The 115,343-nt window shown below is 40.2% G+C and carries 96 protein-coding genes, 1 pseudogene and 1 riboswitch (2 of these 98 cut by a window edge); of the genes and pseudogenes, 42 read left to right on the top strand and 55 right to left on the bottom strand.

Translation table 11 applies throughout. From position 1 onward, the window contains the following. Positions 1 to 320, bottom strand: the 5' portion of a protein-coding gene (locus NH153_RS12555; protein WP_063704342.1) for an SHOCT domain-containing protein. The gene continues 265 nt to the left of window position 1, outside the view; only the first 320 of its 585 coding nucleotides appear in the window; its start codon is at positions 318 to 320; its stop codon lies beyond the left edge, outside the window. A 730-nt stretch (positions 321 to 1,050) separates the two neighbouring features. Here NH153_RS12555 and NH153_RS12550 point away from each other — a divergent pair. Continuing rightward, positions 1,051 to 2,214 (top strand): GGDEF domain-containing protein, encoded by a 1,164-nt coding sequence (locus NH153_RS12550; RefSeq protein ID WP_063704340.1) that lies wholly within the window; start codon positions 1,051 to 1,053, stop codon positions 2,212 to 2,214. 451 nt (positions 2,215 to 2,665) lie between these two features. Here NH153_RS12550 and NH153_RS12540 read toward each other — a convergent pair whose 3' ends face one another. Then, entirely contained in the window at positions 2,666 to 2,911 is a 246-nt protein-coding gene (locus tag NH153_RS12540) for a hypothetical protein (RefSeq protein WP_063704335.1), read from the bottom strand. After that, a complete protein-coding gene (locus NH153_RS12535; protein ID WP_055022470.1) occupies positions 2,901 to 3,101 on the bottom strand; it encodes a hypothetical protein in 201 nt (66 codons plus the stop codon). Before NH153_RS12535 ends, NH153_RS12540 begins: the two co-directional genes overlap by 11 nt. Positions 3,102 to 3,886: 785 nt before the next feature. On the opposite strand from NH153_RS12535, the gene NH153_RS12530 reads away from it, so the two are divergent. Both NH153_RS12530 and NH153_RS12525 read left to right on the top strand, forming a co-directional pair. Continuing rightward, positions 3,887 to 4,762, top strand: coding sequence for a hypothetical protein (locus NH153_RS12530; protein ID WP_063704333.1), 876 nt, complete (start codon positions 3,887 to 3,889; stop codon positions 4,760 to 4,762). A 137-nt stretch (positions 4,763 to 4,899) separates the two neighbouring features. After that, entirely contained in the window at positions 4,900 to 5,220 is a 321-nt protein-coding gene (locus NH153_RS12525; RefSeq protein ID WP_063704330.1) for a hypothetical protein, read from the top strand. A gap of 28 nt (positions 5,221 to 5,248) precedes the next feature. Here the strand turns inward: NH153_RS12525 and NH153_RS12520 are convergent, their stop codons facing one another. From NH153_RS12520 to NH153_RS12370, 29 genes are all read right to left on the bottom strand, one after another. Then, positions 5,249 to 5,932, bottom strand: a complete 684-nt coding sequence (locus tag NH153_RS12520) for a PP2C family serine/threonine-protein phosphatase (protein WP_167350245.1) — start codon at positions 5,930 to 5,932, stop codon at positions 5,249 to 5,251. A 25-nt stretch (positions 5,933 to 5,957) separates the two neighbouring features. Then, positions 5,958 to 9,737 (bottom strand): DUF2357 domain-containing protein, encoded by a 3,780-nt coding sequence (locus NH153_RS12515; protein ID WP_063704326.1) that lies wholly within the window; start codon positions 9,735 to 9,737, stop codon positions 5,958 to 5,960. Continuing rightward, complete coding sequence (locus tag NH153_RS12510; RefSeq protein ID WP_063704324.1) at positions 9,730 to 12,294, bottom strand: DUF8727 domain-containing protein; 2,565 nt, start codon at positions 12,292 to 12,294, stop codon at positions 9,730 to 9,732. Before NH153_RS12510 ends, NH153_RS12515 begins: the two co-directional genes overlap by 8 nt. After that, positions 12,284 to 14,317 (bottom strand): hypothetical protein, encoded by a 2,034-nt coding sequence (locus NH153_RS12505; protein ID WP_156503637.1) that lies wholly within the window; start codon positions 14,315 to 14,317, stop codon positions 12,284 to 12,286. Before NH153_RS12505 ends, NH153_RS12510 begins: the two co-directional genes overlap by 11 nt. Before the next feature lie 98 nt (positions 14,318 to 14,415). After that, positions 14,416 to 17,775, bottom strand: coding sequence for a DEAD/DEAH box helicase (locus tag NH153_RS12500; protein WP_063704319.1), 3,360 nt, complete (start codon positions 17,773 to 17,775; stop codon positions 14,416 to 14,418). Next, positions 17,772 to 19,331, bottom strand: coding sequence for a protein kinase domain-containing protein (locus tag NH153_RS12495; RefSeq protein WP_063704316.1), 1,560 nt, complete (start codon positions 19,329 to 19,331; stop codon positions 17,772 to 17,774). The genes NH153_RS12500 and NH153_RS12495 overlap by 4 nt, the downstream gene beginning before the upstream one ends. An 11-nt stretch (positions 19,332 to 19,342) precedes the next feature. Further along, a complete protein-coding gene (locus NH153_RS12490) occupies positions 19,343 to 19,936 on the bottom strand; it encodes a hypothetical protein (RefSeq protein WP_063704314.1) in 594 nt (197 codons plus the stop codon). An 18-nt stretch (positions 19,937 to 19,954) separates the two neighbouring features. Beyond that, positions 19,955 to 20,629 carry a hypothetical protein gene (locus tag NH153_RS12485; protein ID WP_063704312.1) on the bottom strand — a complete coding sequence of 225 codons (675 nt, stop codon included), beginning with the start codon at positions 20,627 to 20,629 and terminating at the stop codon, positions 19,955 to 19,957. Then, positions 20,629 to 23,631 (bottom strand): ATP-binding protein, encoded by a 3,003-nt coding sequence (locus NH153_RS12480; protein ID WP_063704309.1) that lies wholly within the window; start codon positions 23,629 to 23,631, stop codon positions 20,629 to 20,631. Before NH153_RS12480 ends, NH153_RS12485 begins: the two co-directional genes overlap by 1 nt. Positions 23,632 to 23,659: 28 nt before the next feature. Beyond that, positions 23,660 to 24,340, bottom strand: a complete 681-nt coding sequence (locus tag NH153_RS12475) for a vWA domain-containing protein (protein WP_063704307.1) — start codon at positions 24,338 to 24,340, stop codon at positions 23,660 to 23,662. A 327-nt stretch (positions 24,341 to 24,667) separates the two neighbouring features. After that, entirely contained in the window at positions 24,668 to 26,035 is a 1,368-nt protein-coding gene (locus NH153_RS12470; RefSeq protein WP_205630232.1) for an McrC family protein, read from the bottom strand. Between the two features lie 10 nt (positions 26,036 to 26,045). Continuing rightward, positions 26,046 to 28,151 (bottom strand): DUF8426 domain-containing protein, encoded by a 2,106-nt coding sequence (locus NH153_RS12465; RefSeq protein WP_063704305.1) that lies wholly within the window; start codon positions 28,149 to 28,151, stop codon positions 26,046 to 26,048. Between the two features lie 77 nt (positions 28,152 to 28,228). Beyond that, entirely contained in the window at positions 28,229 to 28,651 is a 423-nt protein-coding gene (locus NH153_RS12460; protein ID WP_063704303.1) for a hypothetical protein, read from the bottom strand. Positions 28,652 to 28,859: 208 nt separating this feature from the next. Further along, entirely contained in the window at positions 28,860 to 31,679 is a 2,820-nt protein-coding gene (locus NH153_RS12455; RefSeq protein WP_156503636.1) for a DEAD/DEAH box helicase, read from the bottom strand. Further along, positions 31,669 to 33,348, bottom strand: coding sequence for a tetratricopeptide repeat protein (locus tag NH153_RS12450; RefSeq protein ID WP_063704301.1), 1,680 nt, complete (start codon positions 33,346 to 33,348; stop codon positions 31,669 to 31,671). Before NH153_RS12450 ends, NH153_RS12455 begins: the two co-directional genes overlap by 11 nt. A gap of 356 nt (positions 33,349 to 33,704) precedes the next feature. Further along, positions 33,705 to 36,752, bottom strand: a complete 3,048-nt coding sequence (locus NH153_RS12445) for a DEAD/DEAH box helicase (protein ID WP_063704299.1) — start codon at positions 36,750 to 36,752, stop codon at positions 33,705 to 33,707. 22 nt (positions 36,753 to 36,774) lie between these two features. Then, entirely contained in the window at positions 36,775 to 37,977 is a 1,203-nt protein-coding gene (locus tag NH153_RS12440; protein WP_063704297.1) for a restriction endonuclease subunit S, read from the bottom strand. A gap of 2 nt (positions 37,978 to 37,979) precedes the next feature. Continuing rightward, complete coding sequence (locus NH153_RS12435; RefSeq protein ID WP_063704295.1) at positions 37,980 to 39,560, bottom strand: type I restriction-modification system subunit M; 1,581 nt, start codon at positions 39,558 to 39,560, stop codon at positions 37,980 to 37,982. Positions 39,561 to 39,760: 200 nt separating this feature from the next. Then, positions 39,761 to 41,329 carry a GTPase family protein gene (locus tag NH153_RS12430; protein ID WP_063704293.1) on the bottom strand — a complete coding sequence of 523 codons (1,569 nt, stop codon included), beginning with the start codon at positions 41,327 to 41,329 and terminating at the stop codon, positions 39,761 to 39,763. Beyond that, positions 41,316 to 42,413, bottom strand: a complete 1,098-nt coding sequence (locus NH153_RS12425; protein ID WP_063704290.1) for a YcjF family protein — start codon at positions 42,411 to 42,413, stop codon at positions 41,316 to 41,318. The genes NH153_RS12430 and NH153_RS12425 overlap by 14 nt, the downstream gene beginning before the upstream one ends. A gap of 205 nt (positions 42,414 to 42,618) precedes the next feature. Further along, positions 42,619 to 46,071: a DEAD/DEAH box helicase family protein gene (locus NH153_RS12420; RefSeq protein WP_240494370.1), complete on the bottom strand. Its 3,453-nt coding sequence runs from the start codon at positions 46,069 to 46,071 to the stop codon at positions 42,619 to 42,621. A gap of 46 nt (positions 46,072 to 46,117) precedes the next feature. Continuing rightward, on the bottom strand, positions 46,118 to 47,236 hold the full coding sequence (gene csm6 / locus NH153_RS12415) for a CRISPR-associated ring nuclease Csm6 (RefSeq protein WP_058584596.1): 1,119 nt from the start codon (positions 47,234 to 47,236) through the stop codon (positions 46,118 to 46,120). Between the two features lie 372 nt (positions 47,237 to 47,608). Beyond that, positions 47,609 to 48,058 carry a hypothetical protein gene (locus tag NH153_RS12410; protein ID WP_082874053.1) on the bottom strand — a complete coding sequence of 150 codons (450 nt, stop codon included), beginning with the start codon at positions 48,056 to 48,058 and terminating at the stop codon, positions 47,609 to 47,611. 95 nt (positions 48,059 to 48,153) lie between these two features. Beyond that, positions 48,154 to 48,555, bottom strand: a complete 402-nt coding sequence (locus tag NH153_RS12405; RefSeq protein ID WP_063704288.1) for a hypothetical protein — start codon at positions 48,553 to 48,555, stop codon at positions 48,154 to 48,156. A 1,215-nt stretch (positions 48,556 to 49,770) separates the two neighbouring features. After that, a complete protein-coding gene (locus NH153_RS12395) occupies positions 49,771 to 50,127 on the bottom strand; it encodes a hypothetical protein (RefSeq protein ID WP_063704283.1) in 357 nt (118 codons plus the stop codon). A 72-nt stretch (positions 50,128 to 50,199) separates the two neighbouring features. After that, positions 50,200 to 50,823 carry a hypothetical protein gene (locus NH153_RS12390; RefSeq protein WP_063704281.1) on the bottom strand — a complete coding sequence of 208 codons (624 nt, stop codon included), beginning with the start codon at positions 50,821 to 50,823 and terminating at the stop codon, positions 50,200 to 50,202. Between the two features lie 678 nt (positions 50,824 to 51,501). Continuing rightward, positions 51,502 to 51,816, bottom strand: a complete 315-nt coding sequence (locus NH153_RS12385) for a DUF6572 domain-containing protein (protein ID WP_063704278.1) — start codon at positions 51,814 to 51,816, stop codon at positions 51,502 to 51,504. 1,235 nt (positions 51,817 to 53,051) lie between these two features. Beyond that, positions 53,052 to 53,537 (bottom strand): DUF2938 family protein, encoded by a 486-nt coding sequence (locus tag NH153_RS12375; RefSeq protein ID WP_063704274.1) that lies wholly within the window; start codon positions 53,535 to 53,537, stop codon positions 53,052 to 53,054. Between the two features lie 142 nt (positions 53,538 to 53,679). After that, positions 53,680 to 54,270, bottom strand: coding sequence for a TetR/AcrR family transcriptional regulator (locus NH153_RS12370; protein ID WP_063704271.1), 591 nt, complete (start codon positions 54,268 to 54,270; stop codon positions 53,680 to 53,682). A gap of 112 nt (positions 54,271 to 54,382) precedes the next feature. Here NH153_RS12370 and NH153_RS12365 point away from each other — a divergent pair, with 112 nt between their 5' ends. Further along, positions 54,383 to 55,582 carry an MFS transporter gene (locus NH153_RS12365; RefSeq protein ID WP_063704269.1) on the top strand — a complete coding sequence of 400 codons (1,200 nt, stop codon included), beginning with the start codon at positions 54,383 to 54,385 and terminating at the stop codon, positions 55,580 to 55,582. Between the two features lie 13 nt (positions 55,583 to 55,595). Further along, entirely contained in the window at positions 55,596 to 55,916 is a 321-nt protein-coding gene (locus NH153_RS12360; protein ID WP_063704267.1) for a thioredoxin family protein, read from the top strand. Between the two features lie 542 nt (positions 55,917 to 56,458). Here the strand turns inward: NH153_RS12360 and NH153_RS12355 are convergent. Next, on the bottom strand, positions 56,459 to 57,757 hold the full coding sequence (locus NH153_RS12355) for a methyl-accepting chemotaxis protein (protein WP_063704265.1): 1,299 nt from the start codon (positions 57,755 to 57,757) through the stop codon (positions 56,459 to 56,461). 462 nt (positions 57,758 to 58,219) lie between these two features. Next, positions 58,220 to 58,771, bottom strand: coding sequence for a cytochrome b (locus NH153_RS12350; RefSeq protein ID WP_063704263.1), 552 nt, complete (start codon positions 58,769 to 58,771; stop codon positions 58,220 to 58,222). A gap of 467 nt (positions 58,772 to 59,238) precedes the next feature. Between NH153_RS12350 and NH153_RS12345 the strand changes: the two genes are divergently transcribed. From NH153_RS12345 to NH153_RS12325, 6 genes are all read left to right on the top strand, one after another. Next, positions 59,239 to 59,451 (top strand): DUF2061 domain-containing protein, encoded by a 213-nt coding sequence (locus NH153_RS12345; protein WP_063704260.1) that lies wholly within the window; start codon positions 59,239 to 59,241, stop codon positions 59,449 to 59,451. 313 nt (positions 59,452 to 59,764) lie between these two features. Then, positions 59,765 to 59,977, top strand: a complete 213-nt coding sequence (locus NH153_RS12340; RefSeq protein WP_063704258.1) for a cold-shock protein — start codon at positions 59,765 to 59,767, stop codon at positions 59,975 to 59,977. 152 nt (positions 59,978 to 60,129) lie between these two features. Further along, entirely contained in the window at positions 60,130 to 60,273 is a 144-nt protein-coding gene (locus tag NH153_RS21745; RefSeq protein ID WP_156503635.1) for a hypothetical protein, read from the top strand. 2 nt (positions 60,274 to 60,275) lie between these two features. Continuing rightward, positions 60,276 to 60,485, top strand: a complete 210-nt coding sequence (locus tag NH153_RS12335; protein ID WP_063704256.1) for a hypothetical protein — start codon at positions 60,276 to 60,278, stop codon at positions 60,483 to 60,485. A 468-nt stretch (positions 60,486 to 60,953) separates the two neighbouring features. Then, positions 60,954 to 61,997, top strand: coding sequence for a flavin reductase family protein (locus NH153_RS12330; protein WP_063704254.1), 1,044 nt, complete (start codon positions 60,954 to 60,956; stop codon positions 61,995 to 61,997). Beyond that, positions 61,994 to 63,055, top strand: a complete 1,062-nt coding sequence (locus NH153_RS12325) for a fatty acid desaturase family protein (protein WP_063704252.1) — start codon at positions 61,994 to 61,996, stop codon at positions 63,053 to 63,055. The genes NH153_RS12330 and NH153_RS12325 overlap by 4 nt, the downstream gene beginning before the upstream one ends. A 44-nt stretch (positions 63,056 to 63,099) precedes the next feature. Here the strand turns inward: NH153_RS12325 and NH153_RS12320 are convergent, their stop codons facing one another. Then, positions 63,100 to 63,552 (bottom strand): hypothetical protein, encoded by a 453-nt coding sequence (locus NH153_RS12320; protein ID WP_063704250.1) that lies wholly within the window; start codon positions 63,550 to 63,552, stop codon positions 63,100 to 63,102. A gap of 21 nt (positions 63,553 to 63,573) precedes the next feature. Beyond that, the gene (locus tag NH153_RS12315; RefSeq protein WP_054553546.1) at positions 63,574 to 63,930 is read right to left on the bottom strand and encodes a winged helix-turn-helix transcriptional regulator; all 357 of its coding nucleotides are present in this window, start codon (positions 63,928 to 63,930) and stop codon (positions 63,574 to 63,576) included. Between the two features lie 127 nt (positions 63,931 to 64,057). Between NH153_RS12315 and NH153_RS12310 the strand changes: the two genes are divergently transcribed. The 6 genes and pseudogenes from NH153_RS12310 (at position 64,058) to NH153_RS12285 (ending at position 68,812) form a co-directional block, all read left to right on the top strand. Next, the gene (locus NH153_RS12310) at positions 64,058 to 64,639 is read left to right on the top strand and encodes an NAD(P)H-dependent oxidoreductase (protein ID WP_063704248.1); all 582 of its coding nucleotides are present in this window, start codon (positions 64,058 to 64,060) and stop codon (positions 64,637 to 64,639) included. Positions 64,640 to 64,648: 9 nt separating this feature from the next. Further along, positions 64,649 to 65,197 (top strand): redoxin domain-containing protein, encoded by a 549-nt coding sequence (locus NH153_RS12305; RefSeq protein WP_058584544.1) that lies wholly within the window; start codon positions 64,649 to 64,651, stop codon positions 65,195 to 65,197. Between the two features lie 9 nt (positions 65,198 to 65,206). Then, entirely contained in the window at positions 65,207 to 65,572 is a 366-nt protein-coding gene (locus tag NH153_RS12300) for a cupin domain-containing protein (RefSeq protein ID WP_063704245.1), read from the top strand. 12 nt (positions 65,573 to 65,584) lie between these two features. Continuing rightward, entirely contained in the window at positions 65,585 to 66,787 is a 1,203-nt protein-coding gene (locus NH153_RS12295; RefSeq protein WP_063704243.1) for a low temperature requirement protein A, read from the top strand. A gap of 273 nt (positions 66,788 to 67,060) precedes the next feature. Next, positions 67,061 to 67,867 (top strand): annotated as a pseudogene (gene dkgB / locus NH153_RS21960) (2,5-didehydrogluconate reductase DkgB); the annotation flags it as partial. 51 nt (positions 67,868 to 67,918) lie between these two features. Further along, positions 67,919 to 68,812, top strand: coding sequence for an alcohol dehydrogenase catalytic domain-containing protein (locus NH153_RS12285; RefSeq protein WP_063704501.1), 894 nt, complete (start codon positions 67,919 to 67,921; stop codon positions 68,810 to 68,812). A 38-nt stretch (positions 68,813 to 68,850) separates the two neighbouring features. On the opposite strand, the gene NH153_RS12280 is transcribed toward NH153_RS12285, so the two are convergent. Further along, positions 68,851 to 69,705: a DUF417 family protein gene (locus NH153_RS12280; RefSeq protein ID WP_063704241.1), complete on the bottom strand. Its 855-nt coding sequence runs from the start codon at positions 69,703 to 69,705 to the stop codon at positions 68,851 to 68,853. 265 nt (positions 69,706 to 69,970) lie between these two features. Between NH153_RS12280 and NH153_RS12275 the strand changes: the two genes are divergently transcribed. The 9 genes from NH153_RS12275 to NH153_RS12235 all read left to right on the top strand — a co-directional run bounded on the left by NH153_RS12275 (position 69,971) and on the right by NH153_RS12235 (position 77,579). After that, entirely contained in the window at positions 69,971 to 70,801 is an 831-nt protein-coding gene (locus tag NH153_RS12275) for an AraC family transcriptional regulator (RefSeq protein ID WP_063704239.1), read from the top strand. Positions 70,802 to 70,827: 26 nt separating this feature from the next. Beyond that, entirely contained in the window at positions 70,828 to 71,430 is a 603-nt protein-coding gene (locus tag NH153_RS12270; protein WP_063704237.1) for a LysE family translocator, read from the top strand. A gap of 62 nt (positions 71,431 to 71,492) precedes the next feature. Continuing rightward, entirely contained in the window at positions 71,493 to 72,200 is a 708-nt protein-coding gene (locus NH153_RS12265) for a helix-turn-helix domain-containing protein (protein ID WP_063704235.1), read from the top strand. Between the two features lie 98 nt (positions 72,201 to 72,298). After that, entirely contained in the window at positions 72,299 to 73,219 is a 921-nt protein-coding gene (locus tag NH153_RS12260) for a DMT family transporter (RefSeq protein ID WP_063704233.1), read from the top strand. Between the two features lies 1 nt (position 73,220). After that, positions 73,221 to 73,634: an Rrf2 family transcriptional regulator gene (locus tag NH153_RS12255; protein ID WP_063704231.1), complete on the top strand. Its 414-nt coding sequence runs from the start codon at positions 73,221 to 73,223 to the stop codon at positions 73,632 to 73,634. A gap of 387 nt (positions 73,635 to 74,021) precedes the next feature. Beyond that, positions 74,022 to 74,936, top strand: a complete 915-nt coding sequence (locus tag NH153_RS12250; RefSeq protein WP_063704228.1) for an alpha/beta hydrolase — start codon at positions 74,022 to 74,024, stop codon at positions 74,934 to 74,936. A 57-nt stretch (positions 74,937 to 74,993) separates the two neighbouring features. Further along, entirely contained in the window at positions 74,994 to 75,929 is a 936-nt protein-coding gene (locus NH153_RS12245) for an alpha/beta hydrolase (RefSeq protein WP_063704226.1), read from the top strand. A 108-nt stretch (positions 75,930 to 76,037) separates the two neighbouring features. Further along, positions 76,038 to 76,658 carry a flavodoxin family protein gene (locus NH153_RS12240; RefSeq protein ID WP_063704224.1) on the top strand — a complete coding sequence of 207 codons (621 nt, stop codon included), beginning with the start codon at positions 76,038 to 76,040 and terminating at the stop codon, positions 76,656 to 76,658. Positions 76,659 to 76,673: 15 nt separating this feature from the next. Further along, entirely contained in the window at positions 76,674 to 77,579 is a 906-nt protein-coding gene (locus NH153_RS12235; RefSeq protein ID WP_063704222.1) for an AraC family transcriptional regulator, read from the top strand. Between the two features lie 9 nt (positions 77,580 to 77,588). Here the strand turns inward: NH153_RS12235 and NH153_RS12230 are convergent, their stop codons facing one another. The 8 genes from NH153_RS12230 to NH153_RS12195 form a co-directional block, all read right to left on the bottom strand. Beyond that, a complete protein-coding gene (locus NH153_RS12230) occupies positions 77,589 to 80,915 on the bottom strand; it encodes a bifunctional diguanylate cyclase/phosphodiesterase (RefSeq protein ID WP_063704220.1) in 3,327 nt (1,108 codons plus the stop codon). A 122-nt stretch (positions 80,916 to 81,037) separates the two neighbouring features. Further along, complete coding sequence (trhP, locus tag NH153_RS12225) at positions 81,038 to 82,426, bottom strand: prephenate-dependent tRNA uridine(34) hydroxylase TrhP (protein ID WP_063704218.1); 1,389 nt, start codon at positions 82,424 to 82,426, stop codon at positions 81,038 to 81,040. A gap of 196 nt (positions 82,427 to 82,622) precedes the next feature. Next, entirely contained in the window at positions 82,623 to 84,170 is a 1,548-nt protein-coding gene (locus NH153_RS12220) for a S8 family serine peptidase (protein ID WP_082874052.1), read from the bottom strand. 12 nt (positions 84,171 to 84,182) lie between these two features. Then, positions 84,183 to 84,764, bottom strand: a complete 582-nt coding sequence (locus NH153_RS12215) for a hypothetical protein (RefSeq protein WP_063704214.1) — start codon at positions 84,762 to 84,764, stop codon at positions 84,183 to 84,185. Positions 84,765 to 85,218: 454 nt separating this feature from the next. After that, positions 85,219 to 85,707, bottom strand: coding sequence for a hypothetical protein (locus tag NH153_RS12210; protein ID WP_063704212.1), 489 nt, complete (start codon positions 85,705 to 85,707; stop codon positions 85,219 to 85,221). Between the two features lie 81 nt (positions 85,708 to 85,788). Then, entirely contained in the window at positions 85,789 to 88,410 is a 2,622-nt protein-coding gene (locus NH153_RS12205; protein WP_063704210.1) for a zinc metalloprotease, read from the bottom strand. After that, on the bottom strand, positions 88,410 to 89,021 hold the full coding sequence (locus tag NH153_RS12200; protein ID WP_063704208.1) for a hypothetical protein: 612 nt from the start codon (positions 89,019 to 89,021) through the stop codon (positions 88,410 to 88,412). Before NH153_RS12200 ends, NH153_RS12205 begins: the two co-directional genes overlap by 1 nt. A gap of 444 nt (positions 89,022 to 89,465) precedes the next feature. Further along, positions 89,466 to 90,056 (bottom strand): hypothetical protein, encoded by a 591-nt coding sequence (locus tag NH153_RS12195; RefSeq protein ID WP_063704205.1) that lies wholly within the window; start codon positions 90,054 to 90,056, stop codon positions 89,466 to 89,468. A 241-nt stretch (positions 90,057 to 90,297) separates the two neighbouring features. Between NH153_RS12195 and ndk the strand changes: the two genes are divergently transcribed. The 10 genes from ndk (at position 90,298) to NH153_RS12145 (ending at position 101,223) form a co-directional block, all read left to right on the top strand. Then, positions 90,298 to 90,729 carry a nucleoside-diphosphate kinase gene (ndk, locus tag NH153_RS12190; RefSeq protein ID WP_036972405.1) on the top strand — a complete coding sequence of 144 codons (432 nt, stop codon included), beginning with the start codon at positions 90,298 to 90,300 and terminating at the stop codon, positions 90,727 to 90,729. Positions 90,730 to 90,899: 170 nt separating this feature from the next. After that, positions 90,900 to 92,030 (top strand): dual-specificity RNA methyltransferase RlmN, encoded by a 1,131-nt coding sequence (gene rlmN / locus NH153_RS12185; RefSeq protein ID WP_063704202.1) that lies wholly within the window; start codon positions 90,900 to 90,902, stop codon positions 92,028 to 92,030. A 114-nt stretch (positions 92,031 to 92,144) separates the two neighbouring features. Then, entirely contained in the window at positions 92,145 to 93,953 is a 1,809-nt protein-coding gene (pilW, locus tag NH153_RS12180; protein ID WP_063704200.1) for a type IV pilus biogenesis/stability protein PilW, read from the top strand. Continuing rightward, positions 93,950 to 94,819: a RodZ domain-containing protein gene (locus NH153_RS12175; protein WP_063704197.1), complete on the top strand. Its 870-nt coding sequence runs from the start codon at positions 93,950 to 93,952 to the stop codon at positions 94,817 to 94,819. Before pilW ends, NH153_RS12175 begins: the two co-directional genes overlap by 4 nt. A 5-nt stretch (positions 94,820 to 94,824) precedes the next feature. After that, the gene (gene ispG, locus NH153_RS12170; RefSeq protein WP_054553525.1) at positions 94,825 to 95,943 is read left to right on the top strand and encodes a flavodoxin-dependent (E)-4-hydroxy-3-methylbut-2-enyl-diphosphate synthase; all 1,119 of its coding nucleotides are present in this window, start codon (positions 94,825 to 94,827) and stop codon (positions 95,941 to 95,943) included. A 132-nt stretch (positions 95,944 to 96,075) separates the two neighbouring features. After that, on the top strand, positions 96,076 to 97,350 hold the full coding sequence (gene hisS / locus NH153_RS12165; RefSeq protein ID WP_063704195.1) for a histidine--tRNA ligase: 1,275 nt from the start codon (positions 96,076 to 96,078) through the stop codon (positions 97,348 to 97,350). Positions 97,351 to 97,374: 24 nt separating this feature from the next. Beyond that, complete coding sequence (locus tag NH153_RS12160) at positions 97,375 to 97,995, top strand: YfgM family protein (protein ID WP_063704192.1); 621 nt, start codon at positions 97,375 to 97,377, stop codon at positions 97,993 to 97,995. A 9-nt stretch (positions 97,996 to 98,004) separates the two neighbouring features. After that, positions 98,005 to 99,183, top strand: coding sequence for an outer membrane protein assembly factor BamB (bamB, locus tag NH153_RS12155; protein ID WP_063704190.1), 1,179 nt, complete (start codon positions 98,005 to 98,007; stop codon positions 99,181 to 99,183). A 75-nt stretch (positions 99,184 to 99,258) separates the two neighbouring features. Beyond that, positions 99,259 to 100,728 (top strand): ribosome biogenesis GTPase Der, encoded by a 1,470-nt coding sequence (gene der, locus NH153_RS12150; RefSeq protein ID WP_063704187.1) that lies wholly within the window; start codon positions 99,259 to 99,261, stop codon positions 100,726 to 100,728. Positions 100,729 to 100,842: 114 nt separating this feature from the next. After that, a complete protein-coding gene (locus NH153_RS12145; protein ID WP_063704185.1) occupies positions 100,843 to 101,223 on the top strand; it encodes a VOC family protein in 381 nt (126 codons plus the stop codon). Here NH153_RS12145 and NH153_RS12140 read toward each other — a convergent pair. Continuing rightward, complete coding sequence (locus NH153_RS12140; protein ID WP_063704183.1) at positions 101,220 to 101,660, bottom strand: MarR family winged helix-turn-helix transcriptional regulator; 441 nt, start codon at positions 101,658 to 101,660, stop codon at positions 101,220 to 101,222. The genes NH153_RS12145 and NH153_RS12140 overlap by 4 nt on opposite strands. Before the next feature lie 181 nt (positions 101,661 to 101,841). Here NH153_RS12140 and NH153_RS12135 point away from each other — a divergent pair, with 181 nt between their 5' ends. Next, a complete protein-coding gene (locus NH153_RS12135; RefSeq protein WP_063704181.1) occupies positions 101,842 to 102,840 on the top strand; it encodes an NADP-dependent oxidoreductase in 999 nt (332 codons plus the stop codon). A 95-nt stretch (positions 102,841 to 102,935) separates the two neighbouring features. Here NH153_RS12135 and NH153_RS12130 read toward each other — a convergent pair whose 3' ends face one another. The 3 genes from NH153_RS12130 to NH153_RS12120 are packed head-to-tail and all read right to left on the bottom strand — an operon-like array spanning position 102,936 to position 104,784. Continuing rightward, entirely contained in the window at positions 102,936 to 103,691 is a 756-nt protein-coding gene (locus NH153_RS12130) for a hypothetical protein (protein WP_063704179.1), read from the bottom strand. Continuing rightward, positions 103,678 to 104,421, bottom strand: coding sequence for a hypothetical protein (locus tag NH153_RS12125; RefSeq protein ID WP_063704177.1), 744 nt, complete (start codon positions 104,419 to 104,421; stop codon positions 103,678 to 103,680). Before NH153_RS12125 ends, NH153_RS12130 begins: the two co-directional genes overlap by 14 nt. A 24-nt stretch (positions 104,422 to 104,445) precedes the next feature. Then, positions 104,446 to 104,784: a hypothetical protein gene (locus tag NH153_RS12120; protein WP_063704175.1), complete on the bottom strand. Its 339-nt coding sequence runs from the start codon at positions 104,782 to 104,784 to the stop codon at positions 104,446 to 104,448. Positions 104,785 to 105,021: 237 nt separating this feature from the next. Between NH153_RS12120 and NH153_RS12115 the strand changes: the two genes are divergently transcribed. Beyond that, positions 105,022 to 105,210, top strand: a complete 189-nt coding sequence (locus tag NH153_RS12115; RefSeq protein ID WP_063704172.1) for a hypothetical protein — start codon at positions 105,022 to 105,024, stop codon at positions 105,208 to 105,210. 57 nt (positions 105,211 to 105,267) lie between these two features. On the opposite strand, the gene NH153_RS12110 is transcribed toward NH153_RS12115, so the two are convergent. Both NH153_RS12110 and NH153_RS12105 read right to left on the bottom strand, forming a co-directional pair. Continuing rightward, positions 105,268 to 105,783, bottom strand: coding sequence for a TFIIB-type zinc ribbon-containing protein (locus NH153_RS12110; RefSeq protein ID WP_063704170.1), 516 nt, complete (start codon positions 105,781 to 105,783; stop codon positions 105,268 to 105,270). A gap of 20 nt (positions 105,784 to 105,803) precedes the next feature. Continuing rightward, positions 105,804 to 106,391, bottom strand: coding sequence for a DUF4202 domain-containing protein (locus NH153_RS12105; RefSeq protein ID WP_063704168.1), 588 nt, complete (start codon positions 106,389 to 106,391; stop codon positions 105,804 to 105,806). A gap of 255 nt (positions 106,392 to 106,646) precedes the next feature. Here NH153_RS12105 and NH153_RS12100 point away from each other — a divergent pair, with 255 nt between their 5' ends. Continuing rightward, the gene (locus tag NH153_RS12100; protein ID WP_158679740.1) at positions 106,647 to 109,076 is read left to right on the top strand and encodes a bifunctional diguanylate cyclase/phosphodiesterase; all 2,430 of its coding nucleotides are present in this window, start codon (positions 106,647 to 106,649) and stop codon (positions 109,074 to 109,076) included. Here the strand turns inward: NH153_RS12100 and NH153_RS12095 are convergent. Further along, positions 109,051 to 109,515 carry a TlpA family protein disulfide reductase gene (locus NH153_RS12095; RefSeq protein WP_063704164.1) on the bottom strand — a complete coding sequence of 155 codons (465 nt, stop codon included), beginning with the start codon at positions 109,513 to 109,515 and terminating at the stop codon, positions 109,051 to 109,053. The genes NH153_RS12100 and NH153_RS12095 overlap by 26 nt on opposite strands. A gap of 42 nt (positions 109,516 to 109,557) precedes the next feature. Continuing rightward, positions 109,558 to 111,093 carry an EAL domain-containing protein gene (locus NH153_RS12090; RefSeq protein WP_082874051.1) on the bottom strand — a complete coding sequence of 512 codons (1,536 nt, stop codon included), beginning with the start codon at positions 111,091 to 111,093 and terminating at the stop codon, positions 109,558 to 109,560. Positions 111,094 to 111,338: 245 nt separating this feature from the next. Here NH153_RS12090 and NH153_RS12085 point away from each other — a divergent pair, with 245 nt between their 5' ends. The 3 genes from NH153_RS12085 to NH153_RS12075 all read left to right on the top strand — a co-directional run bounded on the left by NH153_RS12085 (position 111,339) and on the right by NH153_RS12075 (position 113,578). Next, positions 111,339 to 111,905, top strand: coding sequence for a Tll0287-like domain-containing protein (locus tag NH153_RS12085; RefSeq protein ID WP_063704160.1), 567 nt, complete (start codon positions 111,339 to 111,341; stop codon positions 111,903 to 111,905). 75 nt (positions 111,906 to 111,980) lie between these two features. Beyond that, positions 111,981 to 112,316: a zinc ribbon domain-containing protein YjdM gene (locus NH153_RS12080; RefSeq protein ID WP_063704157.1), complete on the top strand. Its 336-nt coding sequence runs from the start codon at positions 111,981 to 111,983 to the stop codon at positions 112,314 to 112,316. 400 nt (positions 112,317 to 112,716) lie between these two features. Next, a riboswitch (cyclic di-GMP riboswitch) is annotated at positions 112,717 to 112,812 on the top strand. 16 nt (positions 112,813 to 112,828) lie between these two features. After that, complete coding sequence (locus NH153_RS12075) at positions 112,829 to 113,578, top strand: hypothetical protein (RefSeq protein WP_063704154.1); 750 nt, start codon at positions 112,829 to 112,831, stop codon at positions 113,576 to 113,578. 71 nt (positions 113,579 to 113,649) lie between these two features. On the opposite strand, the gene NH153_RS12070 is transcribed toward NH153_RS12075, so the two are convergent. Further along, complete coding sequence (locus NH153_RS12070; protein ID WP_063704152.1) at positions 113,650 to 114,486, bottom strand: mechanosensitive ion channel family protein; 837 nt, start codon at positions 114,484 to 114,486, stop codon at positions 113,650 to 113,652. A 34-nt stretch (positions 114,487 to 114,520) separates the two neighbouring features. Then, on the bottom strand, positions 114,521 to 115,343 hold the 3' portion of the coding sequence (locus NH153_RS12065; RefSeq protein WP_063704150.1) for a calcium/sodium antiporter. It continues 149 nt past the right edge of the window; only the last 823 of its 972 coding nucleotides appear in the window; the start codon falls outside the window, past its right edge; the stop codon is at positions 114,521 to 114,523.

Here is a 115,343-nt window from a genome sequence, read left to right as displayed (position 1 = left end):
GCAAAAGAAATTCCAGCGAATGTTAACGAACCAAAGAACTCATCGTCGTAATACCAGCTTTGTTCAGGAGTGAAATACTTAATACCCCAATAAACAGAACTCAGAGCGCAGCCAATGAAAGCTATCCAAGTAAACCCCTTAAAGTTTTTGACCGCGGTATCAATGCTGGAGAAGTCTTGATTCTTCTTCATCATATATATGCCAAAGCCCAAAAATATGGCAGGAATAACGCCGACCAGAAGAACTATCGAAGGTGCGAATAAGAGTGAAAAAATAAGCAGCTTACTTTGGTCGCCACTACTCATAGGTTGATTTTGCAATGTACTCTCCTTTGAAATATAACATTTTAGTATTTATACGACACGCAGTTTGTGTTGCATAATCGCTTGTTGGACTGAGTCGCTACCTGCTCGGTGTGTCAGAGTTGGTGTTATTTATGCTATGGAAATTTGCTTTTTGGAGGCTCTCACTTTCCTAGTGTTAAGTAAGCTTTCCCTGCATTGCTCAGCGCTTATTATGTATTCATTACACCTAAGTTTATCTCGGTAAGCAACTATATTTTCATACGCACAGAAGCCACTAGGCAGAGGAATTCAGCAGGTGAACAGCAGTTATCTAGTTCTGTTTGTTCAACTTTCGTTGTTTTCTCCGGGCCGACCTATAGAGTAATGGCGTTAAATGGTAATGGGGCAGAAATGTTCCACCTCAAAGCCCGTACGGTTGCTCTCAACCAGACAATTTATTCGACTTCCTAAAGCACCATCAATGATGGTGACCTCACCCAGCAGTATGTCTTCTAATAGTAGACCAATAATTATAAATCTCGATCACAAACAATCTACCAACATTCAAAACTTACTGCTTTCAGAGTTTATAGTTTAAGCAAGAATTGAAGTTCTTGGTTTAAAACAACTGCGAAGGAAGAAACGCTATAAATCAATATATTATGTGCTAGAAGTAACTACCACCGTTTATAAAATCGCACCTCAAACATTACAGAAACTGTATTATTATGATATAAAATAATAAGAACAAAGGAGGATAGCTCAAATGGACCAAGTAAGCATGACGGCTGCAGCGGCAGCTTGCGCAATCATTATGATGATAACTAGCATGTTGCTTTATAACGTCAGCAGAAATGAACGTTATTTGTTTGATTGGATGATTGCGGCTATTTTATTTAGCATTTATGGCGTTATAGCCATTTGTTCTGCTTACCTTGAAACACACCAGCTCATATTTCCTGCAGCTCCTAATGCCTTATATATGGCTGGCTTTACTGCTATCTACAGCGGTGTTAGCCAACTTACACTCAAGCGTTCGCATTGGAAGTTGGTTGCCAGTGTCCTTGCAATTAGTTATTTGGTTCAGCTAATTCCAGCTGTTATACAGTCAGTTAACCTTCGGCTTTTAATTTTTTATCCATTCCTGATTTTTATAAACTCTTTAAGCTTTTACACATTATGGAAGCATAGAAAGCAAGAGGACAGAAATTCATTCATCTTATTGATGATCGTGTTATTCATTTTCACCCTCCAATTAATTATTAGGGGTGTTGTAATTGCTTTTGGTGAGAAACTTGAAATATTCGGTAGCGAATTTATTCAAACTTCAGGTACTTTGGCTTTGGTATGTTTGTTTTTTATGCTTACTATAAGTTTCGCATTTGTTTCATTTTGGAAAAAAGAAGCCCATTTACGTGCACTGGCAATAACAGACCATTTAACCGGCTGGCTTAATAGAACCGTTCTAAATAGTATCTCACAGAATATGAAAAGTGAGTGTCTTCGTAACGACAGTTGTCTCGGATTCATGTTGATTGACATAGATAACTTTAAAAGCATAAATGACAAGTATGGCCATTCAGTTGGAGACACAGTTATAAAGGAAGTATGCGATCGGGCTAAAAGTAATGTAAGAGCTTGTGATTATGCTTTCAGGCTAGGCGGTGAAGAGTTTTTAATTCTCATCAAGAACGCTGATAATAACCTTATGGAAAACTTGTCCAATCGAATTTTGAAGAAAATAAGTTGTACTGAAATAGATACAGGAAGCGACAGTCTAAAAGTAACTGTAAGCATTGGGTATTCTCTTTGTTCAAAAGCTGACAAGTCATGGGAGTGTGTTTTAGAGCGAGCTGACCAAGCTCTTTACCATTCGAAAGATTCTGGTAAAAACACATCAACAGATTTTAATATGATTCAGATTGCTTGATTACTATGTGATCGTGTCTTTTTCTAAGTATGCATTCACTTTTCGTTGTAAAAAATTAATCAATAACTATAAGTTATCACCTAACAAACATACGTATTTGCACAGTACAAATGAGGAGAATCTGTGTGAAGACATTTTGTTTAGAGCTCGTACTTGGGTTAGTTCAAGTCGGTGTGAATAGTATTTATTTGTTTATTTCACTTGCGATATTTTTGTGGGTTCTTGATTACCCCGAAACTTCTAGACTGGCGTCTGCTAACTTAATCGAAGGCTATGAGTACATTATTTTTGCATACATATGTGCTGACATTTTAAGTTTCATAGAATCAAAATTACGAGAGAAATACCTTTAATTCTAAGCGCCCTGTGGGCGCTTTTTTAAGTTCTGATATGACTTTTTATAAAACGATAAAAGCGCCTTAGAGGCGCTTTGCTGGACAAACATAGGAGGTTAGTAAAACCTTAGTAACACATACTCAAGCATCTTTTTCATGCTGGGTGTGTGCTTTTCTGCATAGATATAGTAGCCAGTGGCACCCATTACAAATTTGGTACAAAACAGGCTCATTACGATTAACCAAACGAGATTTTCTGTGGTCTTAAGCTGATAAAACGTAAATCCAACACCACTGAATAGAATCAGTGCGATAACAATCTCTATACGATTGCGATAGATAAATGAGTGTTTAAAACTCATCTATTCCACCGCAAGAAATATCTATCCCCCAATCAGTATCATCAAATACAGAGAAAGAATCACAGCTAGTTGTATCAGAAAAGTCACTGTTATCTGTGCCAAATACGTTGCCACCGATATCAACACAATTGCCATTATCAGCATCATTGATAGGTAAACCGGTTGCAGGATTAATCGATGTAGTCGTCATTTTTTAACCTCTTAGAGTGGGTGAGTTCTCTTTAAAAGTTAATGATTTTGTGATAAAAAACAAACTTGTTTGACTGCGAAGCTCAGCAACAAACAGTTTGGATTATCACTTTCTTCTTTTCTATTTATCTCACTATTCACAGAAAATATTACTTTGTTTTGTTACGAAGTAGACTTACTTTTTCGTCTGAAAGACATCAAATCCAGCCTAATTCGGAACGAAATTAGGCAATAAAAAGCGTCTCAGAATGAGACCAATAAGTCGCGTAATGTGCCGTAGGCGAAGCCGAAGAAACATGGAGCAGCGCGAATGTACAGCTGGTCTGTACTCACCGCGATGATGTTTCGCCATAGCGAAATTCGATTGAAATTTGGTACAAATTGAAAAGCGAACCACCTTTGCGATAGAAAAGTAAGCGATATGATGAAGGCGGAGAATGGGGCACCCATCGCCTGTTCATAAAGCGGCATTGTGGCGGTGAGTACAGAGCGTAGCTCGGTACATTCGCGCTATGGCTTAATACGCTAGAGCGGTAGCTCGTCGAGTCAGCTCGTTGCGGAGCAACATCAGAGATGACGGGCGTTTTAATCCATATGTTTGAACAACAACGTTGTGAAGACATCAGCTGAAAGCTGCCTGTTGTTGCGATAATCATCGCGACAACTCTGCCGGGCACGCGTACAAAGCATCCCGGTAGGAAAACCGGCAGATAATCGCTAAAAAGCGATAATTTGCAAGGTAGGTTGTTAATTAAAGATTCAAACTAACAACCAAGGTCTTTAAACATGACAAACATCCAAAACAACAATACCAGTAACCAACTTCAGCTCGCCTACCCTCGCTATTTTGATATTGATATGCGCTACTATGAAGGTGCAAACAATCATCAAAAGTTTAGCAATCGCCTGAGGCTCTCAACCCTCATTGCCATTCGATTTACTATCATCACACCAGGCCTTGTGAGTTGGCTTTATAGTATCTCACATCGATTAGCCTTGGAGCATTTAAATAGGCTCACCAGCGATGGCTTTTTAAAGCTCGTTAAAACACATCGTAGCCCCGATGGGCGCGTCTATGTTCCAACCTACAGTGCTGCAAAGTACGCTGAAGAAATAATGAATATTGATGTCTACTTCAGAGCCAATACCAACCCCGCCTTACAGTTTAACCATAACAACGTAATGCATAACCTAATTAACGCCTTCGTGATGCTAAGAGGCATTCACAATTATCATAGTGATGGCACCTACGCCCCAATGTGGCAAAGCTTTATAACTGAACCCGAATTCAAACGCGCCAATACAAGCACAGACACCCGAACAGTCGATGGTGCAGTTCGCTTATTAGATGGCTCAATTGCGGCCATAGAAGTCGAACACTCCTTTAAGAACAAAACAGCACGACAAGCCATTCTTTTAAAATACATAGCCTCACTAAAAAATGGCGACTATAACAAAGTGTTTTTATTCTCCCAGTCGCAGCAAATTTTTGACGACATAAAGCGCCTTCATGAACAATTATTCGAAGAAATGACAACGCGATTCGATAAGAAAACCCGCCACCCTCTCCTATCGCCTGAAGATGTCGAGCTACTGCAATCATCAATTATCTATCGAACCAAGTTATGTGATGAGATAAGCGAGAGGTTTTATAGAATTTAGATTTTGCTTACCCATACCAGTGGCGATAATAAGCACCCCATCAGAAGTATAAATTTTAGCAGAAAGAGGCAGTGAGGAAGGGTTCTAAATTGGACTTAACCGAATAATGTCGGGAAAAATAAGTTTAGGAGCCCTTTATGAATATCAAAGTTGGCATCTTTTGGTTTGCTGAAAACACATTAGTCTTTAAAGCTCAAAGTGCTATCGACTTAAAGCCAGATCAACTTGAATTTATTGATAGCACGCTGCAACACCAAGTTGAGTGGGAAGATAATAATATTTATCAATTGTTTGGTTTAATGCTAGACAACACTGACTACTACAACTTTCCCAGAGGTCGAGTTGTTTTTAATGTTGATCAAAATACCTCATACGTATATTTAGACAAAAGCTTGTTTAAAAAGCATATAGTTAAAAAGATAAAAACTAATTTTTCTTTACTAGATACAAACATATAATAGAAACTAACGATTCTAAGCATTTGAATTAACATTTTTTAATCATTAAAGCGAATGTTTTGTCATCTGAGTGTCCTTTTACAGGCCAATTAATTAGCCACTCTGGAGCGTTCAAAGCTTTTCCGTCGGATACTTTTGACTCGTAATTTTCAACAACACCACATGCAAAATCTTTGATATTTTCTTGTGGCAAATCGTCAGCAATGCCATCGGTACACATAAAGACAAAGTCATATAACGATGAATCATGAATTGAAACCTGCCAGTCTGAGGAATAGTGCCGCGAGTATAGTGATAAGGTAAGATTTGAAAATCCTTGGCTATTATCATGGTTTACTTCTAGATAAGCTTGATCTGAGCGACTTCCTAGGCAAATCAAACCATCACCTAACTTCCCTAGAAAGCAACTGCAACCCACCTGAATAGCAAACAAACAAGTAGCGCTGCAATCCTCTGCTCTTAGCGGTGATATGCGTCTCAACCACTCAGAATGAATGCGGCTAGTAAATCTGTCTTGATCAAAATCCTTATCGAAATCCCATTTTTCAGCTATTTCAATAACCGACTCGCAAGCGGCCTTAGAACCTACATCCGCATAAGGCTTGCTACCTAATCCGTCAGAAACAACTAAGACCGAGCCCCAGCTGTACTCTTTTCCCAACCAATAATCTTGATTAGGGATATTTTCTCTGATGTGTAATGGACCAATCACGCTTACTCCACCAGTGGCCCAGCAGCTAAGCATCATCAACAACTCCAGATATCGTGATGAGGTTTGCACCTGTATCCCCAGTTAAATAAAGCCGGAGAGCATACAAGATATCAGGTGTGTTTTTCATGGTGTCAGGTTTATTCAGCTCAAACTTTACACGTGATTTAACAGCACGAGCCTGTGCTAACTGCTTGTTTAATTTAGCTCCGTGATTAGTATTGATCTCTTCTACTATTTTAGTCACTGCATTGATGGTTTTACTTTCTAGTGAGAATATTTTACTGACCTCTGGCTCATCACTGTCTCTCAAACGTATTAACGCAAGTAAAAGTTCTAGTTTTCTGAGAAGTGAGTTCCAGCGAACTGGCTTAGCTTTGTCACCACTCTTCAAATCATCGTTATCAAACTGCAATGCATTTACTAGCGAATCCAATATGGGCTCTACCTGCTTCTGTTCAAAACCGAAGATAAACTTTGGTTCTCTCCATGCAGCGATAGATAGAATATCTAAGGCTTTTGAAGCTTTCAAACCTCTATTGCTTACCAATTTCAACAGAGTTTTCATTAGAGATTTCTGCCAATCAGCGTGAACACCACCCAACGCATAAGGTAATTGGTAAGGCAAACTCCCAAGCATATCCCCTTTGTCAATTTCAGCAATGAGCCTATTCGTCATTTCGATAGGCATATCTACATGCAGATAACACAAAAATTGCTGCAGCTCTCTTTCTATTTCGAAAGGTAAATCCTCTCTATGCAACCGACTAAATAACAACTGTGTCGCAGCCTCGACCGCCTGCTGTGCTAGAACCTTAAATTTCTGTGGTACTGATTCGTCCGATAAGTTGTTGCCATTGTTCCAAACAGTCAACATTGGGAAACGATAACTATTACTGAATACATATTTCGACTCTTTCGGCAACAAACCTGCCTCTGTAATCGAGCGTGCTTGCCAGTTACCTTTATTGCTTCGGACTATATCGAGTGATATCTCGTACCGGCATTCATCAAAGTCTTCGTAGTTGCTTTGATGAATGAAGATTTCTCCGTACCTTGGGTGCTGAAACTTGCAACAACGGCTTCCATTTCTATCTGTAAACCACTCTGAGCCTCGCGTATTAATAGTTATTCTTTTCCCATTATCACCAGAAAACACAAAATCCCTAATTGCTACAATTTTTTCAAATTCACGCTCCAACCAGTCTAGTAAATCCTGAGGATCCCTTTTCACACCATCAGAATAGTTTTTAAAGTCTTCCCATGCATATATTCGAGGATAGGTAGGGCTAGATACTTCGGCTTTCTTACCAGACGTGGTCCACCTAGCTTCAACTCTACGAAACTCAGCGTTCTTCCGCTCATTCGGTATAAATATGAGTTTATACGGTTGATCCGCTCCATAAGTATATGAGAGTTCCAATAAACATTCTGTATTCTTAGTTAGTGGAAAAGCCTGAGATTCCAAACGAATCGAATGTTTAGTTCTTTCCTTACTCGTACCTAAGAACAGAGGAAGTTCGTAATAGTTTTGCCCCGAAGAAAGAACAAACTTCTCATCCAACTCGATAGATACCTCTTTCCCTCTCACAGGTTGAATTGGTGGGACGTCTTTTACAAAAAAGAAATCGCGCTCAATACCATCGACAACTGTTCGAGTTGAAAGCTGTGGAAGGTGGTCTCGCCAAAGGATACCGCTATCAACAAAACGTATATTATTCTGGATAACATCTTCACAATCGACCAACAAACCTGAATTGTTCAACCAGGCCCCAGGTTCTAGCCACTTTGGCTTCTTCACTGTCCTAGTCAATGAGAGCATTCGTACACGATCAAAACTGACAGCGTGACGTCTAGACTCAGCAAGGAACTCACCCTTTATCAGTTGATTACTCTTCGCTATATCGGTCAATTTCTCCTTTAGAGACTTAGGCCAATCCAACCACTTTCCATCGTTAGAAACAATTGACAACCTACCGACTGCTTCAAAAACTTCATCGAAACTCAGCAATCCTTCAACGGCTGAAAACAGTTCTTTATTTAGACTTTTCTCAACTAGCTCCATACTTGAAGAGCCAGAAAGTCTGAGTGGTGGATGTCTCTCCCAAATCACACCTTTCATCTCTGGTAAGCGTTTCTTGTAACTGTCCTGTATTTTTGCGACCACCGGTATCATGTAGAGATTATCAGCACTACTATCAAGAATAAAAAACAGGTCACCGTCTCTAATGTCTGTTTTTTCGAACGATTTTCCTCTTTGCCATAAGAGTAATGATGCGATACTCATTGGTAGTGGTCTCGCATCTAAAAAAGCAAGATTCAAGCTTCTTCGAAGCTGTTCAGTTCCGAGCTCATTCAAATAATCCGGAACAAGATAAGTAAGTGGACGCGTACCTATCAAATCTTTTAAAGAGTGTACATAACTATCAATTGATACATTAAGCATTGAGTCATTGTTATCGTTCCATAGATGCTTACAGGTGATAGTCTCTGCATAATCGCCTAGCTGCAACGCTGAAGATAAACTGCAGTCTACGGGGTAGTTTTCATCCTGATGCTGCCAAAACTGTCTTAAGAAACGCAACGGAGCAACATGAGTCTTCTTGCCTGCAATTTTAACCCTAGTGTTAAGTGAGCCTATTTCGACAGTAACCGGATCATGCTCAACAAATTTATTGAAGGTAGTTTGTTGCAAGCTATTTGGTTCGTGCCCCACCAGCAACCGGTTTACTTCCACCACTAATCTATCTACCTTATGGAAACCTTTCATATAGCTTGCCAATGCCGTTCCTGAATGGTCTACAATATCAATAGTCCGAGCCGTCATTTTGAGCTGTAGGCGTTTTTTCCCCAGTTGAACTCTAACTAAATTGTTATCTAATCGAATAATAAGCTTTTGTGGTGGCTGACCAGTTAGATACACACGACCTTCTATCAGTACTACTGTCGTAATCTCAAGTTGATCATACTGAAATAGTGTAGGCTGCTCGACTAACTTAACTTCCTTGTGTTGTGACAAATAGGCAAGTATCTTCCAGAAGATATAAGTAGATAACTGTTGATCGCTGTTTTTATTATCCAATAACAAGGTCTCATCCAGTTTCCTCAGCTCTTGCCAAGAGCTCCAAACTTTTCGATAGTGCTTATCTTGCAATAAAACATTATTTGGTGAAAGCGAACGCCAATAACCAATACCTTTTACTTCTGGTTGAGCTAACCAGTACTGAATACGCGACAGCAGTTCTTCATAAAGAGGCCGCTCAGCTACCAAGCTCTGAGTCTCTATTCTTGCTAAGAAAACCCTCTCGACTCTTAAGAGGAAATGTTTAAACAGCCGGTTTTCTGACGTGTCTAAAGATGTGTTTTTCACGACAGCCAGGATTTTTGAAGAAGATGCCATTTTCTCCCTCATGTTTCGCCCCGGCTGACGACTCAACCACTGAATACTTTTACTGTCTACATGCTTCACTTTAGGAACTGGCACGAAGCTATGCTCTCGTACCATTTTTTCCCTAGGATTAAATAGAATCTCGTTAACTGCAAGGTCAACTTGTTGGATGATTTTTGAGAATCGATCGTTAAGTTGCGATAGCTCTTTCTCTTCCCCACTACCTGATGCGATGCTTTGCAACACCGAACTCAGGTTACTTGACTCAGGCAGACTCGTCAGAGGGTCAAACGTGCAAAGCCCATTAAACCAATCCCGAAGGCGCAAAATTTGTTCTGCATCTCCGCGGATATTCTGGTCATCTAAAGCGTAGTAAAGATCCTCAAACTCTCTCCAGTCTAAGCACGTTAACTCACTCATCAGCAGAGCCTTCTAACTCTTCGGTTGGCAGCTCTTCCAGCTCTGAAAATGCTTCATCATTGTTCAAATACTCCGCACTACTCCACATGAACTGGCCATGACCAAACTGACACGCGCGTTCAAAATCTTCAACAATTGAGAAATCATTATCTGTCAGCAATTGTTTAATAGGATCTAAACAGTTTATTTTTCCGTAACCTCTGGTTTCGACTCCCCTAAGTTTCGGCATTACCTTCTGTACAAGTTGATCCTCAAACGCAATCTTAAGCCACTTATTTAACTTGCTTGTATCCTCGGTATTTGTGTCAATTAAGTTTTTTACCATTGGGTAGTTTGCCATATAAAATTCAATTGATTGCCAGACACGATGGCCAAGAGCAAGACCGACAGAAGACAGGCAACTATTTATTTTTTCTACCATTAACTTGTATTTCTTGAGCTCTTTATCTGGAACCTCTTGGCTAGAAATACTTACCCAATTACGCCATTCCTTATAATGAAGCATTGGCTCAGGATCTGGCAAAACATCCAACGTCTGTCGACTATGAAGCTCCTTTGGTCTAGGGAAATGAATTGCGATTCCTCGGTCAATAACTTTGTCAGACAGAGATTTGGTTGTCTCGTCCTGATTCATAGTACCGGCCCAAAGAACATTCCTCTCAAGTGGTAGCTGGTATATTCCGTCTTTCGCACCCAGCTTAATATCAAGACAAGGGGTATCTCCCCGCTTTTTGCCCCGGCGCTGCTCCAACTTACTCAAGAACTCGGCAAAATATAACTCGACGTGTGCAAGGTTCATTTCATCAAGTAGGAGCAAGTTAACGCCATATTTCAAGCCTGGATACTCATTACTACATTCCTTTTGACTTTGTAGTAAAAACCTCAGTGCAGGTTCAGCGTCAAACCGATCGTCAATGGAGTTAAAGTAACCCAGCATTGATTCTTGGCTATCCCAGTTTGGCTGCACAGGTAGAGACAAGAAACTAATTCCACCAAAGTGAGAATAAAGCCTTGGTAGTTCTGACTTACCTGTACCACTAACCCCAGCAAGTACTGTTATTGGTGACCATTCAGCAACCTTTAAAGCGGTATGAAATGCAAACAGTATTCTACGATTGAACTTAAGGCCATACTCATCACAACGCTTATAAATAACATCAAGCCAGTCCATTTCATTTCGTAGCTTCGACTTATCAAAAACAATCAGCTGCTGTTTCTGCTCCTCATTTAGGCTAACAACAGGCGTGTTAATCTGTTCGAGACGTACTTCTCGGCTCACTTCATTCACTGCTGTAGGAGCTAATCGGTCCAGTTCCTGCTGGAGTTCTGAGTTTACCCTCTCTAGAGCATCTCTTCTTACTTCCAGAGATTCATACTTTCTTTGCCACATCTCTGCTTCGAAGCTACTATCTTCAAGCTCTTTGATTTGCCTCTTGAGAGCATCACGCTCGTATATCAAAGCTTCATTGCTGGACTCGAGCAGTCCCTTTTCTAACTTTGCTTGCTCAAACAACTGCTGAACCTGTTGCTCAGGTCTTCTTGTCAGTTCTTCTTTAAGGGTAACAATCTCTTCTTTATAAGCAGCTAACTCAAACAGCACTTTTTCCGGAGATTCACCATTTAGCTTCTGTTTAAGTTCCTGGTAGAGGCTAAGCTCTCTATTAGAGCTATCAAGACTTGCGCGCAGCCTGTCGCATTCCTCTTTCATACGCAGCTCTTCTGAAGAAAACCCTGCCTGCCTTTCCTGGACTGCTTTTGCTATTTTCAGCTCAAACTGCGCATAATCTTCATTCAACTTTTCTTTCTTCTCATTATATAGCTTTTGCTGAAAATCAAGTTGCTCTTCTCTGGACTGAAGATCTGCTTCTCTAGCATTATTGTCACTCACTTTCGCATTGATAGCGCTTGTTCTTTCGGCTAACTGCTTTTCTGCCTCCAGGCGAGTTCCTTCTAGCTCTTGTACCAACTTCTGCTTTGATAGCTGATGCTGTTTCTCTAGCTCTCTAAACAGCTCTTCTTTTCTAGCTTCAGCTTCTTCATCTACCTGGTTGTTAGCCTTTTGGCGAAGTTCCAATAAACTATTCTGAAACTCTTTTCTCTCTGCTGCGAAGTCAGATTGACACTTTACTTCCAGCCGTTTTAATTCCGACTCTTTAACTGCGAGTTCTGCTTTTTCTGTTTCAAACTGTTTTAACTGCTCTGAGAAACTTGCTCTTTGTTTCTCTAGCAATTTTTTTGCTGCGCTCAACTCTTTGGCTACAAGTCCGGGAAGTCCCGCCTCTATTTGCACTTGCTGAGAAGAAAGTTCTTGCTCTTTTGCTCTCAATCGAACAGTTTCATCTGTCAGTAATCGTTCTTTTTTATTTAGTTCAGCTTCTAAAGACTCCAGCTCTTTTGCATAACTGTTGAGATGGTTTTCCTTAGCTTCTAGCTCAGTGTGCAAAGCCTGTAGTTGCTCTTTATCCTGCAACGTATCACTGTTTGGGTTTTGTTTCTTAGTGTTTGAATTTGGTTTGCTCTTAACCATTTTAAACCTATCCATATTCTTAGCTGACATTATCTATCTCTATAAATTTTCTGATAATTTGATACATTTCTTGTCTTAGGGTAACAAGAGCACCACCTTCGACATAACTTGGCCTATTTCCATGACCTCTATGCCGAATCATCTCACCGATTTTCCCAAGACACTCTGGTACTGATTTAGCGATGAAACTAAGTTGACTATGGTTATCCAACACTAACCAGGCCAACATTTCTGCACCGATAGTAGTATTAATCCCCCTACATGCTGCTTCAGCTCTCCTAAGGTTCACAGTTTGAATACCTTCTGGAAGTTGTCCTTTAGGCAAACGAAAGCCTGCTTTTGATGCGCTCTCTTGAGCTTTTACCTTAACTTCTTTTCCCGTAAGCTCAGAGATATCCAGATCAGAAATGCGCTGGAAGACCCTTGTTTGAACAATCCCTAATATCGCTGTTGCCCATGGCTGTATATCCACCATTTGCCTTTTATGAGATGAGTCCATAAGCTTGGCATATATAAGCTCGCTTCGGATCAACTCCGATTTAATTGCTTCATCCATTCGCTGCATGGCTAGTAAACCGAACTCATCATCTAAAAGAACAGAAATTTCAAAACGCTGCTTTTCTGCTTGGCTTAAGTTATCTTTCGCTCTAGTTTCTTTTGGCAATGCATGTGATGTACCTGGAAGTAAAGCCGTAATCAGTCGGTACGTAGCCCGCCGGGCTGCCTTTAGTTCCTTTTGCCTTATCTCAAAGGATTTCCCATGCTGGAGTGGGTCTCGAAGCTCTTTTAACTTTGAGAGCATGATTAGCAAATCAATATGCTCTCGCCCCAGCTTACGCAATGGATGCAAAGGATTAATATGTGCAGACAATATTGCCATCACTACCTCAGGTTGCATCTCAGGCTCTTCAATACCGATTCGTTTTAGTTTACCAATAGAAACAAACAAAAATTTTTTCGTAAGCTTGTCAAACTGAAAACCTAAACGTCTTGCATAGTCATGAATTAGTTCTGCATTACTTCGATCCGTTCCCTGTTGAAAATAGTTCTTCCAATCAGACACAGGCCAGTCAGTATTTACAATAGCGAAGGTCATCTCCAAAGCAGAGTACAACTTCTTAATTAGTTTATTTTGCTTTGATTCAATCTGTTTTTGAGTAAACGTTGAAGTAGGATTAAGCATCGCTTCAGTATAGCTTTCCTCTGCCGAATCTAGATATCTAGTAAGTCTCGGATATCTGGAGGAACCTGTACTTCTATGAATAATGGGCTCAACCTCCGTATTACCCAGCTCAGTTACCTGGGCACAACTTTTCCAGTGTTTAAGCCATTTGGGTTCTAAGCTAACAATAGCCTCACTGAATTGCTGACTGAATCCTAACCCAAACCCATCAGTAACCAAGAACTCATCACTTCCTTCTTGAAGAAGCAGTTGAGTATGTAAGTAGACATTTTCATATTCTGCTTCAACAGTAATAGATGCAACATCGAATGAGAAGTGCCGTTGATCTATAGGATCCCCTGAAAGAAAGCGGCTGATTGACCTTCTTTTTCGGTATCTTTGGATAACGTTACTTACCTGACTTGATGTCGGAGGACCTTGAGATATAAGTCCTTTGGGTGGTAGACGGGTAGCGTTAACTTCATATCCTTGGCCGGCAGAACCAAGGTGAATAGTCCAAGCATCTTTACCCTCAGAGGAAGACACATGCTCGTACTCTCTCTTTCTTGTAATTATTGGCAAAAGAGTATTAGAAATACTATCAACATAAATGTGTGCCGCTACTGTTTGAGATTCAGCGTCAGTGTTATCTCTAACGTTATCTAAAGCCTCAAATTTATTTATACCTGTGGCAGTTAACTTCCTTCTTTCATCAAGCAGGCCAAGTTGTTCTAGGCGTGAACAGATAAACTGTACCAATTCCTTATCAAAACCAGTCTTCGATGAGAGCTGAGCTACATCATTGATATAATTTGCGCATAGCCTAAGTATTAAAACCTCAAACGGATTCAAGTCTCTATCTAAAGGAGCTTGCATCGATACTGAGTACATTCGGCACGGCCAAAGCAAATGTTTCCGCCTCGCGACTCGTAATCCACTGACTTTCTCGTTGAAACTGATAACTTTCGGGCGATTGTCTCTACCTATACTCACAACACCACCCCTCGTTCTTTAACCAACTGACAATAACCATACAGAGCCGGCACTGCTTGTTTAGCAATTGAATGGTCAGCAAGATCTATATCTCCTACAACTACTAACAGTTTTTTTTGCCGGGTTACGCTGACACATAAACGATTTGGTGACATTAGATGACCAAATACTTTTGCCTGCTCTTTTCTATCCTCACAATTTTGTTCTAAGTAACTTGAGTTTTTCAGTAGGTCTTGTGTCCGAACCATTGACAAAAATACAACATCAAATTCCATTCCTTGAAACGAATCGACAGTACCTATTCTTAACCTTTCTTCACCCGAAGGAAGCATCCGGTATTCATCCTTTACTTCCCACTCACCGCGTTCTTTTGTCGTTATGCCGTATTTACTCAAGGCCTTAAAAACTGCATTAACTTGCGCTTTATAAAAACTGATAACTCCAAAACTCAGCTCCTTACCCTCCTGCGAGACTAACCACTCATTGACCTTTTCGGCTATTGCTTCCGCTTCACATGACCGATATCCACTACGTGAACTATCTCGTTTCTCACCACCTTGTCGATTAGGTATATGCATCCAAGCACACGCTTTATCTTCAACACCCTTTAAGCTTTGTCCGAATAATCTGGCAGGTAATGGCGACTCATACCCTTCATTGCTTGGCTCATAAAAATACTTACTAGCAAATTCACCCAATAAAGGATGACTACGAAATTGAGCATCTAATGTAACTGTTCGTTGGTAACCATCTGCGCTTTCTAACTTTTTGAGGCGACTGAACAAATACTCAAACATACTTTCTTCTGTTTTTGTCTGCTCACCTTCTTCCAGCTGACGAGCTATTTCCTCATCAATGATGTGTGGTAGCTGGCGGTGATCACCAACCAAAATAATTCGCTTTTCTGCTTGAGAAAGTGGTATTAGAAGGTCCCTAGGACTGCAGCGTGCGGCCTCATCAATGATCACGGTATCATATGACAAGCGCTTCGCTCCTACTCCGCTATCTAGCTTTACACTTCGAATATCTTGGCCCATTGACTGCTGAACTGTCGCTCCAAAGACCGCGTTGTACTCCGCTAGACTTCTTTTTATCCCATCCTTGTTGTTGTCCAATTCATAAAGAAAGTCTACCAATGCATTATCCGTACGCTCAGAGAACTGTTTTGATTTTGACAAAGTTTCAATTGATTGATTAACTATTGCCAATACATCTTCTCTAGGCTTTGACACTCGATAGGCCCGCTTGCGGCTATAACGCTTAAGTAGGTCGCTTCTTAATGCTCTCAGTTCGGGGAGGAACTTTAGCTCCTTACTTTCATTCCAAATTGATGCGGTTCTAAGCAATGCCAATTCTGCGCTATCGAGTATATCTTCCATCTCTCGATACAATGCCATTGCCCTTTCGGGACCATCATCTTTAAAAGATCGCTCATGGCACCGTAGGGCCAGCACATGTGAAATCGTTTCAGAGATTGCACCATTCTCAGCATCACCTAGTTCTTTAATCATATAACTGATTCTTTGGCTTAGATCATGATCTAATGAAACATCAGAGAACTCTTGAAGCCGCTTCAACAAACTTAGAGCAATTTCATTTGTGGGAGACGCTTGATACAGCGCCAGCTTACTCCTAACTACTCTTAGAGACTCCGAAGATGCTAGTTGTGGATTTTGCTTTCGTAGGTTGTCTGCAATACTATCACACCAGCTTTCAATCTTCTGGTCTACCCTATCTGGGCTAAACTCAGTCCCGGATTTCTTCCCAAATTTGACCGATGGAAGTGAGTTAATACTCAAACGAGCTAATAGATTTTCAACAGCATCATGCTGAAAACCCGATACCAGTATTTGTCCTTTGTAATTTCCTGTCTTTCTATACTCTTGGTTAAGTCGTTCAATTATTGCCGCTATAACCGTGGTTTTTCCTGTCCCTGGGGGGCCTTGGATCAAGGCAATATCTGGTGTATTTAATGCGACCTTTATTGCCAGTTCCTGGCTAGGTGTCGGCGGGTGAGCAAACACTTTTTCCTGAACAAAAGCGGTTAACGGGGCAATAGTATTGTGTCGTTTAGCTATGCTTGGCTTTCCCTCTTCCTCTATTAATAGTCCAAGCTGCGGGTTTGCACTATTGCCCTCCAAAATCAGTTTCCGTGCCAGCATCCGTCTTTCTACCTGAATCTTGTCGCCATTTATCGACAAAACCAGTGCGTGGACACCCTGTAATGGTTTTTGCTCAAGATCTAAAGTAATCCAGCTTTCACCCCGAGCCTTTACTTCAACTACTTGGCCTACAACCTTTTGGGCTGCATTTAAATTATGACTAGATTGGGGATTAGAAGACTCAAGAAGAAACTCGCTGTAAGTTTTCCAGTCCATCTCCTGATCATCAAGATAAACTGGCATTTGATCCACAACCTCTAATTGAGAACCCTTTACTATTCCTCTAGGGAGGTTTTCATGAAAGAATATTTTCACTCCTCCAGGGACAACCTCTAAAGCTTTTTCTGAAGGAATAGGTAAGTAACCTACAGCTCTAGCCCTTTCTAAAAGCAATTCTCCTTCAATATCACCATATTTATCCCATGTTTTTAGGTAACTAGAGTGACTTTCATCTTCCAACAAAGATTTCAACAGGTGCTTGGAGAGTTCTTGTAGTTTTTTATCCCCATCAGACAGGCTGATCTGCCCTTTTGCCAGTCGAATTGCACCTAGTGCTTTCTGACTCCAACCACTTGATATGCGCGATGCAGTCAAGCTTCCCAGCGTATCACTCTGCTTAACAGCAAGCTGCACGTTATCCCCAAGTAGTGAAAAGCCATTATCAAGCAACACCTCTTGCTCTTCTTCAGATCCATTTCCTTTCCATATAGCACCAGAAGCTCTACCAGTTAAGAGAGGAAAATAATACTCCCCTTCTTCGTAGATACTGCCTTTGAGGGTACATTTATCTTCTAATAAGTTTGCAAGAGCACTCAAATCCGGCGACCTAAGACCCAATTTATTTGCCCTCGCTAGTAACTCACTATCCAGGTTAATATCGACTTCATCGAGGTCAAGCAAATCTCCATTAAAAAAAGCAATTTGAAGTTGAATGTGCCCATTTTTAGCTATCCTGCAAACTTCAGCAAGATGGGCTGTATTTCGCTTCAAGTAATGAGTAATGTCCGACATTAATGCCTGGTCTTGAAGGCGCACCAAGTGACGCTTCATTCGAGTTACAATACGCAAACTCTCTCCATCCGAAGCAATAGACAGCTTTGCAAGACCTAGTTTAATCGATGCTTCTTTGTCTTCTGGAACAGCCCAAACATCATCAAAAAAACTCGGCATACTGCTAAAGTGTTCTAGCTTCATGCTCTTTCCCCACACAGCTGTAAGTGAATTAGCCTTGAGTTTGTACTCTCTATGTAAAGATACAAGCCATCATTTCCAATCTCGGGCGTAAACACTAAATCACCGGCAAGTCTTCTAAACTCACCATCATTCTCAGAGCTTGTCGCCCAATGAACTAATAGCGACTCATCTAAACACTTTATGACAAATTGTTGTTTGCGTTTTTGTATCTCTATGAAACTTTTAGCGTTATCTTTCAAAGAAAAAGGTAGGCCTAGGCGTTGTGGTACCCTTAGAACTTTATCTTCACTAACCTCTCTAACCCATTCCCAAACCACAGTTTGTTTTGTTTGGTCTGAATATGCCGTCATTTTTACATAGCTAGGCAATGTACTTTGACAATAAGGGCACTCTGTTTGGTGAGGATAATAAGTCATACCACAGCCTTTGCAGGCTATTGTTACATCCTCAGCCTGTGCTAGTGCAGTGGCCCATAGGTACATATGTGTTCTTTTTCTCGGCTCTGTTCTTCCCTCTCCTAACGTTTTTTGACAACAAACTTTCAGTTGTTCAGTCAAAACTAACTGCCGAGGAAGCCCCCTATTTGGAGCCTCATTGCTGTTGTCATTTATATCGTCAACAAAAGAAAGCATACCAAACTCCTTTTTCTTATCCGCCGAGAGTTCCGAGTCGCCGCCCCCAAAATCACAGCCCCATTCGTCTTCATCAGCCCAATCGCCTTCGTCATCATTACTCTCCAGAGCAATGCCATCAAACGGATTGGTCATAGACAACAGAATAAATACCATGACTGCAAAGGCATAGCTGTCAGATAACTGACTTGCATTACCTCTCTCCTGAACTACTTCTGGCGCTCCATATCCAGGGGTAAAATAGTTGGTGCCTTCTGTTCCTTCATAACGAAGGTTGTCAGCATCGATCATCCATACCTCCGAGTGCTCAATACTATCTGAGATAAAGACGTTTCCCGGAGAAAGATCCACATAGACAAAACCATGTGCGTGCAATCTTGCAAGTATCGACGCACATTTTGTTAAGGCCGTAAGTCTTCTACGTAGGCCCCCACCATTAAGGTAATGAATGATTTCTAAACTGAAGTAATTTCCCTTTCCCTTTTTGATTTCATCTTCTTGCTCAAACAACTTAGATAACCAGTTAGGTATTTCACGCTCTTTGTACATAGCCTTCGCTTGAGCTTTTTTTAAAAAAAACTGCTCCCCGAACTCAACCATCCCCCCGACAAGTGGCATTATATAGCCTGCAGTATCTGACAGGCTCGCTGCAGGTAACGCCAGTGGAATATCTTCTGGGATAGGCAACAAACTCAAACCTAGGTATTTTCTTTTGTGCCTTTCTATTTCATTAGGATCCGTCAACATCTTCCTTGTCGCAGCATCAGCCAGCGGTAGCTTAACCAACAGCTCAGGATCATTTGTTTTACACACTACACCCTGCCCACCACTAGTTAATATTTCAGTAAGCTCATGACGATGGAAATGCTCATCATCCACATCGAGCGGAAAGTCAGATTCCAACAACGTATCTTTTATTTTCATTGCGCTCCCATCTACTCCCAGTCATCATCGTCATTCTGCGTTTGCAGAAACAGAGCTTCTTCCATCTCCCAATTAGTACTGATCTTATGCGGTAGAGTGTTACCTTCTGACTTATAAAGTAAATTTTGTAAAAGGGCAGGTAGGCTTTCACTTTTCGCGACATGAAAGTATTCGCTTCTATACCTTTCAAGGGGAGGGCTATCCGGTCCAACAGCAACCAAATTGAAGTCAATAGCATTCTGATTTACTACTTCCGACACTTGATCATCCAAGCAGAAACCGTCACTAAAAAGCAGTACTTTGCTTTGACTTGGCAAGTACTTCAAGAAGTTAGACAGGCTTTTGCTTTCTGCGCCACCTTCAAAAGAAATAGAGCACTGCCCACTATCGATACCATTTTCCAACAGCTTGACCTGCTCTCTAAATAGGAAAAAGTTCACTTCAATACTCTCAAAAATTTGAGCGGATTTTTGTTCAATATACTGCTGCACAAAGCGCGCTAGATTGACCTGCAAAGGCCCCTTTCCAAACACCGACATACTTCCTGAACCATCAAGTACTACATTCAGAATCGAAACATGATTATTGATTTGCTCTAATTCCATTTAAATTATACCCCTTAGCTAGGCTGAGTTTTTCTTGGCATCAGCAAAAAACTGCTCAACTTCTTTAGCTGTCATAGATTCTCCAAGGTAGCTTTCAAGTACATCATAGATTTTTTCGTGTTCACTAAATGGAAGTTTTCCTTTATTGAAGTCTTCCAGCTTAGGAGCTACTTTCTCTGACTCAAATATGTCCAAGAGAGGCTTGAACTGTTCAGGCTGAAGATTCATATTTACACCTGATAACCAGAACGAATCCGGGATTTCGACTTGATACTTGTCACTAATACCTTTCATTGCTATTGCAGTACCAAGAGCGCCGTACTTCAACTTATCTTCATCACGAAGTGAAGGATTTGACTTAAGTTCGATATCATTCCGAAGATGATCGATATACTCCTGATATGAATCAAAGTTATCTGACTTAACTCCGTTCATTGAAGCTTGTTCAGCTCGCATACCCAGGTCGTACAAATCATCTTCTTTGTGATCCTCTGTAAAAATCCCCCAGGCTTTAGCCACAAGGTCTACGGCTGTAAACACTTTTTCTGCAATCGGCAAACCAACCTGAATTGCATTAATAATGACTTTTCCTGTGGTTGCAAGACCACTACCAAGTGACGAACATGCCGCACCAATGGCACTACAAACAGAGGAACCAATAGATACAGCAGCATTTACTAACGGACCTAACATTACATTTTTCTCCTATATGAACTATTCAAATTCAATCGTGCAAATAAAAAGCTTTCTTTTTGAAGCAAGCAATTAACCGTAGAATCAAGCCTAGATCGCCAATGCTGAGTTGACTCATCGTGTCCTTGTACTGGCGGGTAAATATGAAAAAGAATATGGTTGATAACGATTTCCGTACTCCCAGTAAGTTCAATTCCCTCTTTTATAGATTGAGTTAACTTCTCCTTATTGGATTCACTTTGCTCTAGCAAAAACTTCTCCCAGCAGAAAAACAGATCCGTCTCCAGAGAGAATTTAAGTAAATCGCTAACCTGTGTTGTGCTAATCGAACTTAGTCCAGAATGGCTTAACATTGGCAGTAGCCTTCGACTGGTAGGCAATTGGCAGAACTCGATAAACCTATCCCTAATCACTTTTTCAACCTTATTTAGTGGAAGGTCCGCTTGAGTTACCAACGCCGGTTCTACCTTAACTTGAACCTGTACAGCTTTTTGCCACCCCTGGCTAAACACAACGCAATGCCCTACATCCAACCTTGAAAGATACGTCTTCTGATCTTTTTCAAGAGCTATTGTGTTACCAATTGCATCCTTATCGTCTTGGGCAAACAACTTATGAACTATCTTGGTATTTGTGCTCTTCAATACTTCGGGTGTTAACTTGCTCGGTATCTGATCAACAATTATCAAGCCCTCTCCGTACTTTCTGATTTCAGCCAGCATGTCAGCAAACATTTCTACTGCCTGTTTTTTATTATTGCTTTCTGACGGTTCCGGGTGAGCAAGCAAGCGGTGAGCTTCCTCAATAAGAGTCAAATGCCTAAAGCCAGGATTTATTCTATGCTCATTCTTCAAGGCTTGAACCATATTGGTCATGATAAAAGCCATAATCAGAGACTTCTCTGCTCCATTACGGATCTCTTCAAGCTCAATAACCACTCTTCGTTTTAATAGTGCCGCAAAATCGATAGAACGCAGGGTATTGAATATTTGCTTCTTAGAGCCGACCAACAAACCCTGCAGACGGGCTTTTATGGAGCCTATATAGTCATCCCGCAACCTAGTATCAAAGCCCTGCTCTTCAATGACGTCTTTACTTGCTTCCAACAAGTCCTGTATGATAGGGAAGGGATAAACATTTTCAGCAAAGGGATTCGGGAACTCTGGATGTCGGGACGTCGTCAAATTCCACCCCATCTTTTCGTAACAGCGATAAATAGCAGCTTCCAGAACTTGTGGTATAGCTGCTTCCATGTCGAAAGAAGCGGCAAAACTAGCCTTTAGAATATCGACTCGGGCCGAAATTGACTCACCGGGCATTAGTTCAAGTGGATTCAATCTAAATGCCCCAAGATCATCTCGTCCCGGTGTAAAAATCAGAAGATCATCAAACTCTTCCATCAATGTTCGGTATTCAGTCTTCGCCGGCTCTATGACCAAAAATGGAAGCTTGGCTTCTCTAAGGAGATGATGACAAGTAGTCGTTTTACCACTTCCCGTAACACCGGCAATAAACATATGCTTGTTCAGCTCTGAAATATTCAGGCTTACATCATTATTAGGGATACTTCTGCCGTCTTGGACAAGTTCCCCTAAAACTAGTTTACTACCTTCATCAACTTGAGGTGGGTTCAAACCGAAGTTCACTTCTTCATTTAAAGCGATACCCGCCACTTCTTTCTGAGGCAATCCAGCGATAAGGGATAGTTCACGAGGAGAACAATACGTTCCCATGATAACTCTATCTCTTTCAACCAAACGGGACTTTAGGTGATGAAAAAGATAGCCATTTGGCTCTTTCTGCCGGTTATTCAGTTCAATAGTTGGTATTTGTAGGTTTCTTAGCTCATTAACAATGGAAGGGTATTCACTAACCGACATAAAGTGTAAAGGGTAACAGTTGCCAGAGTTACCTGAAAAAACTGACATAGCCGTATTACTTAGGGTTAATAGCGAATGGTGGCTAGTGGCAAACAACGAGATCCCTGAGACAAACCCTCCTCGACTGCGCCCGTAGTCAATTCTAGGCAATAAGACCTCATCAATATATGTGAGCCATTGCTGCGCTTTTCGATTGTGTATTTCTGTTGAAACTGTCTGGCTCTTCCCAGAGTTAACTGATATACCTTTATTTAATCCCTTGCTTTCGGATAAATTACTACCCCAGGATTCACCACTATTAGTCGACTTTGACTTACCTACAGACCCTGTATCCGATACACTTCCAGAGCTTGTAGCCTTACTCGTACCTGACGTTTCTGAATCACTTTCACCGTTATTCTTTGAATAGTTATAACCTTTAGACTTCGTAATACTGTCACCAAGATTGCGGCCTTCTCCACTATTTTTTCCTTGTTGATATGACATCTTAGAAAGGGGGGCAAATAGCGCATAACCTTGATGAACGATCTGTTCCAGCTCTAGCAGTTTCTCATGCGACATCGCTGATGCAGTTATAGCAAGGCAAAATTCTTGACCCAACATCACATCAACGAGCCTATCCATACCTTGGAAAAAATTGTTTTCGCCCTGCTCCTGGTTACCAACGGCCCCCTGCAAAACACCAACATGCTTAAATCTTTCAAGTTTACTCAGTAACTCATGCTTCTCATCAACTTGATGAAGTTTGCTACCTCTAAAGTTCCCTTCAAAAACCGGCTTAAGAATGGAGTCAGCTATATTTTTTACACTTAAAGCCGGAGGCTTGTGTTGGTGGCTCCGAGCGATACCAAGATAAAGATCAACACCAGAAGAACTACCATGTAAAAGGTACACAAGGCTGGCTCCAGAAAAACGAATACTGCTGTAAACATTTTCAAGAGCTTCCCTCCGAGGTTCCTCAGAAAAGTGAGTCAGACTATCTATCTTGTAAAACTGATATTCACTCTCTGCCAAGTTGCTGGATACAACTAATTTTTTAGCAACTTTTACTGGAGTTGCAACATTGTCCAGTGCTTTCAGTAACTCTGCAGTTTTTACTGGTGCGATCAAATCTTGGTTCATGCCATTTCCTGTTTATTGTCAACAGTTCTTAGAACAACTCATCGTCTTCATATTCAGTCGCCTTCTGCTCAGCTTGAGCTGAAACGTTGACTACTTTATTCGGATTCTGTGACTTGCTTCGAGCAGTAACTGACATTGTGATATAACGGAAGCTATCCCTAATATCTGATGCGTTATCAGGTGTAAATAGTGGATACTCACAACCTTCAATAAACCGGTTTAAAACAGAGCGCTCAGCACCGTCTCCTATAGCTACAGCCATACGATCACACTTAGAAGATCGGCCTTCCTGAATAAATTCATTTAATGGGCTTTCCCAGTCATCAGTTGGCCCTCCATCTGATACAAGTACAATGGTTGGCCGATATGCTCGAGAAGGAGTCACTTCTTTGTCCTCAATCATCGCCTTGGCCATCTTCAATGCCGTTCCCATTGGAGTGGCACCATTTACAGACAAATCCTCCCATTCAATGTCAGTTGCTGACGTGTAAGGAGTGTGCAACTTTACTTCTGCACCAAAAGTAATTACAGAAAGTTGAATTTCAATTTCCGAGGTTTCTGAGGAAGAAAAGCTAGTGATCATCTCTCGAACAGCTTTGTTCAATTGATCAATAGGTGCTCCACTCATGCTATAACTAATATCCAGCAACAAAACCACAGGAATCGGCTTCGCTGTTGGTGCAACAAATTTACTCGGGTCGAATGTCATGAAATCACCTTTAAAATTAAATAGTTAAATTGTAAGTTGAGAGATATATAATTTAAGATTCTCTAAAAAGTCCAATTTCTCAATGTTGAGAAATGCATTTCGTTCTAATAAAAGATAAATGTAATGAATACTGTTAAATATTTTCTACAAAGAAAACTTATTGGAAATATACTAAACACTTTTAGTGAAAAAGGAGGATTACAAGCTTGCAAACGAGGTAAGAAAATCCATTTTATTTGCAGTTGAAACTCCGTATCAACTTGGTTTTGTTCTCTATTTTTGGATTGTAACAGAGTATTGAATGATTGCTAGATAAGAAATAAGTATTTAAAGTAATCTCTCTCTATTACACGAAGCCTCTATTTGGTTAAAAATGAATTCTAAATCAATGCGGTTTTGCGCACTTTTATCTAGATCAAAAGGAACAACGTAAAGTTTCAAGTGTTCATCAAGCTTAAATGGTTTTTCTATGACTTTTGTAAAGCCTGTTCTATCGTCGCCTTGTTTAGGGTAAATCAGCACCAGAGTGCCTTTACTCCCTAAGTATTTATGGCCATAAGCAAACATTTGATAAAAGTCTGATTGTGAAAGGCCGTATTTATCAGACCCGTTTTTCTTAGCTTGATCGAGCAACTTCCATTTAGTGTCTAAAATACACACCAATTTGTCTCTTTTTGAAAATGCTATATCTGGCTTTAGCCTAAACCATCCTTGATCATCATGAGTTACTAATGTTTTAGATTGGGATTGACTTTTAAGTGAATAACCACTAGCTAAACGCCGGCTTAAGTAATCTGCTACGTAACTTTCAAACAACGCTTCCATTGGAAACAACAATGAATAAGCAGCATGCGCGCCTTTCATTGCTTGAGGTGAATGGCCCTCTAATATCAATTTAGTCCAATTGAGAGGAGCCTCATAATGTTGCATCCCCCGTTGAAGCTTAATACTATCAAAGTCTTTCTTATGATCTGAACTCACAGGGATCTCATTAAAAGCAAACAGCAGCTCTTGCGCTAACTTTTTACTTTTCATCACTTTGGTATAAGCAACGACGGATTTAAGCGCTGCATGAATCAAGCGGTTTTCAGCTCTGTCAGTAATATAAGCATCGTATTCAACAAAAAACTTATGTCGATTTATAAAGTTGTGTTTAAGCTGCTGACTTTGCAGCAGCTTACCTTTTAGAAAGTGACAGTTATCTTGCTCACGAACATAGTCACTTTTTATACCCTTTTTGACCAAAGCGTTCACTGTACTTAAAAACTGAGCAATGAAAACTTCTAGCAATGGCATTTTTTGTTTTCGAATACTCGCCACTTCAGTTTGAATATGGCGAAATTGCTTAAGTGCTTTAAGCATCATCAACAAAGAGTCTTGCGCATCAGAAAAAGACGCTTCTTCATCATTCGCCTTAGCTACTTTTGGCAGTACTTCTATTTGCGTACCATCAGGACAAAGTACAACGCCTGCATAATTTTGAACTTGCAGAACTTCCATACCCTGAAAAATTTTCAGCTTTAAAAAGCGCGACTCAGATTCATCACATAAACAACACGCTTTGAGGTATTTAAATGCATCAAACGAGATCTCTTTAACTTTCTCATTATGGGCCGCCTTATTATCTGCGCTCAACAGCCCATACTCAAACACTTGATGATGAATGATTTTTACGCGCTTAACTCCTTTTAACATATCGTCAAAACTAACCTTCTTGTTGCGATTTGAACTTCTTCACATCGTACATACCAATATAGGTTAATGCTTCATCCCATATTTCATTGTCATAACTGATTAGTTCAAAGCTTTGCACTTTTTCGCCGTCACCTAAATCATGATTATTCCCAAACAAGCTCTCAAAGTCTGCGCTTGTATGCTCAATAAGTTGATATGTTCTACTGCTCTGCTCTTTCTGGTTGTCACCTAAAACTAGACGGATCTTTTCCCAATCTTCAAAGAAGTACTCTGCCAACAAAGGAATTATTTTATTTTGGAAACAATTCTTTAGCTCTGTAACCGCACTCGAGTAGTGATTATCAGTGACATGCTTAACTACAGGCATTAAAAAAGCATGGCCCAGCTGATGCTCTCTATCATACAAAGCAGTGATGCGTTTATTTAAAGTCGAGAGTAAAGCAACTAAATCAATCTCTTTTTCATCGATTTTAATTACATATGGAGCATTGGCTTCATCTCTTAAAGCTTGGTAATCAGGCATCATTTCAACAAAATCAAAGCGACGTCTTAGCGCGGTATCCATCATTGCTAATGAGCGGTCAGCTGTATTCATTGTTCCAATAATGTGCACATTATTTGGTACACCAAACTCATCCCCTGTAACTGGTAAAGTCAGTTTAATTTCTTCTTCATTGCCAATCCGCTTTGATTCTTCGATGAGCGTAATTAACTCACCAAAGATCTTTGAAATATTTCCGCGATTAATTTCATCGATTATTAGCACGTAATTATCTACTTCATTTGACTGCTTTTTTTTGTATTGCGCTATTTCAACATCATTTTTTTCTAAGTGCTCAAATACTTTTGCCGGTGTTAATCTTCTTAATGGGTAAAAAGTAGATAAATTAAAGCTCGTATTTCCATTGAGTTCTTTAAAGTCTACATTGATACCTTTTGCCAACCATTTTATTGGCAAGTGGTGTCTGTAATCATTATCGCTCGGTAACCCTTGCTCTTGGTACTGATAATCACCAGTGATAACACCTACAGCTTCAATAGAGGTTTTACTATTAATACATAAAACAAGCTCGCCAACTTCTGCAGTATTTGAAAAATATTCCAGTGTATTCTTAGCGTTTTTTCCTAAGCCTTCATGGTAATCATTCAATCCTTCTTCACTTAAATCACCAGTATGAGCCCAACCTATAGCACCCAGGTTGTTTTCTAAGCAATAGGTTTTATTAGGGTTTGAGTGCGCGCCACCAATCGAGAGCTTCCAAACTTTTCCTTTTAAATTAAAAGTATCGTTGACTTCAATAGCTGCGTTACTAGCATCACTACAGATTTGCTTAAAAATACCATTTTGCTTGTTATACGAAATACCATGTTTTTCATCAGTGTCTGCACTAATTCCTTCAACAAATTCCTCATAACCGTAGCTTTGATGAAATGTAACAAAGCGAATGCGCTTAGCATTTATTAATTCATCATATCGCATCTTTAAATCCTTTCGACTTTTCCAAGTAAACTCAGGATGAGCCGCTTTTACCGCAGCCTCAATGGTATAGTAGGTTTTACCCGTTCCTGGTGGTCCGTATAGAATCTGATTTAATGCAGTACCATTCATTACATTAGTCCTTGTATTGTTTTTGTAGATTTCATCGACACTGACCTCTTCATCATAATCTCTTGGCCAATGGCCCTCTCCAATCAGCGAGTTAGTTTTAAAAAAGGTAGTTAAGTTATTTAACTCTTCGGTTAGACGCCGAGCGTTTAAGTTTAAGTCATCTGCTAGTTTGATTTTTATACTCTTTTCTCTACCATAACGTTTTGGGAACCTAACTATTAGGTTTTTCTCAAAAACCTCAAACTGCCCTGCAACCTTTCCCGTTTGATTACCAATTTCCTTATGTCCGAACCTAAGCGCAGAACGAATATGATTAACATGATAAAAATCAAACCTTAAAGAGCTTTCACTAATCACTCTTATAGCATCGTTTAAAGCTGGTAAATTGATATTTCTCTTGTTCAAAAACGAGTTGAATGACTCATAAGCAAGACACCTTTTTATCCAAGGGAATTGTTCGAAACTCTCTAAAAAACTTTTTTCAGACTGCGAATTCTGCAAATCCATTTTTTTCCTTAAATCAGTTCACGATAGTCTTTCTATTCATGACCATTGCGAACATTTTACAACTTGAAAGACGAAGATTATTTACTAACCAAATAAAATTCTTCACTATCCACTTCATCTATTGCACAGCACGTCGCGAGAAAGCCCTGACTACCAACACAAGCTTTCAAAACATTTGAATATTCTGTAAAGCACTGTGGAAAATTTAAAGACTGCTCTAAACTATAAACCCGATAGGCAAGTATCATATTTAACTTCTTACCTTTTGCCTCAGCATATTGTTCAACATCAGCTAAGCTAGAAAATACTTCATAGCCTTCTGAACAGTAAGATAAACAATAAAGCAAATCGTCGTAACCAAGCTCAACCATCGTCGCCAATTCTAGAATATGAATAAACTGGTTGATGAGTTTCTCGTTAAAACGATTTGCATACCGAGCTTCGATTTCAAAGCGTGCGCTTACTTTCTCTAATTCAGTTAGACGTATATACTCTCTCACATCATACCCTTTGATAATCTTGTACTAAGCATTTCAAACTAATTAAATACCTAAACACCTGTGTAATCCTCAGAGCCAATTGTAAAAACTGCGCAATGCAATTTTTAATTTTATTGGCTATCAGTATTGACTTAAAATGGAGAGTCAATTTGTAACCAAATTAAAAAACTCAAACTGACTTATCTCGAAGCTTGATTACTATTAAAACTTACTCAAACACAGCTGCGGCCAAGGGGTAAACTCCATCTGGATGTAATAAGCTATTTGACTTGCTTTCCAACAAATCTGAGCTAACTTTTTCACTTTGTTCAAATAGAGCTTTAGTGTCAAAAGTAATATCAGAGCTATGTGAAATTGACTCAGACTTAAGCCAATCACTGAATACTTGAGAGTTGATAAGCGGCTTTTTATTTTGTTCGATATAAGCAGCAACTAACTCTTGTCGTTGACGGATCCCTGTGGCGTTTTGCCACCTTAAATAAGAGCAAACTAATGCGCCATTCAAGCTTTCACCATTAACAATAGCAGTCGATAGACCACCAAATTCATAAGACTTTGCTTTGTTTAGCAAGAACTTGAAAATAAAATTATCAAGGTCCATCATTTCACAATTTTCTCGTTTCGCATGTAATTTACGATCGAATGTGACTTCCCACCTTGTTTTTCTAACTCCAAGTTCAATTGTTAAATCTTCAGGTATTTTGATATGCCAAACGAGGTCTTTATGTGTTTTTTCAACAATTTCAATACCAAGGTAAATAAACATACCTTTTGCAAACGACTTAACATGTTCAGATGTAATATTTAATTCTTCTTTCGCTTCATTTGGATTAAATCCAGCAGCATGCTCAAAAAGCTCTCTCTGCATACTGGCTGCATTTTTAGCCTTTTGTAATGCATCTTCAATACGTTCTGTTGTTCTAGTTATACCTTCACCAATTGAATCAGATAAAATACCTTCAACATCAATAAGATCAGCAAACTCACCTAAGATTTCGTCTCCTAGCCTTTCATTATATTCACCACTAACAGTAGCTAAATCTCCAACAACTTGCTCAATACGCTCTTGCATTAACTCCATGATCTGGTCATCCATTGACTCTGGTGAGTACAAGTTAAATACGACTACCCGATTTTTTTGCCCATACCTGTATAAACGACCTATACGCTGAACAAGTCTCATAGGGTTCCAAGGCAAATCATAATTAACCATAATATGACATTTATCTTGAAGGTTGATACCTTCACCACCAGCCTCAGTAGATATTAAAAACTGCCCGCCACTTTCAAAGTTGTTAATCGAAACTCTTCTATCTTGATGCTTCATTGAGCCATTTATTAGGTCAACGCAACCAATTCCAAATTGGTTTTCTAAAGCGTGTTTTATGTACTCTTGAGTTGACTTGTACTCAGTAAAAATAAGCACTTTTTCATTTGGATTTTTAGCAAGAATATTGGGTATTAAGGTGTCAGCGAATTGTTTTATTTTCAAATCGTTCTTCAAAACTTCTTCACTTTCGGCAATTAGAATATCTAACTGCTCAAGCTCACCAGCAAAGAACTCTTTTGCTTTGCCATTTTGTGACAATAGTTCTTCTGATTCACCGTAAAAACGCTCATCTTCAACAAAAAAGTCTTCAGAATCTATAATTGCGACAGACTCTTCTATTAATCTACGCTTCCTATTTTTTAGTGCTTTATTGATTGCCTTTGCGCTTGATGCTGCAAGCTTACGATAAACAGTCATTACAAAGCCTATCGCATTACCTGTTTGGCCTAATTCACTCGCTGTTAAATAGCCTTTGCGTAAATATGACTGCAGTGAATCGTCAAAAGCTCTCATCACATTATCATACGGTACTTTAATTGCTTTGGTTGTCTTACCCTTGAAGATAAAGTTACCAGCCAAATCTGTAACATCAGACTTGTTATTCCTGATCATCATTTCAGATAAAATTTCTGGGTTGAGTGCTAAAGTCTCAATCTCGCTCTTACGCTCTGGGTCCAACAACATCAATAAACTTTGAAACTTATCTGATTTACCTTGGTGAGGTGTCGCACTCAGCAGCACCATCGCTTTTGTTTTACTTCTCAATAGATTCGCAAGCTGAAAGCGATTTGAAACATCATATTTTAAGCCATATTGCCTGCGACTTAAGCGGTGTGCCTCATCAAATATAACCAGATCCCAATGCTCTGCTCTTAACAACTTCTCAAGATGACGCTCTTCTTTGAACCTATCGATTGAGCCAATAACGTGTTTATACATGCCCCATTCACGTTCTTCTTCAATCTGGAAATTATCGCCGTACACTCTAAAGTCACTTAAACCAAACTTATGATGTAACTCTTCTTTCCATTGCGCAGTAAGGCCTGCAGGAGTAATAAGTAGTACTCTATCGGCTTGCCCTCTTTGCTCCAGCGCTTTTAGTAGCATGCCTGTTTCTATGGTTTTCCCTAAACCCACATCATCGGCAATCAACCAATTAAGGTGCCCTGATGCAAGAATATGATGCACTAAATGAACTTGATGAGGTAAAGGATCAATATCTAACCTAGATAATGACCCTGTATTTTCGTTCCAGTTTTCAATTGCATGGGCAAGTACCTTAAGCCTAAATTTTTCTGGCGACGTTTCATCACCAAAGTCTCTTTTACTAAACCGATGCTTTACACCTTTGATCCAAGCAAGCCTTTCAAAAGGTAACCAACGCGATGCGCCTAACTCAGAAAAATGAACCAATACTTGATCAAAACCAGCTACTGAGCGTGTCTTCAAAACGAGCCCTTCTCCTAATGACTTATCAGCTTTTGAAGCCGGCTTATGCTGCACCTCCATACCTGGCATGAAACCCGAAGACACAGACGAGAGGGGCACATCAGTTCGGTCAAACTCTGTATTCTTCCACGCCACCTTAAGAGTAATACCGTTTAATCCATCTTTAACACCAATAACAAGGCCCGCCCCTCGAATACTATGTTTGACCCAACAACCAACAACTGGTTTTATTTTTCTATTATTTTTCAAAATTTTTTCCTCTTTCACTCTCTGGGGTTGTTGAGCGCCAGTACTCAAATAAGTATTCGAGCGTGTATTTGTCTGATATATAGTCAATTTTGGGGGCATGAAGAGAGAGTAAGTCTAGTCCTAGTTCTCTTAAATGACTCATCTCGTCACTATGTGGAAGCTGTAACCAGTTTAAATCTGCTTGTTCGTATTCACCTGTTCCATAAAACCCATGATTGAATTCTGGTATATTGCGTTCATGTAATCTGTAGTTAAACAAGTATTTAGCGAACGCCGGAAAGCACTTTCTTAAAACACCATGGCTAAACCAAAGCTCAAACTCATGCTCAAGAAAATCATATACCTCCTCGAGTTCAGGTATCGACTCAAAAACTCGCAGTAGTCTAAGCGCCTGGCTCCAACTGCAATGACGACAGGTCGCATCGGTTGATTCACCAGGCCCATATGCACGACTGAATGTGATCCAATATCTTGATGATTGCAGCCACAATGTTTTAATTTCAAATGCTAATTGCAGCTCTTCAAAAGTGGCACCCGCATTCACCTCACGTTCCAAGGCTGTCTTGATATTGCTCCAACCTCTCGAAGTAAACACTTCTGTGAAAAATGCTAAAGTGCTTTTATCCCAATTAACTGAATCAACAAACTCAACCGCAACTAACTTTGCTCGCGCTTCGGGTGTTAATGTATCGGCTAAAACACCTCTTTCTTCTTCTGCTTCATCACATTCGTCAAGTGCATCATCCCATAAGTCATAAAAACTTAATTCATTAGCTGACTCGTTCTCTTCAAATGACGAGACCTCAAAGTCATCAAAATAGTCTTCTTCTATTTGTTGTTCAGATACAGACTCAAAATCATTATCAAACCAATCAAAATCACTGGTTGCTATGTCGTTTTCTTCGGTCCCATCAAGCTCTTCTTTGGCTAGTGGCAAACTTTTCAATTGTGTGTCACTTTGCTCGGTCGAATTGGATGACCCTTCATCGGCTTGCGAATGCTGCTTATTGTCTTGCTTTGACGTTACAGAAGTAATGGTGTCAGCATCATTTTGCAGCTCTAGCTTAGTCGGTTCACTAGGCTCAGAGCTAACAGGTGTCGATATGCTACCTTTGGTGCTATATACATCAGCTTGCTCACTATGAGCAGCAACCTGCGTTTGGCAAGCAACATCAGGTTTAAATGTGTCTTGGAAAGCACGTTCAGACTTAGGTTTGTTGTTATCTAGTGCATGTTTAAATTTGTTTTTAACAACAATTTTTGACTTTTCATCATGATCTTTTGGCTGAGGTTTAGGCTTTGTTTTTAAACTTAATGTTTTTCTGGGTGCAGGAGTCTCAACCAAAGGTTCGTCAAAACTGTACTCTTCTTCGCTTAGTTCGAGCAATTGCGCATCTAGATAGTCGAAATCGCTATCGGTAGGTAAATCCACTTGTGTACTTTGTAGATTTAGCAAGGTTTGTGTGTATTTACGAGCAACATCTAGCTGGCCGAGTTGTTTATATAAGTTAATTAAACTATTCAGTATCAACTCTGAATCAGTGTGTAACTCAAGAGCTTCTTGCAACAGTATAACTGCCTTTTGGTTTTCACCTTTATCAACTTTTTCGGCAACTTGCTTAAGCAGCGCCCTCTCTGCATGTGATTTATCTAACGTAAAATCAGCCATACGCACTCCCTGTTTGAAAGCAGAGTGTGAGCATCTTATGATTTTTAAATTTCGATAAATCGTACATCAAACAACCTTGTTATTTTTGCCAGAATCAACGACTCTGAGCACAGTTCTTCCCTTATTCCAATATGCCGAGTGTGCTGGAAGCAACTTTGCCAACTGTAATGCAGTTATGCCAATCTGAATTTGCATGTTCAATCCTTACCTTCTTATACAGTTTCCATACTAACTGAGTAGGTTCTCTATTAGTTTTTCTCAAGCTTGAGAGGTTGTCTTTGTGCCAAATCAACTCTACTTCAAACAGCCCTAAGGAAGTGATTGGTTCTACTAACCTCTATTAAGACTTACCGAAACTATGGTGAAACAAAAACTTTCAACTCAACATCATTATTATGCGCCGTCGCTAGCCAACTATTTAGTAATTGGAAAGCTTGCAAAGTTTCGCCATTTGCCTCTGAACCTAACTTTAATTGTTGCTCAAAATGGGCAGCCGAAAAGCTATTGGCAGCAACTATCCAAATTTCCTTTTTTACTGCTGTTGAGCGTCTTCTCATTGCAACGGTATCCCATAGCTCGTTTAGTTTTTCTAATCTTTCCTGCTCATTTTGAGCCTCAAAAGTAGCACCTTGGAAAAGTCTAATTCTTTCAGCCATATTTTGTTCTGCTTCTGGGGCTGGCCAAGCTGTATCAAGCCTATTCCAATTTGTAGGCTTCAGTTCAGCATCACCACTGATTAGCATTTCAATATTCTTTACAGCTTGAGATCCTACTTCAGCAAGTGCTCCAGCCGATGAACGCGGATTTATTGAACTACCACATTTAACATGAACGAATGCTAATTTATTTTTTGAAGATACTATAAAGTCAGCAGGCTCGGTTCCCATATCCGTGTTAATTAGCAAGTCTGCATCAGGTATGTAAGGGGAAAATGGGCCTAGTTCGCTTTTTGTTGGGTTGGCTAAGCCATTAGCTTTTAATTGATCCACTAAGTAGAAAATCGAATCGCTGCTAAAGCCTCCGTCAACAACCTGATGAGCACCATTTTGATATCCTTTCTCATCTAAGTTTGCACCAACAAGATACCCTAGCCCGATAACAACATTTGCAAGGTTAGAAGCACCTAATTCAAAACTATCCGCCACAGGAAGCGTTAATTGATAGAACTTACCCTTTGAATAGGTGATCCCATTTGCTAAAAGCGCTTTATGTAAGTGCTTGTTGAGAAAATCAGTTATGTCTTGCTGTTCCTCACCTTCATGTGGATAGAGTATTTCCGTTTCTGGTGCAATTTCTAAATATGGCTCTCTTTGCTTAAAGTTGACCAAGATTTTACTTTCTTCAACACCATCAATAAGCAAAGTGCCCTTGTCATAGGCCAAATACAAGAACGAATTATCGAGTGTATATTGTTCCCCTGCTATAAAAATACTTATCGGAGACTCAAACTCTGTTAAATCAAAAATCAAACTGTGAGCTTCAAAATTTTCATCAACAGGTATTGGCTTTGCGTATGAACGTACTAAGGCGTTTTGTATATTAATATTTGCAGATATCACACTATCAATATCTGTAAGCCAATCATTAAGTTCATCCAATGTAAACGAGGACTCTTTTTGATCTGAGATTCGCCCAGAGTCTGCACCTACATAATAACTACCATTCTTTTTATTGTATTGGTCATAGGTATCACAACGCATTGTAGCTAATCGATATGACGCATTGGCTTGCATGTCAGCCATTTGCTCTAAATCTTTCCCTTTTACCGCGATGCTCTCAGGACGTTTTCTAGCAGAGCTAATCGATTTACTACTTGCTTCTTTAGTTGAGGCTGATTCGCCTAATGACATTACCTTAAGCAGTTTATCTAGAGATACCGCTGAGCCGAGTTTAAAATCTTTCTCACCATTAAATCTGCGACCTCGGCTATCATAAATTGCTACAATGTTGTTCGAGAGCTGTTTATATAATGTTATTTCAAGTGAAGGCTCAAAGAAAAGCTGGTCTGTTAAAAACCGAGACTTATTGAACGCGATTGATATAACACCATGAATACCAGTTTCTGTAGCAAATATTCTCGCAAGTTCGCCAGCATTATTGCATCGCCAATATAGATGATCTGATAAAAGCTGAATGCAGAATCCCTGCGCCTGATTCAAAAAACAAATTGATGCAGTTGGGATATTAAGAGAACTTTCGGGATTAAAGGTATTTAGGTCAAACTTACTTACAAAGCGGTTGCCGTAATAACTCACATCAGGAAATGCTTCTAGGTAACGGTCAATCAACTTGTTGCTGTCTAATGATGCTATGAATTTTTTAACTGACTCAGTGGTATTAAGTGAACGATCAAATTTTCTGTAGTTTTGCCACATTTGGCTATTTGCATCGCTTTCAATTTCCAAAATCTTAGGCTCTATATCACCATATAAGCGTACTACTCTTCCGATGGTTTGAACTAGTTCCCGACCACTATTAACGGCATAGGCCAAAATCAATAACTTAGCTTCGGGAATATCGACCCCTTCATCAAGTTTCCGCTGGTGAATAATGATTTGGTAATCAGAACCTTTTAGGTTCGACGGCACTTTAACCTTTACATTATCTCGCTCATCTTTAGTAAATTGTTCATGTATTGCTAATACTGAAAAGTCATCGTTTAACAAATCGTAATAGCTTTTTATATCTTCGAATTTTTCACATTTAATAATGCACTTTGTGCCATCATTAGCCTCTAAGAATTCGGTGATTTTTCCGCTTAATTCAGCTAAAGAAATTGACTCAAAAGTGGGGGCTTTTAAAACATCATCTGCAAGTGCTCTTTCAAAGGTATAAATATAACTGGCATCTTCGGTAACATCGAATTGATACAAATCATTCCTGTAAGGAGTCGCAGTTATAACGACTTTATGAGCGTTAATACCGCGTACCAAGGTACTCCATACTGGAGATGGTTCGGCGTGCCCCTCATCAATAATAATAAGATCAATATTTTGCTTTAACAGCTCTAGCTGAGCATTATCGAAAGTTTGTAGCTTCTGGAATGTTGAAACGTACACGCCGTTTTTTGATGTATCGTTCACATCACTATAAACAGTCTTTAGCTTGATAACCTCACCTTCAACACGATCACTAAAGAATTTTCCATTTATTTCTTTAAAAAGTTGATCACACACAGCACGTCGATGACATAACACAAGTACCCGCTTTTGGGTCGCTTTGTGAGATACAATACTTATTACACCCGATTTACCTGCGCCTGTTGGCAAGCTAATAAGGCAAGAGTTCGCATTTTCATTTAACGGCTTTTTTAAGTAACTTAACGCCGTTTGAATACTTTCTTGCTGGCAGTGTCTTAGACTTTGCCACAAATCTTCATTGACAGAGAAACCACTAACATTCATTAAAACGTCCTTGTTGTTATTCTTATAATTCGCCAGCGAAAGCTTTTTGGCTTAGTGAATTAAACAGATTATCAATCTCATTTCTTTCACTTTTTTCCAGTGAAGATATTACTTTTTCTTTAATTTCGATAAACCTATTCTGCAATTCAATTGGTGGATAAGGAAACTCAAGCTTGTCCAAAATCCCCGTGTTCATATGTGTAAACGCACCATCAGGTCCCGTTTTTAGTCTTCCAACCCGTCCTTTACAGTAATTCATCAGATTAACAAAATACTCTGGCCTTAACTTTTCACCAAAGCGAACTCTGATTAAATTGGTACTAATAATTGAGTGTTCTGATTTAGAGCGAACAACTCCCATTTTTCCAACAGTACCAGCCCTCGAAATGATAACGTCTCCATCCTCAACAGAATAAGCTTCCAGATCTACATACTTACTCTCTGTGATCCACAATCGAGGCGAATCTGTAAACTTCCCGTTCAGAGATATGTTGTCCATATTCCATACAGGCACACCATTTTCAACATATTCATGCTTTTTTAAGGCACTGCCAAATGGCCCACATTTGGTGCCATTTTTATGATCAATATAAAAGTCAGATAAAATGCCAAGAGGAAAACCCTTCGGATTTGTCGCTGGATCGCCGAACATATCTAGGAAGACGCTGCGGAGGAAGTCGTCGGCGAGGTCGATGGCTTGTTGGCGTTTGCGGCGCACGTTGTCGGCTTTATCTAAAATCGCGGCAATACGTTTTTGTTTTTCGAGTGGTGGAACTTCGACATCTAACTTTGCTAAGTTCCCCCTTGAAATTCGTTGCCTAGTTGTTCCAGTCACAAATTTTAAAATCTGATTATTAAAACGTTCAGAGTTGATCAAATGCATTAACCAACGGCTGTCAATTTCATCCGAAGCTGGTCTAACAATACAAATGTCAACAACTGTTACACACTTGGTATTTAACTCTGGAAAAATACACGCTCTGCCTATAGGGTCAGGCATTCTAGCAATCAATATATCTCCTTCTTCAAGATACGTGCATTTTAATTCTTCAGCTTTCTCACTAGTCATAAACCTGTTAGATTTATCAATAAAAGTGCCCACACCAATATCAGCTAACTGTATTAGCCTAACATCACCATTTGGATTTTGATCTTTACTTTCTACCCAGTCACCATCAGAAAAAACTCCGTTAGCGGTAACTAAATCTTTGAATTTTTTCATCATGCTCAAAGCATACCCTCAAGTTCTTTTAAGTCGGCCAAGATTTCATTTTCCAGCGACACTAACTTACCTAATATTTCTTTTGGTGGATCGTACTGCTCTTCTTCATAAACCACCTCTTTATAGCGGTTTATTGAAAGGTCATATTTATTCGCAGCAATCTCGTCTTTACTCACCCAAAACGCTTTTTGGGTTTTATCATTGCTATCGCTGTCAGCTACTGCTTTATCACGGGCTTTAAATTGCGCGACTAAATCTGGCAGATCGTTATCTTTAATCGGTGTGCGTTTATCATCTAGCGAGAAGCCATCGGCCTGTACGTCATAAAACCAAACATGATCTGTACTGCCGCCTTTGGTGAAAATTAAAATCGCCGTCGATACACCCGCATAAGGTTTAAACACCCCACTTGGTAGTGAGACCACGGCTTCTAGCTGGTTATTTTCAACCAATAACTGGCGCAGTTGTTGGTGTGCTTTTGATGAGCCAAATAATACGCCATCGGGTACGATGGTTGCGGTGCGGCCACCAATTTTTAGCATGCGCTCAATGAGCGCAACAAATAGCAGCTCGGTTTTTTTAGTTTTTACTTTACGTAAAATCTCTGGGCAGACGTCTTCTTCGTCTAGGCTGCCTTTAAATGGCGGGTTAGCGAGAATAATATCAAAGCCTTCTTTGGCCTCTGTTGAAAAGCGCTCTTTAAAACTTTGGCTTAGGGTATCTTGGTAATGAATATCGGGCTGTTTAATGCCATGCATGACTAGGTTCATTGCCGCTACGCGTAGCATGGTGGCGTCAAAGTCAAAGCCGTGGAACATGTCGGTATCAATATGCTTGCGCTGCTCAGCGTCAATTAAATCACCTGAATAAAGGGTGTTAAATAGCGGTTTTCCGTCGGAATCGCGCAATGGGTTGCCGTCTTCGTCAAGCAGTGGGTCTTTTTCAATGCCCTCTGGTGAGGTGTATTTTTCAAGTAAATACTCGTAAGAGACCGATAAAAAGCCACCGGTGCCCGTTGATGGGTCGCAAATACGGCTTTTAAGTGTTGGGTCCATCATTTCGACCATGGCACGAATGATATGACGCGGCGTTCTAAACTGTCCATTAATGCCTGCGGTGGTCAGTTTACTGAGTAAGTACTCGTATAAATCGCCTTTTGTATCTGAGTCTTCAAGTGGCAGCGAATTAACCATTTCAACAGCGCGCACAAGCAATGATTGCTTTTGGATCATCAACTGGGCGTCTTTCATAAACTCGTTGAAAATTGCGCCTTCGGTTGACTCGTTGTCTGATGTTTTTGAGAAGTACGGGAACAACTCATCTTTTACCAATTTATAAAGTTCTTCGGCGCCTAAATGGCGGAAGTTTTGCCATCTTAAGTGCTGTTCGTTTTCTTCGAAACGACGGTTAAATGGCTTTTTAGTGCGTGCAGCGCGGCGTTCGTCTGCTTGCTCGTTCATATCAAGCATGCGGGCATACATTAAAAAGGTGATTTGCTCTACTACGGTAAGCGGGTTGGTAATACCGCCTGTCCAAAATTCTTCCCAAAGTTTATCGATTTTGCTTTTTAACTGACCTGTGATCATGTTGTTCCTCATTACCTGATGGCAAATGTATATCTAATTCTGATAATTGGGAGCCGCTTTGCGACTCGCCTTTTACAAGTGCGATTGTATTACACTTGTTTTTCTAGCGTGCTTTTTTAATAAATGGTTAATTGTTCCAGAAGCTGCAGTTGTAAAAGAGTCAAATCAAATTAACTGACCCATTGATTGGCACAAATATACTAGCGAAACTTTTCCGTGAACACTTTTTTGGTTGAGTTGATTGCTCGCCCAAAATGTTTACTAAATGGCACACCACGCTCCATCGCTTCAATGCGCTGCCTATTTCTCTGTACATTATTGGCTTCAGCAATGCTGTCGAGCAGTGTTTGCTGTAACCCCTCAACACCAAAATGAGGTTTATCTAGCGCAATAGACAGCGGCAAAGTCACATCTGGTTGTAAAAGGTTCTTATTAAAGTCGAGCGCTTGACCAATGATCTTAGTTTTCTCACATGTAGGTGCCTCAATATCATAAGGCGGCGACCATTCATTAACAGGCTTAAGCATATCAACTTGGTTTACTACTAAGATTACTTTGGGCTTCTTCCTAGAGGTGTTATTACGACTCGTATAAAACTCATCAAATTTCGCTTTCAACTGCTTATCAAGAGCACGCGCTGATTGGTTCGCTTTTAGCACCCATACGATCACATCTGCTTGAACCATCTCATCGAGCATTGCCTGTTGTGTTTTCTCTTCTCCATCAAGCCCTTGTAGGTCGACCATCGTAACATCATTGTCATCAACGGACGTACTGTATGTGGTGGTGCTATCAGTGGATGGAAGTACATCGACTTCGGCTACTAATGCATCTTTTAAAACATTTATTAAAGACGATTTTCCGCTGCTGGTTTGGCCAACAGTTACCACACGGATTGGTTCTAACTCACTCGCAAGTCGTTCCGCATCAGCCAGTGATGCATCAGAAGCTTTCAGATCGCTCTCTTCAATACTGAAACGGCCACTGTACAAGTCAATGGCAACGGCAGCGACTTCATCGAGAAAGGCTGTTTTAGCAGCTAATTGCATATCATCAACCAATCCTTTGGTTAGAGAACGGCCGGTTTGTTCATTGGCGATATCAATCGCGACTTTCATTGGGTTGGTGTATGTCTGTCTTGCACGATTCACCCAAATAGCCACTTTAAATAGCTTCTGTCCTAGCTCACCGTACTTTTCATACGCATCGTAACCCGCTTTAATATAAGAAACTTTAAGATACTCGACACCAGGAATGTAGGTTTTGATGACCGTTTTATATCTTCGGCTCACCTCTTCAAACAGCTTTAATCCCTCTGGAATCGAAAAGTCAAATGACTCCTTGTTAAAGCGAGCCGCCACTATATCCAAAACGTCTAACGCTGCCTTATCGAGATCACCCCATTCAAGGTCAGACTCTAGGCGCTGCCTCACTAATTGCTTTGATTCATTCCAAACGGTGAGCTCTGTCTTTGACCAATCATTCGAGGCTTTCACCAAGCCGTCATCAATCCGCTTGAGATTCTCTCCTGCATTGGCATTTACAAGCTTCTTCCTTCTGCCATTGAGCACATAGAGAGGTAACATCACTGACAGCGAGCTTACTGCAATTGCAATCGACAGCTCTAGCAAATAATCGTGCTTTACTGCCAATACAACACCAAAACCCATAGTAATGAGAACTGGGAAAACAGTACTGATTACTAGTAAAGCCCAACGACCACTGGAGAGATCAAGCAATAGACGAAAGAGGTTTTTAATCGCTTTCATAACTAGAGGCCTTTTTTCCTTTCTTCATTGCGTCACGATAGAGATCTTGCATCTCTTGTTCAGAAATCTCTTCACCTCGGCTTTTGTGGTAAAAATAATAACAAGCTACTCGGCCTAAACCATAGGTGGAACCAAAACTTAAAGCTGCCGCCGTAACTGCGCCAACCGTTTGACCATAGACAGGAACGAACTTAACTAGCTGCCTAGCACCGTGCTTAATGCCATATTGAAGAGCAAAACTACTGCCTAAAGTTCCTATAAGCTCACTAAAGACCTCCATGCTCCATTCAACTTCATATTGGTTCGCTAAGCTATGGAGCATTTTGGCTTGAATAGCCGGCACAGATACAAGCCCAACACCAGGGAACAAGTCGCTTGTCGAGGCGCTCCCGCAATACCATAGAACCTCGTTTTTTAGCTTATCAAAATTTTTACTTTCCTTGGCCGAGTGCTCTTTATCTTCAACCATGACATTGATAATCGGCAATATGCTCGCAAGTTTATCGATCAGTAAATCGTAGTTATAAATCGAGCCATCATCGGCTTCGAAATCAACAATCACCGACTCTACATTCTCATCCCACACATCTTTTATCTTTTGTTGATTAAACGCAACTTGGCGCTCCCGTTCTTTCTCTGATGCAGTTAGCACTGCGGTATGAACAACCAACAATTTTTTTATTTTCTTTTGCTTTTTGATCTTTTTGAGAGCATTAACTACCGCAGATTGCTCTGGCTCATCCACCTTCATCACAATCACAAGCGCATGACAGGTATCACCCAATTTATCTAGATCTTCTTTAGGGTTATAGTCGGCTTCGCCTAGCCCTCGTGTATCCATAAAGCGCATAATTGGGCGTTCTTGGGGGAAGTCGTACTTTGACGCTGTCATGGTGCAAGGCTCAAAACCATTACCCACTTCAACTGATGACAAATTGGTAATGGCCTGAATCAAAGACGACTTGCCTGCACCTGTTTTACCAAGCAGCCACAAGGTAGGTAAGTTCTTGCGCTGAAACTCATGTGCTTTAGTTAAATCGGGGTTCCCGTTTGGATTGAAAAATTCCTTTATTGTTTCGAACATTCCACGCCTTAATATTAAAAATTGAAACAAAAGCCTTTTAATTTGTATTGAATAACAAAACCTGAATCTCTTGATAAATAATTCAAGCTTAGTTTCATTAAATGTCTTTACTATTTTATGGGAAGAACAGTTCGCTGTTCTCTCATCACTTTCTGTCAAATAAAGCTCAAACCTATTCATTGAAAGATATGAGCTACTTCAACGGTTATAACTCTTTATGTATCTCGCTTTTTGAATGTCCTAATTCTACATTAAAGCGGCTAATAAACTCAGCGATAACATCGGCTTGTTGCTCACTAAACACTCCGTCTAGACCAGAATCGTGCACACTAGTAAACGGCGCGTCGTAGAGTTGCTCAATATTAATACTGCCGTATCGAATTAAGTGGTTTTTTAGCATATTAAGAAAGCGTTGCTGTTTGGCATTCATATGGGTGTGCACTTGTTGAATAAAGTTGGTAAAGCTTTTTTCAATTGAGTCTCGGTCCATGCCTACTATGGTGCGCAAAATTGTATCGAGTGTGGCTGTCGATTCTGGGAAGAATTCTTTTAACGTGTTTAAATCAACATTGGGGTTTTGGGTATGTACTAAGGCATTTAGCTTAGCTAAATCGTCTTCACTTACCTGTTCGCCTGCTCGGATTTTTTGTAGCACACCGTCTTTTTCAAATAAGGGGGTAAGGGTTTTCTCAACTTCTTTTTTAAAGATTTGATAATCAATTGATACAATATTGGCGGCACGTTCTTCAATTTGATATTGCGCTGCGTCTTCTTTTATATCCAAGATCATTTCAGGTGTTCTGACTACAACCTCCTTATCTCTTAAATGAATCACAGCCCGCAATGCTTGTCGCGTCTCTTCTAGAGTCGAGTAGCTTAAATCTTGCCAATAACTCTCTTCTAAAATGGCAGCAATATAGGGTGCTTTGCTGCGTACTTCATTGATGTGCATTTGTAGGCTTTCGATTTTTTTCAGCACAGAAGTTTTAGCCAAATCAATTTTGCTTTTATCTGTGTATAGCAGTGTTTGCATTACTGTTATTTCAGTATCAAAACGGTAAGCCTCACTTTGCCCCATAATATTGCGCCACTGCATTAACGGTGCGATGGTGTCGTTCAGCATTTGTTTTATTGCGGGTGAGAATTGATTTAACGCCTTAATGTCTTTGCATTGCTCAACTATTTGCCAATTATCGCGCACTGCAATGGTGTTCATATCAAGCGCACCAATGTCTTGGTGAATCAAATTAATCACGGCTTCAAAGGTAGCCATGTCTGCTTTTTTAAGCGCACTTTCGGCTAACGTTAAACGCGCTTCGAAAAGCTTTTGAGTAAGCGATTTTGATTGAGATGGATCGATTTCTTCTGGGTCTTCATCAAAGTAACTAAAGTTTTCCCAATGATCAAAAATTAAGAAGTGTGATTTATCCATGCCAGGACCATATAAGTCTTTGCATAAACGCGTACCACGGCCAATCATTTGCCAAAATTTAACCTTTGATTTGATTGGTTTTGCAAATACAAGATTAACAACTTCAGGTACATCGATGCCCGTATCAAGCATGTCTACCGATACGGCAATACGCACACTGCCTTCTTCGGTTGATTTAAAGTCATCAATGAGCTCATCTGCTCGCTCATATTTAGAGTGAATAACGCGGCAAAAATTACTACCCAGTTGCGGATAGAGTTCGCCAAACAGGGTGGCCAATAACTCGGCATGCGCTATGTTACGGGCAAAGATAATAGACTTTCCTGGTAACTGGCCGTCGTTATCTCTTAGGCCTTTTTCCATTAAATTGCGAAGAATAACTCGGTTAGTGTCTTTATTTTTAACTGCCTCATCAACTTGCTTTGCATCAAAGTCTATTTCGTTAGGATCAATACCCTGCTCTTCTAACTCGGCTATTTGTTCATCAGTGAGTTTGTCGGCTTTAATGCCATCGCGTAAAAACTTGGTGGTAAAACTCACAATTTTGTAAGGCACGAGATTTTCATCAGCAATGGCTTGCTCAAGTGGGTAATTTGCCGTTGGCATTTTGTAATCACACTCAAACATATTACAGGTAGAACGCGACACCATTTCAACAGGTGTTGCAGTTAAGCCTACTTCGAGCGCATCAAAGTATTTAAAAATATCGCCGTAGATATTATAAATAGAACGGTGTGATTCATCGGCGACAATTAGGTCAAAGTAACCAACATCATAGCTTTGGAATATTCGCATCATACCCGGGTAAGTTGCAATGAATACGCGAGCGTTGCTAGCCAGTTCTTTTTTGCTTTTACCCACCACATAAAGAGGCTCTTTGGTATGCTCGTTAAATGCGTTGGCGGCTTGTTTACGTAGCTCTTTACGGTCACATAAAAAGAGAACGCGTTTAGCATAACCTGCATCTAGCAGGCGCTTTGCCAATGCAATTGAAACACGAGTTTTACCCGTACCAGTGGCTTGTACAACTAAGGCTTTACGATGTGTTTGCAGGCGCTCGCACACACGGGTAATGCTTTCGATTTGGTAATCTCGACCTGCGACATTTATATCGATAGGCGTAGCTGCTAGGTCTTTTTTAAGATTGCGCTGTTTAATTAAGTACTGCAAGCTGTCTTTTGAGTAGTATCCGTATAAGCTTCTTGGTTGTTGATTTTGCGCATCGTCTAGTATTTTAATGTCGTAACCATTTGAATAAAAAATAATGGGGCGCTGGCCGTATTGCTTTTCAAGCGCATCTGCATAAATAACTGCTTGCTGGCGGCCTTTTTCAATGTTTTCGCGCGCGGCTTTTGCTTCAATTACTGCCAGTGGCTTGCCATCGTCATCGAGCAGCACATAATCTGCATAACCAATACCCGACGCGGTTGGTTGGTCGCTTACTTGCAGTTCTTTTACTACTTCGTCTGTATTTGATTTATCAAGTGATACATTCCACCCTGCTGCACGTAAGTCCATGTCGATTATGCGTGCACGAGTTTCTGCTTCATTAAAATCAAAGCTTGAGGTGATGTGTTTATTACGCGCTTGTATGGCAGAGAGTTTATCCTGATCAATCGCTTGTTTTAGCTTGGCCGCTTCAATTTGTGCTTGCTGCTGCGCTTTTTGCGATGCCTCTAATTCTTCTAATGCAAGTTTTAAGCGTTTTTCATTTTCAGCAAGCTGTTTTTTAAGTTGCTTATTCTTTTTAGCAAACTCTTTATCGCTTTGTTCATGAGTTTGTATTTGAGTCGGTGCTGTAAACTCTGGACATTCACTTTGTTGACCTTTTGCGAATGCCATAAATAAATAACTGGCAACAAAATAACTTTCTTTTAAGATCCAAATTGCTTGCTGCTGACTCACTTTTCCTTCATGTGCTGCTTGGTTACCACTTTTTCGAATCGCATGTAATTTTTCTATGATTAAATTGGGAACCGCTGAAGTAAATGCATCAGCTGTTAGCTTATCGAAGATATTCGAATTAGCGTATACAGGGAGTTTTAATTCTTTGTAAAAATACCCGACTACTCTTTCAGCAAAACAGCGCATTTTCACCAATGCACTTTGAGGATCGCTGATAGCATACTCTTCAGCAAATGCTGCAAGTTGGTGTAATTCAGGCCATCGTTGTTTGATATGTTCAAAGTTCATTGAGTGTTTCATTGTTGCTAATTCCTTTTTCATACTACTTGCTTGTACTATTTTTATACTTTTACAAGCTTGTAAAATGCTATACCAATTCTATTTTTACTTTGCCATTTAGTGCATTAACTTGATAGATAGTCCCACAGTCAACAGTGGTTGAATCAATTAACAACTTTTCTGCTAACTCAATAGGCAAGGTATTATTAAGTTTTTTATTAATTCGGCTACGAGTTTGCTGAACAAACGTTTTTTCCATTGGCTTTAGGCCACTTAAGTTATTAATTTTAAAATCTTCCGGCTCGATTCCAAATGTATCACGAAATACTCGTAAGTCAGTACCTAGCTCAGAAAACTGAGTTAAATAAGCCTCTGAATAACTTGTTGTATCTTCAAAATAACGATCAACATTGAGTTCGTACTGATCAAGTAACCATAAGTAAAATGCCATTTCTTTTGCCGTTAAGCTTATATCAATCCCCGCGAATGTTAACTGCTTAGCAGAAGGGTTTATAACTAATGAAATTACTTTTGAGTTGACTGTATTAAGACTTGCTACTGTTTTACTGAAAGATACATTTTTGATACTGGTAAGCACAGAGTTATCAATTAGGTTACGCATGCGAACATAAGGTATGCTCGTTAAAGTAATATTGGCATTTTTGCAATCGACCGATTTCCCTGCTTTATTTTTTACAAACTTTGAATGGGGAGTCGGGTACCAAAAGTCTTTTAGAAATTCAAAGCTCTCATCTACAAATACATGACTTAGAGTGTCTTGCTCACGCCCAAAGAGAGACATGGCATATCCTAAGTAAAACGCCATTGTTTTACGTCCACCTGCAATTGATGCATGTATTGCTGTATTCTCAAGTTTGGTTAACTCATCTACCTTACGGGTTATAAAATCTGCCATATAGACCTGATCGACCTCAGTGCTGGCATCAAAAACAGGTTGACCGTTTTGATCTTCAATAAGCCAAATATTTTTCTCAGAAAACTCAATCTCTGGCAATTTGTAGTCTGTTAATAACTGTTGAAAATGACCTTGGTTGAACAGCCCATCTACCAGCAAAGGTTTGGCACTTTGCGTTGTGATGACATAGATTTCGTTTGGCAGACTTTTGCCTTGCTTATGGATAGCAAACAAGGTTTCTGTAAGTACTTGAGGACTAGCCCCTGTGATGATGAGTAATATGTGTTTCATTCAATTTCCTTTTGATGAAACTGAATAATATCTGAATATTAAATAAAATCAAAAAGTATGAGACGAATGCTATTTTTATGATTTATTGACGATGTATATTTTGCGAACTTTCTTAATACTTAAATGTAAAAAAGGAGTAGCACGCTACTCCTTCATTGCCCTCAAGCCTCGCCTTACATTATCGTTAGCAATACGCTTTTGCATTACCACAATGGAAAAGTATATTTGCGTACAATTCCCCCACTAGTATTATCAGAGTGAACTCTGTCTACCCAAGCATTGAGTAGTGAGCCGGCAAATAACGGCTCGTGGCGTATTTCGTGAGTTATGGATAGGCAACTATTTTTATATGCAAAAATAGCTTTATTTATCCTATGAATGCGTTTGTTTGATTTGCGATATAGTCTCTTTTATAGAATTTTGAGTACGCTCATTATTAAGCTCTGGCTCGAACTCACGCTCAATTTTTTCCTTAAAGTCATCATCGAAGTCATTCTCTAACTCCGTATCGAATAAATCATCAAAGAGCTCAGGGTTTTCGTTGCAAGGTTGGTCATCGTAATCCGAATAATCAAAGGTGCCCTTCTGAATATCTTCAAGCAGAAAAACCATCATTTTATAAAACAACACTTTTACACCACGATAGTTCAGTTGCTTATTGGCATAAACATCTGGCTCGACAATTGACCAAAGCCCCTCAAAATCAGGATTTTCTTTGTTTAACATTAAATGATTAATTTTATGGTCGTTTTTGATAATGATACTGTATAAAGCATCGATTAAATCAACGAAGTTCAATGTACTTACATATCTTAAAGACATGCTTTCCTCCTTTAGTTAGGGTTAAAAAAACTTTTAACTAAAAAGGAACGAGGAAGGGGAAATATTAAGAAAGCGAACCTGAAGGTTCGCCAGTTTTAACTTTTTTCGATGATTTCTAACCAGCTCTCTTCAGCGTGACTGAAGAAGGTTGTTGGTTTAATTAAAAATATCGCTTCGAACTCCGCTGAAAATAAATGACAGAATTCTTTTATTTGCTCAATGTACAGCAGCAAAAAAGCATACATTTCTACACCATCTAAATAGCGCCCTGAAAAATCAGGATTATCATCAAAAAGCTGCTTTGAGATGCTTATACCCAATACACTGCCTACCCTATCTCTGTGCATATAAATGTAATGGCTAAAACTAAGCTCGATTGAGTCGCTTGTAGACGCTTCATCAACATCTGCTAATAGCAGAATCGTTGAATTGTCATCCCAAGGTGATTTACTCGCGCGTTGATACTCTCTGATGAATTGTGATTTTGATGTACTCATGAGTTTCCTCGTTAGTGTTTGACCTAACACTAACTAGGCTTATGTGATGGTAACGAATAGTAAGTAACAGAGGTAAGTTTCATCTCTGTGTTACGCTTTTCTCATTCAGTGTTACGAGTTAATGGCGCTGTGTTACGTAGTAATTTAAGTGAAAATCAAGGAGGGAAAGCGTGTGAAAAAATGCATAAAATTGATAAAAAAGTCGATTTAGTTAATACAATTTGCTTTTCCATCAAACTTAGTTAATACTTAGTTTTGTTGTTGATTTATCAAAAATCACCAACACAAAAAAGAACACAGCAAAATTCAACTATTTGTTTTTCCTCATTAAATTCTGGCACCTAGTACTTATCACAGTTAATACATTTGTTATTGATGAGTAATGCCATGGCACACCTTTAAGCACGATGATGGAGTATTGCCTTTAAAAGCTAATCTAGATTTCAAAAAGCAGCGAAAATTGCAGCCGCGTAATATAGATTGCTGCGAATGAAGTTTCTTTGATCTAGATCAACTTTAAAAGTAGTTAAGATCCTTCGAGAGCGATATTTCAGTAGTAATGGAGTGGGATTATCTACCGAACCAAGCTATGTGATGAGATAAGTGAGAGGTTTTATGATGACTAAGTGGGTGTTCGTATGGGTAGTAGTCATAAGAGCATTGCTTATAACTAGATATAAATAAGTTAGAGTGTTTATTCGGTAGCTCTCTTTTTCGCAGCTGCCAACGCAATAAAACAGCTACCGCATTGCGCCTTAAATACAATTTTTACTGCAAACTAAAAATGCCCGCGGTGGCGGTCGTCTTGAAGCGTTTGTTATAACTATATTCCAAACTGTGTGCCTAAATTACTTTATACAAGCCACGTTTTATACGCTCAAAGATGGCGCTATCAGTCTTTGCACATTCACACGCCCCTATACAAGTATGGTTAATACAGTGATCAGAGGGATGAATCCATCTTTCATCAAATGATGGCATTTTTAGTTTGATGATCGATTTGATTTCCTTTGTAGTTAACTCAGAACCACGAAACTCTACAAAACATTCCCTAATTTTACCATGATGTCGGGCAAAACTTCCCATGGCGAATATTTCCCTTTAATTATAAAACCGTAATATATGGCGTAAAAATCTTGGCTATAAATAGCGAAAAGTGAGCACAAACCAAGCTTTAGACGTCAATTCATTAATGTATTTATTATGTATTCTCAGCTAACCAGTTACAATTCTATGTTTTTGTTTGATTGGTTCAGTTGATGACCAACCCATTTCTTCAGCAACCAGCTTGGCAAGTGACCTAATTTCTTCCCAATTAGGATCGTCAAATAAAGCACTACTTTCAAGATACATGGCTGAGAATTGCGCACCTGAATGCTGATTAATAAAAACATCTAACGCCTCAATAGATGCTGCTTGTTTAGGTGTTAAATCACTAACTTTCAAGTCGTCTAAGCATTCACCAAACTCAAGCACCAACTCATCACCAATAGCCGCGAAACTTGGATATAGTTCCTCTTGGACTTTTGCTGATGCAGCAAGTGCCATAATCGAATTTTTCAGGTTATCCATATTTCTACCGGAGTACATAACACCTCACTTAGGGACACAAATGAGTGACTAAAGCGGTTGTTTAATAACCATTTACTCTGCACTATCTCTCAAGGTTTTCGGAATATAGCGAATTAATTGTTCAGAACTTTGAATAGTTAAACGCTGCTTTGGGAACTCATGTAGTTGAATATTTAAGTACTCAGTTTTTGAAACTGGTTTAGCCATACGCTTGAGAAAGCCCGGAGTATTTTCTGAAAACAAACCACTTTCTAATGTAACAGCCGAGATTTCTTGCCAGGGAATAAACAGGTTTTTATGACCAAACTTAAAGGGAAAAAGCATTCTTAAATAAAGCCCCCTGTTATTTGCTGCAACCTTTAAGATTCCGTTATGTCGTATTTTACCAATATACCCACTTCCAATTCGGAAGCTTTCTTCTAAACCCCAGTCATTATTTTTTCTGTATCTTTTAGCTAAGTTTTGCCAGCCACTTTCTTTTCCTAGTCCATAACAAACTCCAAACCAACCAACTACAAAAACAACATAAAACCAGTTTGAAGTGAGAAAAGACAATAAAACTGTCTGAAAGTAGATCACATACTCTTGAGCTAAAAGAGGTATTTCACCTCCACTTCCCACGTAGATAAATAGAACAAAAAACGAAAGGAAAGAAATAGTCCAAATCAATCCAATAAACTTAAAAACAATCTTCATACTTTCCTTGTGTCCTAATCAGCTTGCGGGCGGCATAATTTTTTTGTTAAGTACGTGTTTAGTACAACCTATCAAATTTCATTACTCTGTAAAACTCACCAGTACTAGAGCATTTATAGTTGCTACCATTTAACCCCCCGCCTTTGACCTTTACGAGAGTTTTGTCTTCGAAATAACACGTATTCAAAGTGGACGTGAATATAGCCTCACCTCTGAAATGATTAAAACCACCATAAATGGAAGCACCATTTTCAGTCATCTGTGATATTGCAGTTATAAACTTTAATTTTCGAGACAAGTGCAGAAATCTTCCATAAGTATCAACGCACCGATAAGGGGCTAAAAATTGTTTGCTAAATGTTGAGGAGCCAAAACAGCAAACTGTTTTTTGTCCTTTTTTATTAGATTGTTGGGGCTACTTTTACCCAAATGGTGATTTAAAGCAACCACGTTTATACTCTTGAATTGTTATATCAGCACTAAAGAGACTTTAAGGCTTAATTTAGCTTCGCTTACTAACTCTTCTGAAAGAGCCAAGAATCTGAAGCTGATATTTAGTTCAATGTCTGCGTCCATTTGTTCTGTCCCTAGATGCATAAGAATTTAATAATGCGAGTTACTTATTTTTCTGCGTATTCGGAACGCGAAAAGGTTATAGCAATACGCAGCGTTAATTTGTTATGCAACTTCCAACCACAAATCAATATTGAATTCCTTTAGGTGTTTTTTAATTGCACCTATTAGATTAATAATTTCTTGTTCAGGAATTACTTGGGCTTTGATATAAATATCGCTATTACCCTGACCATACTTGGATATCCATTCATCGGAGAAGATGGTATCCGTATAGCTTTGAATCTTAGTTTTCAGAAGTTGTTCGTGATACTCACAATCCCTTAGTGCACTTGACACTATAATAACCAAATCGACACCACCACCTTTTCTTTCTCCAACGATATCGATTTTATCTAAGCCCTGAATAGGGTCATCCATGTTAGATTCCTTAAGTTACGTGATATTTAAGTCTTTATGTAACATGCGATTTGTGAAGAAAGAGCAAAGCAACTGGTTTTGTCAGCGCTTTTGATTTGCCTTGTTATATGCAAGTGACACAAATTTCAATATGTCATCTAACAATATTAGTATTGCAAAGCTAATTAATAAAACAATTAAGTAGTACAAATTATAAGGTGACCAACTAACAAGTAGTGTGGCTTTATCACTATCTGATAAACAAGACTCTAAGATGCCATTTAAGCAGCGTTTTTGAGCTAAAATGAACTGCTCACTGCTTCTATATGACATTCCAAACATAGTACTTGTGTAGCCTAATATGCCAAACAAGAGTCCTTTCAAAATCCTTTTATACATTTTAATAGACACCCTAAACCATCATGTTCATTTAATTTTTTAGTGTGCCCATCGCACATATTTCTGCCAATGCCACGCTCATTTATCTATCTTATATAGTTCTAACAAAGTTTCTAAGGTATTGCTATAAAAAAGAAAACCTAACAAAATACAAGTATCGTCTTTAAGCAATGACTATCTAGCTGCTCTTCGGCTCTAGCTCATTGCAGCCCTGCTTCGAGTCAGTCGGATCTGGACTAGCGCTTTCTGCTCAAGCTTGCTACCGTAAATAGTCTAATGGTGGTTCTGAGTGAACAACGAGCATGTAACATAACTGCCGATTTCAGCACTGGTCGTTTTGATGTCATATCTGCCAATAAAATAAAGGTGTATTATTACTCTCATAATTGATTACTAATTAGAGCGTCATGCTTAAAGTTATTTGTTTGCATATGATGGAATGGAATTGGTTATTAATAGTACAGTAAGATAAATGGGTACAAAGAGAGGTTAAAAACCAGGACGTTAACTCAGAACTCCAAACTTTGTTTTAAACAATACTTTCACACCAATATCGTTCCGTTACCTATCGCCCTAGGGTGATTTACTCGCGCGTTGATACTCTCTGATGAATTGTGATTTTGATGTACTCATGAGTTTCCTAGTTAGTGTTTGACCTAACACTAACTAGGATTGCGAGTTGGTAATTATCTAAAAGAGGCTAATTGAGGACATATACTTTGAATTAGAGTAGTAGCTAAATACCTTTAAGAATTTGTATAAAACAGCTAGCAGTTCCAATCCAATTTGTAATAAAAAACCCAACACTTCGATAGTATTGGGTTTATTCATTTATAACGCTCTACTTCAAGTTTGAGTTAACGGCTAAACCAAACCGCAAAACCAAATTGAGCAATAGCAAAAATGATATGCGCAACAATAATGTAGGCATAGGTCTGAAATTTATTCGGAATTAAACGCGCAAAAAAACCACCACCTAATCCAGGCATGAGTATACCTAGACCTGCGAGAGTACTTAAAATTACACCGACTATAACAGTAGGCATTACCGTTGGGTTTTCGATAAAACCAACACCATAAATAAACAGAATAAGAACTGCATATGCAATACCGACTAAGTAATGAAATACCCAACCAGTCGCTTTTTCAATCAAAGATGGTGCATTTTTGTTGCTCTGGTCTAAAACAAAATTACCAGATGTGATACCGATTAACCAACGTCCAACAATGCCCCAGTCAGTCGGCGGGATCTTTGTAATCGTTTTAACTAGAACACCCCAGACATCTAAAGCAATTGTTGAACCTACACCAACAATTAAACAAAAAAGTATAATATTTTCCATACATCTCCACTTATAGGCAAAGTTATTAATAGCGAACAAATTATGGATCGATTATTCCATAATATCTAGCATTAAAATTGAATGTTGCTCTAAAATAGAAACAGTAAAGACTCAGAAATGGTAGAAATTGTTTACATTGAAATTACTGCCAATTAGAAAGTAAGAGACCAACAGCCTCTTGAAGCTGTTTTTTCTTATAACCATCTTTCGCTTTTATTGATATTCCTTTAACAAAGCTATCAATCATTAAAGCATATGCATCTGCATTGATATCTTCTGGCAATTCCCCCTTATCTATTGCACGAATTACACAACGCAAAATAGCTTCCGTCGTTTTATTTCTTACTTGATAAGTTAACTCCTCAACATCTTTATTATCATCGCAACAGTTTAAACCAGACAAAACGGCCATACAGCCTAAAGGTGAAGTTGAGGATGTTTGGACTTCGATTAGATGATTCAACATATTTTGCATAGCCTCCCTAGGCCTTACGCTGTCATTATCTAAGTAAGAGGTCACTTCACCACATGTTTGCGTATAGAGGCTTAGGCATTCTTCAAAAAGCTCTTTTTTAGAGCCAAAGGCTGCGTAAAAACTAGCTGAAGATAGATTTAATGTATCTCTAAGATCAGCTAATGAGGTGCTTTCAAAACCCTTAGCCCAAAAGATATTCATCGCAGCTTCTAATGCGATGTCTCGGTCAAATTTTCTAGGTCGACCTGTTCTAGCCATAACTACTCCTTAAAAAAACTATTATAGATTAGTCAATCCATAAGTTGTTGACAAGCATTTTTACCTCGTTTAAATTATGGATCAACCAATCCAAAACTAAACGAGAAATAATATGCCAATCGCATTATACGCTCTCGCTGCAGCATCATTTGCCATAGGAATGGCAGAGTTTGTTGTAGTGGGAATACTTCCAGCCATAGCTAATGATATGAATGTTGATATTCCAACAGCTGGTCAATTAGTTTCTTTGTATGCCTTAGGAGTTGCTGTTTCTGCGCCGCTATTAACAGCCGCTACGGGGAAAATAGAGCGACGTACTCTATCTGTTACGCTGATGATCGCTTTTGTATTAGCTAACCTTATAGCTTGGCAGGCCAACAGTTATGCAATGCTGTTATTGTCTAGAGTACTAGCAGGCGTGGTGCAAGGAGTCTTTTACTCGATGGCGACTGTTGTAGCAGCCAATTTGGTATCAAAAGATAAATCAGGTCAAGCGATCGCTCTTGTCTTTATGGGACTAACCGTTGCTTTAGTATCAGGGGTTCCATTAGGGACTTTTATATCAGATCTTTTCGGCTGGAGAGCAACCTTTTTATTTATAAGTATTCTTGGCTTGATCTCCGCTGTTGCACAATGGCTATATTTGCCAAAAAAAGTAGAGCGCCCTAGTCCTGCTAAATTACACCAACAACTAAGTATTATTTTAATACCTAGAATCTTGCTTGTTTTACTTATTACCTTATTTAGCTATGGCGGTGCATTCGTTGCTTTTACCTACCTTTCTGAAATTTTACAAAATGTGACCAAGTTTTCTGTGAGTACAGTAAGTATGGTTTTAGTGCTTTACGGCATTGCCGTAACTATTGGCAATATTTTTTGCGCGAAATTGGCAAGTAATAAAGGGCCAATTAAAACGATGGTCTCTATGTTTGCCATTTTAAGTTGTGTTTTAGCCCTTATAGAGCCTGTAGCTGCTAACCCTTATCTAATGGTGCCATTAATAATGGTATGGGGCGCTTTAGCATTTGGCAGTATACCCGTTTTACAACTTTACATTGTTCAGCAAGCAGAAAAGTACGCCCCTCAATCTGTAGATGCTGCATCTGGACTGAATATATCTGCATTTAACGCAGGTATCGCATTAGGCGCATGGGGAGGAGGAATCGTCGTAGCAAATTATCACTTATTAGCAACTGGTACAGTCGCAGCCGTTGTTGTAGCAATAAGCATTATGTTGGTTTTGTTAAGTGGGTATTTAGATAAAACAAAGGTGGAACTATCTAAAGAACAATCAACTGCAGATATAGCATAATATAGAGGTATACATGTCAGTCAAATCAGTAACTAAAGAGAACTTTAAATCTATCGTTTCAGAGCCTGGTGTAAAATTAATTCGGTTTTGGGCTTCATGGTGTGCGCCTTGTATGATGATGGCTCCTATTTATAAAAACGCAGCAAATAAGCTTAGTGATAAAGCTTTGCTCGGAGAAGTCGATGTCATTGCCCAACCAGACCTAGCAAATTTGCACAGAATTAGGAGTATCCCTACAACTGTATTGTATAAAGATGGCAAACATATGGGGCAATTTTCAGGTGTGCTCAATGAAAGTGAGCTACTTTCGATAGTCAATCAAGCATTAAACTAAAATATTGATCAGACTACTCTCCTGAAAGACACAACCATATTCAACATGGTTGTGTCTTTTTCGTATAACTAGTTTGGGATTTTTATTTTAAAAACTTGATTAGCCAAATCGACAGCAAAACCATCCAAGCTAGTTAAAATATCATTTCCCAAAATAATGTGAGGAGTTTGATTTGTATCCGATAAGTTAAAGCGAAAAGAAACATATCCAATGTAAAAGTATTAATTCAAATTTCCCATTTATTGACAATAGCAATACTTACCTCATTATAATGTATTTCCTAAATACGTAGTTAGATAGAGCTGATGGGTAGAAGTTATTCAACAAATGATGTGCAATCGAGTGAGAGCTTTAGATATTGACAGGGATTAGTTGAAAACACTTATTCAGCACCAACTCACAATAATAATCTAAACTTTTCTGGCTTAAAGTGAGCAACTAACTCCAGACAGTGAATTGATATTTTAAAATACTCGCTAGTTTTGACCTAACTTCAAATAAAAAGAAGTAACACGCTACTTCCCTAATTCGATAACCCTTTACTAAAGATTCGTTTTAAATTGACTGACGGCCTCAACCACTTCTTTAGCACCTTTTTGAATATCATCGATTACACTCCCTGCGCTATTAGATAACTCTAATGCATCTTTTGCTTCTACTAGGCTAGATTCAATTTGAGTTACAGCATCTTGTGTAAGTACTTTATTTTCAGTCACGACACCTATTATCTGCTCAGTAGCGGCACTCGTTCTTGATGCAAGCTGCCTTACTTCATCAGCTACAACAGAGAACCCGCGTCCTTGTTCTCCTGCTCTTGCTGCTTCTATTGCAGCATTGAGAGCAAGTAGATTAGTTTGGTCTGCAATACCTTTAATACTATCGACCAAGTCAGCTACTTTAGCTGACTGTACATCTAATTTATTGATACCTTCACTGGCTGTTTCGAGTTTCTTAGACAGGGCGTTCATCGTTGATATTGTTTGCTTTACAACTTCTAATCCGCTTTCTGCATCGGCGTCTGTTTGCTTTGAAATATCGTAAGCAATCTCTGCAGTCTGTGAGATTGCTTGCTCTCTTCTCATTTGCTCTGTAATGACAGTAGCGAACTTAGCAACTTTATATAAAACACCATTGTCGTCATGAATTGGGTTATATGAGGCTTCAAGCCATACCTCATTCCCGTGGCTATCAATCCTTTTAAAACGGTCTGAAATAAAGCGCCCTTGCTTCAACTCAGACCAAAACTGCTGGTAAGAACTCGATTCAACTTCATGTGAGTCACAAAACATACTGTGGTGCTTTCCTAAAATTTGATTTTGAGAGTACCCCATGGCTTTCAAAAAGTTATCGTTAGCATTGAGTATTACTCCATCCAGACTAAATTCAATCACAGCAGAAGAGCGACTGAGAGCAGTAAGCATATCTTCTTTCTCTCTTGATTGAGATATAGTTCTTGTCAGTTCAGCTGAGTACACGGCAAGTTCGCCATTTATTGGTTGTAAAATGCTTCTAAGCCACAGTTCACGACCTGTATTAGTTTGTAATTGTAAGGCACCGTGCCAATGGTTTAACTTATTTATTGCCGAGAGTAATTTTTGTGTGTGGGGTTTATTAATTGATTTTTTTAGGAGCAAATCATTTAGGTTTTTACCAACTAGATCATTCGCTTGAAGGTCTAGCGCTGCTGCAAATCGCTCATTTACTTCAATGATGGTGCTATTTTTATTCAGCAAAAAATACAACATCTCTTCTTTGAGCTCATGCTTTATATTTTCGTATTCAGCAGCCTGCTCTTTTAAATAAATATTTTCGGATAACAGTTTGCGATTAGTAAACCACATTAGAAATATTCCTTTGAATTATGAACTCAAGATTTGAGAGGTTCTTATCATCATACAAATATAATTAGTTATTAATAGTACATTAAGATGAATGGGTACAAAGAGAAGTTAGAAACCATGTAAGTTAACTCTAAGCTCCAAACGTAGTTTTAAACAATACTTTCACACCAAGATCGTTCCGTTACTTATTGCACTAACGTGGTTTGCTCACGCGTTGATACTCTCTGATGAACTTATATTTGGATGTACTCATGCGTTTCCAAGTTAGTGTTTGACCTAACACTAACTTGGCTTACGTGATGGTAACAAATGGTAAGTAACACGATAAGTTTCATTGCTGTGTTACGAAATACTTAAAGTGAAAATTGAGAAAGAAATGAGTAGCCTCGTTGCGTCATGAGCAAGCCCTGATAAATCCTAGTATGGGATTTCAAGGCTTATTTAAGATGACCTAACTAAACTTTACTTTTTTAAAGGCAACATACGTTTTAAGGTATTATCAGCCAAAATGTAATGATGGAATAATGCAGCTGCGGCATGCAAGCCTATTAAGTAATAACCTACTTCACCCACAGTCTCGTGTATTTCTTTGATAGTTTTAGCAAGATCTTTATTTTCACTTGCTAGAGGAGGTAGCTCTAAGCCAAAAAATGGCACTGGTTTACCAGCCATACTCAATATCAGCCAACCTGCTATTGGCATTGCAATCATGAAGACATAGAGCGCTAGGTGCACTAGTTTGGCCAATGTATTTTGCCACATTGCAGGCTCAGGTTTTATTGCAGGCGTTGAGCCTGCCAGCACACGCACCACTAACCTGATACCTACTAGAGCTAAAACAGATAAACCCAACATAAAATGCCACATTTTAAAAGCGTCGCGGGTTTCAGTGCCTTTATCAAATAACTCGCGTAATTCAATACTGCCAAACACTGTCACGATTAAAATAAACATAAGCCAGTGCAATACAATCGAGAACGAACTGTAATGAGTCGTTGTATTTTTAATCTTCATAATGCCCCTTTCGTAAAACACGTTCAGATAACTGCTAAATTTATGGATAACAGGTAGTTAGAATTAACCTATCTTGTGATCTTTCTTGTTGTAATGATCTAAGACAAAGAACAGGTATCTATAAAGGATAAATTACTTGTTCATGGGGTTACTGTATTAATTTAAACTTAAAATAAACTTAAGTTATTTGATTAAATAAGCTTTCTACTCCTTAATTGCCCTAAAGCCTCGCCATGCATTATCGATGGCAATACGCAGTTTATTGCCCTAACTGAAATGCATATTTACGAAACTCTCACCATCTACTTCTATTTGAGTTCGTAGACTTTGAAATAAAACTTTCTGAACATTACCGTGAGAATAACAATCCACTTTTCCGATTGCTACAATCTTTTTATTCCATTTTAAAGATGGGCAATAATGAGCAATACTAAACGCATCAAATTATGAGAGTTAGGGTATTCAAAATGATTAAGACAGTTACTTTTGCAATGATGCACTTCGCAATCGCTTTCACAGTAACCTACTTTTTAACAGGTAGTTTTTTAATTGGTGGCTTGGTTGCTATTGTTGAGCCAGCTGTGAACACTGTTGCGTTTTACTTCCACGAAAAAGTATGGCGTAGTCTAGAGGGTAAGGATAGCTTAAAACAAAACCCAGATGGAATAATGTTTGCCTAACGACTAACAAAAGATAAACCTAGCATTCAACGAATTACGTACTTATTCATTGGAATTCATAGCTATGGTTGTAAAACAACCTTATTCACTGTTTTCGTTAAAAAAATAAAAAATAAAATATATTCATATCTATTATTAAAATATAGTGTATAGTTTCTGCAGCTCAAATAGCGAGCTATTAATGAAAATATTTAGTACAAGTTCATCTCAGTTTCTTTTCGAATCTATTCGTCATATATGCCCTGCGACTCTTCTTCCTTCATTTCCGATTTAGTAGCTAGAAATTAAAATTTATAAATATATCGAGGTATATATGTCTAACAAGACAACTGGTTCAGTAAAGTTCTTTAACGAAACTAAAGGCTTTGGCTTTATCTCTCCAGACAATGGCAGTCAAGATGTCTTTGTTCATTTCAAATCAATTGAAGTTGATGGGTTCAAAACTTTGCGCGAAGGCCAAAAAGTAGCTTTCAATATAGAGAAAGGGACTAAAGGTCCACAAGCAAACAACGTCACACTAGGCTAAGTAGCAACTAAAGAGGTACAACTAAAATGTACCTCTTTTTTTAATCACGACTATTCATTTAGTTTCTTTTCTTAATTGACAAAATCCAAAATCTCTATTTTAAATCAATAGTTACTTAAGGTAGAAAAAACACGAAGAGTACCGGGAGTATAATGAAAAAGAAAATAAAAAAACCCAAACGCGTTGGTGACATTATCAACCATAATGGCATTAAGTATAAAGACATTCACTCTGTTAGGCGAAAAATTGAAGACATCCTAATTGAACGTGAACGTTTAAAATTACTGGAATTATAAAAATGAAAAAATCAAGAAAACCACAGAAAAGTACAAAAAAAATAAAAAAAAGTAATTTCGAAGAAAAACTAGAACAACTTGTCAACGAATATCGAAATGAAAAAGAGTATTTAGATAATTTAGTAGAAGGCAGCATTGAGTTTAATCAGCAAAAGATAAAGTGCGACTCTCTATACACAAAAGCAGAGAGATTTATTAATAAACAAAGTTAATCCCTATAGTTAGTACAACCTCCTACCAAAATTAAAACCCTATTAAATCAACAACAATTTAAAATATTCATAAAGTTCATTAATGCATCAAAAAAAATATGGCTCTGTTATTGAAGCCATCCCCCCTATTCAATCAATTTCAACAAACAAACTCTGTGTAGTATTTAGAGATAGAAGCAACCTAAAACGCGTTAATTTCAAAAACTCATTAGAAAAACACGCATTTATTTCTTGGTTACTACAAATGTAACCAAGCAGTATGTAAAAAGCGAGCATATCCATATTCCCAATAAAAACACTCATAGGCTTACCTATACTGAGTTCTGTCTAGGCTAAGTTTAGTTAGTCAAACACTAGATGATGGCCACCTTTCATTAGAGCTAATACTCAAATTAGGCTTGCAATTATCAGCTTTCAGCTTACACTTGTGCGCAAAGTGAGCGTACACTTGTAAGCTAAAGGCGAAAAATGAGAGCGTTATTAAATTCATTATCAAAACATTTATTGCATCATCAATCATGGGTAGGATACTGGGAGCCGGTGGTTCAGTGCTTTAAACCAGGTTGGCGCGAAGGCTATTTTCGTGCACAAGTAAAACATGTACAGTTGTTTGCTGAACAATGCGTTGAGTTGATTATTGAGCCAGAAAAATCATGGCCAGTTCATCAAGCAGGCCAGCACATTGCGTTAACAATCCAAACAAATGGACGATTGCTTACGCGCGTGTTTACCATCGCAAGCGAACCACTATTGGCAAGGCAGCAGCGACAAATTCGTTTATTGATCCGCAGCCAAGAGTTCGGCGCATTTACATCAAAGCTAATAAATTTGAGGCCAGGGCAATGGCTTAATATTTCTGAGCCTAAAGGCCAGTTTGTTATACCAAATACCGCGCGCTCTTTAATCATGCTTGCCGGTGGCTCAGGCATTACGCCATTTATAGCCATGCTTAAATCTTTACCTGCAGATAGCAAACACACTATAACCCTGCTTTACTATGCAAAGCCGAACAGCCACTGGCTTAAAGATGAGCTTGAGCAACTAAAGCAATCACTGAGCAATTTTGATTATCACTTACTTGAGCGCAACAAAGATGGCTATGCGACGACATGGCTGACAACAAATGCGCATAAACACTGGTTAGTGTGCGGCCCAGCTGCTTTGTATAAGCAAGCAGCCGCTTTAGCTAAGCAATTAGATACGCCTATCGACAGTGAGCATTTCAGTGCAGTCCCTGCTGTTTTAGCAACCTCTGATAAGCACGAATTAACACTCACTCATCAGGGCAAAACATTCACTATTGATAACCAACAAACCTTACTGACCCACTTACAAGCGAATAAGCAACCTGTAACAGTTGGCTGTGGTATGGGAATTTGCCATCAATGCCAATGCGTTAAAAAGCAAGGCATCGTACGTGATATTCGCACCGGTGAGCTCTCTGATAGCTCAGAGCAGTTAATTCAACTTTGTATATCGCAACCAGTCAGTGACGTGGAGTTATCAGCATGAAGACAACAAAAACAGTCAATTTTGAAAAATTAGCAGCTCAACTCGATAGTGTTAAAGCAGATGTAAAATCAAAACTCGGTGAGCAAGACGCGAAATACATTCGCCGCGTTATTGTTTGCCAGCGAGTGTTTGAATGGAGTGGCCGAATTCTATTAATGCTAGGCTTTATTCAGCCTGTTTTATGGCTCGTGGGTGTGCTTAGTTTAGCCACAGCAAAAATCCTCGATAACATGGAAATTGGCCACAATGTGATGCATGGCCAATACGACTGGATGAATGATAAATACATAAATTCAAAGTCTTACGAGTGGGATATAGCGTGCGATGGGGCTAGTTGGAACCGCGTTCACAACTACGAGCACCACACCTATACCAATATTATTGGTAAAGATCGCGACTTCGGTTATGGATTACTGCGCTTATCGAATGACTTTCGTTGGCGAGTAAAAAACCTATGGCAATTTGTCACTTACCTATTACTCAGTGTGCTGTTCCAATGGGGTGTGTCGTACCATGAAATGGCAGCCGAGCGAGTATTTTTTGGCAAGAAAAAAGATGACCGCGATTACAAAGTACCGCACAGCGAACTGAAAAAGCGCTTTTTTAGTAAAGGTGCACGCCAGCTAGTGAAAGACTACCTGCTCTTTCCACTCCTTGCTGGGCCTCTATTTTTGTGGGTTTTGGCGGGCAACCTAGCGGCTAATTTATTACGTAACCTGTGGACCTCAACCATTATCTTTTGCGGGCATTTTACCGGTGAAGTTGAAACATTTAACCAGCAAGACTGCGAAAATGAATCACAAGGTCAGTGGTATTACCGCCAAGCGTTGGGGTCATCAAATATCAAAGGGGGTAACCTGTTTCATGTAATGACTGGGCACTTGAGCTATCAAATAGAGCATCACTTATTCCCAGATTTACCCGCAAAACGTTACCGCGAAATTGCCCCTAAGGTGCAAGCTATCTTTAGAGAGCACGGTATTCACTACAATACCGGCGGCTTCTTTCGCCAGTACTTTTCTGTAGTAAAACGAATTGTACGCTACTCTTTTCCGTAAATAATACACGCCAGTGCATAGCGCTGGCTTTTTTATTAATAATTTTATGGCAAGGAATTAGCTTCGAGAATCAGTTCGTTAATTTCTAACTGTAATTCATCATCTGCAGCTTGTTCCGCGAAAGTTAAAGCCGTATTGGCAAAGTTTAGCGCTTGGGCCTTATTAGCTTTCTCTAGGTAGTTCTCTGCAATCGCAAAATTAATCGACGCTAAATAATCCTCTAGTTTGAATAGCATTGCTAACTCTAGCGCCTTGAAATAATAGCTAAGTGCAACTTCTGGCTTTTGATAGGTAAAGTCAGCGAGTGTTTCCCATTGAAACGGATGATCAAGCGGTGTGCCTGCAAACTTGTCGCATATTTCTTTTATTTTATTGTACGCCGCCCACTCTTGTTGTTTATTTGGAGCATTAACAATATCAAGCGCAAGTTGATGAATCGCCTCATAATGAGGTGGCTTTTTAATTGATTCAACCTCTCCAAATTGTGCCTTATGCATTCCCTGCCCTTTCTAAGCTAATTAAATCTCATTCGATTCAGACCAAACCCGTAACTCATCGAGAATATGCAGTGCTGAGCGGCCAAAGTCAGTAAGCTCATAAGTCACCGCTATCGGGCGGGTGCTAATAACATGACGGGTGATCATCGCTCTACTTTCAAGCTCTTTTAGACGTTGGTCTATCATCTTTTTGCTTGCACCACCCAGCATACGCGTTAAATCATTAAAACGCACAGGGCCATCTTTTAAATGATAGATAATAGATCCCGTCCATTTACCGCCAATCAAACGCATGCCTTTTTCAATGGCACACGGCTCCATGCAAGCATTTAAAACTTTTTTTCTGCCCTTACTATCTGTTTCTACTGAACTTTCCAAAACATCCTCGCATTTTTCAGACTAGTTACAAAAAGGTGACTGGTTGATTAAATAATCTAGGTTACTATTATATACCACATAATGTATTTTGAACACGATAAAGTAACTAGCAAACGGATACTCAACTATGAAAAACGTATTAATTCTTAACGCACATCACTATTACCCTTTTTCTGAAGGTAAGTTAAATGCTGCTTTAATCGAAAAAGCCGACGCTTTTTTTCAAGCAAAAGGGTATCAAACTCGTGTGGTTAATACACAAGACGAATTTGATGTAGAAACTGAACTTGAGAACCATCAATGGGCAGATATCGTCTTTTTGCAATCACCTATTAACTGGATGGGCATGACTTGGTCATTCAAAAAATACATGGATGAAGTGTACACCGCGGGCATGGGTGGAGCGCTTTGCCATGGTGATGGTCGCCATCAAGACAATCCAAAAGCCAATTACGGTAAAGGCGGCACCTTAAATAACACTCAATATATGATGTCGCTGACTTTAAATGCACCTGCAGAATCATTTGCAGATGCCACTGACTTTTTTGAAGGTAAAAGTGTTGATGACCTTGTTTTCCCAATGCATATGAACTTTAAGTTTTTCGGTATGCAAGGGTTACCTACTTTCGCCTGTTATGACGTGATGAAAAATGCAGACATCGAGAGCGACTTTGCGCGCTTTGAAAAACACTTAAACGAAAATTTTTAAGGAACACTCATGAGTAACGAATCTGTTTATAGCAATAAACTCCATCCGGGCAGTGCATTTCCTAGTATTAGTGCTGCACTTTTGAATGGTGAAGAGGCTGTTCTTGGTCAACCTCAACACGGTGCAAGCTGGCAGCTTGTGGTTGTTTATCGTGGTAAGCATTGCCCTTTATGTACTCGCTATTTAAATAGCCTCGAGCAGTACAAAGCTGCGCTATTAGAAACGGGTGTTGATGTAATTGCTGTTTCAGGTGATAGCAAAGAGCAGTTAGAAGCGCATTTAGAACAGTTATCTGTGTCATTTCCACTTGCTTACGGTTTGACTACAGAGCAAATGCAAGCATTAGGTACTTACATATCTGATCCCCGTTCACCGCAAGAAACAGATCACCCTTTCGCAGAGCCTGCACTGTTTGTGGTTAACGAGCAAGGTAATGTACATGTGGTTGATTATTCTAATAACCCATTTGTAAGACCTGATTTAGCAACCTTGGTAAGTGGGCTTAACTGGATACGCGATCCAAAAAATAACTACCCAATTCGCGGTATGCATAAGTAGAGAGTAGCCATGAGCAAATTTACAACTTTGCTGATTGGCTTGGTGAGCATAATGATGTGCTCACCACATGCCTTTTCAGCACAACTCCCCCATGCACATATTGCTTCACCTAATCACTATGAAGTATTGCTAGATAACAATGAAGTACTTGTTTTGCGTATGACTTTAGCACCAGGTGAGCAAGATAATTGGCATAAGCATAATGCTGAAACTGTCTATTTTGAGACGGGTGGAAAGGCAACCATCAGTACAAAAGAGTCACAAACAACACTTGAGATCCCCAATGGCTATGTGATGTGGCATGACGCATGGACTCATCAAGTCAAAAATGAGGGTGAAACCACCATCACTGCAATTATTGTTGAGAGCAAATAGGTAGGAGTAATTATGGCATTAGAAAACCACCCAATGTGGCGCTTACCTAAGCATCACCTAGATTTAAAAAGTTCACATGACCATGTTCATTGGGTTGAATTATTTTATGACCTTATTCATGTGGTAATCATTTTTCTGCTAGGTAATTTTTTAAGCGACCACTTACATTTAAGTGGTTTTCTTACTTTTGCAGGTTTATTCATCACCGTATGGTTCGCGTGGGCTGACTCCAGCGTTTTTAACTCACTCTATGTCAGTACCGATGTAAAACATCGGCTGATCATGGCCTGCCAAATTGTCACCGCCATGGTTATGGCAGCCTCTATTCCCCATGTACTTGACAAAGGCTGGACATATTTTGCATGGGCCTATGCCGCAAACCGACTTATTACAGCGTATTTATTTCATCGCACCAATCAATTGGGGATCGAATCAACAAAATTAGCACGCAGTGTGAGCCGTAACTACTTTGCTCTTGCCATTACCTTTGCGACCACAGCTTTTATGCCTGCCCCCTATCGTTATTGGGTATTTGGCACTGCGATTGCCGCTATCCAAGTTTTATATATGGCTCCAAAAATTGGTGTACTTGAAAATAAACGTTTTTTACCACGCCTTGGGCATATGTCTGAGCGCTTTGCCCTTTTACTGCTCATTGTCGTAGGCGAAGGTTTCTTTAAATTGGTGATTACTTTATCAGAAAAAGGAATTTATAAAGTCGACCCCTCTGTACTAGCTAACTTTATGTTTGGTGGTATTGCAGTATTTGTGCAATGCTGGATTTACTTTGACTTTGTTGGCAATGGTAAACCTAAAAATCAGCATAAATGGACACTCGTAAGTTGGTGGTTAGCACACCTATTTTTAATGTTATGTGCAGTTATGGTTGGCGTTGCACTCGCCGGCGAAGTGAAAGCTGGGTTTTGGCAACCTTACCCACTTAAATATGGTGTCATTGGCTGTGTAGGGTTAGCAGGCTACTTATTGAGTTTATTGTGGATCCAGTTAATGATCGAACACCGTGTAGCCCATCGTTTTGCAACAGCTAATGTAAGAATGTTTGGCGTTATACTCGCTTTAGTTACCATTCCCATTTTACCCCATGTGCCTTCGCTCATTGGCAACTTACTTTGGGGCACAGCACTGATTTCACAAATTGCCTACCCTGTCACTCGCGCATACTTTACCCTTTCAAAAGAAGAAGCTAATTCATAACGATTAAAACACCTTTGCAAAAACGACAAAGGTGTTTTGTTATCCCTGCTGTTTTTCGCAAAAACTTTCCTCGCCATAATACCGTTATTCAATCATCCCTTTTCAGGGGTTGAAACAAGCGTTAACGGACTCATGTCTGTACTAAAGGCAATGAGAAATGCCGGTGTGAATCACATTGGCCTGCACTTTAGACGTAACGAATTCCCCATCGAATGGGCATTAAAGCACATCGGCGAACATGTTTTGCCCAAGTTCCATAATTAAGGAGTTATGATGTCACAATCAATTATGCCAAAACTGGGTTTTGGTACATTTAGATTACAAGACGAAGTTGCATATCAAAGTGTCCTAACAGCTATTGAAGAGGGCTTTAGACACATCGACACCGCGCAAATATACGGTAACGAAGAAGCTGTTGGCCGAGCGATTAAAGACAGTGGTGTTGCACGTGGTGAGTTATTTATCACCACCAAAGTATGGAATGATAAGTTAAATAAAACAGACTTTATTAACAGCGTCAAAGAGAGTCTGACTAAACTCCAACTAGATTACGTCGATTTACTGCTTATTCATTGGCCAAGCCCTGCCAATGGCGAAAGCATGAATGAGTATTTAACCGAGTTACAATCAGCAAAAGAGCTTGGTTTGACTAAAGAAATTGGTGTTTCAAACTTTACCATTGCACAAATGGAAGAAGCCTTGCGTATTTTGCCAAAAGGCGCGTTATTTACCAATCAAGTAGAAGTACATCCCTACCTAACCAACCAAAAGGTACGTGATTTTTGTACGCAAAACGACATTCTCGTTACTGGCTATATGCCATTTGCGGTAGGTAAAGTACTTAAAGATCCAACCATTAAAGCGATTGCAAACAAACACCAAGTAAGCACTGCTGAAGTGGTCATTGCTTGGGAATTAGCGCATGACATGGTGACGATACCGTCATCGACCAAACGCGAAAATATGGCAACCAACTTAAAAGCCCTTTCGCTTAGCTTAAGCCAAGACGAGATTGATCAAATTGATGCCCTTAGCTGCGGCGACAGGCAAGCAAACCCGGATTTTGCTCCTGACTGGGATCATGATGAAGTAAAAACAACTCATGCTTGGCAATTTCAAGGGGCTGATAAAGTGCTCGCTTTGGGATTAAAAGCTGTACCAGCACTTAAAGCAGGACAAATTTTAGTTCGTAACCTTGCAATTGGTATCAATCCAGTTGATTGGAAGTTTATCCAAGCCAATCCTATTAATTGGCCAGATACACACACACCAGGTGTAGATGGTGCAGGGGTTGTTGAGCAGGTAGGCGATGGCGTCGATACCAAACTAATTGGTAAAACAGTCGCTTATCATCATAGTTTGAGTGAAAACGGTAGCTTTGCTAAACACACAGCACTTTATGCAGAGCGTGTTATGCAGTTACCAAAAGGGTTAGCTGCTAATGTTGCTGCTGCATTGCCTTGCCCACTGCTTACTGCGTGGCAAGCCTTTAGCAAAATACCATTACGCAAAGACGAAAAAGTATTAGTTACCGGCATGGGAGCAGTTAATAAACTACTGACGCAAATGCTGAACCACAGTGGCTTTGAAGTTCATGCATTATCAAAAAGCTTAACGGCAGAGCAAGCAGAAAAGCTTGGCGTTAAGTTAGTATTACGCGACGCACCATCTGAAGGTGGCTACTTTGCACTCTTTGATGCTAATGGCCCTGAAGAAGCTAAAAAGTTAGTGCCACTCCTACAAGCAAATGGTCATGTGATCAGTATTTTAGGGCGTATTGAAACCCCAGTCGATGAGCCATTCACACGCACTATTTCTTATCATGAAATTGCCCTTGGCGCATTACACGATTATGGTGATACACAGCAATGGCAACGTCTTGTAAGTGATGGCGAAAAGCTCCTTAATGACATTGCGTCGGGTACTTTAAATGTTGAAGAACCTACAGACTTTGAATTTAACAATCTCAACGATGCGCTTGAGTTTTCTAAAGTTCAAAAGCAAAAAGCCGTTGTAGTTGTTTAGTTATCATTTAAAAGGCCTCTTCTGAGGCCTTTTTTATTTTATGCAACTGTTTCGTTGGCTGTATTATTGATTACAGCTAGGTGATAAATAATCACTAAGTTGGCAATAAACCACAGATCTTTAATCACAAATTGACCAAGTCCTGCTAAAACCGTCGAGCTGCTAAGCGCATTCGGTGCGGTAATTAAAAATGTTTGCGTCATGATAAAAACAGCGCAACAGGCAAGCCCAGCTAACACTATTAATTTATTGTTTTTAATCAACAAGCCAACACAAAGCAACAGCACACTGACAATATCAAATATACCAATTACATTCGATGCACCCTGCACACTAAAAACCTGATATAACCACGACATAAACGGCGATGTTTCGACAAGTGTTACAATCCCCTTCGCTTCAAAAGCAAAAAACTTCATGGCGCCAATCCAAACCAGCACTAATGCCACCGATGCATAATTTAAAGCAATATGTGCTTTATCACTCAAAGCATCTTTGTAAAACACAAATAAAAACAGCGGAATAACAGCAAAATACTTAATGATCCCCTGCCCCGACCCAATTACAGGAAAGCCCCCTTCACTTGCAAGCCAACGATTAGCGCCAAACAATGTAAGTAAGCAGACAAGTGCAATGACAAGAGCTGTCACGGTAGGAAGCGCCCTATTTATAAACCCTAAATGTGAATGAAGGCTGGTAATGCCAACAAAGCAAAATGCAAAGCCTGCGATCATACTCATGATGTGAGCTGGCACCTGAGCGTCTAATTTATAAAATGAAAAGATACTGCCAATGGCATTGGGGTTTGCTCCCAAGATAAAAGACAAACCCAATAACGAAAAACTGATGGTGATAAGTGCAATCACTAAATTATTTGATGTACGTAAATTCATTTAAACCCCTCTCTACTGCTTGTTTAAAAGACCTCAGTTAGGGATAAAAACATTCACACTGAATTAAAGTATAAGAAAATTCTGATAGTCATTTTTTATAAACCATTGAAAAATTATGAAAAGAATCGACACTGCTTGATTTTATTTAGGCAAAAAATAAACCTCTTTTTTTCAATATCAGCAATTTTGTTCAAGTTTTTAGGTTGCCTGCTTCGCTATATTGGCGTAGGAATAATAACGAAGCGCACAACCTTCAGGAGCATCTGTGAGCAAAGACAATCACTTTAAGTACATCAACAACGAACAGCATCAGAGCATCTCGATGTTGACTGCGACTATGAGTGATTTTACCTATGCAAAACATGCTCACGAAGAGTATTCAATTGGCATTACTCTACAGGGGCGGCAAGATTTCTTTTGTCGTAATGCGTTTTATAAAAGCGTACCTGGCAATGTTATTTTGTTTAACCCTGAAGATATTCACGATGGTCACTCTGGCACTGAGCAAAACCTAGAGTATCTAATGCTGTATATTCATCCCGATGAATTTCAGCCTTTGTTCAAAGCGCTAGGATATCAGCAAGATTGTACATTACGTATGGCAAACACCTTGTATGCTGATCCATTACTGCGTAATCAAGTGATTCACTTATCAAGGCTTTTACAAACCAATAGCACGAGCAAAATAGAGCGAGAAGCTGCAGTATTGCAAATGGCGCAATCTTTAGTAAGGCTAAACGGTAGCCTTGATTTACCGGCTTTAAGCACCCGAGTTGATAGCTTACTTCTGCGCGCAAAAGACTACATTTTGGCAAATATCGACAATGACATTTCTATTGATGACATTGCCCATGCTGCCACTATGTCGAAGTATCATTTTATCCGCCGCTTTCGCGAGCACTTCGGTATTACTCCACATCAATATGTTTTGAACTGTCGTATTAATTATGCCCGTAGAGCGTTACAAGTTGGCCGCGATGCCACCAGCGTAGCGGTTGAATCTGGCTTTGCAGATGCCAGTCACCTCAATCGTAACTTCAAACGAGTATTCGGTATGACACCAAAACAATTTCAACTGCAATGGGCTCGTAGATAGAACTAAATGACTGATTTGGAGCTGTTATGGCAGATATTTTTGCATATGCTATTGGCATTATGTACACCCCTGGGCCAATCAATTTACTCGGTTTAAGCAGCGGCTTAAATAAACAAACTCGTTCACACCTTGGATTTTTTATTGGCGTGGGTAGCGCGATGTTTATCTTATTTGTGCTACTTGGCTACCTTGGCTTACAAGTTATCAACCCGCAGTTTTTGCCTTATGTGAGCTTAATTGGTTGCGGCTATATTTTGTATATTGCTTGGAAGGTCGCAAAAGCAAAAGTACAGGTGAGTGATACCTCAGCGGATGCCTCACTTAGCTTTTTCGATGGCCTGTTTATGCAGCTATTAAATCCAAAAGCCTTGGTGGCCACTTTGCCAATTGCTACGATTCAGTTCCCAAGCGCAGATATTACCGGCGCTGCAATCGTATTTTGGTCTCTTATTTTAGCCATTCTTGCCTTTGGCGCTCCTACAAGTTACTCGTTAGCGGGCTTAATGCTTGGTAAACAAGTATCACGGCCAGGTGTTTTTAATGTGTTTAATAAACTGATGGCTGTTTTGTTGGTTTATGTCGCGCTAATGATTGCCTACGAGCATGTGCTGACCCCGTTAATGGCCTAAAATTGATCATCCCGAGCAAACAGGCATAATAGCCTTATTCAGCAAACGGTTATCACAAAACGATGCAAGGCAATCTATCTATTCGCTCTTACAGTACTAAGCCTGTTAGTCATAGCCATGACTATAATCAACTTGTACTGCCCTTAAAAGGTGTGATTGCTATTAGTGTCGGTGATTTTCAAGGTAAAGTCGCCCCCGGTGAATGCGTGGTTGTCAAAGCCTCGCAAACACACCTGTTTACCGCAATGCCAGAAGCCCGATTTGTGGTGGCCGATATGCCAAAGCTACCAGATAACCTGGCCACTGCTGAGCGCTGCGTGTTTGCTATTAATCAATCACTTTGGGCATTTTTGCAGTTTGTGGCAAAGCAACTTGAGCAAGCAGTTAATCGTGAATTAGAACTTGCCATGTTTAACACCTTCAATTTGCTGTTAGCTGAGCAAATTATGCAGCCTAAGGTCGACAGCCGTATTAGCGAGGCACTGCTTTATATCGACAGTCACTTAGGTACTTCTCTTCAAATCAAACACCTTGCCAGCATTGCCTGTTTAAGCCCAACGCAATTTAAGCTGCTGTTTAAGCAACAAACAGGATTGACTGTCATGAACTATGTAACCAAACAGCGAATGGAAAAAGCCCAAGCCTTACTCAGTCATACCGACTATCCGTTACAACGTATTAGTGAGTTAGTTGGTTACAATGAGCTTTCATCTTTTAGCCGCAGTTTTTCAAAGTACTTTGGTTTATCACCAAGTAAATTCAAAAAATAACTTTAGTTTTAAACGCCAACAAAACCGTCCTTTTTGTCAAAAACTGCACATCAATTTTGATTATGCTTTTGATATCTTAAATTTAAAGCGAATCATCAATGAACCATACCATCGCAACCATTGCCGTTTTAGTTGCCAGTGTGTTTTGGGGCACAACAGGCACAGCCGCAAGCTTTGCACCAGACATTAGCCCTTTTGCAATAGGTGCGTTTGCGATGGGATTTGGCGGCGTATTACTTTGCCTAACATCACTAACTCAGCTAATAAACAATGCAAGTACACTGCGAAAGCATTACTCCCTAACCCTACTAGGTTCAGTCTGTGTTGCTATTTATCCGCTGGCATTTTATACCTCGATGAATAGCGCAGGTGTGGCAATTGGCACCGTTGTTTCGATTGCCAGTGCCCCTTTATTTACCGTCTTATTGGAATACTTAATCGAGAAAAAGCCCATTGCAACTCGCTGGCTAGTGAGCTTTTGCTTTGGTGCTATTGGCATTGGCTTAATCGCGTTAGGTAAAGAACATAACCTTGCTGCTAAGGGGCTGTTTAGCCAAAACATCGGCATTTTACTTGGCTTAATTGCAGGACTTACCTATGCGGGTTATTCATGGGTTGCCAAACGTTTAATTAGCAACGGCGTTCATTCAAGAGCGACCATGGCAAGCCTATTTGGCGGCGCAGCATGTATACTCTTGCCTTCGTTATTAATTACTGGAGATGCGCTTTTTGCCACAGCTACCAATACCAGCGTGGCGCTTTACATGGCCATAGTACCGATGTTTTTCGGTTATTGGCTATTTAGTATTGGTTTAAAAACCATAGCGGCTAGCCAAGCTGTGCTCATTACGTTACTTGAGCCTATCATCGCCACCATACTGGCTATTGTGATTTTAAATGAGCAATTTCAGCGAATTGGCTGGCTTGGCATTGGCTTAGTGAGCATTAGCTTGGTAATTCAAACGGTCAATATTAAGCAGTTCGTGATACACTGCAAAAAACGCATATTGACGATTTAAGATGAGAAAAGACAGCCGACTATCACGGGTTTTACATGTGCTGATCCATTTAGACAGCTACAACCACCCTGTTACATCAGAGACATTAGCAAACATGTTAATGACCAACCCAGTGGTCGTGCGCCGTACTATGGCGTTACTGCGTCAAGCAGGTTATGTATCGGCAATCAAAGGTCACAATGGCGGCTGGCTACTGGCCACTCCCTTAACAGACATCACCTTATTTGATATTCACCAAGCGCTTGGCGAAAAGAACCTGTTTGTCATTGGTCTAACCGATGAGCACAGCAACTGCCCTATCGAACATGCAGTGAACAGCGCCCTGCAAAATGCGATGGATGACGCAGAAGCCCTGTTATTAAAACGTTTTGCTGAAGTGTCGCTTGCAGAGCTTGCCAGTCAATTTAAAAAATAAGCGTCGTTACACTGCCTATTAATTGGCTTACAGCAATAAAAATAGGCAATAATAGCTTCATAGCGAGCCTTATACTTATAAAGCAAGCGGCATTTCGATTTTAGAAATAAAATCTCATCATTATCATCATGTAGAACAAGTACTCTAAACACCCTGCAAACCCCACCATTTCAAGCGATTAAGTAAATTCTTAATCTATTCTGGTCATTTTCCGATTGCCTGCCATAGGGCTTTTTCGGCATTTTAGACAAACACCCTGTCATTTTAGGCAAACATTCGTTTCAGCCGACTTCTATACTTAATCTCAATCAAGGACGCAAAGCAAACAGCTCTGCAATCGAGAATAGTCTCTGTCCTTACTTATTAACCCAAAGAGGATTTACGCTCATGAACAAAGTTACTTTTCCAAACACTAACGGTTTAGATATTACTATCGCTGGCTTATTAAATTTACCTGCTGATTTTGATGAAACAAAAACCTACCCAGCCGTTGTCGTATCGCACCCAGGTGGTGGTGTTAAAGAGCAAACAGCAGGGACTTACGCACGTAAACTAGCTGAGCAAGGTTTTGTCGCTATTGCGTACGATGCATCTTACCAAGGTGAAAGCACTGGCGAGCCACGCCAACTTGAAAACCCACATGTTCGTACCGAGGATGTGAGTGCAGTAATCGATTACTTAACGACCTTACCTTATGTAGATAATGATCGCATTGGCGCAATGGGTATCTGTGCAGGGGCAGGTTACACCGCAAATGCTGCAATTAACGACCGCCGTATTAAAGCCGTTGGCACAGTAAGCATGGTAAATATTGGCCAAATGTTCCGTAATGGCTGGGATAACAATGTAAAAGACAGCGACGCTATCCCATATATCCAAGCTGGCTCTGATTCTCGCACATCGGATGCAAGTGGTAACGACATTGCGACTATTCCAATGGCACCGCTGAAAGAAGAAGATGCACCAAACGAAGAGCTTCGCCAAGCGTGGGAATACTACCACACAGACCGCGCAGCTTATTGCACTGCACCGGGTTTTGCGACTGCACGCAGCTTAAATCAAATCATCACTTATGATGCTTTCTTTAAAGCTGAGGCATTTTTAACACAACCATTACTGACCGTCGTCGGCAGCAATGCAGGCAGCAAGTGGATGAGCGATGACCTAATGGCGCGCGCAGCATCAAGCAGCAAAAACATGTACATCGTTGAAGGTGCAAACCACATGGATTTATACGATGGCGAAAGTGAAATCACTGAAGCCATCAGCGTATTAGCCCCTTTCTTTACAAGCAACCTGTAATTATTGATCTGTATGAGCCCGAACAGGGCTCATTACTAAAAGCATTTAGGAGCAAACATGAACATTCAAACAGTTAGTATTCAAAACCACGATATGGCGTGGGCTATCTCAGCACTTGTCTTAACACCTGCTAATTTTGATGAGTCAAAAACCTACCCAACCATGATCAGTGTTCACCCATTTGGTAGCTGTAAAGAACAAACCTCAAGTAGTGTATATGGTAAAGCACTTGCTGAAGCGGGTTATGTGGTTATTGCCTTCGATGCCAGCTATCAAGGTCAATCTGGCGGTACACCTCGCTTTATTGAAAACCCATCACAACGTGTTGAAGATATTAGCCATGTTATTGATTATGCGGTGACACTCCCTTATGTCGATAACGAGCGCATTGGCAGCATTGGGGTATGTGGTGGGGGTGCTTATGTACTTAACTCAGCACTGACTGAAAAACGCGTAAAAGCCGTTGTCGGCATTACGCCAGTTAATTTAGGTCGTCTATTTAGAGAAGCATTCACCGAGTTTAACCCAGTCGGCGCACTTGAAGCGATGGCGGCACAACGTACTGCTGAAGCACTTGGTGGTGACTTACAAGTAAACGAATTACTCCCACCAAGCATTGAGTTTGCCCGCGACAATGGCCTGACTGAACGTGATGTTTTCGAAGCGACTGATTACTACAAAACACCGCGTGGTCAAAGCGAAGGTGGCGCAACACGTATGTTATTTTCTCATGCACAAAAAACCCTCACTTGGGATGCTTTCGCGTTTGCCGAAACATTAATGACTCAACCTATGATGGCTGTAATTGGTCAAAAAGTAGGAGCATTTGGTGCATACCGTGACGGTAAAGAAATTTACGGAAAATCATTTGCATCAAAAGACAGACAACTCGTTGAACTAGAAGATTGGTCGCACTATGACCTGTACGATAAGCCTGAACCAGTTGCGTTAGCGATGCAGCAAATACTGCCTTTTTTAACCAAGCATTTATAAAAAGGCACTTGTAAGCTGAGCATGCATAAAACAAAGAAGTTAGGCCTCATGCTTGGCCTAACTTACTTTTGTTGTTGATTTGAATTTGTGATTTTAGGAGTTAACACAATGATTAAATGGCTATTTATAATACTCGCAGTTGTAATATTAGGGCTTTTATCTCTTGCCATTTGGGTCACACAAACTGAGAAATCACAGCATGCTAAAAACAGCTTACGTCTACACAATGCGGAGCCGAGAATCACGCTTGATGCCAAAACAGCCGTCGTGGTTTTTTCTCGCTCTGGGAATACTGGGGTTTTAGCAGATCACATAGCGCAAAAGCATAACGCGGAGCTGTTTGAGATAACGGCTACCGATTACGAACTAGGTATTCCTGGTTGGATAGCTGCTCTCAATGATGCCAGAAGCAACGTAGCAACAATTACCCCGAGCAATATAAACCTTGAAAAGTATCACACCATTTATTTAGGCTCGCCTATTTGGCTTTATAGCCCTGCCCCACCGATTTGGCAGTTTGCAAAAAATAATGACTTTTCAGGTAAAAATGTGATTTTATTTAATACCTTTAATAGTAAGTTCGAACAGCATTTTATTGATGATTTTGAAAAGCTGGTTCGGGCAAATGGCGCAAAAACGTTTTCTCACAGGTACGTGAATCGTGGCCGTATGGGCTCTCAAATTAGTAGCCAAGATATGCTTGATAAATTTGACAGCCAAGATAACTAACCGTGAGTTTTAAACATGATAGACACCAACCATCAAGAGATTGCTAAGCCACTCGCGCAAAAGATTATGTTATTCGCTAATAAAGCGGGTGATATTACCTCTCATACGCCAGAGCTCACATTGCACATTCGTAACGCACCAACCGACCCCTTGCATTGTATTTACACATTAAGCCTTGCAGTGGTGCTACAAGGTGCAAAAATGCTTTCAGTTGAAAACAGTGTACTGCCCTGCTCTGGTGGGCAAACCATGTTAACCACTTTCGACTTACCTGTGGTATCCCATGTGACCGAAGCAACACGCCACCAGCCATTTGTTGCCATGGTGCTAAAGCTTGATTACAACTTAATTTTGCAAACAGCCGCAGAACTTAAACTGCCAAAGCAATCACGCAACGAAACGTTTGAGCCGATTTCTATTCATAATATCGATGCAGGCCTAACAGATGCACTCACTCGGTTATTTGAGCTTGAATATAACCCTGCACTTCGCGACGGCTTACAGCCATTACTCATGAAAGAAATTGTTATTCGCCTTTTACAGGGATCTCATGGGCCTCACCTTAGAAAACTGGCATCAGAGGGGTCACCAAGTAGTCATATCGTTAGAGTTGTGAGCTGGCTTAAAACCAACTTTATGCGTCCAGTACAAATTGACGAGTTAGCAAAACAAGCGCATATGAGCTCATCAACATTTCGCCAGCACTTTAAAACCATTACTGGCACCAGCCCATTGCAGTATTTAAAAACCTTACGTTTACAAGAAGCTCGCGATCAAATGCTGATCAATGGTCTTGATGCTGGTCAAGCAAGTGGTGTGGTCGGTTACGAAAGCCCTTCGCAATTTAGTCGCGAGTACAGCCGTTTATTTGGCCTGCCTCCGCAAAAAGATATGCAAAGGTTAAGACAACAACAGATTTAAATAAGCGTGTTATGACTTGCTAATTGAAGCCAGATCAGATTGCTTATCGGTCACAAATTCGTACAGCACTTTAATTGGCAGGGGCTTACTAAAGTAATAGCCTTGTACTTGAGAGCATTCAAGCTCTTTAAGTATGTTCAGCTGCTGCTCGCTTTCAACGCCTTCAGCAATTGACTCCATATTTAACGCACTGGCTAAATCAATCATGGCTTTAACAATTGCTTTATCAGCATCGCTGGGGTTTTCTAAATCATCAATAAATGATTTGTCGATTTTTAGCTTATCGAGAGCAAAGTCTTTTAAGTAATTCATTGACGAATAGCCTGTGCCAAAGTCATCAATCGACATTTTAAACCCTGCTTCACGTAGTTTTGTAATCGTGTTTAATGCAAATTTAGGATTCCCAATAGCAATGGTTTCCGTTAACTCAAGTTCAATACATTCTGGCTCAATAGAATAAGTTTGCAACACCGAAATTAAATCACCAAGCAGCTGTTTTTTAACAAACTTCGTTGCCGATAGATTTATTGCAAAAGTAATTGGAGGCATGTTGTCATCTTGCCACTGGCGAATTGTTTTCACGGTATTTTCGAATACCCAGTCATCAATTTCGCTAATGCGGCCACTGCTTTCAGCAATAGGTATAAATTCAGCAGGTGATACATTGCCTAGAGTTTCGCTGTTCCAGCGTAATAATACTTCAACAGCCACCACAGCGCCTGAGGCTATATCTATTTGTGGTTGAAAAACTAAATAAAGCTCATTATTTTCAAGGGCAAAATTAAGAGCATTGATGATTTGTAATTGCCTAAGGCCAGATTTATTCATTTCTTCGGCGTAAAATAACGCATTGTTTCTACCCTGCCGTTTAACCTCAAACATCGCTGATTCTGCTTTTTGCAGTAGCGGCTCAAATTCTTTGCCATCCATCGGATACAGAGCAACCCCCACGGATGCCGTAACAACAATGAGTTCATCATTTATCGTAAGTGGCTCACTGATCACCCTTAATAGATCGTGGCTGCTCTTATTTATAGCGCCGGTGGAGGTATAAGGCGTAATAAATGCAAAGCGGTCGCCTTGCAGCCGTGCAACCATAATATCCTCACCCATGAAATTACAAATTCGCGCACTCAAGGTTTGTAGCACAAGGTTGCAACTCGCCATTCCCAATGCTTTATTGAGAATCTTAAAGTTATCCAACCCAATTAAAATAAAGGCTGCTTTTGTATCTGCTTGAAGCTTAATGGTTTGTTCAAATTCCATCTGCAACTTGTCTTGGTTTGCAAGCCCAGTTAGCTGATCAAAATAAGAAAGTTGATGTATGAGGGTTTCACTTTCGACTTCTTTAGTCACATCATGCTGAAACGAAATGTAGTTACTGACTTTCCCTTGTTTATCCATTATTGGGTAAATGGTCGTTTGCTCAACAATCACTTTACCGTGCTTAGTCATGTTAACCAAAGCACCCACCCAGGCTTTGTGATTATTTAGATGCTCCCACATAGCTTGATAAACAGCAGGTTCAGTTTGCCCGGCACTGATTTTATGCGGGCTCTGGCCTATTAGTTCATCATACTCGTACTGACACATATCAAGATATGCGCGATTCATATATTCAATTTTTGCATCAGTATTGGTAAACATAATGGGGTGTGGATTTTGCTCAACCGCTTGAGACAAAATATGCATGCGTTTGTTTAAATTAATTTTATGAAACCATTGCCACACTGACTCAGCCCAAACCGTTAGCATGTTTTTATCTTGCACACTAAACACCTTGGTTTGATGCTGCAAAATAATGGCCATATGACATTGACTATGGCGTATCACTGGCACCACTAACAATGAGTTAGAGTCACTTGGTAACCCGTATTCTTTTGCATGTTTACGATTAACAATGACAGCTTCTCCTGCTGCTATTTTGGCTTGTAATTTTTCAGTGCATACTTCAAACGGATTGCCTTGCTCAGCACTGTAGGCATGCTGTTTTAGCTCGTTGCAAATAAACAAAGCCGCACCATCACAATTGGTAATTTCGAGGGCTTGGTTTACAGCATAATTTAACAACACATCTTGATCGTCTTGAAACGATATTTCGGTTAAGTGTAATAAACCCCGATTGAACTTACTTTGCTGGGCAAGTGCCGCCATACGCCCAACTTTCTCTGACACATCGCGAGCGTTTACCAAATACGTAGGGCCATCATTATCGTGCTCAAACAAGGTCACCGAAAATTCAAAATGAATCACCCAGCCATTTACGCTAATAGGTAAGGTATTGACCAAACAAACACCTGACTTTTTTGCCTCCATGAGTGTGCGCATAAAATCTTGCGCATCTGATTTTTCAAATATACTGCTAATATTTTGTCCAACTATCGCTTTAGTAAACACATGGCTATCGGAGTTATCGCTAAAAACTTCGCGAAAAGTACCGTCTTTTTCAAGCTCAAAAACCGAGTCTGGCAGTGCGGTGAGTGTTGCTTTAAGCTGCTTAGAAGAGTTATCTAGCGCCGCATACGGTTTAGTGACGGTTTCAACAAAGAGAATTTTATACAGTAAAAAGTAGGTGAGCCCTTTATAAACATGCCCAAAAAAGTTAAAGGTGTTGGTGGTGTGTGATGCATCATTAAACATCACAAAACAAGCCTCACTTAAAATAGCTAATAGACATACTAATGTTTTACCTGCAATGTTTAAGTTTGCTCTAGGTTTACGAAGCTGTGTCGCGAACATGACGACGGCGGCACCGTAAAGCCCCAAAACAAGTAGCTCAATTAAAAACTTAATATGACTCCCGCCTACTCCTTCAATATAAATTTCTGGCAGTAAATCAGGAAAGTAAAAGAATGTGCTTGCGATGGTCAAACAACAAAGCAACAAAGAGGCAAGCAAGGCACGCGCGTTTAACGGTTTATAATTAACCCAAATTCCTGCCGCAATAATTAAAAATGCAGCCCCATTAAACAACCGAGCAATAAGCCAAAAACTCAATACCAGATTCATATCAGCATGGCCGTCATGCATGCTATCAAAGGCTAAAAAATGTAATGAATCAAAAATAGCAACGCACAACATGGTGCAAGACAGTAGTAATAGTTTGTAGTTATTCGTGAAGTGCCAAGTGTTCCAACCAATCGCAAATATTAAAAACGAGATCACAACTGAAAATAATTCGACGCTCGTATGCATCGCTACATAAAAAGGAATAGCAGCAATAAGACCCAATCGCTCAAGTAGCAAAACAACAGCCAGCAGCAATACCCCTAACGCAATATAAGGTACAGTGTGTAAAAGCTCTTTTTGATGTGATGGATGAATAACGTATTTCACTATAGCTTTTGACTATATTTAATTAATACCCTTAGAAAAAAGGATAGTAAAAATAACCAATAACGACAGTGAAATACCAAAAAAGATGAGGTAAATGCGCTAAGTATGACTTAGCGCATCTTCTATTTAGCTTTATTGAATGGGTTGCGGGTGTCTTGGTCGGCATCGAGATTACGCATCAAAATTGCGTGATCTAAATCGATATCTTCTGGCAGAGGAATTTTAACAATATGGCCAGAACCTTTTGCATCGCTAATGGCTTCGCCTTTTTTGTTTTCCATAAAATCCAACTTAAAGTTGATGTTGCCTTTTGGTGTCATAAGCTCAAGTGAATGACCAGTACAGAACTTATTTTTCACATCAATTTCAACTAAGCCATTATCGTTGCGACCTAATACTTCACCCACAAACTGCTGTTTATCTGACACCGAATGACCATACTCATAGTTTTGATAGTCTTGATGTGCGTGGCGTTTTAAAAACCCTTCTGTATAACCACGATGCGCTAAGTTCTCAAGAGTTTTAAATAAGTTTGCGTCAAATGGACGACCAGCAACGGCATCATCAATGGCTTTACGATACACTTGTGCAGTACGAGCAACATAGTAGAAAGACTTGGTACGGCCTTCAATTTTTAAACTATGCACGCCCATTTTCGTTAGTTGATCAACATATTGAACTGCACGTAAATCTTTTGAGTTCATTATGTAAGTGCCATGCTCGTCTTCAAAAGCAGGCATGTATTCACCAGGGCGGCCTTGCTCTTCAAGCATGAATACTTCGGTACTTGGCGCACCATCACCTAGGGTTGGGATCACCGCTTTAGGGTCGATTTTATGCACCATTTCGCCGGTTTCATTTTCGGTGCCTGGTTTCACATCGTAGTTCCAACGACATGCATTAGTGCACGTTCCTTGGTTTGGATCGCGTTTATTAATATAACCCGATAACAAACAACGGCCAGAGTACGCCATGCAAAGTGCACCGTGAACAAACACTTCAAGTTCTGTATTTGGGCATAGCTCACGAATTTCAGCGATTTCTTCAAGCGATAATTCGCGCGATAAAATGACTCGCTCAATGCCCTGCTGAGCCCAAAAGTTCACTGTGGCATAGTTCACCGCATTGGCCTGCACAGATAAGTGAATCGGCATATCTGGCCATTTCTCACGCACTAGCATGATAAGCCCAGGATCTGACATGATCAGCGCATCTGGCTGCATCTCAATGACAGGCTCAATATCGCGTAAGTACGATTTTACCTTGGCATTATGAGGAGCAATGTTCGACACTACATATAATTTTTTATTTTGCGCATGCGCTTCGTTGATACCGGTTTGCAGGTTATCTAAGTCAAACTCATTGTTACGAACACGAAGGCTATAACGAGGTTGGCCAGCGTAAACGGCATCTGCACCATAAGCAAAGGCATAACGCATATTCTTTAAACTACCCGCAGGTGATAACAACTCAGGTGTAAAAGGGCGAGGGTTCAAAATAGGTGACGACATGAAAGCTCCACACATCGAACCGAGTACAAGTCGGTTGCATGAATTAATACGATAATGAAGCGCGGCAGTATAATAACCTGCTCAGTAATTTTATTGATCTAGATCATGATTGATTCATAGAGCTTATTGATGAGTAGGTGACAAACGAAAAAAGCGCCATAAGCGCTTTGGTCATAACAACAATATAGGGGAATAGTTAATGGGCTGAACCATCTCCGCCGCGTAATACATTACTAGATGCTTTACACCCATTTTCAGCGATATAATCAACAGCCGCTTTTGCTTGCACTATGCCCCAGCCGTAAGCATGATCATAACCCATACTCCCCTGATCATCGGCTGATGCTCTCAGTGCTAAACGAATGCCATTTGCAGAACACTCAGGGTAATTACTCCATACCAATGCAGCTACGCCGGAAACATGAGGAGTTGCCATCGAAGTACCTGATTTAAAGTCATGATCTGAAAACTCAGCGACAGTTATTGTGGTTTCTTTACCGAGGTTGTCCATTAAATTAAGACCCTCATTTCTTGTCACAGAGCCAGCAATCATAGAAGTAGGGTTAATAGTACCGATAAGCTGGCTTTGGTTATTATTACGAATAATAACTCCCACACCGCCATCCGCTTCACACTGCTCTACTTTTTTATAAAACGGAATTTCCCCTCGTTCGATTAAACAGATTTTTCCTGTTACATCACCACAGCTCTGAGTACCTAAACCACAATCAACTAGCTCCCCAGTAACAGTACCAAAACGCGAGCCATCCATACCATAATATTGGAAATTAACACTTTCTTGCGTGACATTAAATTTTGAAAAGCGCGCGCGGTTAACAGGCACAGTTGAGAAAACATTAACGCCTGGCGCTGCTAGTTCAATTTGACTGCTTCGCTGAGAAAAGCTTGCATGATTTTTAGTGCTATCAACCGCTGCAACTGAAATCACACTGTCATAAGATGCAGGATAGCTATGTGAAGCTTCACCAGCATTTCCTGCTGCCGCAACCATTAATATATTCGCACGAGCAACTTTATCTAACGCTTTTTCTTCAATCGGGCTTGAATATTTTCCACCAAGGCTCATCGAAATAACCGTTGAACCAGCTTGTTGACACTCATCAATCGCACCAGCTAAATCCGAAGCGTAAGCCCAGCTACCATTACCAGCAAAAACACGCACAATGTGCATATCAAGAGAATGATCATCGACAATCCCTGTCGTACCAAACTCATTGTCGATTGCGGCAATCGTGCCCGCAACATGAGTGCCATGACCAAATGGATCTTGATACCACACTCCAGCACCGCCATCGTCTGAGCCTGTAACACCAGCACTCGGCAAATCTGGGTGTTCTAAGGCATAACCGCTATCGATTACACACACTTTTTGTCCGCCTTGGTATTGAACTTGATCAGCTTGAACCATCGCTAAACCATACGGAATATATTGCGAAGCGCCTTCAGACATTAACTTTCTTGGTACGTCAGGGTAAAAAGTCTTTACGTTTGTAAGCCCTTTAACGTTGGCTAACTGAGTTTTATCAATCGAAATTGCAAAACTTTCTAGTGAACTAAGCTCTTTTTCTATTTTAATATTATTTGATAACAACTCAGATTTAAGCGCAGAGGCTTTATTACTATTTGCTTCTAGAACAATTCGCATTGATTGATCAGCTAAAGAAGGAAAACTATAAGCAAGAGCAATGCTTGCCGCTAAAACTGTTTTTTTATTTATCATCATTAAACTCCTTCTCTACTCTGCGTTGTCGTCATTTTTGCTACTTGGGCAATCTTTCACTTGTACATTGCCACTTATTGTTCCGGCATTGTTATAGCCTTGGTATGGACCAGACTCGAGTAACATCACATTCAATAACCCATTTGCACCAAATCCAGATTTAATACCTTCAGAAATATCCATCATACATGCAAAGCCAACCCCCTCTCCAGGCAGGCTAGGATTGGTTGAGTTATAATTAAACTCAACTTGATACATCCCCTCAGTGCAAATATCTTGTTTGCAAAATAATCGCTCATCACCAGACTCAGCCCCATCAGGTGATACAGGATCTTCACTACATAAGCCTGCACCATAAACCTGTGCGTTAAATGATACTCCTCCAGATTGTTGCCAATCTAATGCAGTTACATCTTTGTAATTTACTTTTCCGCTTACTTCTCCATCACAACGAGCTGCATGTGCTGTAAACACAGCTTTTCCAGCCCCACCCTTTGAATTAAGAGTGCCGCCAGCGTTAACTTGAGCGTCTAACTTTGCACATCCACCCATAATAGCGAATGATGTGATTAACAACCCTAACTGCGTTTTTTTCATATTAATTCCTTGTTGTTTGTTTTTATTAAAAACAGCTAAAACCACTCAATAGTAAAATATATTTAATTTATACAATTAGTTATGAGTGACAAAATAAGTAATAGAGGAAGTGAAATGAGAATTCAACACACTAAAAAGGGTAAAAACCATGGCAAAAAAAACGATTAAATTAATTGTAAAAAAACGCCTTAATTAACATACTGTTAAATATTTGTTTACAAAAAATAAAAGTGTATCAATCTGTACCAAAATGTAATCAAGCACTTAAATATTATAAAAACAATACAAACTAGCACTTTAGAACTACAGAAATTAAACTAAGTAAGGACTTATACAGAAAAGAAAAAGGTGACCAATCCTATGGCCACCTTTTTAGATCAAACTCAATTAACTATCCAGGGTAATTGGTTTGGATTTGCTAATGTTAACAGCAAAGCCCTTAACATTGATATTTTTATACGCCAGTTAAGCGTTCTCGGCGTTTTTTCCACAATAAGAACTGATAACCAAGTAGGCCATCGGCCTGAATATTGATCCGCCCACCTGCGGCTTTTATCACTTGCAATTGCTTTGGCTTATCGTCGAATTCAAATTTGAATTTATATGACGTCAGTGTTTGCTTAATCAAACTAATGGCAAGCTCCTGCTCTTTTGCAGCCTGAATGGTGACCATTTCATCCTGATTAAAGCGGTACTTAATTTGTTTATTTGTTGCGATTAGTTTCGGCATCAAATTAGCGATATGTTCATTCCAGTGCGCAGACTTTTTTGCGTATTCCATTGAAGCCGCTTCATCTAGCTCCCATGTGGTCAATAGCTCTTCAGGAACATTAAACCCTTTGTTGCTTGAGCTTGCAGCTTGATGGGTTTGCGCACTAGCTTGATCAGGAATAAAGCTTAGATTACATAACCATATTATTGTTATTAATGAACTTTTATACATTAGCAGGCCTTTGTTACAAAGATATTGAAATAAAGGCCCAGCCACCTAGCCGGACCTTTAAGCGCTTAACACAAAATGGTATTAGTCATTAATATGTGCGCAGCGGCCAAATTCAGCACCTGCTGACACCGCATCAACCACTTGCTTAGGGAAGCTAAGTTCACGGTCGCGGCCGTTATCACATACAAATGCCTTATTCGCATCGATTTCAATTGATAACACTGCGCCAGCAATGCCTGCCATGATCTCAGAACCATCAGCACTTAGGCCAAACATGTTATCGGTAAGTAAGCCTTTTGCTTCAGTAACACCTTGCTTAGCAAAGAACTCTGCTGATGACATCCAGCCAATATCTTTTAAATAAATAGCGCCAACAAAACCGCCAGATAGAGGGCTACCAGCACGTCCGGTGATCATCGATAAGTCCTCATTTGCATCAAGAACCATCACTGAAGGTAAGCCAAATCCTAGTTCAACTAATTCTTCATGGCTGTAGCCTAGGTCGCAATAGTTGGTCCAGAAACTTATCGCAGGAATGTTGTCACACCAACGTAAGCTACCAATTTTTTGAGTTGTATTGGTTACTGTATCCCATACTTTTACGCCAGCAGGGCGACGGTTTTCGATTGCTCCGAAGGCGACATAACGACCATTTTCAGAGATAACTGAATTGTCGATTGCACCAAACTCCGTGTAAGTATCAACAAGCTCACCATTCACCCAGGCAATTTGTGTAAAGCCATTCGTTGAACCTGTAATTGTTTCGCCATTACCAGAGATACGATCTGCTCGCGCCCATGCCGTACGACGAATTTGCTCATCGCCATTCATAATAGCGATTTCTTTACCACTGCCATAAGAACGGTCAACCATTTGGGTGCCAGGTAAAACGCTTGCTTTACCCGTGTTTGCATCCCAAACAGTAGGCATACCAACTGAACGCGCAGCTTCGCCTTCAGCACAGCGATTTGAACCATCGTATGGGAAGCGTGTTGTACCAACAATCAACTTACCATCATCATCCATATCCCAGATGCTATGTGAGCTTTGCCCCTGCTGACTTGAAAGCGAGCAACTATTCCCCGTTAAATCTTCAAGCATTGATACTTTGCCAGAGTTTATATCCCAGACGCCGCCTTGCATCACGCCATTATCATTAAAGTGTGCGGTAATAGCAGCTTTAGTGGCTGTTTTGTTCATTGCTGTGCTTGTAGAGCTTAATAAAGCGTAGCCATCAGGGCTTACTAAAGTATCAAACGAATTAGTCGCACTGTCGTATAAGAAAGGAATACCCGAAGAGGTTGTTCCAAGTGCTTTTTTACCGTTTTTAGCGTGATCCATTACAAACGCTGAAATCAGTGGCGTATATTGAATACCATCTTGATAACCGTTGAAGTACATCTCAAGCTGTTTAGTTTCACCCGCTGAAACAACTATCTCTGTCATCGCACAGGCATTATCTATTCCCGGGTTTGCACTTTCGTTGTCATTCCAATATTCAGCTTCAGAAAGAATATTCGTTTGCTGAGTTGGATAACCACCTGCATTGATCTCTTGAGTATAAAGAGCATAACGTGCCCCCGGCGTTAAGCCATTAATGGTAAATGAGCCATCTGGGCCGATACGGCCTTGTGTCATGTTACCTGACTGTTGGCTGATCACATCTTCGTAAGGGTTATCAAGGTTACGCGCTATTAAATTCACCCCTGAGTACTCTACTCCCTCTTTTGTTAAGAGCTTACCTTGAATAGAGCCAAACTGTGATTGGTACTGCGCCGTAGGATAAAGATCTGAGATATTAACAATATCGTCTTTCACATTAATGGTGTGTTGATTTGCACCAGCACTGCCGCGCACATTAATAAACGGAAACATGGTCTCAATGGCAGAATAATCCAACATACTAGAGCTGGTAAATTTAGTGACACCCTCACAACCTGGTACACCGTCATATTGCGGGCTATAACTTGCCGACATATACACTAAATGGCCATTTGCTTGTGAGTGAGACATATTGATCGCATGGCCAAATTCATGGGTGAATACTCCACCAACTTGTGTGCCATCGGTATCACTAATATCAACAAACCAGCCATTCATTAAGGCTGTCGCTTCAATAATTTCGCCGGTTTCTTCGTCGGCCCATTCAGGGAATGCAATACCTAAAACAGCGCTTCTTGGCACACCAAAATAGTTTTCTAAAATGCTACCATCAGTGTCGTAATTGACCCAAAAGCCATAACCATTCTCAACACCATAAATTTGATCAACATTTTCTGCAGTCACATCCGCAATGCCTGTTTTCTCAAAAATCGTGCCCTGTACTGACATCTCGAAAGTTGACGTTTCTACATCAGACCACTCTTTCACAGCATTCGCCGTTACTTTGTTGGCTTGCTCAATCGTTAAAAACGTATAATCTCGGTCAAGTTCAGTGTATGCAGGGATCACTGTGCCATCAGGTAAGGTAACATCAACGTTAAATACAGTGCCTTTTTCAAGTACAGTGAAGGTTTCGACATCGTTACCGTCTTTATCTTTGATAAGTTGGCCGCCATCTGTCCACACTGGAATACTGCCTTTTGAGGTGTCCCATTTATATGGCTGCATTGTCGGTTCATGAATATAGAGTGGGCCACCGGCTAACGCACCTGTCGAAATAGTTGCAAGGGCTAATGCTGCTGCGATTTTAGAAAATTTCATTATTGTTGTACTCCAGACAGTTTACCTACTAAATCCATAAAAACTCCCACATCGACTGCACCTGGCGTGGTTAAAAGATTTTGTTGCTCTGCTGATAAGCTGCTGGTATCTAACCCTTCAAAAACACCTTTGTTAGCAAAAATGTTTTCTACTTTGCCATTGCGCACTACAAATTTACCTTGAGCAAGGCCTACGGTCGTTTGAAACCCTGTGATTGATGCTGGCTTATACATAAAGGCAATCACTTGTTCGCCTTCTTGCCATTTAGAAAAACCTTCAGGCGTTGCGCCTAAATACACTTTGCCATTGCCCATAGAGCGGGGTTTTATCAGGCCAAACTGACGAAAAGTATAATTTGAATCGTCTTTTAACTTGCCTTTTGCATCTGACGAAACCTGAATAGTCACTTCGGTATAGGGACGATTGTTATCAAAACCATCTGTTACGCTTACCACCTGGCCAGCAATAATGCTCTGTGACTCAACAGCCATCTCTTGTAAGTTTTGTTGTTTTAGTTTCATTGCATTGGCTGCGGGGCTCAAAGTCAGCATGGTGCCAAGTGCAAAAGCTGACGCGCATGACAACTTAGAAAGTGCACTGCGTAGTTTCATTGTTCTCTCCTTTGATTATTCAAATTAAAATGAAAGTGAGATTTTTGGTTTAGAAAAAATCAACTCACTAATATTTTATGATTGAATAAATTAAGAAATTCACGAAAAACCATGTAGCGTTTTGTACACTTTAAATTAACATTTCGATTACAATTTTATTGTTGCTATTTTTCTCTGAAAAGATAGATTAAATTCACACGCAAAAGTAAAAACAAATTATTTTCAACAAGTTAAAATATCACCACTTTATCATGGGTAATTAGCTTACCCATGATAAAGTGAACAAAAGGTTAACGGCAAAGTGGTGTTTTTACATTTTTTAAATGTGTAATGGAGCAGGTAAATTTATACCAATTAGCTTAGCTGGATGAGCAAATTGTAAGCGAGTAGAGATTGGGTATGTCAGCAGAGAAGCCCCGCTGACAATAGCTGATTAATAGCAATTTAAAAAAGCTGCACTTCTTCAGTTTCAAGCGCAAAGGTTTTGCCATTTGCAAAACTTATATCGATATAAAAAATATGACTACTCTCAACTTCTGGAGCTTGGTTAGGTTTTAGTTCAATAAATATAGGTGCAGTCGTGGGGAATACGCTTGCGAAGTCTTCAACACTGGCATAGTTGCCATCACTGTAATAATCAAAATCACTATTATACATTTCTTTGATATCAAACAGGCTATTTAAACTCGTACCCGCGGTGAGCTCACTGTTGTAATCAGCGCTTGAGTAAATATTAATAGCTGTAATGGTATTCGCGCTCCCTAATACCACTGCTGGGATAGGACAGTCTGCATATTCTTTATTAGGGTCAGGCTCATCTCCTTCACTATAAACGCCTTCGCCAGCACCGCCTAATTTTATGATATAGGCATCATAAGCGAGTGCTGTGTTAGCCTCGTTTTGCCCTGGGGTGACAACATAATTATCAATATCGATTGCCAGGGGAAAAGGGTGGCATGTTAGCTCATCATTTGAGTCTGAATTACAACCCGCTAAACAACTTGCGAGTAAACTGACCAGTAAAAGTTTTTTCATAATTGTCCTTATTAGTTTTGTCATTTCCTAAGATAATAATTACTTATTAAACTGCTCATAACAAGTGCTTAGCGGTGCAAGCACGCTCATTTTTTATACTCAATTTGCTATACGTAGTGAGGGTTCATGAAAATGCCATCAAATGACTATTTAATAAAATTAGGAATTTTCACGTAAAGCGCGTATAATTCGCGCCCGTTAATATTTAACCTTTAAATTTAAAAATTATTGGAGCATAAAGATGGCTTTAGAGCGTACTTTTTCAATCGTAAAACCTGATGCAGTTGCTAAAAACCACATCGGTGCTATCTACAACCGTTTCGAAACTGCGGGTCTTAAAATCGTTGCAGCTAAAATGGTTCACCTTTCAAAAGAAAAAGCTGAAGGTTTCTACGCTGAGCACAGCGAGCGTCCTTTCTTCGGTGCTTTAGTTGAGTTCATGACATCTGGTCCAGTAATGGTTACTGTTCTTGAAGGTGAGAACGCAGTACTTAAAAACCGTGAAATCATGGGTGCTACTAACCCTGCTGAAGCACTAGCTGGTACTTTACGTGCTGACTACGCAGACAGCATCGACGAAAATGCTGTTCACGGTTCTGACGCTGTTGAATCAGCTGCACGTGAAATCGCATACTTCTTCGCTGACGAAGAAATCTGCCCACGTACTCGTTAATTTCGAGTTCACAGCTAAGTCTGTGATGCAGAAGAAAAAGGGCTTTCGGGCCCTTTTTTAGTCATTAGCTAAGCCTATTGTAAATCTGTTTAGCTAATGACTAAGTCGATTAAATAATGTACAATCGCGCACCCAAACTACTTACCACCGTCACTGATTGAGGTTGTTTCATGACCACTGAAAAAAAGATTAATTTATTAGATTTAAACCGAGATGCAATGCGTGAGCTTTTTGTATCATTCGGTGAAAAGCCATTCCGTGGTGATCAGGTGATGAAATGGATTTATCATTTTGGCGTCGACAATTTTGACGACATGACAAACGTCAACAAAAAGCTGAAAGAAAAACTAAAAGCTGAATGTGAAATTGTTGCTCCTGAGATCTCAGTTAAGCAAGTAGCAAGTGATGGCACCATCAAATACGCACTTTTACTTAAAGGTGGCCAAGAAGTAGAAGCTGTTTGGATCCCAGAAAAAGACCGTGCAACTTTATGTGTATCTTCACAAGTAGGTTGTGCCCTTGAATGTACGTTCTGCTCTACAGCACAACAAGGCTTTAACCGTAACCTAGCGGTGTCTGAGATCATTGGTCAAGTTTGGCGTGTAGCGAAAGACATTGGTTTAGACGGCGACAGTACTAAGCGCCCTGTGACTAACGTGGTAATGATGGGTATGGGTGAGCCACTACTCAACCTTAAAAACGTCGTACCCGCAATGGAACTTATGATGGACGACTGGGGTTTTGGTTTATCAAAACGTCGCGTTACATTAAGCACCTCAGGTGTGGTGCCTGCTCTTGATTTATTAAAAGAGAAAATTGACGTAGCGCTGGCTATTTCACTTCACGCGCCAAACAATGAGCTGCGTGATGTACTGGTACCAATTAATAAAAAGTACCCGATTGAAGAGTTTTTAGCAGCGTGTCGTCGTTATATCGACGGCTCTAAAGCAAACAAAGATGTGACTATCGAATACGTTATGCTACAGGGTGTGAACGACAGCACAGATCAAGCACACGAATTGGTTAAAACATTAAAAGGAACACCTTCAAAAGTGAACCTGATCCCGTTTAACCCATTCCCAGGTAACGAATATGGCCGTTCAAGCAACAGCCGAATTGACCGTTTCTCTAAAGTACTACAAGCTGCGGGTATCACCTGTATTGTTCGCCGTACTCGTGGTGATGATATTGATGCTGCCTGTGGTCAATTAGTGGGTGACGTTGTTGACCGTACAAAACGTTTAGCGAAAAAGAAAATGCGCGAAGATAACGCAATTGCGGTAAATGTTCACCAAGCATAAGCGACATATTTAAAGACAAGCCTTTGTGACAAACTCGTTATTTTTAAAATAATAGATGCAACACAAAGGCTTTTCGGTAAGATAGGCATACGGAATCAAAGAAGAGATTAGGTAATGCGTTCTATACTTGCCATTACTGTTAGTGCATTCGCATTAACAGGGTGTGTTACAGAAAACAGCTACGACGGAAGCGACAGACCCGTTGTAGAAAAAAAGATTAATAATACTGGTGCTGCTCGTACTCGTATCGCCCTTGCGTTACAGTACTTAAAAACGGGCAACAACTCGCAAGCAAAATATAATCTAGAACGTGCCGCAGAATTTGCACCTGACCTTCCTGAAGTCCACTACTCTTTAGCCTATTACTATCAACAGGTTGATGAACCTGATCTCGCTGATAAAGCCTATCAACGCGCTTTAAAAATCGCCCCGAATGATCCAAACACCTTAAACAATTATGGTGTCTTTTTATGTGGCATTGGCAAATACGACCGTGCAGCAGAAGAGCTTCTTAAGGCAATTGCCGTTCCTAGCTATATCCGTGTAGCTGAAAGTTACGAAAACTTAGCCTTATGCGCGATTGAATTTGATGACTTTGAAAACGCAGAAAAATACCTAAAATCAGCGCTAAACCACAGCTCGCAGCGTCCTTCTTCAATGATAAGCCTTGCTGGTTTGTATTACGCAAAAAGCGATCTTCATAAAGCTGAAGATATCATTGAAAAATACGAATCTACCGGTCGCGTGACCCCTCGCGCACTTATGCTTAGCTACCTTATTCAGCAACGTATGGGCCATATCGAAAAAGCCGAAACAACCGCAGGTATTATTTTACAAACCTACCCAGGTTCAGTAGAAGCAAGGGCTATTTCATCAGGGCAAACTAAACGCTCAGAATTTGAAGTTCTGCGTGAAAAATATCGTCAAGCGCAGCTTGAAGAGTTGAAAATATCAAGTGATAACAGCACGGTTAGCAAAGATCAGCCAAAAATTCGTATCGTGAAAAGAAAGGCACCTGCTAAACAAACCGTTGTTGCTGAGGCGTCAGTGGCTACTGCACAGCAGATCCCTGTACAGACAACACAGGTTCAACCTTCACAAGTAGAGCCAACACTCACTCAAGCAGAGCAAGAACCAGAAATCGTAGCGCAAAGCAATAAGCAGGTGACAGCTGAGGTAAATTCAGACAGCGAAGAGAAACCAGCAACAGAGTCACTCGCCTCTGTGCAACCACGCGAAACAACGCCTAACACGCTCACTGAGCAAACAACTGACGAAGGTTTCCAAACGGTTAGCTCTCGTAAAGTTGAACAGGCCGCTGTTATTGCAAAGCAGCAAACAGACGCGCAAACACCAGCGCAAAGTAATGATGAAGTGACCATAGTGTCATTTGGTGCACCGCAAACGCCAAGCGTTCAACAACAAACGCCAGCAAACTCGCAAAATACCAAAAATGATGCCAGCACTGTGGTGTTTTACGAAGCAGAAAAAGACGAAAACGTATTTAGTGGCAGTCAAACAACGGCGTCAACCGCAAATAGCACTGACTTTAGCGTGACAAACGAGCCGCTTAACTTACCCATGCTGAACGCAAATGTACCGGCGCTGAATATCCCGTATCATATTATTGAAAATGGTGAAAACCTCTTTAGCATTTCGGTGCGATACAATGTTAAACTACAGAAGATTTTGCTGTGGAATGGCTTAAAAGAATCGGATCGTGTACAAAACGGTACTCGCATTTATTTGAACGATCCGAACATTTATCACGACATCAATGATGGCGACACACTTTATAGCATAGCCACACAGCATAGCGTATTAATCGATCAGTTAATGCGCTGGAACAAATTGAGCCCAGATGTCGCCCTTGAACCTGGGCATAGACTATTATTGGTAGACCCTGACTCATACGCATTATGAATGAAGAAAACAATTTAGAACAACCGCAAGAAACGCTCGGCCAAGCGCTAAAAAAGCGCCGCGAAGACGCTGGAAAGAGCCTTGAGCAACTTGCTGGTGCATTAAAGTTATCCGTTTTACAGTTACAACGACTAGAAAACGACGAGCACGAATTACTTGGCCCTACGACCTTTGTAAAAGGTTATATCAGAAGCTATTGCCGTGAGCTGAAAATCGATAGCCAAGCCATGCTTGCATTATTGCCAGAGCACGTTGAGCCTGCAAAAAAATCTAAAATGCAGAGCTTTTCTCGCCGTACAGAAAAAGAAGCACATGACAGCCGCTTAATGCTGTTTAGCTACTTCATTTTAGCGGTGATCATTGGCTCGTCAGTATTTTGGTGGTGGCAAAATAGCAACCAGAATATCGAACAGCCCGTAACGACTGCGATGCCAAATCAGCTTGAAAGCAGTGAGATTTCACCTGATTTAGCTTTAGAAGCGCCTGCTGAAGAAACCATTCAACCACTCGCTGACGACGAGCAAGAAATCGTTCAGCCAGAAGCTGATGTGCCAACAAGCAACAACGAAGCACAGAACCAAGTTGCTGCTCAGCCAGAAACTGAAAAGGCTGATCCTGAGCACAGCGAAGTGGTCATGCACTTCAATGAAGATAGCTGGGTAGAAATTCACGATGGCAACGGCGATCGCATCGCATTCGGTGTTAAAAAAGCAGGTTACGTTATGACAGTAACCGGCCCACAGCCTTTTAGTGTGGTACTTGGAAAACACCAAGTGGTTGATATTACTTTTCAAGGTCAAGCCGTCGATACTTCACATCTTGCCAAAAATCGTTTAGCTAAATTTACTTTACCGTTATCAGAGTAACCGCAATGTTTTCAGAATCTCCTATTAAACGTAGAAAATCGACCCGTATTAACGTAGGTAATGTGCCAATTGGTGATGGTGCACCGATTGCCGTCCAGTCGATGACTAACACCAACACCCTAGATATCGATGCAACGGTTGCACAAATTCAAGCTATTCAAGATGCTGGCGCCGACATTGTGCGTGTATCAGTACCCACCATGGAAGCTGCTGAAGCATTTAAAAGCATTAAAGAACAGGTCACTATCCCGTTGGTAACGGATATTCACTTTGATTACCGTATTGCATTAAAAGTGGCTCAGTATGGTGCGGATTGTTTGCGTATTAACCCTGGTAACATCGGCAGCGAAGAGCGTATTCGTGCCGTTGTAGACTCAGCACGCGAGCACAATATTCCTATTCGTATTGGTGTTAATGGCGGTTCATTAGAGCGTGATTTACAAGAAAAATACGGTGAGCCAACGCCAGAAGCTTTACTTGAATCAGCTATGCGTCACGTTGAGATCTTACAACGTTTAGACTTTGATCAATTTAAAGTCTCTGTTAAAGCGTCAGATGTATTTTTAGCGGTCGGTGCGTATCGTTTACTTGCGAAAGAAATCGACCAGCCACTGCATTTAGGTATTACCGAAGCAGGCGGTATGCGCTCAGGTTCAGTTAAATCAGCTGTTGGCTTAGGTATGCTACTTGCCGAAGGCATTGGTGACACACTGCGCGTATCACTTGCAGCCGATCCGGTACAAGAGATCAAAGTGGGTTTTGATATTTTAAAATCATTACGCATTCGCTCACGCGGCATTAACTTTATTGCCTGCCCGAGCTGCTCACGCCAAGAGTTTGATGTGGTAAGCACCATGAACCAACTTGAAGAGCGCCTTGAAGACGTGGTTGAACCTATGTCAGTGTCGGTAATTGGTTGTGTGGTAAATGGTCCGGGCGAAGCACTTGTAAGTGATATTGGCCTTGCTGGTGCGAACCGTCGCTCAGGCTTATACATCAATGGCGAGCGCCAAAAAGCACGTATCGATAACGATAACATTGTCGACCAACTTGAAGGCTATGTGCGTGACTTTATCGCTAAGAAAGAGAAAGAAACGCCAATCGACATCAAAATCGTTGAATAATTCGCATATACTCGGCAAACCCTCAGGTTTGCCGTTTACCTTTAGAACCCAAACGGTATAATAGCGGGTCAATTTTTAGTTTTTCTTGAGGCGCGATTTTTTCAGCGCACGTACAGTATTTAGGATTTATCAGTGGCAAAACAAATTCAGGCAGTTCGTGGTATGAACGATTGTCTGCCAGGCGATACGCAAATTTGGCAGAAAGTAGAAGACATTTTACGTGAAACAGTTTCATCGTTTGGTTATCAAGAAATTCGTTTTCCAATTGTTGAATCAACCGACCTATTCAAGCGCTCTATCGGCGAAGTAACCGATATCGTAGAAAAAGAGATGTACACCTTTGCTGACCGTAATGGCGATAACTTAACACTTCGCCCTGAAGGTACGGCAGTCTGTGTGCGTGCAGGTAATGAAAACGGTTTACTGTATAACCAAGAACAACGTTTATGGTACATGGGCCCGATGTTCCGTCACGAGCGTCCGCAAAAAGGCCGTTACCGTCAATTCCACCAATTTGGTTTAGAAACATTCGGCATTGCCACTGCTGATATTGATGCAGAAGTTATTTTGCTGACAGCCCAATTATGGAAAGAGTTTGGTATCAGTGAGCATGTTCGTCTGGAGCTTAATTCATTGGGTTCAAATGAAGCACGTGCAGACTATCGTGATGCACTTGTTGCTTACTTAGAGCAACACGTCGATGTACTTGATGAAGACTCTAAGCGTCGTATGCACACTAATCCTTTACGTGTGTTAGATAGTAAAAACCCTGATGTACAAGCCATTTTAACTGATGCGCCTAAACTATCTGAGCACTTAGACGCTGAATCAAAAGAACATTTTGAAAATTTATGTGAACGTTTAGACGCTGCTGGCGTCGAATACACGGTAAATGAAAAGCTTGTACGTGGCCTTGACTATTACAACCGCACCGTTTTTGAGTGGGTTACTGATAGCCTAGGCGCACAAGGAACCGTTTGTGCCGGTGGTCGTTACGATGGTCTAGTTGAACAACTAGGCGGTAAAGCAACACCAGCGGTAGGTTTTGCAATGGGTCTTGAGCGTTTAGTGTTATTACTTCAAGCACTCGAATGTGTAGGTGACATCCGCCGTAGTGCTGATGTATATTTGGCAGCCATGGGCGATAAAGCCAGCATTCAAGCGCCTATCATTGCCGCTCAATTACGTAAAGATGTTGCGGGTCTTCGTGTTATGGTGCACGCAGGCGGTGGCAACTTTAAAAAGCAATTAAAACGCGCAGATAAAAGCGATGCTCTTGTAGCGGTTATTATCGGCGAAGATGAATTAGAACAAGGCGTTGTGACAATTAAGTACTTACGTGAACGTAAAGAACAAGTCACCTTAAAACTAGAAGAAGCGAAAACGCTACTAGCTGAGCTTATTTAAGCCCAGCTAGCAACAGAGGTAAGCATGGAAATTTATTCAACAGAAGAACAACAAGAAGAAGCGATCAAACGCTTTTTCCGTGAAAATGGTTTAGCACTTGCAATTGGTATTGTTGCAGGTTTAGGTGGTTTATATGGTTGGAAAGCTTATAACCAAAACCAAATCACCACAGCTGAGAAAGCATCTGACTCTTTCACACAACTTGTTGAAAGCGGTGCCGTGCTAGAAAAAGCGGATACGTTTATCAAAGATAATAGCGAGTCAAGCTACAGCACGCTAACAGCATTTGTAGCGGCAAAAGAAGCCGTTGAAAAGAATGACCTTGATGCAGCAAGCGAAAAGCTTAACTGGATCATCACCAACGAGCAAAACCCTGAGCTAAAAGCAACGGCAACAACGCGCCTTGCTCGTGTTCACCTTGCGCAAAAGCAATATGAGCAAGCGCTAACAACGCTAAATGCCCAGCTTCCAGCATCATTTGCTGCTGCAGTCGCTGAATTAAAAGGCGATGTTTATGCTGCACAAGGCGACAAAGACCAAGCACGCAGCCAATACCAAGCAGCGGCTGATAATGGCGGCCTTGAAAATAACCCGTTATTACAAATTAAACTTGATGACTTAGCACAAACTAGCCCAGCGGCGTAAGGGGTTAAGATGAAGAAGTTAACAGCGGCAACACTTGCTCTGTGTATCGCAACCCTAACAGGGTGTTCGTCAAGTGATGACGAAGATGAACTGGTACTGCCTGAAATTGTTAATCAATTTGAGACAGAAGTGGTTTGGCAAGAATCAATTGGTGATGGTGTTCAGCATTATTTCTCACGCTTAACACCGGCTATTCATAACGATGTTGTGTATGTAGCAAACCGCGAAGGTGAAGTTGAAGCCCTATCGCTTGAAAATGGCGATACTCTGTGGGAAACCGATGTTCGTGAAAACCCAGCCTTTTGGCCTTGGGAAACCACAGAAAGTGCCAAGTTATCGGGTGGTATTTTACAAGCTTACGGCAAGATTTTTGTTGGTTCTGAGCATGGTTATTTAACCGCTCTAGACCGTGAAACAGGTGAGATTATTTGGCGTAAAACAATGACAGGCGAAGTACTTGCTAAACCTGCTGCAGGCGACGGCTTAATTTTTGTAAACCTAGGCTCAGGTAAATTATTAGCTTTACACCCAGATACAGGTGAAGAGCGTTGGAGCTTTGAACAAGAAGTGCCGCCATTAACGTTACGTGGTCAAAGTTCACCAACCGTAGCAAATGGTGGTGTATTGCTAGGCCTTGAAACAGGCAAACTAAGCGTATTAATTTCAGAAAATGGTTACTCTGCGTGGAGTGCTGAAATTGCTTCTCCAAAAGGTGCCTCTGAGTTTGAACGTTTAGTCGATGTGGATACACAAGCGTTAATTAGTGGTCCATATGCATATGCAATCGCCTATAATGGTAACTTAGCAGCCGTTGATATTCGATCAGGTAATGTTGTTTGGAAACGTGAATACAGCAGCTACCGTGATTTATCGATGGATAGCCAGTCTATCTATGTTGTTGATAGCGATGGTGTTATTTACGGTCTAGATAAAACATCAGGCATTGAGCGTTGGAGCCAACCGGCACTACGCGGCTGGTACTTAACAGGCCCAACTGTGGCTGGTAAATATTTAGCACTGGGTGACCAAGAAGGTAACCTACACTGGTTAGACAAAGAAACGGGCGAGCTTGTATCGCGCGAAGACTTTGACAGCTCAGGTTTCTTTATTGAGCCTGTTGTTGCCGGTGACAAATTAATTTTATACACCCGAGATGGTGAAGTTAGCGCGGTTAAAATTCCAAACTAACTTACTAATAGTAAACGTTATTTTTCTAAGGCTTCGCTTGGCGAAGCCTTTTGTTGTTTTTTTAAGAGGTAGTTTATGCTTCCCGTGATCGCTCTTGTTGGGCGACCCAATGTGGGCAAATCCACATTATTTAACCGTTTAACACGTACTCGTGACGCCCTCGTAGCCGACTTTCCTGGCTTAACACGAGATAGAAAATATGGCCAAGCAGATTACGAAGGCTATGAATTTATCGTGGTAGACACGGGTGGTATTGACGGTTCTGAGCAAGGTATCGAAACCGAAATGGCTGAGCAATCGCTACTCGCGATTGAAGAAGCCGATATCGTATTATTTTTAGTGGATGCCCGCGCAGGTATGACTGCCGCTGACCAAGCAATTGCTAACCACCTTCGTAAACAACAGAAGAAATGCTTTGTTGTAGCAAACAAAGTGGATGGTATTGATGCAGACTCATATTGTGCAGAGTTCTTCCAGTTAAGCTTAGGCGACGTACATCACATTGCTGCAGCGCATGGCCGTGGTATCACGCAATTACTTGAAACAACCTTACAGCCAGTTATTGCTGAACTTGCCGGTGAAAGTGAAGAACTTGAAGAAAGTGATGACGAACTGGTTGATCTTTACAGTGAAGATGAAGAAGGTGAAGACAGCGAACAAGCCTTTGCAGATAAACCAGTAAAACTTGCTATTATCGGTCGCCCTAACGTTGGTAAGTCAACACTTACAAACCGTATCTTAGGTGAAGAACGTGTAATCGTTTACGATATGCCAGGTACAACCCGTGACTCTATCTATATCCCTATGACACGCAACGACAAAGAATACATTCTTATTGATACTGCGGGTGTTCGTAAACGTAAGAAAGTAAGCGATGTTGTTGAGAAGTTCTCAGTTATTAAAACATTACAAGCCATTGAAGATGCCAACGTGGTACTTTTAGTGGTTGATGCACGCGAAGGTATTTCTGATCAAGACTTAAGCCTATTAGGTTTTGCTTTAAATGCGGGTCGTTCATTGGTTGTTGCTGTTAACAAGTGGGATGGCCTTGATGATTACGTTAAAGAACGTATTAAGTCAGAGCTTGACCGTCGTTTAGGTTTCATCGATTTCGCACGTTTACACTTTATCTCTGCTTTACACGGCACAGGTGTGGGTCATTTATTTGAATCAGTAGACGAAGCGTACGAATCAGCAACTAAACGTATTAGCACAGCGATGTTACGTCGTATCATGGATATGGCACAAGCCGATCACCAACCGCCACTTGTTCGCGGTCGTCGTGTAAAACTTAAATATGCTCACGCAGGTGGCTATAACCCACCACGTATCGTGATCCACGGTAACCAAGTTCATGACTTACCTGATAGCTATAAACGCTACTTAATGAACTATTATCGTAAAGCATTAAATATCATGGGTACGCCGATCAAAATTGAATTTAGAGAAGGCGATAATCCTTACGCAGGCCGCTCAAACAAGGTGACCTTATCGCAAAAACGTAAAATCCGTGCGTTTGCGAAAGAAAACCGCAACAAGTCGTAGTTGCCACGTAAGCTTTAAGTATTAAAAAAAACCTTGTAAGTATGACTTACAAGGTTTTTTTATTGCTAAAACTATGCTTTATTTAATAAACGAATAATAAATAGAGCTGCATAAATGGCATTTTTAAGTCAGGTTATTTACGTCGATAACGTAGAAGAAGTACTCGACTTTTACTATCAAGCATTTGGATTTAATACCAATCATATCAGTGACGATGCCGAATACGGTGAACTTGTTACAGGTTCCGTTAAACTTGCTTTTGCAACCCACCCGCATGCGCAATCATATTTTAAGCAGGGGTATATTCGTGCCCACCCTAAGCAACCTGCACTTGGTTTTGAGCTAAGATTCAGCTGCCACAATTTAGTCGAAAGTTACGATAAAGCCGTGCTTGCTGGTGCTGAGCCATTGTGCCCGCCAACTAAAAAAGATTCTCAACATTATGCGTATGTTCGCGCTATTGAAGGCACTTTAGTGTGTTTAGTAGAAGATTAGCCTTTTGTAAGGTCCGTTTTTGTTAGGTCAGTATGCAGCTCAAGGGTTAACTCGCGTAGTAACTCGATTCGCTCTAAACTCATGTTTGAGCGCGCCATTAACTTGGTTGATAATTCTTCAGCATCAATTTTAAGCTGCATGCCCTGCTCGGTTAACGAGATTACTTTTTTACGCTCATCTTCATTTGATACCTGACGCGTCAATAAACCTTTGCTTTCTAGGCGCTTAACTATTGGTGTTAAGGTGCCAGAATCGAGGTGCGTGTCATGAGAAAGCGCTTTTAAACTCACTTGGTTATTATACCAAAGCGAATGCATCACAATATATTGCGGATAGGTTAAGTCATAAGCTTCGAGGATTGGTCGAAACGCTCTGATCAACGCATTGGTTGCACTGTATAAAGTGAAACACACATTGTCTGATAAGTTGTTGCTCATGTAATTACCCTAAACTGAAATAAAGCCGTATTATTGCCGCAATTTAGTTTGCGCGCAAATTATTTTCCGACGATCTATTGCCTTTTATAGGAAAGTTCATTAAATTGATCGCAAATAGTTTGCGCGCAAATATTTTGCACAATTCATTAATTGATTCTAATCTAGCAGATTCGAGGTTTATATGGCGACAAGTCAACAAATTCATTTAGTTTCACGTCCAACGGGTGTACCAACACAGGCTAATTTTACGCAGGTAGACGTAACACTTCCTGATTTGAACGACGGCGAGGTATTAATTAAAAATACCTGGATGTCAGTTGACCCTTATATGCGCCCGCGCATGATTGATCGTAAATCATATATCGCGCCATTTAACTTAAACGAAGTGATGGAAGCCGGTGCTATCGGCGAAGTGATTGAATCGCGCAATGACGACTTTCCTGTAGGAAGCAAAGTAAGTCATATTAGCGGTTGGCGTACCATGCACATTAGCGATGGCAGCGACTTAACGTTACTGCCAAACGTACCACTGCCAGACCAACTATTTTTAAGTACCATGGGTATGACCGGGTTAACCGCATGGGCAGGTCTAACAAAGGTAATTAGCCTAAAAGAAACCGACACTGTGTTTGTATCAGCAGCGTCAGGCGCGGTAGGTAGTGTAGTATGCCAAATTGCCAAGCTAAAAGGTTGTAAAGTGATTGCATCGGTTGGCTCTGACGAAAAAGCGCAGATGGTTAAAGCGTTAGGTGTTGATGCCGTAATTAACTATAAAACGGTCGCAAACCTCACAGAAGCCCTTGAACAAGCGGCACCACAAGGCATTGATGTGTACTTTGAAAACGTAGGTGGCGATCACCTTGAAGCCGCACTCAATGTAATGAACGATTACGGCCGTATTCCTGTTTGTGGCATGATCTCAGGTTACAATAACGACACAGCACAGCCAGGGCCAAGCAACCTGTTTTATATCAACTCGAAAAAGCTCACCATGCAAGGGTTTATCGTGATTGATTATTTTGATCAGTTTCCTGAGTTTATTGAGCAAATGGGTGCGTGGATCAGCGAAGGTAAAATTAAATCTGAAGAAACGGTATACCATGGCATCGAAAATGCCGTTGATGCATTTCTTGGTCTGTTCGAAGGTAAAAATAAAGGAAAAATGCTAGTTAAGCTTTAACGCTTAATTACAAATAAAGCCTGTATCTTAGTTGGTACAGGCTCTATTTAGGCAAGTTTAAAAAATACGATTGCCGAAACAAGCATCCCTTGCGCTTATAATCCTTCATATTCGGCCTTCCTTGGTTTTAAAATTTGCTTTCTGCAGTCAACCATATCCCAACAATCTGTTTCAGGTACACCGTAATACCACGCTTTAAAAATAGGTTGATATTTTTCAATCACACGTTGTTGCATGCGTTTTGAAAAATGAGGCAAGTAAACCGTTTTAGTCAACGTGATATGCCTTGCAATCATCTGTCCTAAATTAAAACGCTCTTGGCGATACATCATGTCTGCTTCTTTAAATTCTCTGCTATCTGGTGTGAATTTTTGCATGTCTTGTTTAGGGCCTTCCGCCCAGCCAGCCACTTTATTCATTTGTTCAGCAAATGGCTTAACAGTAAACGTAACATAAATGGGGTCATTAGCATCGGTAGGCGGAAAACCTCGTGGAAACGCGCCTTGGTGATAATTAGGATGGGTCACAGTAAACTCAATCGATGCATAGGCATTAGGTTGTAATAAATCTAACCGCTCCCGCGGGAAGGTGATTTGCTCATTCGCATAGGCTGCTTTAAAATATTTATAACCAAATTCAATACCGCAACTACTATGACCACACGACTCTGAATAGCCCGACTCTATTAAAAAAGGGAACTCTGGCACTGAGCCATCTTCTGTTTTAATTGTCACAACGATGGGCCCACGATAACCATGCGCTTCATCAAATAAAAAATCACAACCTGTGGTAAAAAAACAGGCCAGTAATACACCGCAAAATTGCACCACCTTGCGCTTATAATCCTTCATATTCAACTTCCCTTGGTTTTAAAATATGCTCCTGACAAGTCATCTTATTCCAACAATCTGTTTCAGGTACACCGTAATACCACGCTTTAAAAATAGGTTGATATTTTTCAATCACACGTTGTTGCATGCGTTTTGAAAAATGAGGCAAGTAAACCGTTTTAGTCAACGTGATATGCCTTGCAATCATCTGTCCTAAATTAAAACGCTCTTGGCGATACATCATGTCTGCTTCTTTAAATTCTCTGCTATCTGGTGTGAATTTTTGCATGTCTTGTTTAGGGCCTTCCGCCCAGCCAGCCACTTTATTCATTTGTTCAGCAAATGGCTTAACAGTAAACGTTACATAAATGGGGTCATCAGCATCGGTGGGCGCAAAACCTCGAGTAAAGACGTTGTAGTGATAATTAGGATGAGTAACTTTAAAAAGAATTGTTGCGTAGGCATTAGCTTGCAATAGGTCTAACCGCTCTCGCGGGAAGGTAATTGGCTCATTAGCATAGCTCGTTTTTAGATATCTATAACCGGAGTCTATGCCACAGCTACTATGACCACACGACTCTGTGTACACAGACTCTATTAAAAAAGGAAACTCTGGCACTGAGCCATCTTCTGTTTTAATTGTCACAACGATGGGCCCACGATAACCATGCGCTTCATCAAATAAAAAATCACAACCTGTGGTAAAAAAACAGGTCAGTAACACGCTCATAAACACCACTAATTTTTTCACACTATTGACCTTGTATTTTAATAATTATTTAGCGCTAATAATGGGGTTGTCGGCACTGCCATTAATTTGGTAGCCATAAATGTTGGCAAGCTGCGGCAGCTCAGGCGACAAGGCAAGGCCGTTGTCTGTATCAAATGAAATTCCTAACTTTTTTAATAAGTCAGCTTTATTATTTTTTAAAATTGCAATGGGTATATTGTCGAATTCAGTAATGTTCGGGTTAGGTGATGCGCGGTCGTTATTTGGGCTCAACTCAGCTGAGTTTAGTTGCGAAAGCAAACTTAGAATTAGACTAGACTCATGATAAGACTGAGAGTTTAGCTGTTTTATCTCAGGCTCTTTTTGTTCAATATCATTTAACATAACTACTAGCGATGTATAAATAAACAAAGTAGCGAATATGAGAATAAAATATAAAACAACCCTATCATGACTTATATTCACAGCAATTCCTTTTGTAAAATCCATTTAAAACTTTAATAACCTTACACCAGCAATAAAGACCATCAAAAAAATCATTAAAAAAACAAACAAAAGAACCGAAATAAAAATAAAGAACCAGTAATTTTTAACGATTTAAAGCAAGATAAAAAGCTCACCATGCAAGGTTTTATCGTGATTGATTATTTTGATCAGTTTCCTGAGTTTATTGAGCAAATGGGTGCGTGGATCAGCGAAGGTAAAATTAAATCTGAAGAAACGGTATACCATGGCATCGAAAATGCCGTTGATGCATTTCTTGGTCTGTTCGAAGGTAAAAATAAAGGAAAAATGCTAGTTAAGCTTTAACGCTTAATTACAAATAAAGCCTGTATCTTAGTTGGTACAGGCTTCTTATTATCATTATCAGTCATTCAAAATCGATAAATACGCAAGTTCTGCTAGTTTCTCTAATGATGACGTTGCATTAGACTCAGGCTTTTCAGCATGAACTGAGTAGCGCCTTTTTGGGATTTTAACTTGAATAAAACCATGATTATTGGCCATATCAATACGCAGCATTTCACGTTCTTTTGGCGTTAAATGATTTTCATGGATCTTTTCAAGCTCACCATGATCAAGCCAAATAGCAGCACAATTTGGACATTCGTCTATTTCAACCACTTTTAGTGGCGTAAAAAAACGTCGCATCATCACTATGTCAGGGCACTTCGGGCAATTAATACGCGTTGCTAAATCAACACATTCTGTTGGCAGGCTTTGTAAATGAGCCAGCAGCACTTGCGCGGGTTTTAAACTCGGATCGCTAAAGTGGAATATTTGTCGGTTATCAAAAAATACGCCTCCACTTTTTGATAAATACACCTTAACGTCGCCAATGCTTACTGCTTCTAGGGCTGTTTTAGTACGCGGGCAAAACATAATACATCCTTGTTTTACAATTAATTTAGCGCTTTTGTTATTAACGGTTTAAGTGGCTCTGGTAAGCTGATGTTACCAGCTAGCACAAAGTCATGTGCTTCGTTTGACATCTTTTGCCAGGTTTTACGAATAATACCCAACCATTTTTGCTCATCGTAATCAGGCTTACTACTTGCAAAATCAAGCATGTAATGCTCAATAAACACAAGGCTTGCGATGTCTTCAATCAATTGGCTATCAGGGTTTCGCTTTATATTCTTTTTTGCCACTGCTGCGTATACACGCTCACACTCTTCTGATGCGTAACCAGCCGTTTTCATAAGGGCTGTTACACGCTCTGCATGGAAATCATATAAAGCCGTGCGCCATTGATAATAACCTTGCTTACCCATAGGGAAATCACTGCGAGGAGAGCGCCAGCGCTCAATATGTTGACCTCGTGCGGCAATGTGCATCAACTCATCAGCTTGTGGATTGAAACGGTTTAGCATATCGGTCATACGCATTGCGTATAATGATTCTTTTGCAAACTCTTGATCATCTTGTTTCACACGATTTGGATCGACAGCATTCGCTGCATCTATGGCTTTTATCACGGCTTGGTACATAGCGTTTAATCTTACTTAAGTTTGTAATCTATTGTATTTAGGTACAAATAATTCTTTAACATGCTAAAAATTCAACTAAAATCCTAGCTCTTCGCTAGACAATCAGGTAGCCCTAAACTAGTATTTTTAAAAGCAAACTTAGTACTTAAATACATACCTCATTCAGGGATGCCTTTGCGTAATATTACATATTTTTCGTTGTTATTTACTTCTTTTTTTCTCAGTTTCTGTTTATTTTCGGCTATCGCGCTAAAAGTGTTTTACGATAGACAAGAAATGCATGAAATTGAGCAAAATGCAGCACTTAACAGTTACAGCAGTAATCTTGAAAAAGCACTTGATAGCGCACTCCTTGGCCCCTACCTTGTTCGCGCCGCAATGCGTGACTTTGCATATACACAAACTGAATTCGAAACCCTTGCCACAGAGATTTTAACTCACAGTGATGGTAGCCAAACTATTCAACTCGCACCAAAGGGGGTAATAAAATACAGCTACCCGTTAACCAGTCACGAGAGCGTGATTGGTATCGACTTATTCAAGATGCAAAGCATTCAAGCGTCATTACAAACAGCGATTGATACGCAAAAAATGCAAATCGATGGACCTAAAGAGTTGGCTCAAGGTGGTCAAGGCTTAGTCGCTCGATTACCGATTTTTAATCAGAATGAGTTTTGGGGTTTTGCAATCGCGGTGCTACGTTTTCCTGAGTTTATTGCAAATTTACGACCTGACACGACTTCACACCCTCACCTCTATGAGGTTTGGCAAAAAACAGCTAATAACTACGCGCCGCTTTTAAATAACCACAGTTTTGAGCAAAAGCAATGGTCAACCTACAATCTCGATGTTGAAAATCAACATTGGGTTGTGGGTATTAAAGATGAGTTTGCTTATCGGGCGCATGTTGAATTTTTAGTGCTGTTACTGATTGTCCTGCTATTTTCATCGGTTAGCTGCTATTTGATTACGATTACATGCCGATTACGGGAACACGAGCAAAACCTCGAAAAGCTCGTACAAAAGCAAACCTTGGAGCTGTCTGAGCAGGCACTTGAATTAAAACAAGCTCAGTTACTCAGTGGCGTGGGTAGTTGGCATTTGTCGCCTGATAAAAGCATTCGGCAATTATCGGCTCAAGCAAAAGCACTATTTAAAGAACAAAGCAAAGTGCAATCAATTACGGATGTCTGTAAAAAAATCGATAGCTTTTATAAAAATACGTTTTTAAATTTTATACATACTAAGCCTAGTAGCCCAATCGAAATTGAATACACAATCAAACTCAATGGAGAAAAACGCTGGTTTCACGAGCACGCAGAATGGAACCCTAAAACCAATACCTTGGTAGGTACGATTGAAGACATCAGTGCAGAAAAACAGCGCCAACATGAGCTTTATCAGCAAGCCCACTTTGACTCAGTCACCGGCCTTGCCAATCGCCATTACAGTGAAAAGTATATCGCCAGTTTATGCCCTGAAGACCAATACAGTAGCGGCCTGACTTTATTGTGCGCCGAGATCAAAGGCTATCGACAATTAGAAGATATTTACGGTCAAGATTACTTAAATGAACTACAAACGACCATTGCTAACCGGCTAATTGAGTTTTCTGACTTACATCAAGCGTTTTGCGCGCATATCAAACAGGGCTGCTTTTTAATGTTACTAAAAGAAGCTATTTTTGATGAAAAGCTCGCCGCCCTATTAGACAAATTTCAGCATCAGGTCGGCGGCATAATTGAAACCGCTGGTAGCGCTCATTTTTACCACTTATACATTGGCGTGGGCTATCCGCATTTACAAAACATCGATGCTGCTGAGCAAATCAATACTGCTCTGATTGCGATGAATGAATGCCCCCGCACGCAAAAACCCTTTACCGTTTATAGCCAATCTCTGAAAGAGAAGCTCATTGCACAAAGTAACCTCGAAAGTGACTTACGCCATGCGCTTTCGACTAACGAGCAGCTAAGTATGGTGTATCAGCCAATCGTTAACACTCTAGATGGTACACTGATTGGCTGTGAAGCATTGGTTCGCTGGCAACACCCTGTTCGTGGATTTGTGTCACCTGTGGAGTTTATAGCCATCGCTGAACAATCTGAGCTCATTAATTTATTGTCTCGTTGGATTGTTGCTAAAGTTGCTGAAGATTGCCATCGCATGGTTGATAACAACATTCATATTAAAGTGTCGATCAACCTCTCACGTAAGCAGTTCTCTGATGTGCATTTAGTGAAACGACTGAGTAAAGAAAAAGCCAAGCTATTCCCAGCTAATCAAAAAATTAATCTTGAGATCACCGAATCTGCCCTATTTCAAAATACCCAGTACGCTATAAACCTAATGCATGAACTTAAATTAGCGGGTTTTAACTTATCACTCGATGACTTTGGAACAGGTTATTCATCACTGTCGTCAATTCAGCAGTTTCCGCTAGATAACGTTAAGATTGATCGTGCTTTTATCTGTAACTGCGTGGATAACCCACGAGATGGTTTATTTTTACAAACGATGAGTGATTTAGCCCATCAACTTGATTTAACGATTACCGCAGAAGGGGTCGAAAGCTCAGAGCAGTGGCAATTGGTGAGTGATAAAGGCATTGATTATATTCAAGGTTACTTAATCTCAATGCCCTTATCTATTGATGATTTTATAGCGTTTGACCCGGTTGCGTAAGATCCACTGCCAAGCTTTGTTTTGGCTTTTCGATCATACGGGTAAGCTCTTTTTCTCCATCAAGGACAATAATGGTTGGCGTATACAGTAAGTCGTGCTGTTTTGCTAACCCTGCAGGGTCAAGTTTATCGTAGCCAACAGCCACTAATTTAAGTGAGCCTAACTGTACTTTCGCTGTATCGAGAAGTTTTAAAAATCGAGGTACTTCTCGTTTTGAGTCATGACACCAAGTGCCTAAAAACACCAAAACTTGCTTACCTTGTAGTGTTTTTATCGTGGTTAACTCTTCTTCACTCGGTGTGTATTCATTGTACTGTTCACTAAATGCAGCGTAGTCTTTAAGTAAATCATCTCGACTTATCTCTCCACTGTATGGAGCGGTGTCTGCAAATGTTAGGGCAGAAAATAACAAAGCGGCGATATAAATTAGTTTTTTCATTGAGTCTCCTTTTTCACCACTATAACTAAGTGAAAAATAAAGTCACAGTTTTTTGCTTATTAGCTGTTCGATGCCTTGCGCTTTATGATACAGCCAACCTTGATGGAAATAGACTTCTTTTGCCAACAAGTAATCAGCCTGAGCTTGGGTTTCCACCCCTTCAGCAACAATATCAATCTCAAGTTTTTTAGCCAGTTCGATTAACGCATCAAGTAAAATAGCCAGCTGTGAATTAGTGCCAATGGCTGCGGTGTAACTTTGATCGATTTTTAAAATATCAAAAGGCAATGATTTTAAATATTGCAGGCCAGCATAACCCGTTCCAAAGTCATCAATAGCCACTCTGACCCCCTGCTCTCTAAATAGCGTAATGGTCTCTATCACTTCAGTATCGTCAGATTCAATCAGTTCGTTTTCGGTTATTTCGAGTACCAAATGTGGGATCTGGGTGTTCAACTCAAGAGCAAGCTGCTTAAATTTGTCATCTTTGAGGTGTTCACCGGTAATGTTGATATTCACCTTTAATGTTGGATGCCACTGGGTGAGCTTTACTAAATCTTCGGTGATATTTTCAATCACAGCATAGGTCAGTGCTAAGTTAAGGCTATTGCTTTCAATATCCGGTAAAAAGCGATTCGGCGTTAAGACTCCCTCTAGTGGATGATTTAACCTTACTAACACTTCAACCCCTGCAAACTGTTTTGTGTTTGCATTCCAAATAAGCTGATAAAAGTTAATAAAATCACCAGAGTTTAAATGGTTAATCAGCTCATTTTTACGGCTACGGTAATTTTGATGGTACGCTTTAGAAAAGAAGAACAATAAAACAAATACAAACACATACAATGAAATACTTGCCAAAGGCGGGGTATAAACACCTCTGTATAAGGTATCAACATTGACAGCGACGACCAAAGCAAGACTCGGGATATCTTTGACAGGCTCAGCTAGTAAATAGTGCTGATGTGTATCGTCAAACCGATGATCATTAAGCTCAGTCGTTTTCGTTAAAGGAAACAAATCATAGTCAAGTGGCAAGGTATAACCACCCACAATCGTGATAGGTACACCCAATTTTGCATCGACTAAAGCAACAAAATCATAGGGTCTATCAAGCTCATTTATTTTTCGGCTCAATAATGGCTGCGGCAATAAAGCATTAATCTCAAAGCCATCACTGCGGGTTTTAGCTATAACCAAAGCAGCTTCACCAATGTAATTGGTATGAATTGGCCCAAAATAACGCAGCTGTTGGCTTTTAACAGGCTTAGGGCCTATGGTCTTTATTGGCTCAGGTGGAGCCCCCCAACTGGTACAGGTTAAATAGCCATCTGGGTTTACAACACCAAATTCGGCAACATTCGAGATATGAAAATGGGCTTGGCGAAGCGCTAGCAACGTCGTGCTTGAGCAGCTCGGATCAAGCGTATCTGACTGAATAAAAAAATCTTTTAATTGCTTAGTTTGCTTATCAAGATCTGATTTAAGCCATTGGTAGTCTGCCCGTATTTGCTCTCGCGCAACCTGCTTTTTTGCCGCGACTTCCATTGGGTAATCGATAGCAAAAACAAGCATCATTCCAATACTCGCAAGCGTTATGGCTTTAATTTTGTATCTGCGTTTAGGCAAAGTGCAAACTCAATATGTTATCTGATAATAAGCATTGCACATTCTAACTTAAATGCCATAAAAAAGGTGTACCTAAAAATACAAATAACGCTCTTTTTTAGCATTGTCATAGAACTGAAAAACTCAACAATTATATTCGCTAAATTGGTAAAAACGAACTACTATATTAGATATATCTAATATAAGGTTTTACTATGCTTTCCTTAAGAAATATTGTGCTATGTACTGCATTACTTTCTCCTAGTCTGTATGCCGCAACAAACTCAGCGACTCTAGAAACCGAAGCAGCTGAGCGAGCAACTGAATTTGCCACGACGCTCAAATCAGCATTGGCAGCTGCAATCAAACAAGGCGGTTTAGTTGAAGGAATTAACGTGTGCAAAATGCAAGCCCCAGCCATTGCTGAAAGCTTATCAACCGATGGTTGGACTGTAGCGCGTAAAAGCACTAAAAACCGTAATCCAAATAATAAACCTGATGACTGGGAAGCTGAAAAAATCGCTCAGTTGCTCGATATGATCAGAAACACAGAAAGCATCGATAATGTGACTTTTTCAACCAGCAAAGATGGTCAATTTCGCTTTGCTAAAGCGATAAAAGTCGCGCCAGTGTGCCTCAATTGTCATGGTCAAACGATTGCGCCAGAAGTAAAGCAAGCGCTTAGCGAGCATTACCCAAATGATTTAGCGACAGGTTATCAGCTTGGTGATTTAAGAGGAATATTCTCTATTACCAAAGAACTCGACACGTCTGAGCCATAAAATATATGCCTTGTACTCGCATAGTTTGCTCTTAGCAATTAAAATACCCTTTTAAAATCAACCAAGGTGCCATTTATGTCTTTACCTCCTTGCCCACAATGTAACTCTGAATACGTGTATGAAGATCAAAACAACTTAGTATGCCCAGAGTGCGCTCATGAGTGGGATCCAAATGCTGTTAATAACGTTGATGTAATCGATGTAAGAGATGCTAACGGTACCTTATTGGTCGATGGCGATAAAGTGACCGTTGCTAAAGATTTAAAAATTAAAGGCAGCTCACAAGTAATTAAAATTGGCACCAAAGCCGTTATCCGCCGAGTGTTAGATAAAAAAGACCACGAATTAGACTGTAAAGTTGATGGCGTCGGTGAAATGATGGTAACTGCTAAGTTTGTTAAAAAAGCTTAATAAACATATTGAGCAGTGCCCAATATAAAAACACTGCTCAATTAGTATACTTTAAAGAAACAAAAAAACATTTCAAATAGAATAGCATTTTAATTCAAAGATATAGAACTTCACTGAAAATATATTCCATTTAAAATCAAAATAATAAGAACATACCCAAAAACAACACACTGATCCCAAAACAGATCCAGAACACTTACTTTAAGGTACAGGAATAATAAATTTATACTAATTATTTTGCATTAAATAATTATTCTCCTACACTTCTTTTCAATCATTATTTCTTGAATACGGAATATGATTTAAACCACGTTTAAAAAGCAGGTATTTTGAACACTATTTAGGAACTATAAATAGGTGTTCATGCAGTCATACAAATATGTTTTTAACAAAACTAATGTATTAATACTGCCAAACCTACTGTGAGGTAGGGACGGAAAGCCACGGGTCTTCTCTGAAAGAAGTAAGGAAATGGGAAGATAGCCGGGTTGTGGAATTTGGAATCCAGAACAATGAAACATCACATCTTTAGCACAGCATTACTTGCTGTCGCTTTCACATCAACAGCTTACGCAGTAGACGATCCGAATTTTGGTGCACAGTCATTGCGAGGCGAAATCGGCACGAAAGGAGTTTTCTTGACCATTCCTTACGATGAAGTTCGTTATGGTAATGGTGATAACAAAGCATATATAAAACCTGAAGAATACAAAATGATGTATTCGGATAGCATTGGCGGCAAAGTAACCTGCCCTGCTATTAAAGGGCCAGGTCTAAAAGGATTGAATTACCATCAATTCAAAAACGGCATTGAATGCTCATGGAAATCTCGCCCCGGTAGTAATGCCGAAATTATAACTTTTACTTTGATGCCAGGTGGAGACACAGGTAAGTCGCCAAAACACTATCGAGGAAAAAATAAAGTTGTAACATGGACAGGCATTATTAACGATGCTAATGGCCAAGGTGCTGTAACGAAAAGCTATAAAACAACCCTAAGTTTGGATATGTTCGATTACCGAAATGGTAACTCTCATAAAGCTTTTGTTTTCAAAAAGAATCATAAAGTGAAGCTTGGGGATTTTACGTCGACTAAAGGTTCAATCCGTGACTTTATTTGTGACTTCAATGGTCAAAAAATAAATGTACTCAAAGATCATGCACCTGTTGGTCAATTTGGTAAAAAAGGCGTCAAGTGCACTTACATGCTTAAACAAAATGGTAAAGAGCCTCATTACTATGGTGAAGTCGTGTTTAAATAATAATTTAGAAAAATCACAATAACTAGCTTTCCTTTTCATTCAAAGCCTAGCCTGCGCTAGGCTTTTTTATTTTACTTTTTTGTCACCACGCCTTCAGGTATATGTAAAGTACGTTGTGGGAAAGGAATTGTCAGGCCTGCATTCTCGATTGACTCTTTAACTCGTTTGTTTAAATCCCAATAGGTTTGCCAATAGTCTTCATTTTTAGCCCATGCTCTTAGCTGAATATTCACCGAGCTCTCAGCCATGGCTGTCACCATCACTTGCGCCGCTGGCTCACTCAGTAAACGGCTTTCGTTCGCGGCAATATCTTTTAGCACCGCAAAGCCATCATCGATTGAATCGGCATATGAAATACCCACAACAATATCCATTCGGCGTTTGCCATTTCGCGTGAAGTTTTTAATATTGTTACCCCACACTATACCATTAGGTGATGCGATATAAAGACCATCAATCGTTTGAAAAACACTGGTGAATAGGTTTACCTCAGAGACAGTACCTTGCATCGAGCCTATCTCAACAAAATCACCGACTTTAAACGGCCTTAATATAAGTAACATCATGCCTGCTGCAATATTACTTAAGGTGTCTTTAAGGGCTAACCCTACCGCTAAACCAGCAGCACCCATTAGAGCAATAAGGCTTGCTGTATTCACGCCAAAGATATCTAAAATAAACACCCCGCCAATAATATACACGGCATAACCTGCCACAGACGACAAAATAGGCAGCAAGGTATTATCAACTTTTTTAAGGGTAGCATTGGAGTTTTTGATAGCCTTTTTCACTGACTTAGCAAGTACTGCACTGGCAATTAAAATAGCAATTGCGAGTATCACTTTATAGCCTAGCGCTATAATTGTTTCTGAGTTATTGAGCCAAAACTCATTGATAGTTTGCTTCATAAAGGTCCTTGATTTTTTGAGTTCTAAATTGCATTTATTTATAAATTGAAAGGAAAAGCCATGCGTTATAGGCAATAAAAATCAGCAATAAACCAACGCCTTCAGCGCGATTTACCCTGCCAACACCACGGTGCCCATAGGCAAAAATTAATAAAAATATTGAAAGAGAGATCATCGCCAGCCAGTCTCGCGATAATAGATCCGGTGAAAGGTTAACAGCAGGCGCTATCATCCCTGCAATACCTGTGACAGCTAAAATATTAAACATGTTTGAGCCAATCACATTACCAATCGCAATGTCGTGTTCACCTTTTCTGGCTGCGGCAATTGAAGCTGCAAGCTCAGGGAGGGAGGTGCCAAGTGCCACGATTGTGAGACCTATAATGAGGTCGCTAATCCCCATGAGTTCAGCAATATTGACCGCCCCCCATACCAATAACCTTGAACTTGCAATGAGGACTACAAGCCCAACGATAAGCCAAGTAATAGCCGCTTTAAGTGACATAGTTTGCACGTTAAGTTCGTGCTCAACATCTTTTGCTAAGCTGTCATTTTTGCTTTTAAGGCCAGAATAAATACTCCAACCAATAAAACTGCAAAAACCAAATAACAAGATACCCGCATCGAAACGTGATAAGTCGCCATCAACAATCAGTAATGCAAATAGCGCACTTACTGCAAGCAGTAGCGGGATCTCTTTTTTGACAATCAAAGAGTGAACAGTAATCGGGGCTATTAACGCGGTTATCCCTAATATAAGCCCAATATTGACAATGTTTGACCCCACAGCATTGCCTAAAGCAAGCTCAGGACTGCCATCAGCAGCAGCCATAGCCGATACCAACATCTCAGGAGCC

This window comes from Pseudoalteromonas gelatinilytica, from assembly GCF_001641615.1.
GTDB lineage: Bacteria > Pseudomonadota > Gammaproteobacteria > Enterobacterales > Alteromonadaceae > Pseudoalteromonas > Pseudoalteromonas gelatinilytica.
Note: the sequence above shows the minus strand (reverse complement) of the source record. Positions and strands in the feature narration are given on the sequence as shown.

Coding starts and splice junctions, on each gene's coding strand:
- NH153_RS12550 (WP_063704340.1), top strand. CDS start 1,051: ATGGACCAAGTAAGCATGACGGCTGCAGCGGCAGCTTGCGCAATCATT.
- NH153_RS12540 (WP_063704335.1), bottom strand. CDS start 2,911: ATGAGTTTTAAACACTCATTTATCTATCGCAATCGTATAGAGATTGTT.
- NH153_RS12535 (WP_055022470.1), bottom strand. CDS start 3,101: ATGACGACTACATCGATTAATCCTGCAACCGGTTTACCTATCAATGAT.
- NH153_RS12530 (WP_063704333.1), top strand. CDS start 3,887: ATGACAAACATCCAAAACAACAATACCAGTAACCAACTTCAGCTCGCC.
- NH153_RS12525 (WP_063704330.1), top strand. CDS start 4,900: ATGAATATCAAAGTTGGCATCTTTTGGTTTGCTGAAAACACATTAGTC.
- NH153_RS12515 (WP_063704326.1), bottom strand. CDS start 9,737: ATGAGTGAGTTAACGTGCTTAGACTGGAGAGAGTTTGAGGATCTTTAC.
- NH153_RS12510 (WP_063704324.1), bottom strand. CDS start 12,294: ATGTCAGCTAAGAATATGGATAGGTTTAAAATGGTTAAGAGCAAACCA.
- NH153_RS12505 (WP_156503637.1), bottom strand. CDS start 14,317: ATGTACTCAGTATCGATGCAAGCTCCTTTAGATAGAGACTTGAATCCG.
- NH153_RS12500 (WP_063704319.1), bottom strand. CDS start 17,775: ATGAAGCTAGAACACTTTAGCAGTATGCCGAGTTTTTTTGATGATGTT.
- NH153_RS12495 (WP_063704316.1), bottom strand. CDS start 19,331: ATGAAAATAAAAGATACGTTGTTGGAATCTGACTTTCCGCTCGATGTG.
- NH153_RS12490 (WP_063704314.1), bottom strand. CDS start 19,936: ATGGAATTAGAGCAAATCAATAATCATGTTTCGATTCTGAATGTAGTA.
- NH153_RS12485 (WP_063704312.1), bottom strand. CDS start 20,629: ATGTTAGGTCCGTTAGTAAATGCTGCTGTATCTATTGGTTCCTCTGTT.
- NH153_RS12480 (WP_063704309.1), bottom strand. CDS start 23,631: ATGAACCAAGATTTGATCGCACCAGTAAAAACTGCAGAGTTACTGAAA.
- NH153_RS12475 (WP_063704307.1), bottom strand. CDS start 24,340: ATGACATTCGACCCGAGTAAATTTGTTGCACCAACAGCGAAGCCGATT.
- NH153_RS12470 (WP_205630232.1), bottom strand. CDS start 26,035: ATGTTAAAAGGAGTTAAGCGCGTAAAAATCATTCATCATCAAGTGTTT.
- NH153_RS12465 (WP_063704305.1), bottom strand. CDS start 28,151: ATGGATTTGCAGAATTCGCAGTCTGAAAAAAGTTTTTTAGAGAGTTTC.
- NH153_RS12450 (WP_063704301.1), bottom strand. CDS start 33,348: ATGGCTGATTTTACGTTAGATAAATCACATGCAGAGAGGGCGCTGCTT.
- NH153_RS12445 (WP_063704299.1), bottom strand. CDS start 36,752: ATGAATGTTAGTGGTTTCTCTGTCAATGAAGATTTGTGGCAAAGTCTA.
- NH153_RS12440 (WP_063704297.1), bottom strand. CDS start 37,977: ATGATGAAAAAATTCAAAGATTTAGTTACCGCTAACGGAGTTTTTTCT.
- NH153_RS12435 (WP_063704295.1), bottom strand. CDS start 39,560: ATGATCACAGGTCAGTTAAAAAGCAAAATCGATAAACTTTGGGAAGAA.
- NH153_RS12430 (WP_063704293.1), bottom strand. CDS start 41,329: ATGAAAGCGATTAAAAACCTCTTTCGTCTATTGCTTGATCTCTCCAGT.
- NH153_RS12425 (WP_063704290.1), bottom strand. CDS start 42,413: ATGTTCGAAACAATAAAGGAATTTTTCAATCCAAACGGGAACCCCGAT.
- NH153_RS12420 (WP_240494370.1), bottom strand. CDS start 46,071: ATGAAAAAGGAATTAGCAACAATGAAACACTCAATGAACTTTGAACAT.
- csm6 (WP_058584596.1), bottom strand. CDS start 47,236: ATGAAACACATATTACTCATCATCACAGGGGCTAGTCCTCAAGTACTT.
- NH153_RS12410 (WP_082874053.1), bottom strand. CDS start 48,058: ATGTCTTTAAGATATGTAAGTACATTGAACTTCGTTGATTTAATCGAT.
- NH153_RS12405 (WP_063704288.1), bottom strand. CDS start 48,555: ATGAGTACATCAAAATCACAATTCATCAGAGAGTATCAACGCGCGAGT.
- NH153_RS12395 (WP_063704283.1), bottom strand. CDS start 50,127: ATGGATAACCTGAAAAATTCGATTATGGCACTTGCTGCATCAGCAAAA.
- NH153_RS12390 (WP_063704281.1), bottom strand. CDS start 50,823: ATGAAGATTGTTTTTAAGTTTATTGGATTGATTTGGACTATTTCTTTC.
- NH153_RS12385 (WP_063704278.1), bottom strand. CDS start 51,816: ATGGATGACCCTATTCAGGGCTTAGATAAAATCGATATCGTTGGAGAA.
- NH153_RS12375 (WP_063704274.1), bottom strand. CDS start 53,537: ATGGAAAATATTATACTTTTTTGTTTAATTGTTGGTGTAGGTTCAACA.
- NH153_RS12370 (WP_063704271.1), bottom strand. CDS start 54,270: ATGGCTAGAACAGGTCGACCTAGAAAATTTGACCGAGACATCGCATTA.
- NH153_RS12365 (WP_063704269.1), top strand. CDS start 54,383: ATGCCAATCGCATTATACGCTCTCGCTGCAGCATCATTTGCCATAGGA.
- NH153_RS12360 (WP_063704267.1), top strand. CDS start 55,596: ATGTCAGTCAAATCAGTAACTAAAGAGAACTTTAAATCTATCGTTTCA.
- NH153_RS12355 (WP_063704265.1), bottom strand. CDS start 57,757: ATGTGGTTTACTAATCGCAAACTGTTATCCGAAAATATTTATTTAAAA.
- NH153_RS12350 (WP_063704263.1), bottom strand. CDS start 58,771: ATGAAGATTAAAAATACAACGACTCATTACAGTTCGTTCTCGATTGTA.
- NH153_RS12345 (WP_063704260.1), top strand. CDS start 59,239: ATGATTAAGACAGTTACTTTTGCAATGATGCACTTCGCAATCGCTTTC.
- NH153_RS12340 (WP_063704258.1), top strand. CDS start 59,765: ATGTCTAACAAGACAACTGGTTCAGTAAAGTTCTTTAACGAAACTAAA.
- NH153_RS21745 (WP_156503635.1), top strand. CDS start 60,130: ATGAAAAAGAAAATAAAAAAACCCAAACGCGTTGGTGACATTATCAAC.
- NH153_RS12335 (WP_063704256.1), top strand. CDS start 60,276: ATGAAAAAATCAAGAAAACCACAGAAAAGTACAAAAAAAATAAAAAAA.
- NH153_RS12330 (WP_063704254.1), top strand. CDS start 60,954: ATGAGAGCGTTATTAAATTCATTATCAAAACATTTATTGCATCATCAA.
- NH153_RS12325 (WP_063704252.1), top strand. CDS start 61,994: ATGAAGACAACAAAAACAGTCAATTTTGAAAAATTAGCAGCTCAACTC.
- NH153_RS12320 (WP_063704250.1), bottom strand. CDS start 63,552: ATGCATAAGGCACAATTTGGAGAGGTTGAATCAATTAAAAAGCCACCT.
- NH153_RS12310 (WP_063704248.1), top strand. CDS start 64,058: ATGAAAAACGTATTAATTCTTAACGCACATCACTATTACCCTTTTTCT.
- NH153_RS12305 (WP_058584544.1), top strand. CDS start 64,649: ATGAGTAACGAATCTGTTTATAGCAATAAACTCCATCCGGGCAGTGCA.
- NH153_RS12300 (WP_063704245.1), top strand. CDS start 65,207: ATGAGCAAATTTACAACTTTGCTGATTGGCTTGGTGAGCATAATGATG.
- NH153_RS12295 (WP_063704243.1), top strand. CDS start 65,585: ATGGCATTAGAAAACCACCCAATGTGGCGCTTACCTAAGCATCACCTA.
- NH153_RS12280 (WP_063704241.1), bottom strand. CDS start 69,705: ATGAATTTACGTACATCAAATAATTTAGTGATTGCACTTATCACCATC.
- NH153_RS12270 (WP_063704237.1), top strand. CDS start 70,828: ATGGCAGATATTTTTGCATATGCTATTGGCATTATGTACACCCCTGGG.
- NH153_RS12265 (WP_063704235.1), top strand. CDS start 71,493: ATGCAAGGCAATCTATCTATTCGCTCTTACAGTACTAAGCCTGTTAGT.
- NH153_RS12260 (WP_063704233.1), top strand. CDS start 72,299: ATGAACCATACCATCGCAACCATTGCCGTTTTAGTTGCCAGTGTGTTT.
- NH153_RS12255 (WP_063704231.1), top strand. CDS start 73,221: ATGAGAAAAGACAGCCGACTATCACGGGTTTTACATGTGCTGATCCAT.
- NH153_RS12250 (WP_063704228.1), top strand. CDS start 74,022: ATGAACAAAGTTACTTTTCCAAACACTAACGGTTTAGATATTACTATC.
- NH153_RS12245 (WP_063704226.1), top strand. CDS start 74,994: ATGAACATTCAAACAGTTAGTATTCAAAACCACGATATGGCGTGGGCT.
- NH153_RS12240 (WP_063704224.1), top strand. CDS start 76,038: ATGATTAAATGGCTATTTATAATACTCGCAGTTGTAATATTAGGGCTT.
- NH153_RS12235 (WP_063704222.1), top strand. CDS start 76,674: ATGATAGACACCAACCATCAAGAGATTGCTAAGCCACTCGCGCAAAAG.
- trhP (WP_063704218.1), bottom strand. CDS start 82,426: ATGTCGTCACCTATTTTGAACCCTCGCCCTTTTACACCTGAGTTGTTA.
- NH153_RS12220 (WP_082874052.1), bottom strand. CDS start 84,170: ATGATGATAAATAAAAAAACAGTTTTAGCGGCAAGCATTGCTCTTGCT.
- NH153_RS12215 (WP_063704214.1), bottom strand. CDS start 84,764: ATGAAAAAAACGCAGTTAGGGTTGTTAATCACATCATTCGCTATTATG.
- NH153_RS12210 (WP_063704212.1), bottom strand. CDS start 85,707: ATGTATAAAAGTTCATTAATAACAATAATATGGTTATGTAATCTAAGC.
- NH153_RS12205 (WP_063704210.1), bottom strand. CDS start 88,410: ATGAAATTTTCTAAAATCGCAGCAGCATTAGCCCTTGCAACTATTTCG.
- NH153_RS12200 (WP_063704208.1), bottom strand. CDS start 89,021: ATGAAACTACGCAGTGCACTTTCTAAGTTGTCATGCGCGTCAGCTTTT.
- NH153_RS12195 (WP_063704205.1), bottom strand. CDS start 90,056: ATGAAAAAACTTTTACTGGTCAGTTTACTCGCAAGTTGTTTAGCGGGT.
- ndk (WP_036972405.1), top strand. CDS start 90,298: ATGGCTTTAGAGCGTACTTTTTCAATCGTAAAACCTGATGCAGTTGCT.
- rlmN (WP_063704202.1), top strand. CDS start 90,900: ATGACCACTGAAAAAAAGATTAATTTATTAGATTTAAACCGAGATGCA.
- pilW (WP_063704200.1), top strand. CDS start 92,145: ATGCGTTCTATACTTGCCATTACTGTTAGTGCATTCGCATTAACAGGG.
- NH153_RS12175 (WP_063704197.1), top strand. CDS start 93,950: ATGAATGAAGAAAACAATTTAGAACAACCGCAAGAAACGCTCGGCCAA.
- ispG (WP_054553525.1), top strand. CDS start 94,825: ATGTTTTCAGAATCTCCTATTAAACGTAGAAAATCGACCCGTATTAAC.
- NH153_RS12160 (WP_063704192.1), top strand. CDS start 97,375: ATGGAAATTTATTCAACAGAAGAACAACAAGAAGAAGCGATCAAACGC.
- bamB (WP_063704190.1), top strand. CDS start 98,005: ATGAAGAAGTTAACAGCGGCAACACTTGCTCTGTGTATCGCAACCCTA.
- der (WP_063704187.1), top strand. CDS start 99,259: ATGCTTCCCGTGATCGCTCTTGTTGGGCGACCCAATGTGGGCAAATCC.
- NH153_RS12145 (WP_063704185.1), top strand. CDS start 100,843: ATGGCATTTTTAAGTCAGGTTATTTACGTCGATAACGTAGAAGAAGTA.
- NH153_RS12140 (WP_063704183.1), bottom strand. CDS start 101,660: ATGAGCAACAACTTATCAGACAATGTGTGTTTCACTTTATACAGTGCA.
- NH153_RS12135 (WP_063704181.1), top strand. CDS start 101,842: ATGGCGACAAGTCAACAAATTCATTTAGTTTCACGTCCAACGGGTGTA.
- NH153_RS12130 (WP_063704179.1), bottom strand. CDS start 103,691: ATGAAGGATTATAAGCGCAAGGTGGTGCAATTTTGCGGTGTATTACTG.
- NH153_RS12120 (WP_063704175.1), bottom strand. CDS start 104,784: ATGTTAAATGATATTGAACAAAAAGAGCCTGAGATAAAACAGCTAAAC.
- NH153_RS12115 (WP_063704172.1), top strand. CDS start 105,022: ATGCAAGGTTTTATCGTGATTGATTATTTTGATCAGTTTCCTGAGTTT.
- NH153_RS12110 (WP_063704170.1), bottom strand. CDS start 105,783: ATGTTTTGCCCGCGTACTAAAACAGCCCTAGAAGCAGTAAGCATTGGC.
- NH153_RS12105 (WP_063704168.1), bottom strand. CDS start 106,391: ATGTACCAAGCCGTGATAAAAGCCATAGATGCAGCGAATGCTGTCGAT.
- NH153_RS12095 (WP_063704164.1), bottom strand. CDS start 109,515: ATGAAAAAACTAATTTATATCGCCGCTTTGTTATTTTCTGCCCTAACA.
- NH153_RS12090 (WP_082874051.1), bottom strand. CDS start 111,093: ATGATGCTTGTTTTTGCTATCGATTACCCAATGGAAGTCGCGGCAAAA.
- NH153_RS12085 (WP_063704160.1), top strand. CDS start 111,339: ATGCTTTCCTTAAGAAATATTGTGCTATGTACTGCATTACTTTCTCCT.
- NH153_RS12080 (WP_063704157.1), top strand. CDS start 111,981: ATGTCTTTACCTCCTTGCCCACAATGTAACTCTGAATACGTGTATGAA.
- NH153_RS12075 (WP_063704154.1), top strand. CDS start 112,829: ATGAAACATCACATCTTTAGCACAGCATTACTTGCTGTCGCTTTCACA.
- NH153_RS12070 (WP_063704152.1), bottom strand. CDS start 114,486: ATGAAGCAAACTATCAATGAGTTTTGGCTCAATAACTCAGAAACAATT.